At 61.5% G+C, this 115,343-nt stretch carries 95 protein-coding genes and 1 riboswitch (2 of these 96 cut by a window edge); of the genes, 54 read left to right on the forward strand and 41 right to left on the reverse strand.

The features are described 5' to 3' along the window. The 3 genes from AC2CGI_RS06465 to AC2CGI_RS06475 form a co-directional block, all read right to left on the reverse strand. Positions 1–691, reverse strand: the 5' portion of a protein-coding gene (locus tag AC2CGI_RS06465; RefSeq protein WP_004938251.1) for a carbohydrate ABC transporter permease. 128 nt of this gene lie to the left of the window's left edge; only the first 691 of its 819 coding nucleotides appear in the window; its start codon is at positions 689–691; its stop codon lies off the left edge, out of view. Between the two features lie 10 nt (positions 692–701). Further along, positions 702–1,643 carry a carbohydrate ABC transporter permease gene (locus AC2CGI_RS06470; protein ID WP_076741197.1) on the reverse strand — a complete coding sequence of 314 codons (942 nt, stop codon included), beginning with the start codon at positions 1,641–1,643 and terminating at the stop codon, positions 702–704. 78 nt (positions 1,644–1,721) lie between these two features. Beyond that, positions 1,722–2,975 carry an ABC transporter substrate-binding protein gene (locus tag AC2CGI_RS06475; protein ID WP_075684411.1) on the reverse strand — a complete coding sequence of 418 codons (1,254 nt, stop codon included), beginning with the start codon at positions 2,973–2,975 and terminating at the stop codon, positions 1,722–1,724. Positions 2,976–3,440: 465 nt separating this feature from the next. On the opposite strand from AC2CGI_RS06475, the gene AC2CGI_RS06480 reads away from it, so the two are divergent. The 4 genes from AC2CGI_RS06480 (at position 3,441) to AC2CGI_RS06495 (ending at position 8,662) form a co-directional block, all read left to right on the forward strand. Continuing rightward, the gene (locus AC2CGI_RS06480; RefSeq protein WP_076741198.1) at positions 3,441–5,111 is read left to right on the forward strand and encodes a DUF4091 domain-containing protein; all 1,671 of its coding nucleotides are present in this window, start codon (positions 3,441–3,443) and stop codon (positions 5,109–5,111) included. Positions 5,112–5,266: 155 nt separating this feature from the next. Then, positions 5,267–6,988, forward strand: a complete 1,722-nt coding sequence (gene olsF, locus AC2CGI_RS06485; protein WP_015377973.1) for an ornithine lipid synthase OlsF — start codon at positions 5,267–5,269, stop codon at positions 6,986–6,988. A gap of 101 nt (positions 6,989–7,089) precedes the next feature. Next, the gene (locus AC2CGI_RS06490; RefSeq protein ID WP_015377972.1) at positions 7,090–7,872 is read left to right on the forward strand and encodes an N-formylglutamate amidohydrolase; all 783 of its coding nucleotides are present in this window, start codon (positions 7,090–7,092) and stop codon (positions 7,870–7,872) included. Between the two features lie 76 nt (positions 7,873–7,948). Then, positions 7,949–8,662 (forward strand): flagellar brake protein, encoded by a 714-nt coding sequence (locus AC2CGI_RS06495; RefSeq protein WP_004938226.1) that lies wholly within the window; start codon positions 7,949–7,951, stop codon positions 8,660–8,662. 44 nt (positions 8,663–8,706) lie between these two features. On the opposite strand, the gene AC2CGI_RS06500 is transcribed toward AC2CGI_RS06495, so the two are convergent. The 3 genes from AC2CGI_RS06500 to AC2CGI_RS06510 are packed head-to-tail and all read right to left on the reverse strand — an operon-like array spanning position 8,707 to position 10,520. Further along, positions 8,707–9,549 (reverse strand): PfkB family carbohydrate kinase, encoded by an 843-nt coding sequence (locus tag AC2CGI_RS06500; RefSeq protein ID WP_076741199.1) that lies wholly within the window; start codon positions 9,547–9,549, stop codon positions 8,707–8,709. A gap of 3 nt (positions 9,550–9,552) precedes the next feature. Next, positions 9,553–10,269, reverse strand: a complete 717-nt coding sequence (locus tag AC2CGI_RS06505) for a glutamine amidotransferase (RefSeq protein ID WP_076741200.1) — start codon at positions 10,267–10,269, stop codon at positions 9,553–9,555. Continuing rightward, positions 10,266–10,520 (reverse strand): hypothetical protein, encoded by a 255-nt coding sequence (locus AC2CGI_RS06510; protein ID WP_004938217.1) that lies wholly within the window; start codon positions 10,518–10,520, stop codon positions 10,266–10,268. The genes AC2CGI_RS06505 and AC2CGI_RS06510 overlap by 4 nt, the downstream gene beginning before the upstream one ends. A 66-nt stretch (positions 10,521–10,586) precedes the next feature. Here AC2CGI_RS06510 and AC2CGI_RS06515 point away from each other — a divergent pair, with 66 nt between their 5' ends. After that, the gene (locus tag AC2CGI_RS06515) at positions 10,587–11,891 is read left to right on the forward strand and encodes an aminotransferase class I/II-fold pyridoxal phosphate-dependent enzyme (protein ID WP_076741201.1); all 1,305 of its coding nucleotides are present in this window, start codon (positions 10,587–10,589) and stop codon (positions 11,889–11,891) included. On the opposite strand, the gene AC2CGI_RS06520 is transcribed toward AC2CGI_RS06515, so the two are convergent. The 3 genes from AC2CGI_RS06520 to nudI all read right to left on the reverse strand — a co-directional run bounded on the left by AC2CGI_RS06520 (position 11,888) and on the right by nudI (position 14,369). Then, on the reverse strand, positions 11,888–12,874 hold the full coding sequence (locus tag AC2CGI_RS06520; RefSeq protein ID WP_076741202.1) for an MsnO8 family LLM class oxidoreductase: 987 nt from the start codon (positions 12,872–12,874) through the stop codon (positions 11,888–11,890). The two genes, AC2CGI_RS06515 and AC2CGI_RS06520, sit on opposite strands and share 4 nt — an antisense overlap. A gap of 139 nt (positions 12,875–13,013) precedes the next feature. Further along, on the reverse strand, positions 13,014–13,850 hold the full coding sequence (pbpG, locus tag AC2CGI_RS06525) for a D-alanyl-D-alanine endopeptidase (RefSeq protein WP_004938210.1): 837 nt from the start codon (positions 13,848–13,850) through the stop codon (positions 13,014–13,016). 93 nt (positions 13,851–13,943) lie between these two features. Then, positions 13,944–14,369 (reverse strand): nucleoside triphosphatase NudI, encoded by a 426-nt coding sequence (gene nudI, locus AC2CGI_RS06530; RefSeq protein ID WP_076741203.1) that lies wholly within the window; start codon positions 14,367–14,369, stop codon positions 13,944–13,946. Positions 14,370–14,539: 170 nt separating this feature from the next. Between nudI and AC2CGI_RS06535 the strand changes: the two genes are divergently transcribed. The 3 genes from AC2CGI_RS06535 (at position 14,540) to AC2CGI_RS06545 (ending at position 17,950) form a co-directional block, all read left to right on the forward strand. Then, positions 14,540–15,127, forward strand: coding sequence for a hypothetical protein (locus AC2CGI_RS06535; protein WP_021503763.1), 588 nt, complete (start codon positions 14,540–14,542; stop codon positions 15,125–15,127). Between the two features lie 151 nt (positions 15,128–15,278). Then, positions 15,279–16,709 carry an SH3 domain-containing C40 family peptidase gene (locus tag AC2CGI_RS06540; protein ID WP_033650062.1) on the forward strand — a complete coding sequence of 477 codons (1,431 nt, stop codon included), beginning with the start codon at positions 15,279–15,281 and terminating at the stop codon, positions 16,707–16,709. Between the two features lie 212 nt (positions 16,710–16,921). Beyond that, complete coding sequence (locus tag AC2CGI_RS06545) at positions 16,922–17,950, forward strand: transporter (RefSeq protein ID WP_076741204.1); 1,029 nt, start codon at positions 16,922–16,924, stop codon at positions 17,948–17,950. Here AC2CGI_RS06545 and AC2CGI_RS06550 read toward each other — a convergent pair whose 3' ends face one another. The 9 genes from AC2CGI_RS06550 to AC2CGI_RS06590 form a co-directional block, all read right to left on the reverse strand. Continuing rightward, positions 17,951–18,484 (reverse strand): SRPBCC family protein, encoded by a 534-nt coding sequence (locus AC2CGI_RS06550; RefSeq protein WP_076741205.1) that lies wholly within the window; start codon positions 18,482–18,484, stop codon positions 17,951–17,953. A gap of 3 nt (positions 18,485–18,487) precedes the next feature. Then, positions 18,488–18,835: an ArsR/SmtB family transcription factor gene (locus AC2CGI_RS06555; protein ID WP_004938187.1), complete on the reverse strand. Its 348-nt coding sequence runs from the start codon at positions 18,833–18,835 to the stop codon at positions 18,488–18,490. A gap of 83 nt (positions 18,836–18,918) precedes the next feature. Further along, entirely contained in the window at positions 18,919–20,145 is a 1,227-nt protein-coding gene (locus tag AC2CGI_RS06560) for a Zn-dependent hydrolase (protein WP_076741206.1), read from the reverse strand. After that, positions 20,142–20,633: an L-2-amino-thiazoline-4-carboxylic acid hydrolase gene (locus tag AC2CGI_RS06565; RefSeq protein ID WP_044031168.1), complete on the reverse strand. Its 492-nt coding sequence runs from the start codon at positions 20,631–20,633 to the stop codon at positions 20,142–20,144. The genes AC2CGI_RS06560 and AC2CGI_RS06565 overlap by 4 nt, the downstream gene beginning before the upstream one ends. An 18-nt stretch (positions 20,634–20,651) precedes the next feature. Next, positions 20,652–21,761, reverse strand: coding sequence for a branched-chain amino acid ABC transporter substrate-binding protein (locus tag AC2CGI_RS06570; RefSeq protein ID WP_370456115.1), 1,110 nt, complete (start codon positions 21,759–21,761; stop codon positions 20,652–20,654). Between the two features lie 76 nt (positions 21,762–21,837). Beyond that, positions 21,838–22,551, reverse strand: a complete 714-nt coding sequence (locus AC2CGI_RS06575) for an ABC transporter ATP-binding protein (RefSeq protein ID WP_015377959.1) — start codon at positions 22,549–22,551, stop codon at positions 21,838–21,840. Further along, a complete protein-coding gene (locus AC2CGI_RS06580; protein ID WP_021503757.1) occupies positions 22,544–23,314 on the reverse strand; it encodes an ABC transporter ATP-binding protein in 771 nt (256 codons plus the stop codon). Before AC2CGI_RS06580 ends, AC2CGI_RS06575 begins: the two co-directional genes overlap by 8 nt. Continuing rightward, positions 23,311–24,423: an ABC transporter permease subunit gene (locus tag AC2CGI_RS06585; RefSeq protein WP_075684418.1), complete on the reverse strand. Its 1,113-nt coding sequence runs from the start codon at positions 24,421–24,423 to the stop codon at positions 23,311–23,313. Before AC2CGI_RS06585 ends, AC2CGI_RS06580 begins: the two co-directional genes overlap by 4 nt. A gap of 10 nt (positions 24,424–24,433) precedes the next feature. Beyond that, a complete protein-coding gene (locus AC2CGI_RS06590) occupies positions 24,434–25,384 on the reverse strand; it encodes a branched-chain amino acid ABC transporter permease (RefSeq protein ID WP_021503755.1) in 951 nt (316 codons plus the stop codon). Between the two features lie 169 nt (positions 25,385–25,553). On the opposite strand from AC2CGI_RS06590, the gene AC2CGI_RS06595 reads away from it, so the two are divergent. The 4 genes from AC2CGI_RS06595 (at position 25,554) to AC2CGI_RS06610 (ending at position 29,952) form a co-directional block, all read left to right on the forward strand. Beyond that, positions 25,554–26,483, forward strand: a complete 930-nt coding sequence (locus tag AC2CGI_RS06595) for a LysR substrate-binding domain-containing protein (protein ID WP_021503754.1) — start codon at positions 25,554–25,556, stop codon at positions 26,481–26,483. Positions 26,484–26,739: 256 nt separating this feature from the next. Next, entirely contained in the window at positions 26,740–28,620 is a 1,881-nt protein-coding gene (locus tag AC2CGI_RS06600; protein WP_076741208.1) for a potassium transporter Kup, read from the forward strand. A gap of 190 nt (positions 28,621–28,810) precedes the next feature. Further along, entirely contained in the window at positions 28,811–29,530 is a 720-nt protein-coding gene (locus tag AC2CGI_RS06605; protein WP_021503752.1) for a glucosamine-6-phosphate deaminase, read from the forward strand. 119 nt (positions 29,531–29,649) lie between these two features. Continuing rightward, the gene (locus AC2CGI_RS06610; protein WP_076741209.1) at positions 29,650–29,952 is read left to right on the forward strand and encodes a cupin domain-containing protein; all 303 of its coding nucleotides are present in this window, start codon (positions 29,650–29,652) and stop codon (positions 29,950–29,952) included. Here AC2CGI_RS06610 and AC2CGI_RS06615 read toward each other — a convergent pair. Continuing rightward, a complete protein-coding gene (locus tag AC2CGI_RS06615; protein ID WP_076741210.1) occupies positions 29,949–30,539 on the reverse strand; it encodes a TetR/AcrR family transcriptional regulator in 591 nt (196 codons plus the stop codon). The genes AC2CGI_RS06610 and AC2CGI_RS06615 overlap by 4 nt on opposite strands. A 140-nt stretch (positions 30,540–30,679) precedes the next feature. On the opposite strand from AC2CGI_RS06615, the gene AC2CGI_RS06620 reads away from it, so the two are divergent. From AC2CGI_RS06620 to AC2CGI_RS06630, 3 genes are read left to right on the forward strand one after another with little or no spacing between them, the layout of a single operon-like run. Continuing rightward, positions 30,680–31,735 carry a sugar phosphate isomerase/epimerase family protein gene (locus AC2CGI_RS06620; protein ID WP_021503749.1) on the forward strand — a complete coding sequence of 352 codons (1,056 nt, stop codon included), beginning with the start codon at positions 30,680–30,682 and terminating at the stop codon, positions 31,733–31,735. Positions 31,736–31,761: 26 nt separating this feature from the next. Continuing rightward, complete coding sequence (locus AC2CGI_RS06625; protein ID WP_004938148.1) at positions 31,762–32,655, forward strand: alpha/beta fold hydrolase; 894 nt, start codon at positions 31,762–31,764, stop codon at positions 32,653–32,655. After that, on the forward strand, positions 32,645–33,547 hold the full coding sequence (locus AC2CGI_RS06630) for an alpha/beta hydrolase (RefSeq protein WP_076741211.1): 903 nt from the start codon (positions 32,645–32,647) through the stop codon (positions 33,545–33,547). Before AC2CGI_RS06625 ends, AC2CGI_RS06630 begins: the two co-directional genes overlap by 11 nt. 50 nt (positions 33,548–33,597) lie before the next feature. Here AC2CGI_RS06630 and AC2CGI_RS06635 read toward each other — a convergent pair whose 3' ends face one another. Beyond that, a complete protein-coding gene (locus AC2CGI_RS06635; RefSeq protein ID WP_484593939.1) occupies positions 33,598–35,031 on the reverse strand; it encodes an NAD-dependent succinate-semialdehyde dehydrogenase in 1,434 nt (477 codons plus the stop codon). A gap of 197 nt (positions 35,032–35,228) precedes the next feature. On the opposite strand from AC2CGI_RS06635, the gene AC2CGI_RS06640 reads away from it, so the two are divergent. Both AC2CGI_RS06640 and AC2CGI_RS06645 read left to right on the forward strand, forming a co-directional pair. Beyond that, positions 35,229–36,056, forward strand: a complete 828-nt coding sequence (locus tag AC2CGI_RS06640; RefSeq protein WP_076741213.1) for an AraC family transcriptional regulator — start codon at positions 35,229–35,231, stop codon at positions 36,054–36,056. A 98-nt stretch (positions 36,057–36,154) separates the two neighbouring features. Next, positions 36,155–37,123: a DMT family transporter gene (locus AC2CGI_RS06645; RefSeq protein ID WP_076741214.1), complete on the forward strand. Its 969-nt coding sequence runs from the start codon at positions 36,155–36,157 to the stop codon at positions 37,121–37,123. 27 nt (positions 37,124–37,150) lie between these two features. Here the strand turns inward: AC2CGI_RS06645 and fusA are convergent, their stop codons facing one another. Together fusA and AC2CGI_RS06655 are read right to left on the reverse strand one after the other, a co-directional pair. Beyond that, on the reverse strand, positions 37,151–39,256 hold the full coding sequence (gene fusA / locus AC2CGI_RS06650; protein ID WP_076741215.1) for an elongation factor G: 2,106 nt from the start codon (positions 39,254–39,256) through the stop codon (positions 37,151–37,153). 226 nt (positions 39,257–39,482) lie between these two features. Continuing rightward, on the reverse strand, positions 39,483–39,731 hold the full coding sequence (locus AC2CGI_RS06655) for a glycine zipper domain-containing protein (RefSeq protein ID WP_004938127.1): 249 nt from the start codon (positions 39,729–39,731) through the stop codon (positions 39,483–39,485). 221 nt (positions 39,732–39,952) lie between these two features. Between AC2CGI_RS06655 and AC2CGI_RS06660 the strand changes: the two genes are divergently transcribed. Beyond that, positions 39,953–41,449 (forward strand): alpha/beta hydrolase, encoded by a 1,497-nt coding sequence (locus tag AC2CGI_RS06660; RefSeq protein ID WP_076741216.1) that lies wholly within the window; start codon positions 39,953–39,955, stop codon positions 41,447–41,449. Positions 41,450–41,481: 32 nt separating this feature from the next. Here the strand turns inward: AC2CGI_RS06660 and AC2CGI_RS06665 are convergent, their stop codons facing one another. Genes AC2CGI_RS06665 through AC2CGI_RS06675 form a run of 3 tightly spaced genes read right to left on the reverse strand, consistent with a single transcriptional unit; the run spans position 41,482 to position 45,149 of the window. Next, positions 41,482–42,519: an ABC transporter ATP-binding protein gene (locus AC2CGI_RS06665; protein ID WP_076741217.1), complete on the reverse strand. Its 1,038-nt coding sequence runs from the start codon at positions 42,517–42,519 to the stop codon at positions 41,482–41,484. Further along, the gene (locus AC2CGI_RS06670) at positions 42,516–44,099 is read right to left on the reverse strand and encodes an ABC transporter permease (protein ID WP_076741218.1); all 1,584 of its coding nucleotides are present in this window, start codon (positions 44,097–44,099) and stop codon (positions 42,516–42,518) included. Before AC2CGI_RS06670 ends, AC2CGI_RS06665 begins: the two co-directional genes overlap by 4 nt. A 33-nt stretch (positions 44,100–44,132) precedes the next feature. Further along, positions 44,133–45,149, reverse strand: a complete 1,017-nt coding sequence (locus AC2CGI_RS06675) for an iron ABC transporter substrate-binding protein (RefSeq protein ID WP_004938115.1) — start codon at positions 45,147–45,149, stop codon at positions 44,133–44,135. A 411-nt stretch (positions 45,150–45,560) separates the two neighbouring features. On the opposite strand from AC2CGI_RS06675, the gene AC2CGI_RS06680 reads away from it, so the two are divergent. From AC2CGI_RS06680 to AC2CGI_RS06700, 5 genes are all read left to right on the forward strand, one after another. Beyond that, entirely contained in the window at positions 45,561–47,180 is a 1,620-nt protein-coding gene (locus tag AC2CGI_RS06680) for an ABC transporter substrate-binding protein (protein WP_076741219.1), read from the forward strand. Between the two features lie 142 nt (positions 47,181–47,322). Further along, positions 47,323–47,496: riboswitch (M-box (ykoK) riboswitch) on the forward strand. Positions 47,497–47,571: 75 nt separating this feature from the next. Then, positions 47,572–48,594, forward strand: coding sequence for a magnesium transporter (locus AC2CGI_RS06685; protein ID WP_004938111.1), 1,023 nt, complete (start codon positions 47,572–47,574; stop codon positions 48,592–48,594). Positions 48,595–48,723: 129 nt separating this feature from the next. Next, positions 48,724–48,816, forward strand: coding sequence for a protein MgtS (gene mgtS, locus AC2CGI_RS06690; protein ID WP_004938109.1), 93 nt, complete (start codon positions 48,724–48,726; stop codon positions 48,814–48,816). 107 nt (positions 48,817–48,923) lie between these two features. Beyond that, positions 48,924–49,103: a hypothetical protein gene (locus AC2CGI_RS06695; protein ID WP_004938106.1), complete on the forward strand. Its 180-nt coding sequence runs from the start codon at positions 48,924–48,926 to the stop codon at positions 49,101–49,103. A gap of 26 nt (positions 49,104–49,129) precedes the next feature. Beyond that, positions 49,130–50,506, forward strand: coding sequence for a cation diffusion facilitator family transporter (locus AC2CGI_RS06700; protein ID WP_076741220.1), 1,377 nt, complete (start codon positions 49,130–49,132; stop codon positions 50,504–50,506). Here the strand turns inward: AC2CGI_RS06700 and AC2CGI_RS06705 are convergent. After that, positions 50,449–51,297: an inositol monophosphatase family protein gene (locus AC2CGI_RS06705; protein ID WP_076741221.1), complete on the reverse strand. Its 849-nt coding sequence runs from the start codon at positions 51,295–51,297 to the stop codon at positions 50,449–50,451. The two genes, AC2CGI_RS06700 and AC2CGI_RS06705, sit on opposite strands and share 58 nt — an antisense overlap. Before the next feature lie 336 nt (positions 51,298–51,633). After that, the gene (locus tag AC2CGI_RS06710) at positions 51,634–53,364 is read right to left on the reverse strand and encodes an ABC-F family ATP-binding cassette domain-containing protein (protein ID WP_076741222.1); all 1,731 of its coding nucleotides are present in this window, start codon (positions 53,362–53,364) and stop codon (positions 51,634–51,636) included. 449 nt (positions 53,365–53,813) lie between these two features. Between AC2CGI_RS06710 and AC2CGI_RS06715 the strand changes: the two genes are divergently transcribed. From AC2CGI_RS06715 to dsdA, 8 genes are all read left to right on the forward strand, one after another. Beyond that, a complete protein-coding gene (locus AC2CGI_RS06715; protein ID WP_175628169.1) occupies positions 53,814–56,243 on the forward strand; it encodes a DUF3772 domain-containing protein in 2,430 nt (809 codons plus the stop codon). Between the two features lie 345 nt (positions 56,244–56,588). Then, positions 56,589–57,404, forward strand: a complete 816-nt coding sequence (locus AC2CGI_RS06720; RefSeq protein ID WP_076741224.1) for an alpha/beta fold hydrolase — start codon at positions 56,589–56,591, stop codon at positions 57,402–57,404. A 55-nt stretch (positions 57,405–57,459) separates the two neighbouring features. Next, positions 57,460–57,921 (forward strand): GNAT family N-acetyltransferase, encoded by a 462-nt coding sequence (locus AC2CGI_RS06725; protein ID WP_041922341.1) that lies wholly within the window; start codon positions 57,460–57,462, stop codon positions 57,919–57,921. A 320-nt stretch (positions 57,922–58,241) separates the two neighbouring features. Continuing rightward, positions 58,242–59,684: a GGDEF domain-containing protein gene (locus tag AC2CGI_RS06730; RefSeq protein WP_076741225.1), complete on the forward strand. Its 1,443-nt coding sequence runs from the start codon at positions 58,242–58,244 to the stop codon at positions 59,682–59,684. 104 nt (positions 59,685–59,788) lie between these two features. Continuing rightward, complete coding sequence (locus AC2CGI_RS06735; protein WP_004938082.1) at positions 59,789–60,139, forward strand: DUF1428 domain-containing protein; 351 nt, start codon at positions 59,789–59,791, stop codon at positions 60,137–60,139. Between the two features lie 11 nt (positions 60,140–60,150). Beyond that, positions 60,151–60,624, forward strand: a complete 474-nt coding sequence (locus AC2CGI_RS06740) for a VOC family protein (protein ID WP_015377932.1) — start codon at positions 60,151–60,153, stop codon at positions 60,622–60,624. Between the two features lie 26 nt (positions 60,625–60,650). Continuing rightward, the gene (locus AC2CGI_RS06745) at positions 60,651–61,340 is read left to right on the forward strand and encodes a VIT1/CCC1 transporter family protein (protein ID WP_015377931.1); all 690 of its coding nucleotides are present in this window, start codon (positions 60,651–60,653) and stop codon (positions 61,338–61,340) included. 108 nt (positions 61,341–61,448) lie between these two features. After that, the gene (gene dsdA / locus AC2CGI_RS06750) at positions 61,449–62,786 is read left to right on the forward strand and encodes a D-serine ammonia-lyase (RefSeq protein WP_076741226.1); all 1,338 of its coding nucleotides are present in this window, start codon (positions 61,449–61,451) and stop codon (positions 62,784–62,786) included. Between the two features lie 54 nt (positions 62,787–62,840). On the opposite strand, the gene AC2CGI_RS06755 is transcribed toward dsdA, so the two are convergent. From AC2CGI_RS06755 to tet(41), 4 genes are all read right to left on the reverse strand, one after another. Further along, positions 62,841–64,277 (reverse strand): 6-phospho-beta-glucosidase, encoded by a 1,437-nt coding sequence (locus AC2CGI_RS06755; protein ID WP_031299656.1) that lies wholly within the window; start codon positions 64,275–64,277, stop codon positions 62,841–62,843. Between the two features lie 128 nt (positions 64,278–64,405). Next, positions 64,406–65,140: a MurR/RpiR family transcriptional regulator gene (locus AC2CGI_RS06760; protein WP_004938065.1), complete on the reverse strand. Its 735-nt coding sequence runs from the start codon at positions 65,138–65,140 to the stop codon at positions 64,406–64,408. Between the two features lie 257 nt (positions 65,141–65,397). Further along, positions 65,398–66,354 (reverse strand): sulfonate ABC transporter substrate-binding protein, encoded by a 957-nt coding sequence (locus tag AC2CGI_RS06765; protein ID WP_075685904.1) that lies wholly within the window; start codon positions 66,352–66,354, stop codon positions 65,398–65,400. 197 nt (positions 66,355–66,551) lie between these two features. Beyond that, the gene (gene tet(41) / locus AC2CGI_RS06770) at positions 66,552–67,730 is read right to left on the reverse strand and encodes a tetracycline efflux MFS transporter Tet(41) (RefSeq protein ID WP_076741227.1); all 1,179 of its coding nucleotides are present in this window, start codon (positions 67,728–67,730) and stop codon (positions 66,552–66,554) included. Positions 67,731–67,794: 64 nt separating this feature from the next. Between tet(41) and tetR the strand changes: the two genes are divergently transcribed. The 5 genes from tetR (at position 67,795) to AC2CGI_RS06795 (ending at position 73,330) form a co-directional block, all read left to right on the forward strand. Further along, positions 67,795–68,436 carry a tetracycline resistance transcriptional repressor TetR gene (gene tetR, locus AC2CGI_RS06775; RefSeq protein ID WP_076741228.1) on the forward strand — a complete coding sequence of 214 codons (642 nt, stop codon included), beginning with the start codon at positions 67,795–67,797 and terminating at the stop codon, positions 68,434–68,436. A 175-nt stretch (positions 68,437–68,611) separates the two neighbouring features. Next, on the forward strand, positions 68,612–69,085 hold the full coding sequence (locus AC2CGI_RS06780; RefSeq protein ID WP_021503731.1) for a (2Fe-2S)-binding protein: 474 nt from the start codon (positions 68,612–68,614) through the stop codon (positions 69,083–69,085). Beyond that, positions 69,082–71,340, forward strand: a complete 2,259-nt coding sequence (locus tag AC2CGI_RS06785) for a xanthine dehydrogenase family protein molybdopterin-binding subunit (protein WP_076741229.1) — start codon at positions 69,082–69,084, stop codon at positions 71,338–71,340. Before AC2CGI_RS06780 ends, AC2CGI_RS06785 begins: the two co-directional genes overlap by 4 nt. A 28-nt stretch (positions 71,341–71,368) precedes the next feature. Then, positions 71,369–72,655, forward strand: a complete 1,287-nt coding sequence (locus AC2CGI_RS06790) for a c-type cytochrome (RefSeq protein ID WP_076741230.1) — start codon at positions 71,369–71,371, stop codon at positions 72,653–72,655. Positions 72,656–72,724: 69 nt separating this feature from the next. Then, the gene (locus AC2CGI_RS06795) at positions 72,725–73,330 is read left to right on the forward strand and encodes a nitroreductase family protein (protein ID WP_004938044.1); all 606 of its coding nucleotides are present in this window, start codon (positions 72,725–72,727) and stop codon (positions 73,328–73,330) included. Between the two features lie 209 nt (positions 73,331–73,539). Here the strand turns inward: AC2CGI_RS06795 and AC2CGI_RS06800 are convergent, their stop codons facing one another. After that, a complete protein-coding gene (locus AC2CGI_RS06800) occupies positions 73,540–74,436 on the reverse strand; it encodes a DMT family transporter (RefSeq protein ID WP_076741231.1) in 897 nt (298 codons plus the stop codon). Between the two features lie 129 nt (positions 74,437–74,565). Between AC2CGI_RS06800 and AC2CGI_RS06805 the strand changes: the two genes are divergently transcribed. Both AC2CGI_RS06805 and AC2CGI_RS06810 read left to right on the forward strand, forming a co-directional pair. Next, positions 74,566–75,135, forward strand: coding sequence for a helix-turn-helix domain-containing protein (locus AC2CGI_RS06805; protein WP_076741232.1), 570 nt, complete (start codon positions 74,566–74,568; stop codon positions 75,133–75,135). 122 nt (positions 75,136–75,257) lie between these two features. Next, a complete protein-coding gene (locus AC2CGI_RS06810) occupies positions 75,258–77,183 on the forward strand; it encodes a DUF3857 domain-containing protein (protein WP_076741233.1) in 1,926 nt (641 codons plus the stop codon). 67 nt (positions 77,184–77,250) lie between these two features. Here the strand turns inward: AC2CGI_RS06810 and AC2CGI_RS06815 are convergent, their stop codons facing one another. The 3 genes from AC2CGI_RS06815 to AC2CGI_RS06825 form a co-directional block, all read right to left on the reverse strand. Further along, positions 77,251–79,548, reverse strand: a complete 2,298-nt coding sequence (locus tag AC2CGI_RS06815; RefSeq protein ID WP_130054755.1) for an FdhF/YdeP family oxidoreductase — start codon at positions 79,546–79,548, stop codon at positions 77,251–77,253. A 202-nt stretch (positions 79,549–79,750) separates the two neighbouring features. Further along, the gene (gene ggt / locus AC2CGI_RS06820) at positions 79,751–81,424 is read right to left on the reverse strand and encodes a gamma-glutamyltransferase (RefSeq protein ID WP_076741235.1); all 1,674 of its coding nucleotides are present in this window, start codon (positions 81,422–81,424) and stop codon (positions 79,751–79,753) included. Between the two features lie 162 nt (positions 81,425–81,586). Then, positions 81,587–82,450: a LysR substrate-binding domain-containing protein gene (locus AC2CGI_RS06825; protein WP_015377919.1), complete on the reverse strand. Its 864-nt coding sequence runs from the start codon at positions 82,448–82,450 to the stop codon at positions 81,587–81,589. Between the two features lie 143 nt (positions 82,451–82,593). Between AC2CGI_RS06825 and AC2CGI_RS06830 the strand changes: the two genes are divergently transcribed. From AC2CGI_RS06830 to AC2CGI_RS06840, 3 genes are all read left to right on the forward strand, one after another. Then, the gene (locus AC2CGI_RS06830; protein ID WP_076741236.1) at positions 82,594–83,733 is read left to right on the forward strand and encodes an agmatine deiminase family protein; all 1,140 of its coding nucleotides are present in this window, start codon (positions 82,594–82,596) and stop codon (positions 83,731–83,733) included. 76 nt (positions 83,734–83,809) lie between these two features. Continuing rightward, a complete protein-coding gene (locus tag AC2CGI_RS06835; RefSeq protein WP_076741237.1) occupies positions 83,810–84,490 on the forward strand; it encodes a class I SAM-dependent methyltransferase in 681 nt (226 codons plus the stop codon). 246 nt (positions 84,491–84,736) lie between these two features. Continuing rightward, the gene (locus AC2CGI_RS06840) at positions 84,737–85,483 is read left to right on the forward strand and encodes an IclR family transcriptional regulator (protein ID WP_004938000.1); all 747 of its coding nucleotides are present in this window, start codon (positions 84,737–84,739) and stop codon (positions 85,481–85,483) included. 88 nt (positions 85,484–85,571) lie between these two features. Here AC2CGI_RS06840 and AC2CGI_RS06845 read toward each other — a convergent pair whose 3' ends face one another. After that, on the reverse strand, positions 85,572–86,621 hold the full coding sequence (locus AC2CGI_RS06845; RefSeq protein WP_004937998.1) for a DAPG hydrolase family protein: 1,050 nt from the start codon (positions 86,619–86,621) through the stop codon (positions 85,572–85,574). A gap of 362 nt (positions 86,622–86,983) precedes the next feature. On the opposite strand from AC2CGI_RS06845, the gene AC2CGI_RS06850 reads away from it, so the two are divergent. The 5 genes from AC2CGI_RS06850 to AC2CGI_RS06870 all read left to right on the forward strand — a co-directional run bounded on the left by AC2CGI_RS06850 (position 86,984) and on the right by AC2CGI_RS06870 (position 94,461). After that, positions 86,984–88,102, forward strand: coding sequence for an MFS transporter (locus AC2CGI_RS06850; RefSeq protein WP_021503721.1), 1,119 nt, complete (start codon positions 86,984–86,986; stop codon positions 88,100–88,102). A 124-nt stretch (positions 88,103–88,226) separates the two neighbouring features. Beyond that, entirely contained in the window at positions 88,227–89,369 is a 1,143-nt protein-coding gene (locus AC2CGI_RS06855) for an efflux RND transporter periplasmic adaptor subunit (RefSeq protein WP_075686299.1), read from the forward strand. A gap of 1 nt (position 89,370) precedes the next feature. Beyond that, on the forward strand, positions 89,371–92,508 hold the full coding sequence (locus AC2CGI_RS06860; protein ID WP_076741238.1) for an efflux RND transporter permease subunit: 3,138 nt from the start codon (positions 89,371–89,373) through the stop codon (positions 92,506–92,508). Position 92,509: 1 nt separating this feature from the next. Next, positions 92,510–93,952 (forward strand): efflux transporter outer membrane subunit, encoded by a 1,443-nt coding sequence (locus AC2CGI_RS06865; RefSeq protein ID WP_033645806.1) that lies wholly within the window; start codon positions 92,510–92,512, stop codon positions 93,950–93,952. Positions 93,953–94,107: 155 nt separating this feature from the next. Beyond that, on the forward strand, positions 94,108–94,461 hold the full coding sequence (locus tag AC2CGI_RS06870) for a DUF1493 family protein (protein WP_047026092.1): 354 nt from the start codon (positions 94,108–94,110) through the stop codon (positions 94,459–94,461). Between the two features lie 7 nt (positions 94,462–94,468). On the opposite strand, the gene AC2CGI_RS06875 is transcribed toward AC2CGI_RS06870, so the two are convergent. Further along, positions 94,469–95,038 (reverse strand): DJ-1/PfpI family protein, encoded by a 570-nt coding sequence (locus tag AC2CGI_RS06875; RefSeq protein WP_033643121.1) that lies wholly within the window; start codon positions 95,036–95,038, stop codon positions 94,469–94,471. Positions 95,039–95,171: 133 nt separating this feature from the next. Between AC2CGI_RS06875 and AC2CGI_RS06880 the strand changes: the two genes are divergently transcribed. Next, positions 95,172–96,710: a long-chain-fatty-acid--CoA ligase gene (locus tag AC2CGI_RS06880; RefSeq protein ID WP_033643120.1), complete on the forward strand. Its 1,539-nt coding sequence runs from the start codon at positions 95,172–95,174 to the stop codon at positions 96,708–96,710. A 39-nt stretch (positions 96,711–96,749) separates the two neighbouring features. Here the strand turns inward: AC2CGI_RS06880 and AC2CGI_RS06885 are convergent, their stop codons facing one another. Together AC2CGI_RS06885 and AC2CGI_RS06890 are read right to left on the reverse strand one after the other, a co-directional pair. Next, complete coding sequence (locus AC2CGI_RS06885; RefSeq protein ID WP_033643119.1) at positions 96,750–98,024, reverse strand: Glu/Leu/Phe/Val family dehydrogenase; 1,275 nt, start codon at positions 98,022–98,024, stop codon at positions 96,750–96,752. 542 nt (positions 98,025–98,566) lie between these two features. Beyond that, positions 98,567–98,914, reverse strand: coding sequence for an antibiotic biosynthesis monooxygenase family protein (locus AC2CGI_RS06890; protein WP_033643118.1), 348 nt, complete (start codon positions 98,912–98,914; stop codon positions 98,567–98,569). Between the two features lie 513 nt (positions 98,915–99,427). On the opposite strand from AC2CGI_RS06890, the gene AC2CGI_RS06895 reads away from it, so the two are divergent. Beyond that, positions 99,428–100,048: a helix-turn-helix transcriptional regulator gene (locus tag AC2CGI_RS06895; protein ID WP_033643117.1), complete on the forward strand. Its 621-nt coding sequence runs from the start codon at positions 99,428–99,430 to the stop codon at positions 100,046–100,048. A gap of 50 nt (positions 100,049–100,098) precedes the next feature. Here AC2CGI_RS06895 and AC2CGI_RS06900 read toward each other — a convergent pair whose 3' ends face one another. Then, complete coding sequence (locus AC2CGI_RS06900; RefSeq protein ID WP_076741239.1) at positions 100,099–102,288, reverse strand: TonB-dependent siderophore receptor; 2,190 nt, start codon at positions 102,286–102,288, stop codon at positions 100,099–100,101. Positions 102,289–102,488: 200 nt separating this feature from the next. Here AC2CGI_RS06900 and fes point away from each other — a divergent pair, with 200 nt between their 5' ends. Genes fes through entS form a run of 4 tightly spaced genes read left to right on the forward strand, consistent with a single transcriptional unit; the run spans position 102,489 to position 113,938 of the window. After that, positions 102,489–103,796 (forward strand): enterochelin esterase, encoded by a 1,308-nt coding sequence (gene fes / locus AC2CGI_RS06905; protein ID WP_015377907.1) that lies wholly within the window; start codon positions 102,489–102,491, stop codon positions 103,794–103,796. A gap of 29 nt (positions 103,797–103,825) precedes the next feature. Continuing rightward, complete coding sequence (locus AC2CGI_RS06910) at positions 103,826–104,050, forward strand: MbtH family protein (protein WP_004937955.1); 225 nt, start codon at positions 103,826–103,828, stop codon at positions 104,048–104,050. A gap of 50 nt (positions 104,051–104,100) precedes the next feature. After that, positions 104,101–112,596 (forward strand): amino acid adenylation domain-containing protein, encoded by an 8,496-nt coding sequence (locus AC2CGI_RS06915; RefSeq protein ID WP_076741240.1) that lies wholly within the window; start codon positions 104,101–104,103, stop codon positions 112,594–112,596. Between the two features lie 58 nt (positions 112,597–112,654). Beyond that, positions 112,655–113,938 carry an enterobactin transporter EntS gene (gene entS / locus AC2CGI_RS06920; RefSeq protein WP_076741241.1) on the forward strand — a complete coding sequence of 428 codons (1,284 nt, stop codon included), beginning with the start codon at positions 112,655–112,657 and terminating at the stop codon, positions 113,936–113,938. Positions 113,939–113,942: 4 nt separating this feature from the next. Here entS and AC2CGI_RS06925 read toward each other — a convergent pair whose 3' ends face one another. After that, positions 113,943–114,239: a winged helix-turn-helix transcriptional regulator gene (locus AC2CGI_RS06925; protein ID WP_015377904.1), complete on the reverse strand. Its 297-nt coding sequence runs from the start codon at positions 114,237–114,239 to the stop codon at positions 113,943–113,945. A 65-nt stretch (positions 114,240–114,304) separates the two neighbouring features. On the opposite strand from AC2CGI_RS06925, the gene AC2CGI_RS06930 reads away from it, so the two are divergent. Together AC2CGI_RS06930 and AC2CGI_RS06935 are read left to right on the forward strand one after the other, a co-directional pair. Further along, entirely contained in the window at positions 114,305–115,096 is a 792-nt protein-coding gene (locus AC2CGI_RS06930; protein WP_015377903.1) for a Fic family protein, read from the forward strand. Positions 115,097–115,327: 231 nt separating this feature from the next. Then, on the forward strand, positions 115,328–115,343 hold the 5' end (the start) of the coding sequence (locus tag AC2CGI_RS06935) for an ABC transporter ATP-binding protein (RefSeq protein WP_076741242.1). The gene runs 1,739 nt beyond the window's last position; 16 of the gene's 1,755 nt are visible here — the first part of the coding sequence; it begins with the start codon at positions 115,328–115,330; the stop codon falls past the right edge of the window.

A 115,343-nucleotide genomic window follows, 5' to 3' on the forward strand; every position in this document is an offset into this window, starting at 1 on the left:
GGCTGGAGAGCGAGGCCAGCCCAACCGGCAGCGTCAGCTTCTCGGTGGTGGTATTGACGATCAGCGGCCACATCAGGTTGTTCCAGCTCCACAGGCCGTTGATGATGACGCAGGCGATAATGCCGGGCCGGATCAGCGGCAGCATGATGCGCCAGAAGATGGCGAAGTAGCTGTAACCGTCGATCAACGCCGCTTCCTCCATCTCCTTCGGCACCGCCAGGAAAAACTGGCGCAGCAGAAAGGTGGCGTAAACGCTGAAAATGCCCGGCAGCACCAGCCCGGTGATGCTGTTGACCAGCCCCAGCTTCTGCACCACCAGGAATTGCGGGATCAGAAACGCCTGTCCGGGCACCATCAGGATCGACACGCACACCAGAAACACCGCGTCGCGGCCGCGAAAATGCAGGCGCGAGAAGCCATAGGCGGCCAGGGTGGCGATCGCCATCTGCAGGGTGACGGTGAAGAAGGTCGCCAGCAGCGAGTTGAGATAAAAACCGGCGAACGGGATTTCGTGCATCACCCGGCCGTAGGCCTGCAGGCTGGGATGCGCTGGCAGCAGCGTCAGCGGGATCTGAATGCTCTCGGCCTGGGTTTTCAGCGAGGTCACCAGCATCCAGATAAAAGGCACCACCGAGGCCAGCGCCGCCAGCCCCATAAACAGGTACACCAGCGTTTTTTTGCTTGCGTTCATGTGCAGCTCCTCAGCTGACTTTCAGGCGCTTGCCGATCGCCATTTGAATCAGGGTGATCACCAGCGTGACGGCGAACAGCACCACGGTGATGGCGGAGGCGTAACCTTTTTCCTGCAGGTAAAACGCGTACTTGTAGAACAGGTTGGTGACGGTCATCACGTCGTTCTCCACCAGTGCGCGGTCGAACATCAGGAACACCACGTCAAAGATTTGCAGGATCTCGATAAAGCTCATCACCGACACGAAGAACAGCGTCGGCACCATCATCGGCAGCGTGATGCAGAAGAAGCGCCGCAGGGTGGGGATGCCGTCGATATCCGCCGCTTCGTACAGCTGGCGCGGAATGCTCTGCAGCCCGGCCAGCAAAATGATGATCTTCAGCGCCAGCGACGACCAGATGATGATGATGGACACGCTGATGCGCACCACGTCCGGATCGGACAGCCAGGCGACCGGCGCAATGTGCAGCAGGCCCAACGCCTGATTGATCAGGCCGAAATCCTTGTTGAACAGCCATTGCCACACCATGGCCACCGCCGCGGGCATGGTGACCGCCGGCAGGAACAGCAGAGTGCGCAGCAGGCCTTTGCCGCGGATGTTCTGGTTGAGGCCAATCGCCAGCAGCAGCGACAGGCTCAGGCTGATCGGCACGCAGACCACCACGTAAAACAGAGTGTTGGCGGCGGCAGTGTAGAAGTCGTCGTCTTCAAACAGGTTGAGATAGTTATCGACGCTGATGCTGCTCCAGCGCATGAATTGGTTCAGATCGGTAAAGCTGTAGAAAATGTTCTGCAAAAAGGGGATCAGGTAAAACACCGTCACCCCCAACAGCAGCGGCAGGATCATCACCCAGCCCCAGAAGCGTTCGGCGCGTTCGAGCCGATTGAGCGCGGGGCGGGCGGTGCGCCGGGATGGTTTCAGGGTGACCGTAGCCGTTTCTGCCAGCGACATGTTGCCATTCCTCACCTATGACGTTCAGCGTGGGTCCACCGCGGCGCGCGCTCGGGGCAGCGCGCCGCGGCGGGGCGATTACTGCTCCATGACGCGCGCGATCTTCTTGACCGATTTGTCCATTTCCTGCTTAGCGTCCGCGCCCATAAAGATCTTTTTCAGGCTGGCGATCCACATGTTTTGCCACTTCGGCGTATTGGTGCCGGCGGTGGGGTAAGCCTGGGTCACTTCAAGGGTCTGGATATAAGGCGTGACGTCAACCTTTTGGATCTGCTGCGCCCAGACCTTGGCCGCCGTCTTGTTGGCCGGGATCACCACCTTGGCCAGCTCCGCCTGCGAGGCTTCGCTGCTCATGAAGGCGATATATTTCCAGGCGGCCTGCTTGTGGGCGCTTTTCGCCGACATGGCGAAGGCCAGACTGTGCGCCACGCCGGACTGGCGTTCAATTTTGGGCATCATCACCACGCCGATGTGGTCGTTGATCAGCGGGTTATTGGCGAACGGCGCCGCCAGCCAGGAGCCGGCATAGACCATCGCGGCGCGGTTGGACTGGAAGATGTTCTCGGTTTTGACTTCGCTCATCTGCTGGGCGCTCGGCATCAGGCCGTCTTTCATCATGCCCTGCAGTTGCTGATAGACCCAGATGGACTTGTCGTTGGCGATGTCGGTAGGCTGGCCATCCTTGGGCACGATGTGATTGCCGTTTTGGAACAGCAGGTTCATGTAGCTGTCCTGGCCGTCGATGCTGAGGTCCATCACCAGCGGGAAGGCGGCGCCTTTCAGCCCGTTTTTCAGCGCGGCGGCTTTGCTCTTCAGATCGTCCCAGCTCCAGTCGCTGGTGGGATAGCTGACGCCGGCCTGATCGAACAGTTTTTTGTTGTACCACACGGCGATGGAATCGACGTCGCGCGGGATGGCCATCTGTTGGCCGTCGTACTGATAGGCTTTCACCGAGCTGGCGACCACGTCGTCCAGTTTAAGGCCGCTGTCCTTAATATAGGGCGCCAACGGCTCCATAATGCCGTTTTTGGCGTACTGCACAAAATAAGGCATATTGATCCAGAATATATCTGGCGCTACGCCGCCGGCGGCGGCGGAATCTAATTTAACGAAATATTGCGCCGAGGGGGTTAATTCTATTTCTATTTTTATATCCGGATTAGCCTGTTCAAAGCGCTTGGCAATCTCCTGTTCGGCAGGTAATTGGTTTCTGTCCCAAACGGCATAGCGTAAAGTTATTTTGTCTGCGGCATGGAGCAGTGTGGGTAATAATAATGTGCTGGCAAGAATAGAATGCGCCAGTAGGCGGCCGGTATTTTTTATCGGTGACATTGCCTTCCCCTCGGTGAGCGACGAATAGCGTTTTTCGCAACGTAAATTCTTTCTATCCCTTAACTTTCAATGTGTCAATACACCCCCAAACGCCCAAAAATGGGGCGACAATGTTTCATTGTTGTTAAAATCGAAAGGCTTTTACGGCCAAGTGAAAGGGGTTTTTGTTTACATCTCATTAACCTTTTGGCGGGGTTTTTCCCCGGTGGCGCGGCATTTAGCGGCCTTCGCAGGCATAGGAATAACTGATAACCCTTGCACCATAATGGGGATTAAAAATATTTTTATTGTGCAAGCTTCAGCTTCTTTCATTTTTGTGATGCAAATAAACAAAAAAATCTTGCTGGGGCTGTCCGAGGAGGGCACTTGAACGTTTTTTATTGCCGGCTATTGTTTGTGGCGATAAAAGACGCTAGCCTGAATCTCACAACATTTATTCATCCAAAATAAAGAGGGCGAAATATCATGCGCCTGTCTCTGGTATTTACGCATTGCCTGGAAAAAGTATTTCATCGCCAAAATATGCCGCCCATTGCCGTGGAAAATCGGCTGAGCGGGTTAAATAACGAGGAGCTGTCCTGGCAGGCGGTGTACTGTTTGCAAACCCCGGGCAACGAGACTCGCCATGAGCTGTGTTATCAACTCGACGGGCCGCTGGCGGAGTATATCAGCGTGCGCCAGGTGCAATCGGTGCCGAGCGGTTTTCCCTGTTATCGCGAGACCGATGAGAATTACCTGACCACCGAGCCGGGCTTATTTCCCGATCCGCTGATGCCGCTGCCGCAACGGCGTTTTTTTGCCGCCTGCCGCTATTATGGCAGCCTGTGGTTGACCCTGACGCCGCCGGCCGACGCGCAACTGGCCGGCGACTTTCCGTTGACCCTGCGGCTGCTGGATGCCCAGAGCGGCGAGGCGCTGGCCGAGGCCACACTGACGCTGCATCTGGTGCCCGCGGCGTTGCCGCCGCAAACGCTGTTGCACACCGAATGGCTGCACACCGACTGCCTGGCGGATTACTACCGTTTGGCGGTGTTCAGCCCGGCGTACTGGCGCGCGGTGCGCAACTTTGTGCGCTGCGCGGTGCAGGCCGGCGTCAATATGCTGCTGACGCCGCTGTTCACGCCGCCGCTGGATACCGCCGTTGGCGGCGAACGCACCACGGTACAGTTGGTGAGGGTGACACATTCGGCGCACGGGTATGGCTTCGATTTCAGCCGTCTGGCGCAGTGGGTGGCGTTGGCGCAGGAAGAGGGCATCGAGCACTTCGAAATCGCGCCGCTGTTTACCCAATGGGGCGCGGCGCATGCGCCGAAGATCGTGGTGGAGGAGCAGGGCGAGACGCGAACGCAGTTCGGCTGGCACACCGATGCGCAGGGCGAAGCGTATCAGCGTTTCCTACAGGCGCTGCTGCCGGCGTTGACCGCTTGGTTCCGCGAACGGGGGCTGGAACGGCAGGTATGGTTCCATGTTTCCGATGAGCCGACGTTGGACAACCTGGCGGCCTACCGGCGCGCCAGCGCCGCGCTGCGCCCGCTGCTGGATGGCTTCCGCACCTTCGATGCGCTGTCGGATTTCGCGTTTTATCAGCAAGGCCTGGTGGAAACCCCGGTCGTTGCGACCGACCACCTCGAACCTTTTATCGAACACCAGGTCCCCGGCCTGTGGGCCTATTACTGCTGCGTGCAGAAGACTGAGGTCGCCAATCGCTTCTTCGCTCAGCCTTCGGCGCGCAACCGCATATTGGGCGTGCAGCTGTATCTGTACCGCATCGCCGGCTTTCTGCACTGGGGATTCAACTTCTATAACAGCGCCCATTCGCGTGAACGCATCAATCCGTACGCGGTGACCGACAGCGGCCATGCGTTTCCCTCCGGCGATCCGTTCGTGGTCTACCCCGGTGAGGATCTGCAGCCGGTGGAGTCGCTGCGCCTGCGGGTGCTGCACCAGGGGCTGCAAGACATGCGCGCGCTGCAGCTGCTGGAGAGTTTGACCGATCGGGCGACGGTGGAAGCGCTTATAGAAAGTGAGCTGGGCATGCGCATCACCTTCAAGCGTTATCCGCACCAGGCCGGTTCGCTGCTGCGCCTGCGCGACGCGGTAAACCGCCGCATCGAAGCGTTGCTGGCGCCGATGTGAAGGCAAGTGGGGGCGAAAATGCGTCTTTCGCTCCCAATTCGCCATTACTTTGCTATACCTGATAGTCGATGGATTCACTTTATTGTCATGTAACTGACATGTCAGAGTCACGGCTCTGGCTTAAGTTTGCAGCGACTACGTCAGGAGATAACGCGATGTTCAGCCTGGATTCTCTGTTGCAAGATGCATTTCCACACCGCAATACCCCCGCCTGGCAGCGCAGCCTGCTAAGAACCCTTCTCTTCGAAAAAGAATTCAAACAGTTCGCCGCCGATTATCCCCATCTGAAAGGGCTCGATCTGATCGAGCAGGTGGTGGACTACTTTAACCTCAGCTGCGAGCTGGTGGACGGCGATCTGGAAAACATCCCGAGCCAGGGGCCGGTGGTGCTCGTGGCCAATCACCCGATCGGCTCGCTCGACGGCTTGGTATTGCTGCGCGCCGTTGCCGCGGTGCGCCCGGACGTGAAAGTGGTGGCCAACCAGCTGCTGACCTACATTGAACCGCTGCGCAGCCTGTTCGTGCCGGTGGATAACGTCGCTTATAAAACCAGCCGCAAACAGATTGAAGGCATGCAGCAGCAGCTGGACAACCAGGGGGCGCTGATCCTGTTCCCGGCAGGCGAAGTGTCGCGCATGAGCCCGAAAGGCATCCGCGACGGCCACTGGCATACCGGTTTTCTGCGCCTGGCCGCCAAAGCGCGCGCGCCGATCGTGCCGATCCACATCAGCGCACGCAACAGCAACCTGTTCTACTTTACCTCTCTGGTCTACCGGCCGCTGTCGACCTTGCTGCTGGTGCGCGAAATGTTCCAGCAGCGGGGCGGGCGTATCAAGATCCGCGTCGGCGGCCGCGTGCCGTTCGCCAACTGGCACGACGGCCACACCAGCGCCAAGGATCTGGCGGAGCGTTTTCGCCGCCACGTCTATCGTCTGGGCCAGGGCAAGCCGGGGCTGTTCGCCAGCGAATCGCCGATTGCGCTGCCGGAAGATCGTCTGGAGCTGAAAAAGGCGCTGGCGAACTGCGAACGGTTGGGGGTAACGCCGGACGGTAAAACCATCTATCTCTATCGTCGCCATGACGAAGCGCGTACGCCAATCCTGCGCGAGCTGGGGCGCCTGCGCGAGATCGCTTTCCGCGCGGTGGGGGAAGGATCCGGCCGCCGCCGCGATCTGGACAGCTACGACGACGATTACTATCACCTGGTGCTGTGGGACGAGGAGGAGCTGGAGATCGTCGGCGCCTATCGTTTTATCCCCACCGCCGAACAAATCGCGCGTAAGGGCCTGGAGAGCATCTACAGCAACAGCCTGTTCCATTATGACCGCGATATGGAACCGATCCTGGCGCAGGGCATCGAGCTGGGGCGCAGCTTCATTCAGCCGGCCTATTGGGGCAAGCGCGGGCTGGACTATTTGTGGCTGGGCATCGGCGCCTATCTGTCGAAATACCCGCAGTACCGCTATCTGTTCGGCCCGGTGTCGATCTCCGGCGGCATGCCGCTGGCAGCACGTGATTTGCTGATCGCCTTCTATCGGCTCTATTTCTCGCCGGATCACGCGTTCGCGCAGTCGCGGCGGCCTTATCCGGCGTCGCTGCCGCAGGTGCTGGCGCAGTTTGCCGGGGACAACTACCAGGAAGATCTGGTGCGGCTGAAGAGCCTGCTCAGCAATATCGGCTGCTCGATCCCAACGCTGTACAAGCAGTACACCGAACTGTGCGAGCCGGGCGGGGTACAGTTTATCGACTTTGGCACCGATCCGGCGTTCAACAACTGTATCGACGGGCTGGTGTTGGTGGATACCACGCGGCTCAAGCCATCGCGGTATCAGCGTTATATCGCGGTGCACCAGCCGCAGCCGGCCGAGACGGCATGACTACAGTCTGACTCATGCCTTTTTGATCTAAGCACGACCTTGGGGCCGGCGACGGGATAGCGCTACGATAAACGTTTTGCTTTCCACCGCCGGAGCCCGTCATGCCCCATTCGTTTATCCCGCCGTTATTGTCCGCCGATGAACCCTCTGCCGCCGCCGTGGAAATCCCGCGCGGCAAAGCGCCCTTTTTGCTGCTGTGCGATCACGCCGGTAAGGCGATACCGCAATCCCTTGGCGACCTTGGTTTGCCGCCGGGGGAGATCGAACGCCACATCGGCTGGGACATCGGCGCGCTGAGCGTGTCGCGCCATCTGAGCCGTCAGCTGGACGCCACCCTGATCCACCAGCGTTATTCACGGCTGGTGATCGACTGCAACCGGGCGCCCGGCATCGCCAGCTCGATCCCGCATTTGTCCGAACTGACGCCGATACCCGGCAATATCGGTATTGACGCCGAGCACGCGCTGGCGCGCGAGCGTGAGGTGTTTTTGCCGTATCACCACGCCATCGACGATCATTTGGGGCAACGTCAGCTGCGCGAACTGCCGACGGCGGTGATCGCCATGCACAGTTTCACACCGGTGTTCAAAGGGGAATCGCGCCCCTGGCAGGTGGGGTTGCTGTTTAATCGCTACCCGGAATTCGCCCGGCTGCTGGCCGAGCTGCTGCGCGAAGAGGGGGATTTGCAGGTGGGGATCAACGAGCCCTATGCAATGACCGACGCCACCGACTACACGTTGCCGGTGCACGCGGAACGGCGCGGATTGCCTTACGTCGGCATCGAAATTCGCCAGGATCTGATCGCCGACGAACGCGGGCAACAGGCATGGGCGAAACGTTTCGCGCGCCTGCTGCCGCAGGCCTGGCAACGCTGGCAAATTTGACTTTAGGAATATTCCCAGAGATGATAACCATAAGGAATACATAAGACGTCATTAGAAAAAAAGTCAGGAGAGACGTGTGGAGCACAGCGATAACGGACTGTTTATCAAACGGGAGCGTTTTGAAGTTCTGGCGATTCTGCGTGAAATTTGCAAACAACGCACGCCGCTGCGCGTAGAAAATCAGCAGCACCGGTTTCAAAGTCTGTTATTGAGCGTCGGGCCGGACAATATCGTGTTTAGCGGTGAGGAAGCGGAAAACGCCATCGACGGCGCCTGCACCATCGTGATTGAAAGCCACGACGCCAAAATCGAGTTTTCCGTCGGTCAGGCAGAACTGACCGAACATCAGGGCGTCCAGGCCTGCTCGACCCGGCTGCCGCAGGAGTTGGTCTATATCCAGCGCCGCCGCCAGTTCCGCATCACTACGCCGCACTGGCGCCAATTCTTCTGCACCGGCGAGTACCCGGACGGCACGCCTTATGAGCTGCGGATCCACGATCTCTCCGCCGGCGGCGTCGGTTTGCGTTTCGACGGCCCGCTGCCGGATTTCTTCCAGCCTGGCCTGCAGTTCAAAAAAGCGGAGCTGGATCTGGGCAGCTACGGCAGCTTCAAGGTCAATATGGAGCTGGTGGTGGTCAACGACGATCAGGAAACCGACGATAACGACCAGGTGGTGCACTTCTCGCGCCTGTCGTGCCGTTTCCTCAAGCTGGGGCTGGCGATGGAGCGCAAAATTCAGAGCGCGGTGTTCGCCTTCGAGCTGGATTTCAACAAAAAGAAAAAACGCTGATATTTATCAGGGGCGGGCATGCTGCCCCTGACTCTCCACAGGTCTTACGGTTTTAATGCCCGCAGGCTGCCGATCTCTTCCCAACCGAAATGCGCCGCTTCGGCCAGCACGTCGCACACTTCGCCGCCGGCGGCAACCACGGCCGCGTCGAGCGCGGCGCCGCGCAGCAGATGGCTCACCAGCAGTGCGGTGAACAGATCGCCGGTGCCTTTGACCGCCGATTTGACCTTCGGATGGGTAAAGCACTGCGCTTCCTGCCGGGTGACCAACATTAAACCCACTTCGTCTTCGTGCTGTGCCACGCCCGGCGCGCTGGTGACCAGCACCCATTCGGTGGTGTCGTTTAACAGCGCCTGCGCGGCGCGTTGCGTCTGCTCCCGGCTGCTCAGAGAGCGGCCGCACAGCTGCTCCAGTTCGAAACCGTTCGGCGTCAGGCCGTTGGCCAGCCGCAGGAACGGCGAACGATAGCAATTGACGATGCGCTCATCCACGTAGATCCCTTCGCCGTAATCGCCCATCACCGGATCGATATAGATCCTTATCTGCGGATTGAGGGCGCGCACCCGCTGCAGCCAGTTGGCCAGAATATGACACTGCATCACGTCGCCCAGGTAACCGACGATCACCGCCCGGGTGCGTTTCATCACGCCGCGGGCGATCAGATCGTCGAGAAAGCCGCCGAACCACTCGCCGGAGATGACGCCGCCATGCGGCTTGCCGTAATAGGGCGGGCAGCCGAACAGCACGCTGGGCACCTGCAGCGCTTCCAGCCCCTTTTTCAGCAGGGCCCGGTAGGCGATACCGTTGCCGACGCTGCCGTAAACCACCTGAGATTGAATGCTGATCACGTCGATGGACGGTGATCGCAAGGGTGAAGTCTGTTGCATGAGTTACATCCTTGGTTCGTTGTTATCCAGCCAGCGGGCGAACACCTGCCGCGCGCGCTGTTCCAGCCGTGCGCCGTGGCGCGCCGCCTGTTCGCGCAGGCTCTGGGGCGCGATGCCGGCCAGCTCCAGCTCGCAGGCATGGCCAATCAGCCAGCGTTCGATATCGCGGTGATCCGCCTCCAGATGGAACTGCAGACCGAGCGCGAACCCCTGATAGTCGAAAGCCTGATGCGGGCAAATCGCCGTGCCGGCCAGGCAGCGGGCGCCGTCCGGGATCATGAACATATCGCCGTGCCAATGCAGCACCGGCGTATCGGCCAGCGGCGCCAGCACCGAGTCGTCTTGGGCCGCGAGCGTGGTCAGCGGAGCGAAGCCGATCTCTTTAACGCCGAGCGAAATAACCTCAGCGCCCAGCGCCTGGGCGATCACCTGCGCGCCGAGACACACCCCGAGGGTCGGCCGCCGCTGCGCCAGGCGTTGTTTGACCAGCGCCAATTCATGGTCGAGAAAATCATAGCGCTGCTCACCGGAAAAGTGCCGGGCGGCGCTGATCGGCCCGCCGAGCACCACCAACAGATCGGTTTCTTCATTATTGATAGCACGAATATCATCGCGACCGGCATCGTAATAGTCGATCTGATAGCCGCGCAGCGAGAGCAGGGAACCGAGAATACCCAGGTTTTCAAAATTGACGTGTCGAATGGCGACGGCTTTTTTCATTGTTTAACCTCGTGAGCGTGGGTGAACGGCGTCAGCGCCAGCGACTCGCCCAGCACCGTGATGCCCTGCGCGCCGCTCTGGTAGACGATGCGGCGTTCGCTGACCTGGCTGAGCTGCACCTGATAACCCTGTGCGGCCGGGAACAGCGCGCACGCCTGCTCCAGCTGATCGGCTGCCCAGGGGGTGAACATCTCCAGGCGGGCAAAGGCTTTTCCTGCATACTGAATGTCGAGCACGTAATGTTTATCCATGGAACCCCTTACTTTTGGCCGCGGAAGCTGCTAATCTTATTTGAATTAGTACAAAAGGATTTATGTATGAGTTTATTGTATGCAAAAGGCGGCGGCGCTGTCCAGATTGCCGAGCAGATCGCCGCACGCATCAAAGACGGCGCGCTGCGGCCGGGCGAGCTGTTGCCGCCGGTACGCCAACTGGCTGCGGAGCTGGAGGTCAATCCGAATACCGTCGCCAGCGCTTATGCCCGATTGCGCGATGCCGGCCTGGTGGCGACGCGCGGGCGGGCGGGAACGGTGGTGCTGGAGCCGCCGCTGGCGGCGGTGAGTGCGACCTATGCGCCGCGCCAGGTGCCGGCGGGGATGTGCGATCTGGCCAGCGGCAACCTGGATGCCGCTTTGCTGCCGGCGCTGAGGCTTGGCGCGGCGGAGGTGTTCCCGCAGCAAAACGGCTATGACATCAGCGGCGACCTGCCGGTATTGACCGGTCTGGGACGCGAGTGGCTCAGCCGCCAGGGCGTCACGCTGGGGGAACCGGCGGTGTTTTCCGGCGCGTTGGACGCGATGGAAAAGGCGCTGCGCTGCCATGCGCAGCCTGGGGCGGCGGTGTGGGTGGAAGATCCCTGCTGGCCGCCGCTATTGACGCTGCTGCGTCACCTGCGCCTGCGGCCGCTGCCGCTGGCGGTGGATGAACAGGGCTGTCGGCTGCCGGAGAGCGGCGCGGCTGACGCGGTGATCCTGACGCCGCGTGCCCATAATCCGACCGGCGCTTCGCTTTCAGCGCAACGTGCGCAGCAGTGGCGAGGTTTTCTACGCGGCCATCCGCAGTGTCTGGCGATCGTCGACGATTTCTGGGGGCCGTTGTCGCAACAGCCGCTGCATCTGCCGTTCGACGGCGATCGCGGCCTGTACGTGCTGTCGCTGAGCAAGTTTCTCAGCCCGGATCTGCGCATCGCGCTGGCCTGTGGCAACCCGACGTTGCTGCAGGCGATGCGCGCCGATCAGTACATCAGCGAACGCTGGGTCAGCCATATCTTGCAACAGATCGCCGCCAGGCTGTGGAGACAGGCCTTGCAGGAAGGGCAACTGCCGCGGGCGCAACAGGCATATCAGGCCAGAAGGGATGAACTGGTGCAGCGGCTCAATGCATTGAATCACACGGCGCTGGCGGTAGGTGAAGGGTTGCATCTGTGGCTGCCTGTGAGGTCGGAAAGCGCCGCCGCGCAGCTGATGGCGCAGCGGGGGTGGCTGGTGCAGGGCGGTGAACCTTTCCGCCTGAAGTGTGGTCCGGCGCTCCGCGTCAGCCTGGCGAACGTCACGCCGTCGCAGTTGGCGCCGCTGGCGCAGGATCTGTCCGAAGCCATGCGGGCGGCGGCGGCGATCAACTAAGCCGGCGTCAAACTCTCTTCCGCCAGTAACTGCAGCGAGGCTAACCGGGCGGCCGGTTCGGCGATCGGCGTGTCGATGATGAACTCGTCCACGCCGTACTGTTGCTGTAGCTGCGCCAGTTGTTGATGCACCTGCTGCGTGGTGCCGAGCAGAATATGGCTTTCCCGCGGCTCGATGCGGTAGTCGGTGGCGCCGGCCTGCTGCACGAAACTCTCGGCCTGCGCCAGGCTGCCGACGGTCACGCTCTGCTCACCGGCGACGTGCACGCGGTATTGCTGAATCTCCGCCGCCAATGCCGCGGCCTGTTCCTCGCTGGGGGCCACGATCGCCGCCACTGCCAGCAGCGCCTTGCGGCCGCCGCTGTGTGCGGCGTAGTGCTCCAGCGCGTCGCGGATATCCTGCGGATTGCCATTCAAATGCGCGGCGAACACGAAGGCCCAGCCGGACTCGGCCGCCAGCGTCGCGCTCTCTTTACTGGCGCCGAGCAGAAAACGCTGCGCGCCCTGCGGCGGCAGCGGCGTGGCGCTCAGGCCCGGTTCGGCGTCGTCGTTCAGGTAAGCGGTCAGCTGCGACAGCTGCTGCGGGAAGGCCGGTTTGTTTTGCCGGTCATGGGCGGCCTGCAGCGCCTGGGTGGCGAGCGGCAGCCCGCCGGGCGCTTTGCCCACCCCGAGATCGACGCGCCCTGGCGCCAGCGCCGCCAGCAGGTTGAAGTTTTCGGCCACCTTGTAGGCGCTGTAGTGCTGCAGCATCACGCCGCCAGAGCCGATGCGAATGTGCGACGTTTGGCCGAGCAGATAGCCGATCAGCACTTCCGGCGACGGGCAGGCGAGCTGCGGCGTATTGTGGTGCTCGGCCAGCCAGAAACGCCGATACCCCCAGCGTTCCGCCCGTTGCGCCAGCTGCAGCGTGCGCGCCAGCGCCTGCGCGGCGCTTTCCCCGTCGGCGATCGGACTTTTTTCCAATATGCTCAAGGCATAAGCCATTTTTCCCGCTCCTTTCCTCATCAGATATGCCTGACAAATACCATGCGGGCAGCGCACGGCTTAATACTGATTGGCGATAGGATATTCCATTGATCCAAAACGGATTTGGATATACGCAGAACGGTAAAGCGCCGCGATGTTACCCCTCGAGCCAGGCCTTCAGACGAATGGCGTCACGGTAGTGGCCGTAGCGCGGCTGCGCGCCGAGCAGGATCATCACCACCGGCTGCCCTTTGATGGTGGTGCGCATCACCAGGCAGTGACCGGCCTCGTCGGTAAAGCCGGTTTTCTGCAGCTGGATCTTCCAGGCGGGGTTGTTGATCAGGCCGTTGGAGCTGCGGTAGACCAACTGGCCGCGGCCGGGGCGCACGATCTGCTGCTTGTCGGTGCTGAAGCGGCGAATCGACTGATAGCGATAGGCGTGATTGACCATCTTCAGCAGATCGTTGGCGGTCGCCACATTGCGCGGCGTCAGCCCGGTCGGATCGTAGAAGCGGGCGCGTTTCATGCCGATGGCGCGCGCTTTCTGATTCATTTTCGCCACGAAGGCCTTGCGCCCGCCGGGATAACTGCGGCTCAGCGCGGCGGCGGCGCGGTTCTCCGAAGACATCAGGGCGATGTGCAGCATGTCGCGGCGGCTGAGCACCGAGCCGATGGTCAGCCGCGAATGGGTTTTCTTCAGCAGATCGCGATCGGCGGCGGTGACTTTGAGCTTGCTGCCCATCGGGCGTTTGCTGTCCAGGGCGACCATGGCGGTCATCAGTTTGGTGAGCGAGGCGATCGGCAGCACGCGGTTCGGCTGCTTCTGATAAAGGGTCTTTCCGGTGCGTTGATTGACGACCAGCACCGATTTGGCATTCAGCACCAGCGGCGGTGCAGCGGCATGCACGGGCGCCAAAACGAACAGCAGGCTGAACAGCAGGGCGGCGCCGAAGCGCCGGACAGGCAGACGGAGAAAAGCGTGAGATAAAAGCATAACGGCGGCAATAGTGACCCTAAGTGATTAAAAAATATCAAAAGAGTCTGCCCGGCAAATGTGAAGGAAATAGGGCGATAATCGCTCAAACTGTTACAACAATCCCTTTTGCCGCAGGGTGAAGAGGGTGGCCTCGTTCAAATCGTAGTCCGCGAGGCGCTCGCGCGGCACCCAGGCGTAGTCATCGAACTCGTCGTTGATCGTCACGTCGCGGTTGGCGGCATGGCAGTCGAAAATCAGGTAAATCATGTAGATTTGCTCCTGGCTGCCGTCGGCGTAAGTTTTGACGCGCACATCATCGCGGAAAGTCCAGGGCGTGATGTTGTCGAGGATCAGCGCGGCGCCCAACTCTTCGCGCACTTCGCGCCGCAGCGCCTGTTCTATTTGTTCACCCGGCTCGACGCCGCCGCCGGACAGCGCCCACTGGCCGGGAAACACGCCTTTGTGGGCGGCCATTTTACACAGCAGGAAGGCGTTATCGTTTTCAATCAGCGGGCAGACAATGATGCGTTGGCGCATGGAAGGCTCCTGTCAAAAATCAAAATGCGCAGGTTAGCAGGTTTGGCGGCGCAGGATAGAGGGGCCGATCGCGTTCTGCGTAACAGCAAAAATTTTTTGTTCCCTCGCGTTTAACGCCTTGATAAGGGAGTAATCTATCGGACTGGTTAATGGACTTAAAAGGGAACTTTATGAATTACCAAGTGGTGCCGTTTTGGTTTTACTCCGGCAAGGCTCTGCTGGCGGTGCTGGCCGCGATCGGATTGGGCGTGTGCGGCGTCAGTGCGGCGTTCTTCTATTGCCTGCTGCTCGCGCTCGTCTGGCCGGTCGCCGTTTCGATGCGGTTACACCAGCTGGCGGAAAAGGGCGTGGCGATGAATCCCCGACGGGCTTCGCAATGGATGGTCTATGTGCAAGGCATTCCGGTACAGGAAACCCGCCAGGTGTTAACCAACCCCTGTTTTGCGCTGGAAAACCGAATGCGGACCTTCTTTCTGTGCGCTTTCACCGCTAAAACCTTACTGCAGATGGCGCTGTTGCTGTTGTTGATCGCGCAGCTGGCGGCAACGGTCAATCTGTGGATCGCCTTGGCCGGCGTATTGTTCGGCGCCTGGCTGGTGTATACCACCGTCGACAGCATCCAGGCACTGCGCAGCCTGGCCCGGCGCCAGTGGGTAAGCGAGCAGTGGGTGAGCGACAGCGGCTCTATCTGGCATCGGGCGGCGCTTATCGGCCGTAAAGGGCCGGCGGCGGCGCTGGAACGTCTGTTGGCGTGGTGAGAATGTGAGGGCGCAGGAGCAAGCGGGCGGGCTTGCTTTTGCGTTTTGTTCCTCAACCGGGCGTCAATCGATAGTGTTATTGAGTATCATTTGCAATCACTTCTGGTCAGGATGAAGAAGAAATTTTCACCTGTCACGGAGATGATAAAAAATGCCTAATGGAATAAAACCCTTTGTATTGATGATGCTTCTGTTGCTGTCGGCCTGCCATAGTGCGCCGGTCAGAGAGCCACCTCAAGACGCCGTAGCGACAACCCCTATCGATGCGACCAAATCGCTATTCCCGCTGGGTAACTACTCGCAATCTGTCGATAAATGGATCCCCTATGGCCCGCAACGGCGGGTGCCCGTGATGGATGCCGCCGCGCAGCAGCGCCATTTCTCCGCCCTCAAATCCCACTATTTTGGCATGGGGCCGAATGATCAATCCCCCTGGAATCCGCATTACATCGCTTCCGTCCTGAACCGTGAAGCGCAAAGCCGCCGTGATGCCGCAATGGATAAATACCTGGGAAGTGAAAGTGTCTCCTGGGGGGAAAACTTCAGGACTCACACTGACCGCTGGAAACAGCAAGTCAGAGATAACGCGTCGACCGACATGGATAAGGCGTTCCATCCTGCGGGCAGGGGCATTGCAGTCAGGGAAACGCTGGTCAGGATCCTGCCGACGGCCGATCCGGCTTATGACGATCCTCGCCTGGCTGGACAGGGTTATCCGTTTGATAATTTACAGGATTCATCTATCCGTCCCGGTACGCCTGTATACGTTATTACGCAAAGCCGCGATAAACGCTGGAACTACGTCGCGTCGCCAACGGTGATCGGATGGGTGCATAGCGAAGACATCGCGGCGGTGGATCGGCAGTTTGTCACCGAATGGCTGGCGCTGGCGGAGAAAAATCTGGGGGCATTCATTAAACAGCCGGTCTCGGTGCAAGCCGGCGGCCAATTTTATTTTACGGCGCGCCACGGCACGATCCTGCCATTTTACCGTCACCGACAGGGTCTTTTTGTGGTCGCCGTGCCGGTACGCCGAGAGGATGGCCGCGCACAGATGCGCCGGATCGTTGTCAAGAAGGGGGAATTTGCCGCCATGCCGTGGAAAATGACGCCCGAACATTTTGCCGTACTGATGCGGTCAATGAGCGGCAGGCCTTATGGCTGGGGGAACTATAACTTCAATAATGACTGCTCCGCCGAACTGCGCAGTCTGTTGATGCCTTTTGGCCTCTTTCTTCCCAGAAATTCCGCCGCGCAGATACAGGCGGCCACCCGGGTGGTTGATCTTGCTCAAGCGAACACCCGTGAACGGCTGCGCTATCTCAAAGATCACGGCAAACCCTTCACCACGCTGGTTTATATTCCGGGCCATATCATGCTGTATATCGGCAATGCGCTCGTTGACGGCCAGGTTGTACCGATGACGTACCAGAATATCTGGGGGCTGCGCCCGGCAGATTCAAAGCGCCGCAGCATTATCGGCGGCGCAGTCTTTTTCCCGCTGCTGGCGACCTATCCTGAAGATGCGAGCCTGATGTCGCTGGCGGGCAAGGCGCAGTTCAAACTGGGATTTATTGAATAGCCCATTCTTTAGCTGATAAAGCGACCGCGAATGCGGCCCCGTTTGTGCGGTTGCTGAACGGGCAGGGGATGAAAACTTTTAAAATGAAATGACGTTTTTATGACGAAAATATTAATGAGCAAGAGCGTTGAAAATCATTAACGCCGAGCGATAAAGATTGTTATAACAGCGTGGACGATCTGGGCTAACGGCCATAGGCAGGATAAGGCGTTATGGTGCAAACGGCAGCGGAAAAGATGCATAAGCTGGATTTTGATGATGAAGTGACCGGGCTGATCTACGGCCATGCGTTTCGCTCCGGCGAGCCGCCGGCGCGCCTGAACTCGCAGCAGGTTTGCCAGGCTTACCAAACATTGTCGCCCGGCGACGGTTTTATCTGGCTGCACCTCAATCTCAACCACGCGGCGGCGGAGAAGTGGCTGAAAAACCATTTCGCCATTTCCGATTTTTTCTTCCATGAAATTCGGCACGGTTCCCACACCACGCGCATCGAGCGCCAGGGCGACGATCTGTTCGCGGTGCTCAACGACGTGATTTTCCACCCTGAGGACAGCAACCCGGAAACGGCGACGCTATGGCTCTATTGCTGCCGTGGGCTGGTGGTCACCGTGCGTCACAAACCGGTGCGATTGATTGAACGGCTGCTTGGCCGGCTGACGGCGCTGGAGCTGGCATCGTCTACCGAGCTGCTGGCGCACCTGCTGGAAGAGCAGGAGGACGTGCTGGAGCAGGTGGTGCGGCAGACTAACCAGTATGTCGATACCATCGAGGATCGCCTGCTGACCCGCCGCGTCAAGCGCAACCGCGCCGAGCTGGGGCGCATGCGCCGCATGTTATTGCGCTTTCAGCGCCTGTTGGCGCCGGAACCGGCCGCGCTGTTTCGCCTGTTGAACCGGCCGCCGGCCTGGCTGAGCCGCGAGGTGGTGCAGGATCTGCGGCAGTTTACCGAAGAGTTCACCGTGGTGTTGAACGATCTCGCCAGCCTGACCGAACGCATCCGGCTGCTGCAGGAAGAACTGGGCGCCAAGCTGATGGAGCAGAATAACCGTACGCTCTACACCCTGACGGTGATCACCGTGCTGGCGTTGCCGATCAACATCGTCGCCGGTTTCTTCGGCATGAACGTCGGAGGGATACCGCTGGCCAGCAATCACCACGGTTTTATCCTGCTGGTGTTGCTGGTCGGCAGTTTTACGCTGATCGCCGGTTATCTGGCGTTCAGGCGCAGGGACGAGTCGTAATTACAGGCGGGCGCGGTACTCTGCTTCCAGCCGGGCATGGGTGCTCCAGAACGGCTGCGGCGCCCGATCGTGCAGACGATCCAGCAGGATATCCAGATGGGTGTGCCAGCCGCCGGCGACGCTGAGCATCTCGTCGCGGTTGGCCAGGCGCCGGTGGGTGACCGTCAGCAGCACCGCGTTTCCCTGTTCCGTCAGCTCGAAGGTCACCTCGGAAGGGCGGCCCTGATCCTGTTCGGCCCAGGTAAAGCTCAGCAGGCGCGGCGGGAACAGGCAGGTGATGTGGCCGCGGTTGCTGACGCAGCCGCCGTGCTGTTTGTACTTGGCCGGCGGTGGCTCGTGCTCGCCCGCCAGATCGGAGTTGCGAAACTCCAGCTCCAGCGGCGCGCCGTTTTCCAACTTCATGGCGCCGGCCGCCAGCCAGGTGGCGCGCTTGTCGGATTCGGTCAGGTAAGCCCACACCCGCTCGATGGGACCGGGCAGCAGCCGCTGGATGCGCAGCGTGCCGGGTTCGATAATCATGCCGTAATCATTCATGGTTCACTCCTTGGGAGGAAGCTGTTCGGGCTGCAGCAGCGCCTGTTCGAGCGCATCCAGCCGTTCAGTCCAGAAATGTTCATAGGTTTGCAGCCAGTGCATGGCCTGCGCCATAGGCTCGGGTTCGAGCCGGCAGATATGGTTTCTTCCTTGCACGGTGCGTTGCACCAGGCCCGCATGTTCCAGTGCTTTCACGTGCTTGGAGGCGCCGGCGAACGACATCTGCAGCGGCGCGGCCAGTTCGCCGATGCTGCGCTCACCGCCGGCCAGCGCGCGTAACATCGAGCGGCGGGTCGGGTCGGCCAGCGCATGAAAAATGGCGTCCAGCTGTGAGGAAGATAATTCAACCATATGGTTGAATATAGAACAGGCGGGCTAATATTCAACCGTTTTGTTGAATATTTTTTTGCCCCGGCGAGAAACCGGGGCGAGGATCAGGCGCCGGCGTGCGCCAGCAGGGCGTTCAGCAATACGTCGGCGCCGGCGGCGGCCCAGGCGGGGGTGATATCTTCCCGCTCGTTGTGGCTGATGCCGTCCACGCAGGGAATGAAAATCATGGCGGTCGGAGCGACGCGGTTAAGGTAACAGGCATCGTGGCCGGCGCCGGAAATCATGTCGCGATGGCGATAGCCCAACGCTTGCGCGGCATGACGTACGCTGTCGATGCAGCCCCGATCGAAAGCGACCGGGGGATACTGGAAGATGCGCTCGGCGCGCGCGGTCAGGCTGCCGTCGTTGACGGCGTTCACCGCCGCCAGCAGGCGCTGCTCCATCTGCTCCAGAATTGACTCCTCTGGATGGCGGAATTCGACGCTGAAAAAGACGCGTCCCGGCACCACGTTGCGTGAATTGGGGGTAATTTGCGCCATGCCCACCGTGGCGCGCGCGTCGGGCGCGAAATCCCAGCCGATGCGATTGACCGCTGTGACCAGCGACGCAAAGCCCAGCAGGGCGTCGCGGCGGCGGTCCATCGGCGTGGTGCCGGCATGGGCGCTGAAGCCGACGACCTCCAGTTCATACCAGCGCTGCCCTTGTGCGGCGGTCACCACGCCGATGTCGAGATGCTCCGCTTCCAGAATCGGCCCCTGTTCGATGTGCAACTCGAAGGCGGCATGGATCGGCGCGCCGCCCACCGGATACTCGCCGGCGTAGCCGATGCGCTCCAGCGCCTCGCCGAGGCTGACGCCGTGCTCGTCGCGGCGCGTCAGGCCGTATTCCAGGTCGAATACCCCGGCGAACACGCCGGAGGCGATCATCGCCGGCGCGAAGCGGGCGCCTTCTTCGTTGGTCCAGTTGATCACTTCAATCGCGCGTTCGGTGACGATCTGCCGATCGTTGAGGCTGCGAATAATCTCCAATCCGGCCAGCACGCCGTAGATGCCGTCGAAACGGCCGCCGCGGGGCTGCGAGTCGCCGTGAGAACCGGTGACGACCGGCGCCAGTTCGGGCCGCGTGCCTTCACGGCGCAGGAACATGTTGCCCATCCGATCGACGCGCACGCTGCAACCGGCCTCCAGCGCCCACCGGTGCAGCTGGTCGCGCGCCTGACGATCCTCTTCGCTGAGCGCCAGGCGGGTGACGCCGTTGTCAGCGATGGCGCCGAACTGCGCCATCGTCTGCAGGCTTTGCCACAGGCGCTCGCCGTTGACCCGATACGTCATTGCTTTTCTCCCGGCGTTTTAGCGGTGTAGCGGAAATCGCAGCAGGGGGCGCCGGACATGATGGTCTGGCTGCGCTGCAGTTCAACGTCAGGCGCATAGCCGACGATAAACTGGCTGTCGCGAGCGCAGGAGAGCAGGTGGCCGATCTCCCCCAGCCCCATCTCGTGATACATCTCGGCGTAGCGGCAGCGGGTGACGTTATAGTCGAAGTGCTGTTCGTCCTGATTGATCACCTCGACGCGCAGCGCATCGTCTTTTTCCCACAGGTACTGCAAGGCGGCGAAGCTGCGCAGATCCGCGCCGTTCGGTTCCTGAGCGGCGAACTGTTTGCCCGCCGCGATGGCGGCATTCTCGATGGCCTCGCCGATCACCGCCTGGGCGCGCGCCTTGCCGATTTCACGCACCAGAATCTGGTAGATCGGCTTGATGATCTCCGCCTCGATTTTTCTGCGGGCCAAAATGCCCAACTCGTTGTTTGCACAGCTCATCGCCTTGCTCCTCTTGATTTATTGTGGTTTGGCGCCGCCCAACACGGTTTGCGGCTGCCATTTGCCGTCGACCACCCGGTACAGGGTGAAGCTCGGCTGTTGCAGGTTGCCCTGCGCATCGAAGGCGATGTCACCGGTCACGCCCTGATAATGTATGGCGCGCAGTTTCGGCAGATAATCGGCCGGGTTGGCCGAATCGGCTTGCTCAATGGCGGCGATCAGCACCCGGGTGGCGTCGTAGGCGAAGGGCGCATGCAGTTCGATGTGGGTGTGATAACGATCGCGGTAGGCTTGCTCAAACGCCTTGCCGCCCGGCATCTGTTCCAGCGGCAGCCCCGGCTCCAACGCAACGACGCCTTCACCTTCCTGCTGCGCCAGCGTCAGGAAGGTTTGGCTGACAAAGCCGCCGGCGCCCATCAGTTGCGCGTTCATGCCCAGCTGTTTCAGTTTGCGCGCCAGCGGCGCCGCCTGGGAATCTACGCCGCCAAAGAAGATCAGATCGGCGTTTTTGCTGCGCACGGTGGTCAGCACGGCGCTGAAATCGACGGTCTTGTCATCGACGTATTCACGGGCGACCGGCTGCACGCCCTGGGCCTGCAGCGATTTGATGAATTCGTCCGCCAGCCCCTGGCCGAAAGCGGTGCGATCGTCGATCACCGCGATGCGCTTGGCTTTCAGCGTCTTCACCGCATATTGCCCGGCGTAGTTGCCGCCGTCGTCGTCGTGGCCCATCACGCGAAAGCTGGTGTCAAAACCTTGTTGCGTATAGCCGTGACCGGTGGCGACCGGCGCCACCTGGGCGATGCCGGCGTCGTGATAGATGCGCGCCGCCGGGATGCTGGTGCCGGTGTTCCAGTGGCCGACCACGCCGGCGACGCCTTCGTCGACCAAACGCTGCGCCACGGCCACGGCGGTGCGCGGATCGGACTGGTCATCCTCGGACACCAGTTTGAAGGTGACCGGTTTGCCGTTCAGCGTCGGTTTCTGCGCGTTAGCGTCGGCGATCGCCAGTTGCGCGCCGTTTTCGAGATCTTTGCCGATGCGCGCGGAAGGGCCGGTCAGCGGCCCGGCCAGGCCGATCAGCACGGTGTCGGCCGCCAGCGCCGGGAGGCTAAGAATCATTGTCATGGCAGCCAGCGCCAACGGTTTGATGCGAATGTTCTGTTGCATGTCATACTCCTGGTGCGGTTAAAAGAAACAACGGTTATTCACCCAAATAGATCTGTTTGATTTTTTCATCGTCCAGCATGTCGGCGGAACGGCCGCTGTGGCTCAGGCTGCCGCTGTCCAACACATAGGCGCGATCGGTGGACTCCAGCGCCAGGCGGGCGTTCTGCTCGACCAATAGTAGCGTGACGCCGTCACGGGCTAACTGCTTGATGACCGTGAAAATGGCTTCCACCACAATCGGCGCCAGCCCCATCGAGGGTTCGTCCAATATCAGCAACCGCGGGCGGCTGAGCAGCGCGCGGCCCATCGCCACCATCTGCTGTTCACCGCCCGAAAGTAGCCCGGCCGGTTGGTGCAGACGCTCGCTCAGCCGCGGGAAGGTGGCGCACACCCGTTCGAAATCTTGCCGCACCGCCGATTTGTCGCGCCGCGCATAGGCGCCGAGCTGCAGGTTCTCCCGTACCGTCAAACGGGTGAAAATGCCGCGTCCCTCCGGCACCATCACCAGCCCCCGTTGCAGCAACCGGTGCGGCGGCACGCCGCGAATCGAGAAACCGTCGAACAGGATGTCGCCTTCGAACGGCTGCAGGCCGGTCAGCGCTCGCAGGCTGGAGGTCTTGCCCGCGCCATTGGCGCCGATCAGCGTCACCTGTTCGCCGGCGTTGACCATAAAATCGATGCCTTTGACCGCATGAATGCCGCCATAAGACACTTTGAGTCGTTTAACGCTCAGCAGGGCTTCAGACATGCGCGCCGCCTCCCAGATAGGCCTGAATGACCGCCGGTTCACGCCGCACCTGCGCCGGCTCGCCTTCGGCGATCGCTTTGCCGTAATCCAGCACCGTCAGCCGATCGCACAGACCCATCACCAGTTTGACGTCGTGTTCGATCAGCAGCAGCGTTTTACCGCTGTCGCGGATGCGCAGCAGCAGCTCGCGCAGCGCCACTTTTTCACCGGCGTTCATGCCGGCCGCCGGTTCATCCAGCGCCAGCAGCCGGGGCTCGGTCGCCAGCGCGCGGGCAATCTCCAGACGGCGTTGGTGGCCATAGGCGAGATCGCCGGCGCGGTAATGGGCGAATTGGCTGATGCCGACGTATTCCAGCAGCGCATGAGATTTATCGCGCACCGCCTGTTCCTCCTCTTTAGCGCGCCCGTGGCGAGCGATCGCCGCCCACAGGCCGTTGCGGGTGCGCACATGGCAGCCGACCATCACGTTTTCCAGCACGCTCATTTCGTTGAACAACCGCAGGTTCTGGAAGGTGCGGGCGATGCCGGCCTGCGCCACTTTGTCGATGGCCTGCGGTTTATAGCGCTGGCCCAACAGGCTGAACTCGCCCTCGTCGGCGCGATACAGGCCGGTGATCAGGTTGAAGCAGGTGGTTTTGCCGGCGCCGTTCGGCCCGATCAGGCCGTAGATTTCCCCCTGGCGGATGCTCATGCTGACGTCATCCACCGCCGTCAGGCCGCCGAAACGTTTGCTGACGTGATTTAAAGTGAGCAGCGGCGTCATGCGGCGTTCCTCCCGGCATGGCGAGCCGGCCATAGGCCCGCCGGGCGATACAGCATCACCAGGATCAGCGCCAGGCCGTAGAACAGTTGGCGGATGATTTCCGGGTCGATCAGCACCTGGCCGAACAGCGCCTGCTGCAGCGGCCCCATGCTGCTGCGCAGCAGCTCCGGCAGGGCGGCCAGCAGCAGCGCGCCCAGGATCACGCCGGGGATGTGCCCCATACCGCCGAGCACCACCATCGCCAGTACGGCGATCGATTCCTGCAGGGTGAAGGATTCCGGCGACACGAAGCCTTGAAACGCGGCGAACAGCGCGCCGGCCACGCCGCCGAAGGTGGCGCCGATGGCGAAGGCCAGCAGCTTGAAGTTGCGGGTGTTGATGCCCATCGCCCGCGCGGCGTCCTCGTCTTCGCGGATCGCCGTCCATGCGCGGCCAATGCGCGAATTCTGCAGCCGCAGGCTGATAAACAGGATCGCCAGAAGCAGCGCGGCGAACAGGTAGTAATACAGGTACAGGCCGGAAAAACGCACGCCGAACCACTCATGCATGCCGGAAAACTTCAGGCCGAACAGGCTGACCGGATCGACGCCGGAAATGCCTTTGGGGCCGTTGGTGAGGTTGACCGGGCGATCCAGGTTGCGCATCAGAATGCGCACGATCTCGCCAAAGCCCAGCGTGACGATCGCCAGATAATCGCCGCGCAGCCGCAGCGTCGGCGCGCCGAGCAGGATGCCGCACGCCGCCGCCAGCAGCGCCGCCAGCGGGATCAGCCACAGCATCGACAGATGCAGTCCGTCGGGGAACCACTGCAGCAGCAGCGGGAACTGCTGCGTCAGATGCGGTGACGACAGCAGCGCGGCCAGATAGGCGCCAACGGCGTAAAAAGCGATAAAGCCCATGTCCAGCAATCCGGTCATGCCCACCACGATGTTCAGCCCGAGCGCCAGCATCAGGTACAGCAAGGCGAAGTCGACAACGCGCACCCAATAGTTGCCGCCGGCGGCGCCCGCCACCCAGGGCGCCAGCAGCAGGGCGAGAATGAACAACGTCAGCCCCAGCCCGGCGCGACGCGGCGTGGCCAGAGGAGCGGGGGGAGTCAAAACGGTCATCGTGATGTCCTTATGCGCGCGTGGCGATGCGTTCGCCCAACAGCCCGGAGGGGCGGAAAACCAGCACGGCGATCAGCACCAGAAACGCGAACACGTCCTGGTAGTTGCTGCCGAACACGCCGCCGGTCAGCTCGCCGAGATAGCCGGTGCCCAGCGATTCGAACAGGCCCAGCAGCAATCCGCCGAGCATCGCGCCGCGCAGGTTGCCGATGCCGCCGAGCACGGCGGCAGTAAACGCCTTGATGCCGGGCAGAAAGCCCATCGAGAAACCGGCATTGCCGTAGTTGCTGGCCATCATGATGCCGGCGACCGCCGCCAGCGCGCCGCCGAGCGCGAAGGTCAGAACGATGATGCGGTCAGGACTGATGCCCATCAGGCCGGCGACCTGCGGGTTTTCTGCCGTGGCGCGCATGGCGCGGCCGAAACGGCTGTGTTCGACCAGCAGCCAGAGGCCGGCCATCACCGCTACGGCCACCGCCAGCGTGACGATCGCCGTGCCGGTGATCACCGCCGGCGCATGTTCGGCGCTGCCTGCGGTCAGGGCGATGGGCGTCATCGGCAACAGCTGCGGAAACATCAGGGGATTGCGTGACCAGATCAGCATCGCCAGGGTTTGCAACAGCAGCGAGACGCCGATGCCGCTGATCAGCGGGGCCAGGCGCGGTGCATTACGCAACCGGCGATAGGCCAGACGCTCGATCGCCATCGAGGTGATGGCGCAGACCGCCATGGCGAACAGGGCCGCCAGCAGCAGCGTGGCGTAGGGCGATAACGCGGGAAAGTGGTGTTGCAACACGCTTATCGCCGACAGCGCGCTCAGCGCCCCGACCATCAGCACGTCGCCGTGCGCGAAGTTGATGATGCGCAGGATGCCGTACACCATGGTGTAGCCGAGCGCGATCAGCGCATAAATGCTGCCGAGCATCAAACCGTTGACGGTTTGCTGTACCAGCGTATCCATAAGGAGAGTCCGGAGATAATGAGTCAGAGGCTCACAGTAGAGAATTTAAAAAAATTGTAAAATACGGAAAAATACTTTCTTATACAAAAAACGAGTGATTTTAATGCATTGATTTTTATGTATATTGAATCCATTCCTTCAGTGTCGATTTCCCAAAAACAGTCAATATATGAAAAAAACAGAACAGTACGATGAGCCATTGCCGATGCTGCCGAACGATCCGCCGCTGCGCGCCGTGCGGGCGTTCGAGGCCATCGCGCGCCTGGGTGGCATCAGCGCGGCGGCCAACGAGCTGATGATTTCGCCTTCGGCGGTCAGTCATCAACTCAAAACGCTGGAGGCATTTTTGCAGATGCCGTTGACCGAACGGCAGGGGCGCAACCTGGTGCTGCGCAGCGAGGGGCGGGAGTACTACCGTTCGATTCGCTCGGCGTTCAACGTGCTGCGGCAGGCGACCGAACACGTGCGTGAACAATCCGCGTCGCGGCAGGTGACCATCAGCCTGATCCCGCTGTTCGGCATGGGCTGGTTCATTCCGCGGCTGCGCGGTTTTCTGCGCGAAAACCCGGATATCGACATCAATGTGGTCTACGCCAACCACCGCAATTACCTGAGCGACGCCGCCGATCTGTCGATCCGCTTCGGGGTCGGGCAGTGGACCGGCTATCGCAGCGAGAAGCTTATGTCCGGAAAAATGGTGCCGGTGTGCAGCCGGGCATTCAGTAAACTGCACGGTCTGCTCGATACGCCGGATCAGCTGGCGACGCTGCCGCTGCTGCATGACGAGGAGCGCAATACCTGGATGCAATGGTTTCAGCAGGCCGGCGTCAAGCGCCCGCTGCGCAGTATCGGCCCGATGTTCGAGGATGGATTGTTGACGTTGGCGGCGGTGCAGGCGGGGTTAGGGTGCGCGTTGATGCGTGAACCGTTAATCGCCCACTACCTTGAGAGCGGTGAGTTGATCAAAATGTTCGATCTGCCGATCGATGACGGCCGCGATTATTACCTGTGCGCTCGACTGGATAGCGAGCTGTCGCAGGAAGGCGAAAATCTGCGGCAGTGGCTGCGCCGCGAAGCCGATGAGAGCCGGCTCGCGTAACACCGGGCTTAAACAGGGGAGAGCCGGACGTTCATTTCACTTTCCCACGACGCGCGCCACGCCAACAGGAAAGTGATAGGCCCTCCGGGGTGGGCGTTTTTAAACCGTTGCTCACCGGCGATGATTGCTGAAGCTTCAAAGCGCGATACTGTCACTGGCGAAGATGACGGCTATGCTTAACTTGCCGATCACGTGGCGCGACGGCCATAAAGTGACAACAATTCCCACTCTCAGCGCAACGTCAAGGAGCGAGCAGATGTCTGTCGGCAATGATACGGAAACCGTGAATAAGACGGGGCTGGCGCCGCTGGCGTTGGGCGCATTGGGCGTGGTGTTCGGCGATATCGGCACCAGCCCGCTGTACACCCTGAAAACCGTGCTGTTTCTCTCCGGCGACGCGCCTTCGGCGCCGGTGATCCTTGGCCTGCTGTCGCTGATATTCTGGACGCTGATGATCGTCACTTCTCTCAAATACGCCATGTTCGCCATGCGCATCGGCAACCGCGGCGAGGGCGGCATCATGGCGCTGATGTCGCTGCTGGTCAGCAAGCGAAAATCCCGGCCGCTGGTGCTGTTCGCCGGCCTGTTCGGCGCCGCGCTCATTTACGGCGACGGCGCCATCACGCCGGCCATCTCGGTGCTCTCGGCCCTCGAAGGGTTGAACATCGTGCTGCCGGCGTCGCAGCCCTATATTCTGCCGGCGGCGGTGGTGATTTTGCTCAGTCTGTTCGCCATTCAGCCGTTGGGTACCGCGCGCATCGGCCGCGTGTTCGGGCCGATCATGGCGCTGTGGTTCCTGTCTATCGCTGCGTTGGGCGTGTGGGGCATCATCCAGCATCCGGCGGTTTTGCTGGCGCTGAACCCGCTCTACGGCATTCACTTCCTGTTCTCCAACGGACTGACCAGCTTCCTGGTGCTGGGCGGCGTATTTTTGTGCGTCACCGGCGCCGAAGCGCTGTATGCCGATATGGGGCATTTCGGCAAACGGCCGATTTGGCTGGCCTGGTTCGGCATCGTTTTTCCCAGCCTGTTGCTTAACTACGCCGGTCAGGCCGCGCTGATCCTGAGCGGCGCCGATGTCACGCAGAACATCTTCTTCCGTTTATGCCCGCCGGCGCTGCTGATCCCGCTGGTGATCCTGGCCACGCTGGCGACGATTATCGCCAGCCAGGCGATCATCAGCGGTGCGTTTTCCATGACCCGGCAGGCGATCCAACTGGGGTGGCTGCCGCGGCTGCGGGTCAAGCAAACCACCGAGGAAAGTTACGGGCAGATCTACATTGGCGCCATCAACTGGCTGCTGATGGTGGTGACGCTGTTCCTGACCGTGTTCTTTAAATCGTCGGACAATCTGGCCGCCGCCTACGGCATCGCCGTCTCGTTGACCATGATCATGACCACCGGCCTGCTGTTCGTCGCCATGCGCGAGGTGTGGCGCTGGGGGCCGATCGCCAGCCTGTTGATGGCGGGCGGTTTCTTCGTGGTCGATTTGAGCTTCCTGACGGCCAACATGACTAAAGTGCTGCAGGGCGGTTATATCCCGCTGCTGTTGGCCGCCGCGGTCTATACCGTGATGCTGGTCTGGCATCGCGGGGTGCTGGCGGCCGCGCGCACCCTCGGTGAAACGACAGTGCCGGTAGAGGATTTCCTGGAGAAAATCCGCCGCGAATCCGTGCCGCGCGTGCCGGGCACCGCGGTATTCCTGACTCGCAGCCTGCAGGGGACGCCGCCGGTGATGAAATGGCAGGTCAAGCGTAACGGTTCGCTGCACGCCAACGTGCTGGCGCTCACCATTGCCATCGTCAATGAGCCACGGGTCTCGAATGCTGAACGGTTGGTAATGCGCGAGCTGTCGCCGGGCTTTTGGTGCGGCGTGGCCAGCTATGGCTTTATGGAGCGGCCTAACATCCCGCAGCTGTTGCAGCACGTCGAGGCGCAGAAATCCGGTCTGAACTTCGACGAGGCGACCTACTATCTCGGGCACGAGACCGTGGTGCGCCGCGAAGCGAACGACCGGTTGCCATCCTGGCAGCGCAACCTGTTCGCGCTGATGGTGCGCAACGGCATGCACGTCACGGATTATTACTACCTGCCCAGCGATCAGGTGGTGGAGATTAGCCGCCGCGTGCCGGTATAGGGCGCGAAAAAGGCATCGCCGCAATTGCGGCTTGCATCACACAACGCGGTTTGCATTTCATTGCTGGCCGCCATAACCTGACAAGAAACGGATTGTTACTGACGCGATCAGGCAAAACCTAACTTCTCTCCCGGCATCGAACATGGCCGGACGGGCGGTTAGGTTTTTTTTTTGCAAAAAGGAGAAGGGAATGAAACTTGTCGTCGCTAATGACTACCAGGAAATGAGTGAGTTGGCCGCCAGCCTGTTGTTGAGTTACATGCTGCGCCCGCAGCGCGTCAATCTGGCTATCACCGCCGGCTCGACGCCTAAACGGATGTATGAGTTGTTGGCTCCGCGCGTCAAGGGCCACGCGGAATTCGCCAACGCGCATTACTATAATTTCGATGAAATTCCTTACGCCGGCCGATCGGGCTATGGCGTCACCATGGAGAATCTGCACCGTATGTTCTTTGGCCCGGCGGCGATCCCCGAGCGGCAACTGCATGTCTTGAATTCGGACAACTATCTTCAGCACGATCGGCGTATCGCCGAGGATGGCGGGCTGGATGCGATCGTGATGGGCGTCGGAGCCGACGGGCATTTCTGCGGCAATCTGCCGGGCACCACCGCCTTCGAAGACCGCACCTGTCGGGTGCCGGTTTCCGCCAGGCCGGATATGGCGGACATTTTGCTCAAAGAGGTGGGCGGCCGCACTGAATGGTTGCCCGATCATTACGTCACCCTGGGGCCGGCAAGCGTGATGGCCGCCAAAAAGCTGGTGCTGCTCGTCAACGGTTCGCACAAAGCGGACATTTTGCGGCGCATTGTCAGCGGGCCGGTGGAGAGCGGAGTGCCCGCCAGCATTTTGATGCTGCATCCGGACCTGTTGATTATCGCCGATCGGGAGGCCGCGGCGCTGCTGCCTTAAGCGTTCATCCGGCGCGTCTCGCCTCAGAACCAACGGTCATAACCTGCAACCAAAGCGTCTTTCCCTGCGGCGCAGAATCAGGCTAGAGTGCGCTTTTTCATGCACCTGGGGGAATTCCGATGCTGTTCGATTTAAACCAGCAGGCGGCCGAACTGCCCGAAGCCTGGCGCTCTGCCGTGCTGGGCCGCGTCGGTGCGGCCAATATCAAAGTGCTGCGCATGGATGCGCGCAGCATTGCGGATGAAGTGCATGATTACAGCGAAGGGTTGCTGGTGATCAGCGGCCACCTGCGGCTGCAGGTGGCGGGGGAAGAAGTGGTGGTGCGGGCCGGTCAGCTGTATCAGGCCGCGGCCGGCGTGCCGCACCGCGTGTTGCCGGGCAGCGAAGGCACGCTGGTGATTTTCGATCTGCCGGAAGATTAAGCGCTGCCCAGGGCCCTGAGCGCCACGTTCATCGCCGCCAATAACCGCGCTTCTGTGACGCCGTCACGCGCTTGAATCGACAGGCCGTGCAAGAAGACGGCGAAATAGTCTCCCAGGCTGTCGGCGTCGGTGTCGGCCGGCAGTTCGCCGGTTTGCACCGCCTGGCGCAGCCGTTCGACGATCTGCTGCGTGCGCTGCAGCCGGTGCTCTGCCAGCCAGACTTTGAGCCCGTCGTTTTCTGCGCTGACGCTGGCGGCGGAGGAGACCACCATGCAGCCCTGCGGCAGATCCGGCCGGCTATAGAGCCGCACGGCATCTTCCAGCAGGCGTTTGATCGCCGGGCGAATGCCGCTTTCCTGCGCGAAGGCGCGATCGGCAAAGCCGCCTTCCTTGGTTTCGTAACTGGCGATCGCCTCGCGGAACAGCTGCTCTTTGGAGCCGAACGCTTTGTAGATGCGCGCGGAAGCAATACCCAATTCCGCCACCAGATCCGACATCGAGGTGCCTTCGTAACCCTGCCGCCAGAATAAGTTTCGCGCCTTTAAAAGCGCCTGTTCGCGATCGAACTCGCGCGGTCTGCCTGCCATTCGCTGCTCCAATTTACCTGCCATTCAGCGACATAGGATCGCTTAAATCGGCGGGAATACCAATGCCTTTATAAATTTCGCTTGCGGTCGCTGCGCTTTGCTCCTATTGTTTGTCAATCGACAACCAATAGGAGTTTACGATGAAAACCCTCAAAGGTCCAAGCCTGCATCTCGCGCAGTTCAGCGATGAGACAGCGCCGTTCAACAGCCTGCCCGCCATTGCCGAGTGGGCGGCGCAGACCGGTTTTAGCGCGTTGCAGATCCCGGCCTGGGATCGGCGTTTATTCGACGTGGCCACCGCTGCGCAAAGCCAAACCTACTGCGACGATCTGACCGGTATGTTGGCGGAGCATGGGTTGGTGGTCAGCGAACTGACCAGCCATATTTTCGGCCAACTGATGGCGGTGCACCCGGCTTACGATGCGCTGTGCGACAGCTTCGCGCCGCCGGCGCTGCACGGCGATGCCAACGCGCGCGGCGAGTGGGCGCGGCAGCAAATGCTGCTGGCGGTAAAAGCCTCGGCGCGGCTCGGGCTCAGCGAGCTGGGCACCTTTTCCGGTTCACTGGCCTGGCCCTATCTGTTCCCGTTCCCGCAGCGGCCGGAAGGATTGATCGACACTGCGTTCAACGAGCTGGCCAAACGCTGGCTGCCGGTGCTCAACGCCTGCGACGAGCAGGGCATCAACCTGTGCTACGAAATTCACCCGAGTGAAGATCTGCATGACGGCGTGACCTACGAGATGTTCCTTGAGCGCGTTGGCCATCATCCGCGTTGCCGGGTGCTGTTCGATCCGAGCCATATGGTGCTGCAGCAGCTCAACTATCTGGAGTTTATCGATATCTATAAAGAGGTTATCGGCATGTTCCACGTTAAGGACGCCGAGTTCAATCCGACCGGGCGGCAGGGCATTTACGGCGGTTATCAGTCATGGATCGATCGCGCCGGCCGCTTCCGCTCGCTGGGCGACGGTCAGGTCGATTTCAACGGCATTTTTTCCCGTTTGACGCAGTACGGCTATTCGGGCTGGGCGACGCTGGAGTGGGAATGCTGCCTGAAAAATCCGCAGGACGGCGCGCGCGAAGGCGCGGCCTTCATTCGCGATCGCATCATCCATGTCACCGACAAAGTGTTCGACGATTTCGCCGGCGCACCGGTTAACCCACAGCAGATCAATGCCTTGCTCGGCATTCGCTGAGCCAGTCCATCACAGGGAGTCACCCCATGAAACAACAAGAGAACGAGATCCTGTTGCAGGATCTCGGGGCGGAACACGTCTATACCCAGGTCAATGGCCAACGTATCCACTGCGTGATAGCCGGTGAAGGGCGGCCGGTGTTGCTGATCCCCGGCTGGCCGCAAACCTGGTACACCTGGCGCCATGTGATGCGCGCCCTGGCGGCGGCCGGTTTTCAGGCGATCGCCGTCGATCCGCCGGGCATCGGCGATTCGGACAAGCCCGTCGGCGGTTACGACACCGGCAGCATCGGTGCGGCGTTGCACGCGATGATGGCGCAACTGGGCCACGAACGTTACCAACTGGTCGGCCACGACATCGGCATGTGGATCGGTTACGCCATGGCGAGCGATTTCCCGCAGGCGGTGGAGCGCCTGGTGCTGACGGAGGCGGTGATCCCCGGTCTGGCGCCGCCGCCGCCGATTTTCGTCGCGCCGGAGGAGAACATCTTCCTGTGGCATTTCATGTTCAACCAGTTGGCGGATTTGCCGGAGACCCTGACCCAGGGGCGCGAGCGGGAGTATCTTGGCTATATCTTCAACCGCTGGTCCTATCGGCGCGACCGGGTGGCGGCTGAGGTCTATATCACCGCCTATTCGGCGCCGGGCGGCTTGCGCGCCGGATTCGACTATTACCGGGCGATCCCGGAGACCGTTCGCCAGAACCGAGTGCGCGCCGCCACGCCATTGACGATGCCGGTGCTGACCGTGGGGGCGGAACACGCCACCGGCGACGCGCCGCTGACGACGCTGCAGGGCAATGCGCGCGATCTGCGGGGCGAAACGGTCGCCGGCTGCGGCCATTTCATCACCGAGGAGTGTCATGAGGCGTTTATCGCACTGATTACGCCGTTCCTTGCGGGAGAACAGCATGCCGCTTGATGAACGCATCGCCGCCTTTTTGACGGCATCGGCCGATGTGCCGCCACCCGCGTCGCTGGCGGAAATGCGCACGGCCACGGAAACCGGTTTGCGCTTGCTGCAGGGCGAAGCGGCACCGAGCGGCGGCGTCAGGGACTATACGGTGGTCGCCGCCGATGGGCACCGGATTGCGCTGCGCGCTTATCTACCGGCGGGGGAAAGGCGCGCTGCCGCACAACCGGCGATGCTGTTCGCCCACGGCGGCGGCTGGTGCCTCGGTTCGCTGTCGCTGTATGACCAGCCCTGCCAGGCGCTGGCTAACGCAACCGGCCGGGTGATCCTGTCGGTCGACTATCGTCTGGCGCCAGAGTATCCGTTTCCGCAGCCGCTGGAAGATGTCTATCAGGCGCTCTGCTGGGCTGCGCAACAGGCGCCGCAGTTGGGGATCGACGCGCAGCGCTTGGCGGTGGGGGGCGACAGCGCCGGGGGCAATCTGGCGGCGGCGGTCGCGCTGCTGGCGCGGGATCGCGGCGGCCCGCATATCGAGCGTCAGCTGCTGCTGTATCCGGCGCTCAGCCGCGAAATGGCGACGAGGAGCTATCGCGAGTTTGCCGAGGGGCACTTTCTGACGCGCGACGCGATGGTATTTTGTTGGCAGCAGTATCTGGCTCAGCGGCGCGAACCCTACGGCGAACCGCTGCACGCCGCCACGCTGCGCGGGTTACCGCCGGCCACCATTCTGAGCTGCGAATATGATCCGCTGCGCGATGAGGCCGAGGAGTATGCGCAGCGGCTGCGCGAGGCGGGCGTGGCGGTACGCTGCGAACGGTTGCCGGGCATGGTGCATGCCTGCATACACATGCTGGGGTTGACCCCGGCGGCGCGACGGCTGTTCGAGCTGGCTCGCGAGTAAAAAAAAAAGCCCCGCATTGCGGGGCGTTTGGCTATTCATCAGACACGTGATTAACGGCCGGCGACGGTGACGAAGCGGGTTTCCAGATAGGATTCGATCGCTTCGCTGCCGCCTTCGGTGCCGTGACCGGAGTCTTTCACGCCGCCAAACGGCGTTTCCGGCAGGCCAAAACCGATGTGGTTGATGCTCAGCATGCCGCTCTCCACGTCGCGCCCCAGCGCATTGACGGTGGCGATGTTGCGGCTGTAGGCGTAGGCGGCCAGCCCGTACGGCAGGCGGTTGGCTTCGGCGATCGCCTCGTCGTAGGTGGCGAACGGGCGCAGCAGGGCGACCGGGCCAAACGGCTCTTCCGACATGGCGCGTGCGCTCAGCGGCACGTCGCGCAGCACCGTCGGCTCGAAGAAGTTGCCTTTGCCCGCCACGCGTTTGCCGCCGGTGCTGGCCTTCGCCCCGTGGGCGATGGCGTCCTGCACCAGCGCTTCGATATTGTCGACGCTGCGGCTCAGCACCATCGGCCCCATCGTCACGCCGTCTTCCAGCCCGTTGCCGAGCTTGAGCTCACGCACGGCGGCGGTGAATTTCTCCACGAAGGCTTCATAAACGCCTTGCTGGATCAGGAAGCGGGTCGGGGCGATACAGACCTGGCCGGCGTTGCGGAACTTCGACTGCGCCAGCTCTTTGGCTGCCGCGTCGAGATCGGCGTCGTCAAAGATCAGCACCGGCGCGTGGCCGCCCAGCTCCATGGTGGCCTTTTTCATATGCTGGCCGGCCAGCGCCGCCAGATGTTTGCCCACGCGGGTGGAGCCGGTGAAGGAGATCTTGCGAATGGTCGGATGCGGGATCAGGTATTCCGAGATTTCCGCCGGGGTGCCGTACACCAGTGCGATCACCCCGGCTGGGATACCGGCGTCGGCGAAGGCTTTGATCAGCTCTGCCGGTGAGGCCGGGGTTTCTTCCGGACCTTTGACGATGATGGAACAACCCGCCGCCAGCGCGGCGGACAGCTTGCGCACGATCTGGTTAATCGGGAAGTTCCACGGCGTGAAGGCGGCCACCGGGCCGACCGGCAGTTTCAGGGTTTGCTGCTGCACGTCGCGGGCGCGGGACGGAATGATCTGCCCGTAGGTACGGGTGGCTTCGCCGGCGAACCAGTCGATAACGTCGGCGGCGTTGAGAATTTCAATCTTGGCCTGCACCACCGGTTTGCCCTGTTCCTGCGTCATGATGGCGGCGATGGCGTCGGCGCGTTCGCGCAGCAGTGCAGCGGCTTTGCGCATCAGGTTGGCGCGCTGGTGTGCGGCGGTGTTGCGCCAGAGGTTAAATCCGCGCTCGGTGGCGGCCAGCGCCAGATCGAGATCCTCTGTGGCGGCGTGCGCCACCTGACCGATGACCTCGTCGCTGGCGGGGTTGGTGACAGGCAGGGTTTTCCCGGCCAGCGCGTTGCGCCATTGTCCATCGATATACAGTTGAGTATCCGGATACATTGTTGCCTCTTGTTTACGGAGTGGTCAGGGGCCGCTGAGTTTTGCGATGCGGCGCGCCTGAATGGGACAGGGACCTTAACCCTACGCCGAATGGCGGCGATCGTCCAGGCGAGGGGCACGAAAGGACCAGGGCGGCTACTCAATCGGCGATGTTTTGGCTATGCTGAGCAGATTGTCAGCACGGATGAGGAGGTCGGGTGCAAGGGGTTCCACAACAGTTTCCGTTCGAGAAGGATTGCGCGCAGTTCCGGCATTTGTCGCATCTGCCCGGCGTCGAACTCTATCAGGCGCACATTGAGCGCTATGCCTTCGAGCCGCATACCCATGACGCCTTCGCCATCGGCACCGTAGATACCGGAGCCGAGCGTTTTCGCTATCGCGGGGCGCAGCATTTGGCGGCGCCGGGCGCGCTGGTATTGATGAACCCGGACGAGCTGCACACCGGCGAAGCCGAAACGCCGGGCGGTTGGTGTTACCGCATGCTCTATCTGGCGCCCGAGGCGCTGGAGCAGCTGTCCGGCGATCGGAGCCAGTGGTTTACCGAGGCGGTGCGTCACGATCCGCGGGCGGCGCAGCGCCTGTCCGCCATTCTCGCCATGCTGTGGCAAACCGAGGATCTGCTTACGCTCGACGGCCTGCTGCTGGAGGCCGTCGAGTTGCTGCACCCGCATATCCGTACCGGGCAGCGAGAGAAAGCCGAGGCGGCGCACCGTTTCGAGGTGGTGAAAAGCTACCTGCACGATAATTATGCCGAGGCCGTAACCCTCCACCAACTGGCCGATCTGGTCTCGCTCAGCCCGTACCATTTCCAGCGCAAGTTCAAGGCCGAATATCACGTCTCGCCGCAGCAGATGCTGATGGCGATCCGGCTGTCGCAGGCTAAACGCATGCTGGAGCGCGGCATACCCGCCGCACAGGTGGCGGCGGCGGCGGGGCTGACCGATCAGGCACATCTGACGCGCGCGTTCGCTAACCGTTACGGCGTCACGCCGGTGCGTTTCCAGAAACAGGTGAAATTGGGCTAAAACAGCAACCTGCTACAATAATTCCTCCCCGCGTTTTCGTTACTCTGCCGCTGTCTTGTCGGGCGGGTTGGCCGCACCGGCCGTTTGTCGGAGTCGTTATGTTCATTGGCGTTGTGTTTGCCCTGGCCGCCGGGCTGATGTGGGGATTGATTTTCGTCGGCCCGCTGCTGGTACCGGACTATCCCGCCGCGCTGCAGTCCACCGGGCGCTATCTGGCCTTTGGGCTGATTACCTTGCCGCTGGCCTGGTTTGATCGCCGCCGCCTGCGCAAGCTGCGGCGCCAGGATTGGCTGGAAGCGCTCAAGCTGACGGCCATCGGCAATCTGCTGTACTACCTGTGTTTGGCCAGCGCCATTCAGCGCACCGGCGCACCGGTCTCGACCATGATCATCGGCACCTTGCCGGTAGTGATCGCCATTTGCGCCAATCTGTTTTACGGCCGGCACGACGGGCGCCTGGCCTGGGGCAAACTGGCGCCGGCGCTGCTGTTGATCGTCTGTGGATTGGCGTGCGTGAACGTCGCCGAGCTGCGCGGCAATGCGGTATCGATCGACGGCTGGCGCTATCTCAGCGGCCTTGGGCTGGCCGTGTTGGCGGTGGCGTGCTGGACCTGGTTCCCGCTGCGCAATTCACGCTGGCTGCGGGAGAATCCGACGCAGCGGCCGGCCACCTGGGCCACGGCGCAGGGGCTGGTGACGCTGCCGCTGGCGCTGCTGGGCTATCTGGCTGTCTGCGGTCAGCTGGCGCTGAGCGAGCCGGCGTTCGCCTTGCCGTTCGGCCCGCGCCCCGAGGTGTTTATTCCGCTGATGCTGGTTATCGGCGTGTTCTGCTCCTGGCTGGGGGCGCTGTGCTGGAACGAAGCCAGCCAGCGGCTGCCGACGGTGTTGGTGGGGCCGCTCATCGTGTTCGAAATTCTGGCGGGGTTGGCGTATACCTTTCTGCTGCGCCAGGCCTGGCCGCCGTTGCTGACGCTGGCGGGCATCGTCTGTTTGATCGCCGGCGTGGTGTACGCCATGCGCATCAAGCCGCAGCCGGTGGTGGTGGCGCTGGAGGAAAAGCAGGGGTGACGCCCGCCGCAGCGGCGGGCGCGGGGGTTAACGCTTGCTGTGGTGAATGATCTCTTCGGCCACGTTGCGCGGCGCTTCGGCGTAGTGGCTGAATTCCATGGTGTAGGTGGCGCGGCCCTGCGACATCGAACGCAGGGTGGTCGAGTAGCCGAACATCTCGGACAGCGGCACCTTGGCGCGGATTTCCTTGCCGCCGCCGCCCGGGATCTCTTCCATGCCCTGCACCAGACCGCGGCGTGAGGAGAGATCGCCCATCACGTTGCCGGCGTAATCCTCCGGCGTTTCTACCTCCACCGACATGATGGGCTCCAGGATCACCGGATCCGCCAGACGACAGGCTTCCTTGAAGCCGAAGATCGCCGCCATGCGAAACGCCTGTTCCGACGAGTCGACGTCATGGTAAGAACCGAAGGTCAGGTGCACCTTGACGTCCACTACCTGATAACCGGCCAGCACGCCGTTGTTCAGCGCCTCGAGCACGCCTTTTTTCACCGCCGGGATAAACTCGCCGGGAATGACGCCGCCCTTGATTTCATCGAAGAACTCGAAGCCTTTGCCGGGTTCGTTCGGCTCGACGGTCAGCACCACGTGGCCGTATTGCCCTTTACCGCCGGACTGGCGCACGAACTTGCCTTCCACGTCGGCCACCCGTTTGCGGATGGTTTCGCGGTACGACACCTGCGGCTTGCCGGTGGTGGTCTCCACCCCGAATTCGCGGCGCATGCGATCGACGATAATCTCCAGGTGCAGCTCGCCCATGCCGTAGATAAGGGTCTGGCCGGATTCTTCATCGGTGCGCACCCGGAACGACGGATCTTCCGAAGAGAGGCGCTGCAGCGCGATGCCCATTTTCTCCTGGTCGCCCTTGGTTTTCGGCTCGATCGCCTGGGCGATCACCGGCTCGGGGAAGGTCATGCGCTCCAGCGTGATGATGGCGCTGGGATCGCACAGCGTATCGCCGGTGGTGACGTCCTTCAGGCCGACGCAGGCGGCGATGTCGCCGGCGTGCAGCTCGTCGATGTCCTTACGATCGTTGGCGTGCATTTGCACGATCCGGCCGATGCGCTCCTTTTTGCCTTTGATCGGGTTGTAAACGCTGCTGCCTTTGGCCAGTACCCCGGAGTAGACGCGCACGAAGGTCAGCTGGCCGACGAACGGATCGGTCATCAGCTTGAACGCCAGCGCCGAGAACTTTTCGTTGTCATCGGCTTTGCGGGTGATGATTTCATCGTGTTCGCCGTGGCCTTCCATCGGCGGCACATCGAGCGGCGAGGGCATCAGCTCGATCACCGCGTCCAGCATGCGCTGCACCCCTTTGTTGCGGAACGCCGAGCCGCACAGCATCGGCTGGATTTCACCGGCGACGGTGCGCACCCGCAGCCCGTGGACGATCTCCTCTTCGCTCAGGGGCACCTGGTTGAGGTATTTCTCCATCAGTTCTTCCGAGGCTTCGGCGGCGGCCTCAATCATGTTTTCACGCCACTCCTGCGCCGAATCGCGCAGCTCTGCCGGGATCTCTTCGAAGCTGAAGTTCATGCCCTGCGAGGCCTCGTCCCACAGAATGGCCTTCATCCGCACCAGATCCACCACGCCGCTGAAGTGATCTTCGGCGCCGATAGGGATAACGATCGGCACCGGGTTGGCTTTCAGGCGCTCGATCATCATTTTGCGCACGCGGAAAAAATCCGCGCCGATGCGGTCCATCTTGTTGACGAACGCCAGCCGCGGCACCTTGTACTTGTTGGCCTGGCGCCAGACGGTTTCCGACTGCGGCTGCACGCCGCCCACCGAGTCATAGACCATCACGGCGCCGTCCAGCACGCGCATCGAGCGTTCCACTTCAATGGTGAAATCGACGTGCCCGGGGGTATCGATGATATTGATGCGGTGCTGCGGATAGTTATGCTGCATGCCGTTCCAGAAGCAGGTGGTGGCCGCCGAGGTGATGGTGATGCCGCGCTCCTGTTCCTGCGCCATCCAGTCCATGGTCGCCGCGCCGTCATGCACTTCACCCAGCTTGTGGCTGACCCCGGTGTAAAACAGAATCCGCTCGGTGGTGGTGGTCTTGCCGGCATCGATATGCGCGGAGATGCCGATATTGCGGTAACGTTCGATAGGGGTGGTGCGAGCCATAATCAACCTTTCTTAGCCGCGTGAAGGAGAGCGGCTTAAACAGCATGGATAATGGTGATAATCCTCATAGGGTTATCCGCCGGATCGCAGAGCCTTGCTCTGGTCACAAACTAATCGTAGTTGAAGGCGTTGGTTTTTTTAAGCGATGGCTGTGATAGATGAAAGTTTGCGCGCAGGCGAAAAAAAGGCCCGTAACGGGCCTGTTGTCGAGCGGCGCGTTCGCCGCTTATTTGCGTCCCAGCAGGAAGCCGAAAACGATGCCGACCGCCGCCGCAACGGCCACGCCGGCCAGCGGGTTGGCTTCCACCTGCGTTCTTACGCTGTCCGCGGCGTCTCGGGCGGCATAGCTGGCCTGGGAGGCGTATTTGCGCGCCGCGCCGCGCACCTGATGCTCCGGCGAATCAACGGCTTTGCCGAACGCTTCTTCTACCGCGCCTGCGGCTTCATTGGCTTTGTCTTCCGCTTTTCCAAACATGCTGCTCTCCTGTTCCTTGTGGGATAATGAACCCTAAGCCTAGCAGGCAAACGACGTTTTTTGCAGCATTCTGTGCGTTATAAGAGCAATCCGAGCAGAGAAAAGTCTTGCCGGGCGTGCGGTGGCGGCTTCACCCGCGCGGCTTTTTGTGTTCTATTGGCTAGCGGTTTAACCGGGTACCGTTACCCTTTGACCGATTCGTTGAGTTGAAAGGACTCCCCATGTCAGTACTGCGTATTCTGGCGCTGCTCGCCGCGACTGCCGCCGCGTTGCCCGCTCAGGCTAAGCCTGCGCTCCACGGGGCGGCGGCCGGAAACGGCATTCGTTGGCAATCTTGTCTCAACAGCGGCTTTCAGCGCTGGTTCGATGAGGCGCCGCCGCCGGGGCTGCGCTGTGGCTATCTCGAGGTGCCGCTGGCGTACGCCACGCCGCCCGCTCATACCGTGCAGGCGGGCGAACAGACCGTTCGCCTGGCGCTGACCCTGCTGCCCGCCACCGGGCCGAAAAAGGGCAGCGTGGTGACGATCAGCGGCGGGCCGGGCCTGCCGGGCATCAACCCCTATTTAGGCAACGACGCCCACGTCGCCAGGCTGCGTAAATCCTACGACATCATCGGTTACGATCCGCGCGGCGTCGGCCAATCGACGCCGAAAATCTCCTGCCAGCTGGCCGAAGGTGACGAACTCCCTGAACCGGACGACAACGACGTGGCCGGCGCGGAGAACCAGACGCGCGCCCTGATTGCCGCCTGCATCAAACAGACCGGCGCGGACGTGCTGCAACATATCGGCACCGACGAAGCGGTCAACGATCTGAATGCGATCCGCCACGCGCTGGGCGAGCCAGGGCTGACGGCGGTGGCGTACTCTTACGGCACCAAGGTGGCGGCGCTGTATGCCGAGCGTTTTCCGAAGAAAACGCGCGCGCTGGTGCTCGACGGGGTGGTGGATCTGGCCGAGGACGATTTCACCCAGCGGCTGAACCAGGAACGGGGTTTCCAGCAAAGCTTCCTGCGCTTCGCCGCCTACTGCGGTAAAACCGACAGCTGTCAGCTGGGCGGCGGCGCCAATCAGGCGCTGCAGCGCTATCACGCCTTGCTGCGCAAGCTGCACGAGCAGCCGTTCGTCACTGCGGCAGGCTATGAAATCTCCGCCGACGACGTGTTGACGGTCACGCGTTCGCTGCTGCTGTGGCCGGAGCGCTGGCATGAGCTGGCCACCGTGCTGCGCCAGCTCGATGCCGGCATCGCCGGACAGCAGGTTTCCGATCTGATCGACGAAAGCTATTCGCCGGATGCCGATGACGCCCTGAACGTCATCACCTGCGCCGACGTCGCCAACCCGACGGCCGATCCGCAGCAGTTGCGCCGGCAGCGGCAGGAGATCAATACCGCCGCTTTGTATGCCCACTATCTGCCGCTGCACGAATACCCGCTGGAAATGTGCGATCTGTGGCCGTACCGTGGCAAAGATCGGCCGCACACCCCGGCTGCGTCCGCCGCGCTGCCGCCGCTGCTGTTCGTCGCCCAGCGCTACGATCCGACCACCCCGTACCGCAACGCGCAAGTGATGGCCGCCGCCTTTAAAAGCCCGCTGATCACCCGCGAACGCGACGGGCATACGCTGGCGCTGAACGGCATCGACAGCTGCGTTGACGAAAGCGTGGTGGATTATCTGCTGGCGCCGAAAAAGCCGCGCCGCGACAAGATTTGCCGCTGAGAAGGCCGGGGAGCAGCCCGGCCTTAAGTGAGTCAGCCGGCGAAAATATGCGCCTGGCCCATCACGTTGAGAGTGACCTGAGCACCGGGCTGCAGGCCTTCGCGGCTGACGGTTTTGATCTCGATTTGCGCGCCGCCGGCGACCATCCGCAGGTTGAGCGTAGAGACGAAGCCGGCGAAATCGATGCCGGTGATCACCGCCTGGCCGCGCTGCGCCGGATCGGACAAGCCGATTTGAATCTGCTCCGGGCGCAGCATGATGCGCGCCGGGCCGCTGCGTTGGCGATCGTCGACGGCGATGCGCCCCAGTGCGCAGTCGGCCCAGCCGTGCGCCAGTTCGGCGGCCAACACCAGCGTTTCGCCAAGGAAGCTGGCGGTCGGTTCATCGACCGGGCGCAGATAAAGATCCTGCGGCGCGCCCACCTGCGCCAGCCGGCCATTGCGCATCACCGCCACCTGATCGGCGAACGACAGCGCCTCGCTCTGATCGTGGGTGACCAGGATCGACGCTACTTTGGCCTCCGTCAGCAGTTCGGCCACCGCTTTTCGGGTGGCGGCGCGCAGGCCGGTATCCAGCGCCGAGAACGGCTCGTCCAGCAGCATCAGCCGGGGTTGCTGCGACAGAGCACGCGCCAGCGCGACCCGCTGCTGCTGCCCGCCGGACAGTTCATGCGGCCACAGGGCCGCCAGACGGCGATCCAGCGCCACCATCTCCATTAACGCCTCGATGCGATGCTGTTTCTCGCGTTTGCTGCCCTTGAGGCCAAAACCGATGTTGCCGGCGACGGTAAAGTGCGGGAACAGCGCGCCATCCTGCGGAACGAAGCCGATGCCGCGCAGATGCGCAGGCACCCAGCCGCCGCCGTTGCCCATGGCTTGCCCCTGCAGCAGGATCTGGCCGCCGTCGGGGATTTCAAAGCCGGCGATGATGCGCAGCAGAGTGGTTTTGCCGGAGCCGGAAGGGCCGACGATCGCCGTGCGGCTGCCGGCGGTAACCTGCAGGTCAATGCGTTCCAGCACTCTGATGGCGTTGTAAGATTTTCCGATACCGTGCAGTTCGAGCGTGCTCATAGTCCCGCCGTGCGTTTAGATTGAGAATAAAGAAGCCAGGTGAGCGGCAGCGACAGCGCCACCATAATTAGCGCATAAGGCGCGGCGGCAACGTAGTCTATCTCGCTGGTCAGCGCCCAGAAGCCGGTGGCCAGCGTGCGGGTGCCGTTCGGCGCCAGCAGCAGCGTGGCGGTCAGTTCATTGGCGATCGCCAGGAATACCAGCGCCGCGCCCGCAGCGGCGCCCGGCGCCGCCAGCCGCAGCGTGGTGCTCCACAACGCCTGCGCCGGCGATTTGCCCAGGCTGCGCGCCACGTTTTCCAATTCCACCGGCGCCTGTGCGATACCGGCGCGCAGATTGATCAGTGCCCGCGGCATAAACATCAGCAGATACGCCAGCAGCAGGGTGAGTTCGGTCTGGTAAATCGGCCGGAAGCTGTGAATGGTGATGGTCACCAGCGCCAGCGCCACCACGATGCCGGGCAGCGAGCTGGTCACGTAGTTGCAGCCTTCCAGCACCCGATACAGCCGGGCCGGATAGCGTACCGACAGCCAGGCCATCGGAATGGCGCACAGGGTGATCAGCAGCGCGCCGGCGGCGGACAGCGACAGCGTTTGCCACAGCGCGGGCCACAGATCGGCGTTGCGCCATACGTCGAGGCCGCCCAGCCACAGCCAGCGGGCCAGGGTAATGAAAGGCACGCCCAACGCCAGCGCAGTCAGCGCGATCGGCAGCAGCAGCGCCAGCGCGGCGAGCGGCGGCGAAAGGCGGCGCGGCGTTTGGCTGCGGGCGCTGCCGGAACCGACGCGGGCATAGCGTGCGCGGCCACGGCTTATCGCCTCAAGCAACAGCAGCCCCAGGCAGCACAGCACCAACACGCCGGCCAGCATGTTGGCCGCCGGGCCGTTGAAGGTCGATTGGAACTGATCGAAGATGGCGGTGGTGAAGGTATCGAAACGGATCATGGCGTACAGGCCATACTCCGCCAGCAAGTGCAACGCGATCAGCAGCGAGCCGCCCCAGACCGCCAGTTTCAGCTGCGGCAGCACCACGCGGAAAAACACCGCCGGCGGCCGGGAGCCGAGTGAGGTGGCGACGTCCTCGATACCGGGATCCAGGCGGCGCAGCACGGCGGCGGCAGGCAGGTAGATAAACGGAAAGTAAGCGAGCACCGAGATGAAAACGCCAGCACCCAGGCCGTGCATCGACGGCACCAGGCTGATCCAGGCATAGCTTTGCACAAAGGCCGGCACCGCCAGCGGCGCGGTCGCCAATACCGCCCAGAGACGGCGGCCCGGCAGCGTGGTGCGTTCGGTCAACCAGGCCAGGGCCACGCCCAGCACGGCGCAGATCGGCAGCGTCAGCACCACCAACAGCAGGGTATTCAACAGCAGCTCCGCCACACGCGGGCGGAAAACCAGTGCTTTGACCGTTTGCCAGCCGGTTTCAACCGCCACGCCGATAACGAATCCCAACGGCAGCAGCGCCAGCAACGACAGCAACACGGCGCTGACCACCACGATCGCCCCTGGCCGCGGGTGACGGGGGACAACAGAATAACGCCGCGCGGTCTGCGCGGCGTGGGTACTCAGGTTTGACATAACGATCAAAAACTCTCGGTTTGCCGGCGGGCCTTACAGCAGGCCCGCCTCGGTCATCAGTTCGACAACTTTCTTACTGTTCAACTGCGCGGCGTCTACCTTCGGTGCGTCCAGATCTTTCAGCGGCACCAGTTTCGGGTTAGAGGCCGCACCGACGCCGACGGCGTATTCGAAGGCGTTGTTGGTGCGCAGGATCTCCTGGCCCTGTTTGCCGGTGATCCACTTGATGAACGCCTGCGCCTGCTGCTGATGCTTGCTGGAAGCCAGCACGCCGCCGCCGGAGATGCTGACGAAGGCGCCCGGATCCTGATGTTTGAAGTAATACAGCTTGATGTTGTTGCTGTTCTCGCCGGTTTTCGCGCCGTCCACGAACGGGTAGTAGTGATAGATCACGCCGCTGTCGATCTGGCCGGCATTGACCGCTTTCATCACCGTGCTGTTGCCTTTATAGGCGGTAAAGTTGGTTTTCATCGCTTTCAGCCAGTCCAGCGTGGCTTTCTCGCCTTTCAGCTCCAGCAGCGCGCTGACGATCGCCTGGAAATCGGCGCCCGACGGCGAAGCGGCCCAGCGGCCTTTCCATTCCGGCTTGGCCAGATCCAGCAGTGACTTCGGCAGCTGCGCGTCGCTCAGTTTGGCCGGGTTATAAACAAACACGGTAGAGCGGGCGGCGATGCCGATCCAGCGGCCGTGGCTTGGGCGATATTGTGGTTCCACCTGGGCCAGCGTGGCGGCGTCCAGCGGGGCGAACAGCTTGGCGTTATCCACCAACACCATCGCCGGGGAGTTTTCCGTCAGAAACACGTCGGCAGGTGAAGCGCTGCCTTCCTGTACCAGTTGGTTGCCCAGTTCGCTGTCGCCGCCGTTGCGCAGCGTCACCTTGATGCCGGTGTCTTTGGTAAATCCGTCGACCCAGGATTTCACCAGATTTTCATGCTGGGCGTTATAAATAACGATGCCCTGGTCGGCGGAGGCCGCCTGAGCGCCAAAGGCCAGCATCATCGAGGAGGCGAGCAGGGCGACGGGGCCGAGAGATGAAATACGCAGCTTCATGCAGTTATCCTTTTTAGCGTTCGAATGAAGAAAACGAATATCGCCTGGCGAGCGCAAGCAGGCCGATTTTAGCCAAGAACATCAATAATGATAGTGAAAACGATTCGTATTAAATTATTTTTGACGATCGCTCACAAAATGAATTGCCCTAAGGATAAGTTAAGCTTCGGCTGGAATAATCTGTATTGATTGCCTGAATTTATGTCACCGCCGGTTCACGGCGTTCCTGACGGCAATGCCGGTCTCCGCGTTTATCCTCGTGTTTTTCATCGTTCTGTCGCCAGTACTTCTTTGATAATGAAAGAAATTCAACACCGCTTTTGGTTATGACTCATAGCGATTAATGATTTAATTTATTCCACTGCCTCATTGCATATTAAACGCGATAAAACACTAATCAGGGATATCGACGTGAAATATTCATTTAATGGCAAGAAACTGGCTGGTTTAATCCTCCTGGCTTTTAACGTTACGGCTGCCCAAGCCGCTGAGGTGCCGGCAGGCGTTAAACTGGCGGCGGTGCAAGAACTGGTGCGCGCCAACGGGTATGAACCGGCGACGCTGGATCCAAACCTGGCCGAAAGCAATGTGGAGTTCTACATCTTCAACGATCTGTTCGAAGGCTTGCTGCGCGTCGGAAAAGACGGTGAAGTGATCCCGGCACTGGCGCAGACGTGGGAGCATCAGGGCAACGTCTGGACTTTCCATCTGCGGCCGCAGGCCAAATGGTCGAACGGCGATCCGGTGACCGCCGACGATTTCGTTTACAGCTGGCGGCGCCTCACCGATCCGAAAACCGCCTCGCCGTACGGCAGCTATCTGGCTTCGGCCTACGTGCTGAATGCGGCGGCGATCAACGCCGGCAGCAAACCGCCGAGCGAGCTGGGCGTCAAGGCGCCGGACGCGCACACTCTGCAGGTGACGCTGTCGGAGCCTAATTCCTATCTGCTCAAGCAACTGGTGCATTTCCCGGTTTTGCCGGTTAACCGCAAGGTGGTGGAGCAGTACGGCAAAAACTGGACGCAGCCGGCGCACTTTGTCGGCAACGGGGCGTTCCGCCTCAGCCAGTGGGTGGTGAACGAAAAGGTGGTGGTGGAACGTAACCCGCAGTATTGGGATAACGCCAATACCGTGCTCAACAAGGTCACCTTCTTGCCGATCCAGGGCTTCCCGGAAGTGGCGCGTTTTCGCGCCGGTGAGGTTGAGCTGGGGTATACCACGCCGCCGGAGCTGTATCAGCAGCTGAAAAAAACGCTCGGCGAGCAACAGCTGGTGACCTATCCGCTGCTCTCCACCAGCTATTTCGCCTTCAACAACCGCCAGGCGCCGTTTAACGACGTGCGGGTGCGCCAGGCGCTGAACCTGGCGCTGGACAAAGAGATTATCGCCGGCAAAGTGTTGGGATACGGCCAGCAGCCGGCCTGGACCTTTACCCCAACTGGGGCGGGCGGCTATAGCCTGCAGCCCGGCGCCGCGGCCGGTTTGACGCCGGAACAACGCCACGCCCAGGCGAAGCAACTGCTGGCGCAGGCCGGTTTCAACGCCGAGCATCCGCTGCGCTTTACCGTGCTGTACAGCAATGACGCCACCATCAAGAAGATCGTCATCGCCGCCGCCGCCATGTGGAAAAAGAACCTCGGCGCAGAGGCCACCTTGCAAAGCCAGGAGCGCAAAGTCACGCTGGACAATATCAACCGCGGGCAGTACGGCGTGGCCTTTACCCGCTGGCTGGCGGATTACAACGATCCGTCTACTTTCCTGAACGTGTTCCGTTCCGACAGCAGCGAGAACAGCCCCAAATACCGCAATCCGGAGTACGATCGCATTCTGCATCAGGCGACGGCGGCGCCGACACCGCAGCAGGTGCAGCAATATTTCCAGCAGGCCGAGGCGGTGCTGGCCGTCGATACGCCGGTCGCGCCGGTGTACTACGAAGCCAACGCCACGCTCATCAAACCTTACGTGAAGGGGATCGACTTTACTCGTCAGGGCGCCTTATACGATAAAAACGTCTACATTCTCGAACACTGAAAAATAAAAAACGGCTGATTTATATCAGCCGTTTTTATAAATGGCCGTTTAATTAACATTATCCTAAATACTCCATAAACGACGGGCAATCTTTTCTTCCCGCCGGATAAAACAACGCCTATACTGCGCCGGTAGTTTATATGCAGTATCTCGTTTGGCGAGGCTCCTATACAAACACAGGTTACTGATCTGACGACATCGAGAGATGCCCAAGGTTAAGACAGGCTTTATCGGATTAAGGTTTAGCCCAAAGTAACTTCCGAGCAACAACTCGGATACGTTGTATAGTGCTAAAACCTGGACGCGGAGATAGGCAGTCTGCACTCCCTCTGTGGTTACGCCCCTATGCGATTCGCTGTTGAAGTTCACAACAGAAATAGGGACTGACAAAATGATCAAGTCACATCAACACTATTCTTCTCCGGCGCTGAACGCGACTGAAACTCTCGACGAGACTTCGGTCGCCGGTTATATGAACGCCGATTTTATTACCGTTCCCGCAACGATGACGGTCAATCATGCCCGGGAATATTTACTTTCGCAGCTCAAAACGGACGAAATTCCCAGCCGGGTATTTATTACCGCGGACGATTATCATCTGCGCGGCACACTGTCGGTGAAAAAACTGTTGCAGTGCGAAGAACAGGATAAAGCCGTCGGCGTAATGATGGATTACAGCTATTTCCAGGTTTCGCCCGACGATGACCGCAACGACGTGGCGCATCTGCTGGGCAAAGGGGGGCTGGACGTGGTGCCGGTGGTGGCCAATAACACGCTGGTCGGCGTACTGGGCGAGCGTGAGATCGCCCGGCTGGTCGAGGATGAAAACACCGAGGATGCACAACGCCAGGGCGCGAGCCTGCCGCTGGACAAGCCTTATCTGGAGACCAGCCCGTGGGCGCTGTGGCGTAAACGCTCGGTGTGGCTGCTGATGTTGTTCGTCGCTGAAGCCTACACCGGCAACGTGCTGAAAGCGTTTGAAGATCAGCTCGAAGCGGCGATTGCGCTGGCGTTCTTCATCCCGTTGCTGATCGGCACCGGCGGCAACAGCGGCACCCAGATCACCTCGACGCTGGTGCGCGCCATGGCGCTGGGAGAGGTCAGCCTGCGCAACCTGGGCGCGGTGATCCGCAAGGAGGTCACGACCTCGCTGCTGATCGCCGTCACCATTGGTCTGGCGGCCTGGGTGCGCGCCTGGATCATGGGCGTCGGCATGGAGGTGACGCTGGTGGTCAGCCTGTCGCTGGTGGCGATCACCGTGTGGAGCGCCATTGTTTCGTCGATCATCCCGATGCTGCTGAAACGTCTCGGCATCGATCCTGCCGTGGTGTCGGCGCCGTTTATCGCCACCTTTATCGATGGCACCGGCCTGATTATTTATTTCAAAATCGCCCAGCACGTTTTGGGTATTTAAACCGCTCCGCCCGTAAAGGGCGGAAATGTGACAAGCCTGAGGAGGACGTTAAAAACCATGGATGCCGACCAACCCCGATATTTAACGCAAGGGGATTTTATCGATAACATTTAACCTGAGGACAAAATAATGGGAAACATGACTATTTTTATGGGATTCCTGGCAATGATCAGCTCGCTGGGCCTGTTGGCGGCCTATATGAGCACCAAATGGGATGATTAATGAACGCTAAAGATCCGCCTAGATGCATCCTCCCCGTAACCGCTATTTATTATGGGGAGGATTTAGCGGCGCGCTGAACGCGCGGCCTGATACGGGAGTTGATAATAATGACGATTCTTATTCTGGGATTGCTCTACGCCATTTTAATGATTTCGGTGGGGGTGAATGAGATTTATTTTTATTCCACCGGAAAATCCAATTTTCTTACTAGCCTCATGCTGACTTTCTCTGGCAGTATGCTGCTGATCGCCTTTGTCTGGCAATTATCCTCTAAAGTAAAAAAATAAATCACCGTCCGAATGTGAGCAGCATCATGCAAAATGAAAAACAGGCCGTGGCCAGAAACTCGATGATCGCCAGCGGGTTGCTGGCCACGGGCAAATTCGTCGCCGGCATTTTTACCGGCAGTATTGGCCTGATATCCGAAGGGATCCACTCTTTCACCGATTTTATCGCCACCAGCATCACCTGGCTGGCGGTGCGCATCAGCGATAAACCCGCCGATGACGATCACCACTTCGGCCACGGCAAGGTGGAAAACCTGGCGGCGCTGTTCGAGGTGTTGCTGTTGCTCGGCGCCGCCGGTTGGATCGTCTACGAGGCGGGCAGTAGCCTGCTCGGACAACCGCATGAGATCGTCGCGGCGCCGGTGGTGATCGCGGTGCTGCTGATTTCCATCTGCGTCGATTTTTTCCGCGTGCGGGCGCTCAACCGCGTCGCCAAGGCGACCGACAGCGCGGCGCTGGAAGCGGATGCGCTGCATTTCTTCTCCGACATGCTTTCGTCCGGCGTGGTGCTGCTGGGCATGGTGTTTGTGCTGCTGGGCTTTGGCCGTGCGGACGCCATCGCCGCGCTGATCGTCGCCGGTTTTATCTTTGTCGCGGCAATCAAACTGGGTAAACGCTCCTTCGACCCGCTGATGGATGCCGCGCCGGCCGGAGCCACCGAGGCGATTCGCGCCACGCTGAACAGCTTCCCGGCGGTGCTGGCCTGCGACAGCGTGCGTATTCGCAACGCCGGCGCCGTACTGTTTGTCGAGATCACGGTGGCGGTGTGCCGCACCTTGCCGCTGGAGTGCATCGATGCGCTCAAGCGAGAAATCGTCGAACGACTGCGGGAGCAGTATGCCAAGGCGGAGTTTACCGTCATCGCGGTGCCGCAGACCCGCAGCGACGAAGACATGGCGACGCGCATTCGGGCGATCGCCGCCAATCACGGCGCGCAGGTGCAGAACGTCACCTTGCAGCAGTTGCCGACGCGCATGGCTATCGGCATGGATCTGGCGGTGCCGGCCAACGCCAGCGTGGCGCAGGCGCATGATATCGCCACGGAGATAGAAGGGATCCTGCGTCAGGCGATCGGCGAGGACACCGAGATAGAGACCCATCTGGAGCCGCAGACGCCGCACTGGCTGGCCAGCGAGGATGTTTCCGCCGCCGAGCTGGCCGATATCCGGCTGATTTTGCAGTCGGCGCTGGAGCAGGGGGATAAGGTGCAAGACGTGCACAACATCCGGGCGCGCAGAACCGACGGCGGCATCATCGTCAACTTCCACTGCCGGGTGTCGCCGGCGGTAACCATCGCCGCCGCGCACGATGCGGTCGATCGGGTCGAGCGGCGGCTGCGCGCGCTTTATCCGGCCATCTCACGCGCGATAGGGCACGTCGAGCCGATCAAGCCCGGCGTTTGAATCAGCTCGGCCAATTGCGGATAGAGCGCCGCGTTGGCCAGCAGCAGCGGGTTGCCGCGTCGCAGCCCGTTGTGGTGCATAAAGTCATTCGCCACGCCGCCGGCTTCGCGCGTCAGCACCAGCCCAGGCAGGCTGTCCCAGGCGTTCATATGCGGTTCGTAATAGCCCAGCAGACGCCCGGCGGCCACCTGGGCGGTCATCAACGCGCCGGATCCGCTGCGCACAAACATGCCGCCCGCCTGCAGCAGGCGACAGAGAAAACCGCTGAATTCCGCCGCCGAGGCACGCGGTGATATCCCGACGCCCATCACGCCATCCGCGACGCTGCGCCCGGCATGCACGCCGATCGGTTCCCCGTTGAGGAAAGCGCCTTGGCCACGGCAGGCGCGGAACATCTCGCGGTGGTTGGGATCGTAGACCACGCCGATCGTTGGCACGCCGTCGATCACCACGCCTATCGCGATACACCAGGTATGCAACCCGTTCAGGAAGCAGGCGGTGCCGTCAATCGGATCGACCACCCAAACGCAGGTGGCGTTATCGCCGCTGCTGCCGCCGCTCTCTTCGCCGAGAAACCCATCCAGGGGAAAGCGACGGTTGATCATACGGCGGATCAGCGCCTCGACGCGGCGATCGGCTTCGCTGACCACGTCCTGCAGGCCCTGTTTAAACTCGACGGCCAGACTCTGCCGGCGTTGATAAAAGCTGAAGGCGAGATCGGCGGCGGCGCGGGCGATTTCACGCGCGAAGCGGTAGCGCGCCTCGATGTCCCGTGGAGAGAGTGATGTCATGGAGTGCCTGATAACGAAAAAAGAATGGCAGTAGCCTGCCAGAGAATGATGAAAGTAATGTGTCGCTCAGCGCTGCGGATAACAAAAGCGCAGCGTGTCGCGCCTCAAGCCGGTGGCGGCACGCGGTTTTTGCAAAGAGGAAAAAACAGGCCGCCGGGCGGCCTGTGAGATTGATGACAAACCTTATATCCTAGCCGGGTTGGCAGAGAGCACCGAATAAAAAACAAGGAAAATCAATTTATTGATTTTCGGCCGATCGCCACAAAGAGGGGAAAAACCACGCTTTTTCCCCTCTTTGTCAATAGCCTGACAGGCCGCCGGGGCGGCCTGTCAAGGTTAACCCAGACTCAACCGGGCGGTGATGTCGGCAATCTCGCGGCGCCAGCGCGCCTGAAGCTCCGGTTTTTGATGCTTCGGTTTACGCGCCAGGTCGGCCTCCAGTTTGCTTTCGAGGGCAAACAGGGCGGTCAGCAACGCCTCTTCGCCTTCCAACTGCGGGTTTGGCGTCGGGGCGTCTGCGTTGGCCTGGTGCGCCGTCGGCAGAGCCGGCGTTTCACCCGCCAGGCGCTGGTACACCGGCGCGAGATCGTGCCACTCCTCCAGTTTTTGCTGGTCGATCAGCCAAAAGCGGTTGCAGCTCTGTTCGATCAGCATCCGATCGTGGGTGACCAGCATGACGGCGCCGGGGAATTGGCGCAGCGTTTCCGCCAGCTCCTCTTTGCCGGCCATATCCAGGTGGTTGGTGGGCTCGTCCAGCAACAGCAGCGAATGGTTGGCCAGCGTCAGGCCGACGAACAACAACCGTGAACGCTCGCCGCCGCTCAGCGAACGGATCTGCTGATGGTGGCGCAGGTAAGGGAACCCGGCGCCGATCAGCGCCATTTTCCGCTGTTCCTCGGTCAGCGGCGCAAACTGCGCCAGCGCTTCGCTCAACGTGTCTTCATCGCGCAGCTGTTGCAGGCTCTGATCGTAATAGCCGATGCGCACGCGCGGATGGAACAGTGCCGGGCGCTGCGTTTGTTGCTGATACTCGCGCCACAGCAGGCGCAGCAGCGACGATTTGCCGCAGCCGTTGCGTCCGACGATGGCGATGCGATCGCCGCTTTTCACGCGCAGATGTTCCAGGCTGAACAGCACCGGCGCATCCGGCGCCGGGCGCACCGCCCAGTGCGGCAGCGCCAGCAGGCGATCGGCGTCCAGCGCTTCTCCCTGCAGCCGCAGCCGCCACGGGCTGCCGGCGGTCAGGGTGGTCTGTTCTTCCTTCAACCGATCGACGCGCTTCTCCATTTGCTTGGCCTTGCGCGCCAGATCTTCGTTGTCGTAGACCTTGCCCCAGGTCGCCAGGCGCTTGGCGCTTTTTTCCACCCGGTCGATTTCCTTTTGCTCGGCCTGTCGCCGCTGTTCGTCTGCGGCGTCCTGTTCCGCCAGCGCGGTGCGCGCCGCAGAGCAGGGCAAACGGAAGAACTGCAGCGTTTTGTCGCGCAGGATCCAGGTGCAGTTGGTTACCTGGTCGAGCAGGTAGCGATCGTGCGACACCAGCACGAAGCTGCCGGTCCAGTTACGCAAGAACTGTTCCAGCCACAGCAGCGTGGGCAGGTCCAGGTGGTTGCTGGGTTCGTCGAGCAGCAGCAGATCGGGCTGGCGGATCAGCGCGCGCGCCAACAGCAGCCGCGTATGCTGGCCGCCGCTGAGGGTGCCGGCGGTCAGCATCCAGCTCGCCGGTTCAAACCCCAGCTCGGCCAGTAGTGCTTCGCAGCGCCAGCGTTCGCTGAGGTGTTGGCCCGCAGGCAGCCGCGCCAGTACCGCATCCAGCAGGGTACTGGCGTGTAGCTCAGGCGGCAGGTGCTGCTCAATGCGCGCCATCAGACATTGATGTGACAATGTCACCGTTCCGGTGTGCGCAGGCAGGTCGCCGCTGAGAATTTGCAGCAGGGTGCTTTTGCCGCAGCCGTTATCGCCGATCAAACCGATGCGGTCGCCTTTTTTCAGGCTGAAGGAAATCTCGCTCAGCAGGACGCCGAACGCGTTGTCGTAACCGACAGATTGTGCAGACAGTAATGTGCTCATTGCTTACTCAAGAGTTACAGGCATGACAATGCCTATCGTCAAACATTGCTGACGACAACCCGGTAAGCCGGAGGGAAGATCCTGGATTTAGTAAGCTTCGCTCAAGCTGGGTTATCGCAGCGCGATACCGGTAATGCTTGAGCGGCGACGATTACCAAAGAAGTGTGAGTGAAAAACCAATTCACACGTCAGCATAGTAAGTCTCCTTTTATTGGTTGCAGGTTAATCGGTGGCTGGATTATAGAGCGCTTCATGCCGTATCGCCAGTGTAAAAGCGCCTGAATTATCAGCAAGCTAAGGCGAGCGCGGGCGCGTGGCACACAATGGGAATAATTACTGTATTTCGGCCGACATTAAGCAGCTATTATAATTAGCGTTTATGGTTAAGCGACGGTTCATCCGCCGCCTGTTCGTCTGTCTATCAGATAATGATGCTGAGCACTGAATTTATGTTAAAGCCTCGCCCGTTCCTGCTGTTGTTATTATTGCTGTTGGGTATGCAACTGACGCCGTTCGCCGCCGTCGCCGCCACCCAGGATGATCCCGCCGCCGAAAGCGCGCCCGATCCCGCTACGCAGCTGAAAGCCGCGCAAAAGCAGTTGGACAGCATGAAGCAGCTGGTTTCCAAAGCGACGACCGACACCCAGCTCAGCAAGCTGCGGTTGGCGACCGACGATCTGGTCGCCAGCATGGATAAATTGTCCGCCGATCTGCAGCCGGTGCAGGAAAAACTGCAGGCGCAGCTGGACGTGCTGGGGCCGGCCCCGGCGGCCGGCGCGCTGCCGGAAACCCCGGCCGTCGCCCAGCAGCGCAATGCGCTGAACAGCAGCAAGAAGCAGTTGGACGATGCGGTAAAACGCGCGCAGGCCATCAAGACCAGCGCCTTCGATCTGGGCCAGCAGATCAGCGATCTGCGCCGGGTGGCGTTCAAAACCCAGCTGGCGCTGAACACCGGCAGCATTTTGGGCGTCAAATTCTGGACGCCGGTCGTGCAGCCGTCAGCGGATGACGTGCAGCGGCTGGACCAGTTCAACGCCGAGATGAAAGCGGCCTGGGACGCCAGTTGGCAGGACGAATGGCGGTACGGCACGCTGGCGTTGCTGGCGCTGGCGGTGATCGTCTGGTCCTGGGGGCGCTATTTGTCCGAGCGTTTCCTCGCCTGGGTCAGCATTCGCTTCCTGCCGGACGGGCGCCTGCGCCGCAGCTTTATGGCCATCATCACCGTGGCGGTGACGGTGATCACCACCTCGATCGCGCTGAACCTGCTGTATTACGTCTTTATCCGCGTGCAGCCGCTGCCGGTCATGCTGGAAGACTTTGCCGAAGGCTTTAACCGTCTGGGAATTTTCTGCGCGCTGATCGCCGGGCTGGGGCGTGCGGCGCTGTCGCTGAATCGCCCGTCCTGGCGTTTGGCTTCGCTGGACAATGAAGTGGCCGCCGGGCTGCGTTACTTCTCGCCGCTGCTGGCCGGTCTGGCGCTGGCGTTCGGTACTGTGGAGCTGATCAACAACGTCGTCAGCGCCTCATTGGCCACCACCATCTTAGGCAACGGCCTGGTGGCGGGGCTGATCGGCATGGTGCTGCTGGCGGCGCCGCTGCGCGGCCAGCGCATTCGTCGCCGTCTGGAGCAGCAGGGCGCGCACCTGGAAAAACGCACGCTGGTCGGCGGGCTGGTGCACATCGTCACCCTGGTGTGTTCGGTGGTGATCCTGCTTTCCCTGCTTATCGGCTACATCGCCTTCGCCCGCTTCCTGACCTACCAGCTGATCTGGGTGGTGCTGGTGCTGATGGCGTTCTACTTCATGGTGCTGTTCGCCACTGACCTGTGCGCCGCGCTGTTTTCGCCGCAGACCGTCAGCGGCAAGATGCTGAAGAAAACGCTCAGCTTCAAGGATCGCCATCTGGAGCAGGTGGCGATCATCACCACCGCGCTGGCCAAATGTTCACTGTTGCTGTTGATGATCGTCGCGTTGTTCAACGGCTCGTTCGGCAGCACCACGCCGGGCTCGCTGATGGAGAAAATCGTCTCGATCCTGACCGGCGAAGGCTTGCAGCGTTTCAACATCGTGCCCGGCAACCTGCTCAACGCCGTGATCTGCCTGGCGATCGGCATCTACATCCTGCGTGCGGTACGGCGCTGGCTTGGCTCTGAGCTGTTGCCGAAGACCATTTCGGACGTCGGCATCCGCGCCTCGCTGGTGACGCTGTTCAGCAATATCGGCTATGTGCTGGTGATTCTGATCACCCTGGCGGCGCTGGGCATCCAGTGGAGCAACCTGGCGTGGATCGTCAGCGCCCTGTCGGTCGGTATCGGTTTCGGTTTGCAGGAGATTGTGAAGAACTTTATTTCCGGCCTGATCCTGCTGACCGAACGCCCGGTGAAGGTCGGGGATATGATCGGCATCGGCGGCGTGGAAGGCGACGTGCGGCGCATCAACGTGCGCGCTACCGAAATCCAGCTCAGCGACCGTTCCACCATGATCGTACCGAACTCGCAGCTGATCTCGCAGAACGTGCGCAACGCCACCATGGGCAACGCGCAAGGCGTGGTGACCATCGCGTTGACGTTCCCGACCTCGATCGATCCGGAGCAGGTGCGCAATATCTTGCTCAGCGCCTATAACGAGTACGAAACCATTCTGGACACGCCGGCGCCTTACGTGCGCTTCAGCCAACTGGGGCCGGACGGCATTATCCTGAGCGTGACCGGCTATGTGCCGAGCCCGCGCATGGTCGGCGCCACCAAGAGCGAACTGCTGTTCAATATCCTCAAGCTGCTGCGCGCGCAGGAAGTGAGCCTGTCCAGCCCGCAAGAAGTGGTATTTATGAAGCAGCAGGCGACGCGATATCAGGCCAATGAAGAGGAGCACTCCTCCTAGTGCCGGTTTGAGGCGGCGGGCCGTTAAGCGACGGCCCGCCGAGCGCGGCTAGTACATCGATGGTTCCACCGATTGCGAGCAGTCGCTGTTGGCGCTGGATTTGGTGCAGGTGTAAGGTTCATTTGGCGATGCCGAAGGCGCATTCGATGGGCCGCCACCTCCGCCGATACAACCGCTCAGCATCAACGTCAAAAACACGAGAATTATCTTCTTCATCTCACCGTCCTCCATTGCGATTCCTCCTTTAAGTATATGCCGGGAAAGCGAACGGCACCGCTTGCCGCTGCGAACTATACTCCCTGGATGCCGTATTGATGCTCAACCTCGGCGAATGAGGGGAGAAAGATGCAAATCGACGACGATTTGACCCGCTTTGCCGCGCAGGGCGCGCCGCCGTTGCCGCCCGGTTCCAGGCAGGGCTTTGTCGAACACGACGGCGCGCACATCTGGTATGCGGCCTATGGCGCTGATCCGACGCTGATCCTGTTGCACGGCGGCCTGGGCCACAGCGGCAACTGGGGGTATCAACTGCCGGCGCTGCTGGCCGCCGGCTACGGGGTATTGCTCATCGATAGCCGCGGGCACGGACGCAGCACGCGCGACGCCCGGCCGTATCGTTACGATCGGATGGCCGATGATCTGTTGGCGGTGATGGCGGCGCTGCAAATCCCCCACGCCGCGCTGGCGGGCTGGAGCGACGGCGCTTGCGTCGCGCTCATCGCCGCCCATCGGGCGCCCGAGCGGGTGGACGGCGTCTTTTTCTTCGGCTGCAATATGGATGCCAGCGGGGTTAAACCGCCGCCGTCCAGTCCGCTCGTCGAGCGCTGCTTTGCGCGCCATGCGCAGGACTATGCCGCCTTGTCACCGACGCCGGAGGATTTCGCTCCCTTCGTCTCCGCCGTAAGCCTGATGATGAGCAGCCAGCCGGACTACCGCGCACGGGAATTGGCGGCCATTCGCGTGCCGGTGACGATCGTTCACAGCGAACACGATGAATTTATCCGCGCCGAACATGCCGCCTACCTGAGCCGCAGCATTCCTGGCGCCCGTTTGACGACGCTGCCGGGCGTCAGCCACTTCGCGCCGCTGCAGCGGCCCGCGCTGTTCAACCGCGCGTTGCTGGATTTTCTCGCCGGTGTGATGCCGCCGCCTGCGCGTTGACGCTCGTTGTTCTATGCTGGAGGCGGGGCATTTGGGCATCATCGAAGAGGACATCATGAGCGAAAGCATCGTGGTCAGATCGCTGGAACAACGGGATTACGCCGCCTGGCTGGCACTGTGGCAAGGGTATAACGCCTTTTACGGCCGGGAGGGGGCAACGGCGCTGCCGGATGAGGTGACACAGACCACCTGGCGGCGTTTTTTCGACGCCTACGAACCGATGTACGCGCTGGTCGCCGAGCATCAGGGGCAGGTCGTTGGATTAACGCACTATCTTCTGCACCGCAGCACCATTCAGCTGCAGCCCAACTGCTATCTGCAGGATCTGTTCACCGCAGAGGCGGTGCGCGGCAAAGGGGTGGCGAGGGCGCTGATCGCGGCGGTTTACGAGCGTGCGCAGCAGTTGGGGTTGCCGCGTGTGTATTGGAATACCCACGAAACCAACCAGATCGCCATGCGGCTGTACGACAAGGTGGCGGAGCGTCCCGGTTTTGTGATGTATCGCAAGGCGTTTTGACGCGGGATGAAAAAACAACCCCACATAGCCCAATCTTATTTTGCTTTTGAGGAAAAAGACGGCGGTTTTTACCGGTAACAGGCCAACTGGGGCGTGAAATGTTCAAAGTGAAGCGTCCGCTTTAGCCGTTTCTGTGCCAGGTATGCGGGTGTCGTCAATATATTGATACACAAATATATTTTTCCTAAATGAATAAACAGATGTCCGGGCCAGCAAAACTGGCAATAATAGGCGAGTCGGCCGCTTATCTTCTCCTCATCGTCGACGGTTGTGACACGAACAGATTGTCACCTTACGCAGCAGAAGTCTCTGGATCCAAGATGCAAACCACCTCGTTGTCCGATGCCCGGAAAATTTGGCCCGCACTCACCGTCTTTCTGTTGGTGTTCGCGGTTTGCCTGTTGGGCATCGTGAGCCGCCCCGTCGGATTTTTGGCGATATTCTGGCCGGTAAACGCCGTACTGCTGGCGTTTCTGGTGCGCCGCCCGCAGTGGGCCACGCGCGCCGGCTGGGGCATGGCGGTGCTGGGTTATCTGGCGGCGGACCTGCTGACCGGCAGTTCGCTGCAAAAGGCGCTGCTGCTGAACGCCGCCAATCTGGCCGGCGTGGTGGTGGGGTATCTGCTGTACATGCGGCTGTCGCCGCCGGCGCGTATGCTGCAGCGTGGCGCCTCCAGCATGTACCTGTTCGGCATCTGCCTGGCCGCCGCCGCCGCGACCGGTTTGGTGGGCGCGGCGGCCTCGCAGTGGCTGTTCGGCAGGCCCTATTTGACCTCGCTGGCACTGTGGTTCTCATCCGAGTTCACCAACTACGTCACGCTGATGCCGTTTATTCTGGCGTTTCCCGCCGATTGGCGGCATCGCTTGCGCGCGGCCCGCAGCATAGTGACGCAGCGCAGCCAATGGCCGCGCGCGGGACGAAAACTGGCGGTATTGGCGCTGCTGGCGTTGGCGGCGATCTGCAGCGTGCTGATCGGCGGCCCCGGGGCGGTGATCTTTCCCATGCCGGTGCTGCTGTGGCTGGCGATGTCCTTTTCGCTGTTCTGCACCATGATTGCGGTGCTGATTTATGTGCTGTGGTGCCATCTGGCGATCGATTTCGGGTTGCTTAGCACGACGCTCGACATGCAGGTGTTGCAAAACGCGGTATCGATGCGTTTGGGCATCGCGCTGCTGGCGCTGGGGCCCATCGCCGTGGCCAGCATGAACTATGCGCGCAGCGCGCTGCTGCGCACGCTGGAGCATGTGGCGAACCACGATGCGCTGACCCACGTGCTGACGCGCAATGCGTTTATGCAGCGCGGCGAGCGGATGATTGACCAAAAGGGCGAGTTGGTATGCGTCATGATGCTTGATATTGATTACTTCAAATCGATCAATGATCGTTTCGGCCACGCCGGCGGCGATCAGGCGCTGATGGCCTTTACCCGTGCGATCGCCGCCGATTTGCGCGTCGATGATCTGTTCGGCCGCATGGGCGGCGAAGAGTTCGCTATCGTCTCGACGCTCGGCCAGCCACAGCAAGGGTTGCAGCTGGCCGAACGGCTGCGGCAACGCATTGAGGCGGAATCGATCACCATGCCGGCCGGCCATCCGCTGCAGATCACCGTCAGCATCGGCATGGTGACCTGCCCGGGCGGTTCCGGCCACAGCCTGGCCGACTTGCTCAAACTGGCGGATCTGGCGGTATACAAAGCGAAAAACGCCGGCCGTAACCGGGTCGCCACGCCGGACTCTGACCCACCGAACGATCCTGAGCGCTGAACTTCCGATCCGGGTTGCGCGCCCGCCGTCTAAACTGGTAGGGGGCGCAGGCAACGTCGCCCGCGCTGAACCGACTGTCCTTAATCAGACAAGAGGATACCAGGATGAAATACGTAGACGGTTTTGTGGTGGCGGTACCGGCCGCCAACAAGGAGGCTTATCACCGGTTGGCGGCCGCAGCGGCGCCGCTGTTCAAAGAGTTTGGCGCCACGCGCATCGTGGAGTGTTGGGGCGATGACGTGCCCGACGGCAAGCTCACCGACTTTCGCGGCGCGGTGAAGGCGCAAGAAGGTGAAGTGGTGGTGTTCAGCTGGATAGAGTACCCCTCCAAAGCGGTGCGCGACGCCGCCAACGAGAAAATGATGAACGATCCGCGCATGAAGGCGCTCGGTGAGATGCCGTTTGACGGCAAACGCATGATCTTTGGCGGGTTCGCGCCGATCCTCGATGCGTAAAGGAGGCGCAAATGGCCAGAATTACGCAACATCTGTGGTTTGAAAAGGACATGGAAGCGGCGCTGAATTGCTATGTCGCGCTGATCCCCGGTTCGTCCGTGAACTGGTTTTCCGACCTGCCGGCGGATACGCCGAGCGGCCCGGCCGGCAGCGTGAAACTGGCTTCTTTCACGCTGGGGGACCAGCGCTACGCGGCGATCGAAGCCGGGCCGCTGGATCCGTTCAACCACAGTTTCTCCGTGATGGTGGAATGTGACGATCAGGCGGAAGTCGACCGGCTGTGGGATGCCTTGAGCGAGGGCGGCGAGGCGGAGCAGTGCGGCTGGCTGCGCGATCGCTGGGGGCTGTGCTGGCAAATTGTGCCGCGGCGCCTGACGGAGTTGATGAACGATCCCGACGCCGCTCGTGTGCGGCGGGTCACGGAAGCGATGCTGCTGATGGGCAAAATCGACATCGCCGGGTTGGAAGCGGCGGCGCGGGGCTAGCGGTAAGAGAACGAAGGAGAGAAAGGATGCATCGAGAGCGGCACAGTATTGAACGCATCGGCTGGCTGCGGGCGGCGGTGCTCGGCGCCAACGACGGCATCGTTTCGACGGCCAGCCTGCTGCTGGGCGTGGCGGCGGCCAGCGCCGCGCATTCCGCGCTGATGATCGCCGGCGTCGCCGGGTGGGTGGCCGGGGCGATGTCGATGGCCACCGGTGAGTATGTGTCGGTCTCGTCGCAGGCGGATACCGAAAAGGCCGCGCTGGCGGAAGAGCAGGCGGAGTTGCTCGAAGACTATCCGGGGGAGTTTCGCGAACTGACGTCAATCTACGTGCATCGCGGGCTGGATCCGGCGCTGGCTCGGCAGGTGGCGGAAAAGCTCATGGCGCATGATGCGCTGGAGGCGCACGCGCGCGACGAGCTGGGCATTTCCTCCGTCACCCGCGCCCGGCCGCTGCAGGCCGCGTTGGCGTCGGCCCTCAGTTTCTCCCTCGGCGCGCTGCTGCCGCTGCTGGTGGCGCTGTGGGCACCGCTCGACTGGACGCGAGCGGCGCTGGTGGCGTCGGCGCTGATTTCTCTCGGCGTTCTCGGCGGCATCGCCGCGAAAACCGGCGGGGCGCCGATCTTGCCGGGCGTGGCGCGTATCCTGATCTGGAGCGCGCTGGCGATGGCGGTCTCCTCAGGCGTGGGCATGCTGTTTGGCGTGACGGCAGGCTAACGCCGCGTTTGCATCAATCTATTGCACCTCAAACTCAGAATTTATCATTTGTCAGCCGCCGGCGTTCACGGCATGGTGACGGCAACGCCAAATCAGTCAGGGACTCTTATGCAAAAATCACAGATCCAACCGTGGGTTGCGCAGCATCCGCTGCTGCAACGAATGGTCGCCCTCGAGCCGATCACCTGGTTCAATCCGCGTGCGACCACGCTGGCCGCCGGCTTGCCCCATGTCGGGCTGACCGCCGCCGACGTGGCCGAAGCCGAGCAGCGCCTGGCGCGTTTCGCGCCTTATCTCGCCGCGGCCTTCCCGGAAACCCAGCCGACAAAGGGGATCATCGAGTCCGAGCTGGTGGCGATCCCCGCCATGCAGCAGGTGTTGGATCGGCGCTATGGGCAGGCGTTGGGCGGGTGTCTGCTATTGAAAAAGGACAGCCATCTGCCGATTTCCGGTTCAATCAAAGCGCGCGGCGGCATCTATGAGGTGCTGACGCACGCGGAGAAACTGGCGCTGGAGGCGGGGCTGCTCCAGATCGGCGACGACTACGCCCGGCTGTGTTCCGATGCATTTCGTCAGTTCTTCCGCCAGTACCGCATCGCCGTCGGATCAACCGGCAATCTGGGATTATCCATCGGTATCATCAGCGCCCGCCTGGGATTTGATGTCAGCGTGCACATGTCGGCGGATGCGCGAGAGTGGAAAAAACAGAAGCTGCGCGACAATGGCGTGACGGTGGTGGAATACGCTGACGATTACGGCGTGGCGGTCGAGCAAGGGCGCCAACAGGCGGCGAACGATCCGAATTGCTTCTTTATCGACGATGAAAACTCGCAAACCCTGTTCCTCGGCTACGCGGTGGCGGGCGGCCGCCTGAAGCGGCAGTTTGCCGAACAGGGCATTGTGGTGGACGCGCAGCATCCGCTGTTCGTGTATCTGCCGTGCGGCGTCGGCGGTGGGCCGGGCGGTGTGGCCTTTGGCCTCAAGCTGGCGTTCGGCGATCACGTTCACTGCATTTTCGCCGAACCGACCCATTCCCCCTGCATGCTGCTCGGCGTCTACAGCGGGTTGCATGACGGCATTGCGGTGCAAGATCTCGGCATCGACAACCGCACGGCGGCGGACGGGCTGGCGGTGGGGCGCGCCTCGGGTTTTGTCGGCCGGGCGATGGAGCGCCTGCTGAGCGCATTTTACACGCTGAGCGACGAAGAGATGTTCGCGTTGCTCGGGTTGTTGGACAGGCACGAGCATATCCAGCTGGAACCCTCCGCCCTGGCGGGCATGGCCGGGCCGTGGCGCATGGAGGCCAATGCGCAACAGCTTAGCGGGCAAGGGGTGAGCGCGGAAAGCCTGGCGCAGGCGACGCATCTGGTGTGGGCGACCGGCGGCGGCATGGTGCCGCCGGCGGAAATGGCGAAGTACCTCGCCGCCGGGCAGACGGCGGAGTAAGGCGCAATAAAGTAAAAAGGGGCGAACATCGCCCCTGATTGGTCTGCCGTGCGGTTAAAGCTGTTCGCCGTTGCTGGCGATCACCCGGCGATACCAGTCGAAGCTTTTCTTGCGCGAACGTTCGAGCGTGCCGGTGCCGTCGTCGTGTTTATCGACGTAGATAAAGCCGTAGCGCTTGCTGTACTCGCCGGTGGTGAACGATACGCAGTCAATGCAGCCCCACGGCGTATAGCCGATCAGGTCTACGCCGTCTTCAATCACCGCTTTTTTCATCTCTTCGATATGGGCGCGCAGATAGTCGATGCGATAGTCATCGTTGATCTGGCCGTCCGCTTCCACCTTGTCGAAGGCGCCGAAGCCGTTCTCCACGATAAACAGCGGTTTCTGGTAACGTTCATACAATACGTTCAGCGAGTAGCGCAGCCCGACCGGATCGATCTGCCAGCCCCAGTCGGAAGCCTTGACGTGCGGGTTCGGCACGTTGCCCGGGAAGCCGAACATGCCGTCGCTGCCTTCCACCGCGTTGGCCTGCAGCGCGTTGCTCATGTAATAGCTGAAGCCAATGTAGTCGGTGCAGCCCTCGCGCAGGATCTGTGCGTCCTGCGGCTGCATCTCGATCTTCAGCCCTTTGCGTTCCCAGTCGCGCAGCAGATAGCTTGGGTAGTAGCCGCGCATCTGCACGTCGGTGTACAGATAGCGCTGGTGCATCGCCTCCACGGCGTACATCACGTCGTCCGGCTTGCAGGAATAAGGGTAGAACGGCACGCAGGCCAGCATGCAGCCGATCTTGAACTCCGGGTTGATCTGATGGCCGAGTTTGACCACCTGCGCGCTGGCGACGAACTGGTGGTGCAATACCTGGTACAGCGCCTGCTCCGGATTGTCTTCCTGGGTGTAGTCCACGCCGGAACAGCAGTAGCCGAACAGCGGGTAGCGGTAGTTGCTCTGGTTGTTGATCTCGTTGAAGGTCATCCAGTACTTCACCTTCTCGCGGTAGCGGCGCATCACCACTTCGCTAAAGCGCACGAAAAATTCCACCACCCGGCGGTTTTTCCAGCCGCCGTAGGTTTTCACCAAATGGTAAGGCATTTCGAAGTGCGACAGGGTGATCACCGGCTGGATGCCGTATTTCAGCAACTCGTCGAACAGATCGTCGTAAAACTGCAGGCCGGCCTCGTTTGGCGTTGCTTCGTCGCCGTTCGGGAAGATGCGCGTCCAGGCGATCGAGGTGCGGAAGCATTTGAAGCCCATCTCGGCGAACAGCGCCACGTCCTGCTTGTAGCGACCGTAGAAGTCCACCGCTTCATGGTTGGGGTAACGGTAGCCGTCGAGCACGCCGTCGGTCATAACGCGATCGACGCCGTGCGAACCGCCGGACAGCACGTCGGCGATGCTTGGGCCTTTGCCGCCCCGATCCCAACCGCCTTCAACCTGGTGCGCGGCGACCGCGCCTCCCCACAGAAAATCTTTCGGCAACTGTTTCATCGTCAATGTCTCATCTTATTTAATGAAGGATAATAACGTTCGCATTGCCAATAGAGTAACAAGACCAAAAGAAATGTCACGATATAACAAATCGCCGGACAAAGTGATTTGTCACAATAAAAAAACAGCCTGTTTTATTTTGCCGAATTAATATGCCCAAGCCGTTTGCCGATGGTTTCAATAATGTAAAGCACGGGGATCTGCGTGGTGATATTGTGATGGCCGCCGATCAAATGCTGCGGCACGTGGTAGGAGAGATTAAAGTCCGCCAGCCGCGCCAGCGAAGAGGTTTCGTTGTTGGTGATGCTGATGATCTTGCAGTGGTGCAGACTGAATTGGCTGGCCAGCCGCAGGATCTCTTCGGTTTCGCCGGAAACCGACAGCATGATCGCCACCGCGTTTTTATACATATCGCTGTTGACGGGATAATAAGGATCGTCGATATGGGTGCTGAATTTCCCGACGTTGGAAAAGAAACGCGCGCCATATTTCCCCAAGGCGCCAGAGGTGCTGATGCCGACGAAAATAATCCGCTCGGCGGCGGCGATATGATGCGCCGCTTCATCGAGTAACTGATTAAATTCGTCGTTGCTGACGCTTTTAAAAAAACTGAGAATTTCGCCGATGCCGGAATCGACCGGCGGCGCATCGCTTTGCTCCAGATACAGTTTGAAACGGATGCGAAATTCTGAATAACCGTCGCAACCCATTTTTTTGCAAAATCGCAGCACGGTAGTGGTGGATACGCCGGCGGCCTCGGCCAGCTCGCGGATGGTCATGTACATCACTTGATTTTTGTGTTTGCTGACGTAGTTATAAACCATCAGCTCCAGGGCGTTGAGCTCGGCGATTGCTTTATGGGTAAACATGGGTCGATCCGGCGGCTGAAAACGGGACATTTATCTGCGGGTTACCATAGCAAAATTCGCCGCCGCCGACACTGCCGAACAAAAAGAAAAGCCGCACCAGTCAGGGGCGGCCCAGGGTTCACGACGAACAAATAAAGCAAAACGTTCCGGAAGACATGCCATGAAAACGCGTTTCATCACACAGGGTTAGCATAGGTCAGCTTACTCCGGCGGCAAAATGCCGGTTTCTGCTTTCTAAAGCCAAAGCGCGGCAAAGGCTATGGCGCCTCGGGTTTATCTTCTGACCAGCGGGCGGCGTTGACATCCACCTTAACCGGCAGCAGCCCGATGGCAGTGAATTTATCCGCCAACTGCTGTTGCTGTCTGAACACCTCCGGCGACATGCGCTGGCTGCCGAACGGCATGCGGGCGATGGCTCTGGCCCAAATGGCCTGATCCAGACCGGTGCTCTGAGCGAGGATCGCCGCCGCTTCCTGTGGATGCTCGTTGGCCCAGTCGCTCAGCGCGCCGAGCTGTTGAATCACCTGTTTGGCGCTGTCCGGGTAGGTTTCGGCAAAGCGGCGGCTGGCGAGATAGAAGGTATAGTGCGGCACCAGGCCCTCCGCGTCTTTCAGCAGGCGGGCGTTGGCGCGGGTTTCCACCTCGGCGTAGTAGGGATCCCAAATCACCCAGGCGTCGACGCTGCCGCGCTGGAAGGCGGCGCGGGCATCGCTCGGCGGCAGATAGACCGGCGTGATGTCCTTGTAGCTCAAGCCGGCCTGTTCCAGCGCGCTCACCAGCAGGTAATTGACGTCAGACCCTTTGTTCAACGCCACGCGTTTGCCTTTCAGATCGGCCACGGAACGGATCGGCGAATCCTGCGGCACCACGATGGCTTCGGTTTTCGGGCTGGGCGGCGAATGCGCCAAATAAACCAGATCGGCCTTGGCGGCTTGCGCGAAGGCCGGCGGCGCGTCGCCGGTCGCCGCCAGATCGATGCTGCCGACGTTCAACCCCTCCAACATCTGCGGGCCGGCGGGGAATTCTATCCAGCGAATCTTGACGCCCTGCGGCTCAAGGGCTTTTTCCAGCGTACCGCGGTATTTCAGCAGCGCAAAAATGTTGGCTTTCTGGTAACCGATGGTGATTTGCTGCGGTTTCTCCTGCGCGCCGGCCGGCAGGCTAAACAGGCCCAGCAGCAGGGCGGCGATCAGCGGCGTTGTGAGTTTTCTCATCCTGATTTTCCGATAGGCGAAGTGAACAATAGCGATACGCGCTGGGCGTAACGCCATGAAACGGCATTCAAATTTTCCTGCGGCGGGATAAGGGCGATGATAATGAGCGGCGCAGTGGCGTGTAAAGCGCCCGCTTATGCTGAATAATGCCTTGCTTAGCCATAAATGAACTTAAGCGGGAGAAGGGGATCTCTACGCTATGCCGCGTCACGCTCGCGCGAACGCGCCAGCAACGGCGGCACCAGCAGATAGAGGGCGGCGGCCAACGCCCAGACCAGGCCGGGCCAGACATCGCGCGTGGCGGCATACAGCGCCGTCGCCACCAGCGGCCCCGCGACGCCGATCAGGCTGCCCATGCTGGCCAGCGTCCCTTGCAGTTCGCCCTGATGGTCGTCGTCCACCTTTTGCGCCATTAACGCCTGCAGCGCGGGCAGCGCCATACCGCCCGCGGCGAAGAACGGCAGCAGCGCAAAGGGCGCCCAGCCGCGCGTGGCGATCGATAACAGCACCAGGCCCAGCGCGTCGGCGGTCAGGCCGATCAGCAGCGCCTTGCGTTCGCCGAGCCGCGCGACCAGCGGGCCGATGGCGAAGGCCTGCGACAGCGCGTGGCAGGCACCGTAACCGGCCAGCGACAGGCCCCCCACCATCATGCTCCAGCCGAAACGATCCTGGCCGTATAAAATCCACAGCGTGGCCGGCGCCTGTGAAACCAGCGCCATGATCAGATAAATGCCGGCCAGCGGCAGCAGGCCCGGTTTGCCGTGCAGCCGTCGCAATGACGAAAAGGGATTGAGGCGGATTTTCTCGGCGGCGCGGGTGCGGGGTTTACGCGATTCCGGCAGCAGGAAAAACGCCATCGCCAGGTTGAGGGCATTCATCGCCGCCGCCGCCAGGAAGGGCGCATGCAGATGCCACTCGCCCAGCGAACCGCCGAGCAGCGGGCCGACGATAAAGCCGACGCCGAACACCGCGCCCACCAGGCCGAAACGCCGCGCGCGCTGGCCGGCAGGAGTAATATCGGTAACGTAAGCGGTGGCGACCGCCATGTTGGCGCCGGTGATGCCCGCCAGCAACCGGCCCAGATAGAGCCAGGCCAGCGTCGGCGCGAACGCCATCAGCAGGTAGTCGGCCGCGGCGCCGGCGAGTGAAATTAACAGCACCGGCCGCCGGCCGAAGCGATCGCTCAACGCGCCGAGGATCGGTGAAAACAGGAATTGCATCAGCGCATAGGCCGCCAGCAGGGCACCGTAATGCAGGCTGCCGGCGTCAAGACCGCCCAGCGAGCGCAACAGCACCGGCAGGATCGGCATGATCAGACCGATGCCCACCGCATCCAGCAACACCGTCAACAAAATAACCAGCATAGGTTTTTTCAAGATTGTGACTCTAACAGTGATAGAGTATTGAGTATTCCATAGCTACCCTATCAGTGATAGAGAGATGAGCGAAAAAAATACTGCGATACGTTTAACGCGTGAAACCGTCCTGCGCGGAGCGCTGGCGCTGCTGAATGAAATCGGCATCGATGCTCTGAGCACCCGTCGCCTGGCGCAACATTTGGGCGTGCAATCTCCCACGCTCTATTGGCATTTCAAGAACAAGGCCGAGCTGCTGAAGGCGATGGCGGAAACCATCATGTTGGATCACCGTGAAGAACTGCCTGCCGATATGGACTGGCAGGATTGGGTTGTCACCAATGCGAGCAATTTCCGTCGGGCGCTGCTGGCTTACCGCGACGGCGCGCGTCTGCATGCCGGCACCCGGCCGCAGGAGCCGCAATTCGCCATTATCGAGGCCAAGGTGGCGCTGCTGTGCCGGGCGGGCTTGACGCCTGAACGCGCGGTGAATTTGCTGTTCGCCGTCGGGCGCTTCGTCGTAGGCTGGGTGCTGGAAGAGCAGCAAATGCAGCCGGACGATACGCTGAATGACGCCGATCGCCAGCGTTACCCGCTGCTGTGCGAAGGCTGGGAAACTTTGCAGGATAAGGGTGCAGACGCGCTGTTCGAAGCCAGTGTGCGGCTGTTGGTCGACGGTGCCGAGGCCGCGTTGACGAACGCCAATAATCACGGGACGCAATCATAAAACCGGGCTTATCTATCGGAAATTTATAGAAAATACCCACTTTTCGTTAAAGCCATGGCGGCTACATTCCCTTAACATTATCAAGTCTTTTGATGATAATTATTAGCACGCTGCGCAATTATTCGCCGCAGTGATGTTACGGATTAAATCCGTTTGTTTAAGGGATAGTTTCACCATGGAAATCAATGTTAATGGCCGGGTGGTTCCACTCGGCGATATCTCGCCCGAGACCCCGCTGTTGTACGTGTTACGCAACGATCTGCACTTGAATGGCCCCAAATACGGCTGCGGCCTGGGGGAGTGCGGCGCCTGCACCGTTCTTATCGACGGCGTCGCCGCTCGCTCCTGCTCAATGCCGTTGGCCGCGGTAGGAAGCAAGTCCGTCACCACGCTGGAAGGCCTGGGCACGCCGGAAACGCCGCACCCGGTGCAGCAAGGATTTATCGATGAGCAGGCGGCGCAATGCGGCTACTGCGTCAACGGCATGATCATGACGCTGGTCGCGCTGTTCGAACGTGAACCCGAGGCGGACGAACAGGCGATCAAGAAAGAGCTAGCCTACAACCTGTGCCGCTGCGGCACCCATCTTGAGATCTTGCGCGCCGCCGAACGCGCCCGCGCGCTGCTGGCTGCACGGAGGCAAGCATGAGCCGCCTCGAACTGACCCGCCGCCAGCTGTTGCAGGCCGGCGGTGTGGTGATGGTCAGCAGCCTGCTGCCCGCGCCGTTTAACGCCTTCGCCGCCGAGCCCGCCCCAACGCCTGCCGAGCTGCCGCTGGACAGGGTAGACAGTTTTATCAGCCTCACCGCCGACGGCCGGGTGACGGCATTCAACGGCCACGTCGATCTCGGCACCGGCATTCGCACCGCGCTGGCGCAGATCGTCGCCGACGAAATTTGCGTGCCGTTCGAGCACGTCACGATGATCCTCGGCGATACGCAACGCACGCCGGATCAGGGGCCGACCATCGCCAGCGCCACCCTTCAGGTGACGTCGGTGCCGCTGCGCCAGGCGGCGGCGCAGGTGCGGCATATGCTGACGGCGCTGGCGGCCAAAGCCTTCGAACTGCCGGCCGACCAGCTGACGGCGGCGGCGGGGCAGGTGTTTGTGACCAAGAATCCGGGGCGCGCCTTGAGCTATGCGCAGCTGGCGAGCGGGCAGAATCTGCACGTGGCGCTGGATAAAAACGTGCCGCTGAACGGTGAACAGCAGAACCGCTATGTCGGCCGCGCCGTCGCCCGGGTCGATATTCCGGCCAAAGTGAGCGGCGCGCTGACCTACGTGCACGATCTGCGTTTGCCCGGCATGCTGCATGGCCGGGTGGTGCGCCCGCCTTACGCAGGCGCCGACAGCAGCGCGCCGCTGGGCGGCGGCCTGTTGTCGGTGGATGAAAGTTCGATCGCGCATCTGCCGGGCATCGTGAAACTGGTGGTGATCAACGATTTCATCGGCATTGTGGCCGAGCGCGAAGAGCAGGCGATCGCCGCCATGCGCCGGCTGAAAACCGAATGGAAACCCTGGGCCGGCCTGCCGGACCTGTCGCCGGAGGCGCTGCCCGCCGCACTGGAAGCCAACCCGAAAACTGACCGCGTGCTGCGCGACGATGCGGGCACGGACGACGCGCTGGCATTGCTGCATACCGAAGTGCGGGCTGACTATGTCTGGCCTTACCATCAGCACGCCTCGATCGGCCCTTCCTGCGCAGTGGCGGAGGTTAAAGACGGGCGGGCGCAGGTGTGGTCCGGCACGCAAAACCCGCACGATCTGCGCAAAGATATCGCCAGGCTGCTCGAGTTGCCGTCTGAGCAGGTGCATATCACCCGCATGGAGGCCTCCGGCTGCTATGGCCGCAACTGCGCCGACGACGTCTCGGCGGACGCGGCGCTGTTGGCGCGGGAGACCGGCCGCCCGGTGCGGGTGCAGCTGATGCGCGAACAGGAATCCGGCTGGGAGCCGAAGGGCACCGGTCAGTTGATCCGGGTACGCGGCGGCCTCGACGCGCAAAACCGAGTGGCGGCCTACGAGTTGAAAACCAGCTATCCCTCCAACAATGCGGTGACCTTGCCGCTGGTGTTGACCGGCAAGGTGGCCAACCGGGCTGACGTGCAACAGATGGGCGATCGCACCGCCATTCCGCAATACGAGTATCCGCACATGCGGGTGATTTGCCAGGACGCCGCGCCGATCGTGCGGGCCTCGTGGATGCGCGGCGTTTCGGCGCTGCCCAACGTGTTCGCCCATGAGTCCTGGATCGACGAGCTGGCCTGGCGTGCCGGCGAGGATCCGATCGCGTTTCGCCTGCGTTACCTGAACGATCCGCGCGCAGTGGCCTTGATTGAGGCCCTGAAGCGACAGGCGAACTGGCAAGACGGCCCGGCGCACCGGTCGCGCGCCGCCGGCGCCGAAGTGGTGAGCGGCCGCGGCTTCGCCTATGCGCGCTATTTCCACAGCAAATTTCCCGGCTTCGGCGCCGCCTGGGCGGCCTGGGTGTGCGATCTCAGCGTCAATCGCCTTTCCGGGCAGATCACGCTCGATAAAATCTTCGTGGCGCATGATTGCGGCCGGATGATCAATCCGGCCGGGGTGCGCCATCAGGTGCACGGCAACATTATCCAGTCCGCCAGCCGGGTGCTGAAAGAGTTTGTGACTTTCAACGCGTCGGGCGTGACGTCATTGGACTGGGGCGGCTATCCGATCCTGCGCTTTGACGAATTGCCGCAGATCGATATCCAGCTGATCGACCGCCCGGACGAAGCGCCGATGGGCGCAGGAGAGTCCGCCTCGGTGCCGAGTGCGGCCGCGATCGGCAACGCGCTGTTTGACGCCCTCGGCGTGCGCCTGCGCGAGGTGCCGTTCACACCGGCGCGGGTGCTCGCCGCGCTGCGCGCTCAGGCCGGCCATTAAACCCCCGTAAAGAACAAGGACAGCAAAGATGAGTAAGATGAAAAAAATCGTCGGGTGGGGCGGCGTCACGGTGATCGCCGTGGTGGTCGCCAGTTGGCAGCCGGAGATTGCGCCGCTCGCCGCCGATGCGACCCACAGTTTCAGCGAGGCGCAGATCGCGCGCGGCAAAACGTTGGCCGATCTCGGCGACTGCGCGGTGTGCCACACCCGTGCGGGCGGCGAGCGCAACGCCGGCGGGCTGGCGATGGAGATCCCCTTCGGCACCATTTACACCACCAACATCACGCCGGACGTGGAAACCGGCATCGGCAGCTGGAGCTACGCGGCGTTCGAACGCGCCATGCGCCACGGCGTCGATCGCCAGGGCCGCTATCTCTATCCGGCGTTTCCCTATACCGCCTTTACCCGCACCCGCGACGACGATCTGCAGGCGCTGTATGCCTATTTGATGTCGCAGCCGCCGGTCAAGTACCGGCCGCCGGCCACCGATCTGCACTTTCCGTTCAACATTCGCCAGGGCATCTTCGCCTGGAACCTGCTGTTCCTGACGCCGGGCGCGTTGCCGGAACAGCCAGCCCAAAGCGCCGACTGGAACCGCGGCGCGTACCTGGCCGAAGGGTTGGGGCACTGCAGCGCCTGCCACTCGCCGCGCAACGTGCTGTTCGGCGAGAAAACAGGCGGCGAGCACCTGGCCGGCGGCGTGGCGGAGGGATGGACGGCGCCGGCGTTGACCGGCCGCTCGCCCGCGCCGCTCGCGTGGACGCAGCAGGATCTGGTCGATTTCATGCGCACCGGCTACTCGGCCAACCACGGCGTCGCCGCCGGCCCGATGGCGCCGGTGATCGAAGAAGGGCTGTCGCGCTTGCCGCAGGCCGATCTGCAGGCGATCGCCGTCTATCTGCGCAGCTATCATCCTGAAACGGCGGCGGGCGCTACGGCGACAACGTTAAACGCTCAGGCGGAACGGCAGGTGGAGCCTCTGAGTTCGGAAGGGGCACGGCTGTTTTCCGGTGCCTGCATGGCGTGCCATGCGCAGGAAAAAGGCGCGCAGATGGCGGGGGTGCGCCCGTCTCTGGCGCTGAATACCAACCTGTTCGCCGAGGCGCCGGACAACGCCATTCGCGTGGTGCTGGACGGCATACAGCGGCCGGCGAACGCCGAGCTGGGCTATATGCCAGGCTTTCGCCATAACCTGAATGACGCACAGATCGCCATCCTGCTCAACTACCTGCGGCAGCATTACGCCGGTCAGGCGCCGTGGCCGGACCTGGCGGCGCAGGTCGGCCGCTTGCGCGCCGAAACCGAGCAGAAATAGCCGCCGGGGGCTGGACAGCCACGCCGCGTTGGCGACAATAGAGCTTTTCACATGGACAGAGGCAGTAAAATGAATACGTTAGACGCAATCCGCCAGCGCCGCGCCACCAAGCAGTTCGATGCGCAGCACGTGATGACGCTCGAAGAGAAAAAAGCGTTGCTGACTATCGCGCTGCAGGGCGCTCCCAGCGCGTTTAACCTGCAGCACTGGCGCCCGCTGCTGATCGAAGATCGCGCGCAGCGCGAGAAAATTCGCGAGGCGGCGTGGGGGCAGGCGCAGGTGACCGACGCGTCGATGCTGGTCGTGCTGTGCGGCGATCTGTCGAGCTGGGAGTCACAGGTAAAAACCGTCTGGGCCGAGGCCGCGGAGCCGGTGCAACAATTCATGATCCCGGCCGTCGATCAGTATTATCGCGGTAAGCCGCAGGTGCAGCGCGACGAGGTGATGCGCAGCAGCGGCATCTTCGCCCAGACGCTGATGCTGGCGGCCAAGGCGCAGGGCTACGACTCTTGCCCAATGGACGGTTTTGATTTCGACGCGGTGGGCGAGATTATCAATAAGCCGGCGCATTATCAGATCGCGCTGATGGTCGCTATCGGCAAGGCGGCGGGGCAACCTTACCCGCGCATCGGCAAACTGCCGTTCGACGAGGTGGTGAAAACCGACCGTTTTTGACCCGAGCGGTGAATGACAAAAGGGAAGGCTTGCCCCTTCCCTTATTTTTTTGTGACGCACAGTTCGTTCCAGTAGCTGAAACGGATGCGCCGTTGCAGGCGGTGATGCCACATAGAACACTCCTTCTACCCTACACGGTTTAAATAAATAGCACCGCGCCGGACACAAGGCGAATGCCTTATTGTGCATAGCTTGCCCGTCGGGCGGGATTAACCGATTTTACCGGCCCGGTGCGCGGCGGGCGGCCATCGCCAGCCGAAGTTCATGCCCGCCGCCGCGCCGAGAATGGCCAGCGTGCCCAGCAGCTGCAACAGGCTGAGACGGTGCCCGAACGCCGCCCAGTCCACCACGATCGCCACTGCCGGGTAGATAAACGACAGTGCGCCGACCAGAGCGGTGGGGATTTTCTGGATCGCGCCATAGAGCAACGTGGACATCAACCCGGTATGCACCAGACCGAGGGTCGCCAGCAGCAGCCAGTCGAACGAATCTGCGGGAAGGTGGGCCAGACCGGCGAACGGGGCCAGCGCCAGCGCGCCGACGGTCAGCTGAATCAACACGATCAGCTGCGGCGGCAACGCGGCCAGTTGTTTGACGATCGCCGCCGCCAGGGCGTACATCAGGGCCGCGCCCAGCGCCAGCGCCACGCCGAACAGATAGTCGCCATCGCCGCCACCGCTTTGCCGGCCGGTGACGATCAACACCATCCCCGCGAACGCCAGCAGAAGCCAGCCCAGCCGATTAGCCGTCAGTTTTTCACCGAACAGCAGCACTCCCAGCGCCACCAACATAAACGGTTGAACATGGTAGGTCACGGTGGCGACAGCGATCGAGGCATGCGCATAGGCGGCAAACAATAGCGTCCAGTTGAGCACCAGCGCGAGGCCCCCCAGGACGGCGAACGCCAGCTGCCGCCGGTTGATGGCGCCTGATTTCAGTTGCCCAAGCGCGGCGCAGGTGGCCAGCATCGCCAGCGCGCCGAACGCGCAGCGCCAAAACACCACCGTGGTGGGCGGCTGCCCTAAAACGAGTACCGGCCAACCGACGGTGCCGGAGATCGTCATGGCGAGGATCATTTGCACTGCGCCGCGCGTTTTCGTTTTCATATTGTTTCCCTCGCGGCCTGACCGTGCTTGTGGTGAAGTCGCTTAATCATTAAAATGAACAATCGAACATTATGATGAACACGGTTGATGCTGTTCGTCAAGTCGAACAACTGAATGATATAACGAACAATGAGCGAGAGCCTAATGCAGAACATCACGCCGATTGGCCTCTTGTCGGCGGCAATCCGCCGTGAGCGGGAGCGATTGAACCTGTCCGTTACCGAACTGGCGAAGCGCGCGGGTATCGCCAAGTCCACGCTGTCGCAGCTCGAAGCCGGCAGTGGCAATCCCAGCCTGGAAACGCTGTGGGCGCTGGCGATGGCGCTGGATGTGCCGGTCAGCCGGCTGATTTCACAGCCGAGCAGGCCGGTGCAAGTGATCCGCGCCCATGAGGGAACGCCGGCGCTGTCGGAGCAGGGCAACTACGCCGCCACGCTGTTGGCGACCTGCCCACCGGGGGCGCAACGCGACATTTACCGGCTGCGGGTGCAACCCGGTGAAACGAAATGCTCGCGGCCGCATCCGCCGGGCACCGTCGAGCATGTGATCATCAGCAGTGGACGGGCGCGCCTTGGCCCGGCGGATCAACCGCTGGAGCTGAGCGCCGGCGATTACATCAGCTACTCGGCCGATCGCGAGCATATTTTCGAAGCGCTGGATCCGGAGACCACCGCCGTCATGTTGATCGAGCAGGGCTAGCACGGCGTTGACGGTTCGTTTATTGAAAATGATTCTCAATTATATTAGTGTGCCCGCCTGTTTTGACGCCGGGACGGACGTATGGCCCGGTGTCGCTGCTTAACGCCCTTCAAGGACCGAAGATGAAAATCGCTATTCCTTCCATACTGTTACTCGCCGGTTTGACGGCGACGCACCCGGCCACCGTGTTGGCCGCTGCACCGCCCGCCGCGGCGGATCAGGGCCAGAACGACACGGCCAACAACGATTTCAGCTTCGTGCGCTATCGCGCGGATTATCGCGTTAACGCCAACGCCACCAACGTGAAGACGGAAAGCTACGAGGTGCTGCTGAAGACCAAGGCGGCGATCGAGAAATTCAGCCAGATCCGCCTGAGCTACAGCGAAAAAATGGAAACGCTCGAGGTGGTCGCCGCCTATACGCTGACCGCCGACGGCCAGCGCCACGACGTGGCGCCCGACCGCATCTACACCCAGGAGAGCTACTCCAGCGCCACGGCGCCGCTGTATGCCGACCGCAAAGTGCGCGTCATCGTGTTCTCCAACCTGGCGCCGGGATCGCGCGTGGTGTATGAGCTGCGCCGCACGCAAAACACCCCGTATTTCCCCGACTATTTCGGCCTGTGGGAGACGTTCAGCGTTTTCGATCAGTTCGACGACGCCGAAGTGACCCTGCAGGCGCCGGCCAAGCTGCCGATGCATATTTTCACCCGCGGCGTGGCGGGCGGCGACCAGCCGCAGATCCGCAACGGCCAAGCGCACTGGCGCTGGCATTATTCGCGCAGCGCGCCGATGAAGGCGCAAAACTGGGCGGCGGACAGCTGGACCTTCAGCCCGACCATCATGGCCAGCACCTACCGCGATTGGCCGCAGTTGGCCAAGGCCTACCAGCTGAAGGCCGGCGCGGCGGCGAAGGTGACGCCGGGCATTCAGGCGCTGGCGGACAACATTACCGCCGGCATCAGCGATCGGCGCGAGCAGGCGGAGGCCCTCTATCGCTGGGTGGCGCAAAACATTCGCTATGTGGCGGTGTATCTGGGCAATGGTGGGCTGGAGCCGAATTCGGCGCAGAGCATTCTCGATAACCACTATGGCGACTGTAAGGATCACGTGGTGATCCTGGAGGCGCTGCTCGCCGCCAAGGGCATCGAAAGCTCGCCGGTGCTGATCGGCATGGATGAAGGCCCGATACTGCCTAACGTGCCGCTGCTTGGCCGCTTCAATCACGCCATCACCTACGTGCCGGAATTCAAACTGTACCTCGATTCCACCAATCCCTGGGCGCGTTTCGGGCAACTGCCGGAGGGCGATTTGGGCGCGCCGGTGCTGCTGACGCGCGACGCCAAACTGGCGCGCACGCCGGGCAGCGACGAGCAGCCGGTCAAGAGCGCGCTGAACGTCGATTTCGTGTTCGACAAGGCGGGCAATCTGCGCGGACAGACCGAGCGCCGGCTGAGCGAAGTGGAAGAAATTGACCTGCGGGGCTACTTCTCGCAGATCAACCGTCAGAATCGGGCGCAGGCCGAAGCGACGATCATGTCCGCTTCCGGCATCGACGGCAACGGCGAAGTGGCGATGAACAGCGATCCGCTGGATCTCAAAAAGCAGTTCGGTTACCGCTTCCGCTTCAAGGCGGACGACTACGTCGATTTCGGCGTGGTGGGCGGCATGACGTTGCCCAACCCGCCCGGCGGCAAATCGTTCCGCACGCTGTATACCACCACGGCGGCGCCGGGCAACGAAACCCCGTTCTACTGCAGCGCGCAGCGCTACGACGAAACCTACCGTCTGCAGCTGCCGGCCAACGTGCCGATCATCGCCATTCCGAAAGATCGGCAATTCCGCAATGCGGCGGGCGACTATCGCGTCGCGTGGCGGCGCGACGGGCAGCAGGTGACCGTCAATCACCGCCTGCAGGTGAACGCCATTCGCGGCAAGGAAGCGCTGTGCCAGGCGCAGGATTACCCGGCGTTCCGCGAGCTGTTCCAGCAGGTGCGGCGCGGTTTCCGCGGCCAGGTGGTGTACGGTGAATTGGCCAACGGCAAATAGGACGCCGCTCCGTAGTCGGATAAAAATGGCCCCCAATCAGATGCCTGTGGGGGCCAAAGCATTCCTACTAAGCGATCTTAACCGCGCGCACCTCTTTGGATCTCAGCTTCACGCGGATTGGCACCGATTTGTACGAAGGCGTACCGCTCCCCTCATCGATGTAATGCAACGGCACCAGCACGTTGGCTTCCGGGTAGTAGGCGCCGACCGATCCGGCCGAGATGTTGTAGGCGATCACCGTGATGCCTTCCAGGCGCTGGGTGCTGCCGGGCAGCGCCGTTTCCAGGTCGACCACGTCGCCATGCTCCAGCCCCAAACGTTGCAGATCGCTGTCATTCATAAACAGCACGTCGCGCCGGCCGAAAACCCCGCGATAGCGGTCATCCAGGGCATAGATGGTGGTGTTGTACTGATCGTGGCTGCGCAGGGTGATCAGCCGCAGCGTATCTTGTTCCGCCGCAATCTGGTCTTCGTGCAACCCGCTGAACACCGAAAACATCGCTTTGCCCGTCGCCGTCGGCCACTGGCGTTCTGTCGGCGGCAATGGCATGCGAAAACCGCCGGGTTGGCGAATGCGCGCGTTGTAATCGTCGAAGCCCGGTATGGTTTTTTCGATCAGATCGCGGATCACATCGTAATCCTCGACCAACTCATCCCAGGGCACCTTGCTGGCGGGCATCACCGCTTTGGCCATGCCGGCCACAATGGCGGGTTCCGAACGCAGGAGTTCCGACGCCGGTTTTAATTTGCCGGACGAGGCATGCACCATCGACATCGAATCCTCCACCGTCACCGATTGCCGTCCGCCGGCCTGCAGGTCCAGCTCGGTACGGCCCAGGCAGGGCAGAATGAGAGTTTCTTTCGCCACCAACAGATGGCTGCGATTGAGTTTGGTGCCGATATGCACGCTTAACTCCAGCGCTTTCATCGCCGGGAAGCTCTGCTCGGGGTCCGGCAGCGCCACGGCGAAGTTGCCGCCCAGGCAAATCAACGCCTTCGAAGCGCCGTCGATCATCGCCTGCATGCATTTCACGGCATCGTGACCGTGGGCTTTGGGCGGCGTGAAGCCAAACACCGTTTCCAGCTTCGCCAAAAATTCGGCCGAGGGTTTTTCGGTGATGCCGACGGTGCGGTTGCCCTGCACGTTAGAGTGGCCGCGCAGCGGGCAAATGCCGGCGCCCGGTTTGCCAATGTTGCCGCGCAGCAGCAGCAGGTCAGCGATCAGGCGCACGTTGGCCGTCCCTTTATTGTGCTGCGTAATGCCCATGCCGTAGGTCACGATGGTGGCGTTGGATTTCGCGTAAGCGGCGGCGACCTGTTCCAGATCCTGACGCGTCAGACCGCTTTCCGCCTCAATGGCTTCCCAACGGGTGGCCCGCAGATCGGCGTCGAAAGCCGTAAACCCTTCAGTGTGCTCGGCAATAAAGGCGTGATCCAGCGCATTGCCATGCTCATCATCCAACTGCAGCAACGCTTTGGCGATGCCTTTGAGCGCCGCGGCATCGCCGCCGGCTTTGACCTGATAGTAGGTTGAAGCGATCGGGGTCGAACTGTAGGTCGCCATTTCGATGACGTTTTGCGGATCGGTGAAACGTTCGAGCGCCCGCTCGCGCAGCGGGTTAAACACAATGATCGGCACTTTTTTGCGCGCCAGCTCATGCAGCGTGCCCATCATGCGCGGGTGGTTGGTGCCCGGGTTGTGCCCGATGGAAATAACCAGCTCCGCGCTGTCAAAGTCGTCCAGCGAGACAGTGCCTTTGCCGATGCCGATCGACTGCGGCAGGCCAACGCTGGTCGGCTCATGGCACATGTTGGAGCAGTCGGGAAAGTTATTGCTGCCAAATTCACGCGCAAACAGCTGGAACAGGTAGGCCGCTTCATTGGACGCCCGGCCGGAGGTATAAAATTCCACCTGTTCCGGCGGCAGCGTCTGCAAGACGGCGGCGATGCGTTGGAACGCCTCGTCCCAGGCCAGCGGGCGCAGGGTGTCCGTCCCGGCGTCATAAAACAGGGGCGTGGTCAGACGGCCGTAGTCCTCCAACTGATAATCGGTTTTTTGCAGCAGTGAGGTCACGGTATTTTGCGCCAGGAATTCGGGGGGCACGCGCTTGCTGGTCGCTTCCCAGGTCACGGCTTTGGCGCCGTTTTCGCAAAACTGAAAGGTGGAGCGATGCTCTTTATCCGGCCACGCACATCCCGGGCAGTCAAACCCGTCGGGCTGGTTGGTACGCATCAGCGTCACCGGCGCTTCCAGGGTATCCATCTGTGTGCGCACGGCGATGGCCGTCGCTTTCAGCGCGCCCCAACCGCCGGCGGGCCCATCGTAGGGATGGACACCGGGTACTGCTCGTCTTTTCGCCATTATTGATTGCCTCCGACACCGCTTACGATAAATGCAGGTGATTGATTTAAAATTAATATTGTCGTTATCGTCTAAGAAGGAAGGCAGACGCCGCCGTCGTCAAACGCGAGCCTGTCGCTTCAGTATAGATGAGTGAAAAAGGAGGCAGCGGCCATCTGTGCGGGGAAGTAGCGGCCCGTCTAACCTGAGGCGGGCCGCCGGGGCGTTACTTTTTCACCACCAGGCCCACGCCGCGGCCGCGCGGATCGGACGCGGTTTCCGGCGTGCGGCCATCGATGCGGATGACCTGAATATCCCCCATGTTCCAGCCCTGGTCTTCGAGGGTGTAGCCCATGGCCTTCAGCTCGTCCGCCGGTTTGCCGGTCAGCGGCGCAAAGCTGTCATAGTAGACGGTGTCTTTCGGCAACAGCTGATGGTGTACGCGCTGGGCGGCCACCGCCTGCGCCAGCGGCAGGTGGTAATCGTAGAGGTTGTTGATCACCTGGAAGATCGAGGTGAAGATGCGCGAACCGCCCGGGGTGCCGATCACCAGGGTGACGTCGCCGTCGCGGGTGATGATGGTCGGGCTCATCGAGGAGAGCATGCGTTTGCCCGGCTCAATGGCGTTGGCGTCGCTGCCCACCACGCCAAAGGCATTGGCGACGCCCGGTTTGGCGCTGAAGTCATCCATCTCGTCGTTGAGCAGGAAGCCGGCGCCTTTGACCACCACGCCGCTGCCGAAGTCCCAGTTGAGCGTATAGGTGTTGCTGACGGCGTTGCCGGCGGCATCGACGATCGAGAAATGGGTGGTTTGGTGGGTTTCCAGCCCCGGCCGTACCTGCTCGGTCGGTGAGATCGCCTGCGGATTGATCTCGGCGGCGCGTTTTTGCAGGTAATCAGGGGCGATCAACTGCGCTTCCGGCACGTTAGTGAAATCCGGATCGCCGAGGTAGTCGGCGCGATCGGCGAACACGCGTTTTTCGATCTCCGCCAACAGGTGGATATAGCGCGCCGAATTCAGCGGCACGTCCTTGAAGTCGGCGGCGCGATCTTCTTTTATCCCCAGCAGCTGCGCCAGCGCGATGCCGCCGGAGCTGGGCAGCGGGGCGGTATACACGGTGTTGCCGCGCCAGCTGATGCGCATCGGTTCGCGCCATTTCACCCGGTAGTCGGCCAGATCCGCCGCGCCGATCAGCCCGTTGTCGCGCTGCATTTGCGCCACCAGCAGGCGGGCAGTTTCGCCGTGATAAAAATCGTCGGCGCCCGATTTGGCGATGCGCTCAAGGGTGGCGGCCAGCTCCGGCTGTTTGAACACCGTGCCGGGCTTCATGGCGCCGAAATAGTCGCCGAAGTTGGTTTTACCGGCGAACAGCTTGTTGGCGTCTTCACGGTACTGATACTGCTGATCCGCTACGGTGAAACCTTGCCGGGCGTAGCCGATCGCCGGCGTCAGCAGTTCGGCCCACGGCAGCTTGCCGAAACGCTTGTGGGCTTCCCACAACCCCAGCACGGTGCCCGGCACGCCGGCGGCGCGGCTGCCCACCAGGCTGAGATTTTCGATCACTTCGCCTTTCTCGTTCAGATACATGGTCTTGCTGGCGGCCTTGGGCGCCACTTCGCGGTAGTCGAGAAAATAGGGCTTACCGTCGACGTACAGCGTCATAAAGCCGCCGCCGCCGATATTGCCGGCTTCAGGGTAGGTCACCGCGAGGGTAAAGGCGGTGGCGACCGCCGCGTCGACCGCGTTGCCGCCGGCCTGCAGAATGTGCGCGGCGACCTTGGCGCCATACTGATCCGGGGCGGCGACCGCGCCGGCGGTCAGATCGGCGGCAAAGGCGGCGGGAAGGGAGCAAACAAGGGTCACGCTCAGCGCTATCGTTTTCAATAAACCGGCAGACATAGAAGATCCTTTTAGCGATGTTCAGTTATCAGGTGAATTCAACTAATTATTTTTGAAACAGCAGGTTAGCGCGTTTTCTTCGGGCTGTTGCGGCGCTTTATTGAAGGTAGCAGCGGTCAGGCGGGGTCGCCTGACCAGAGTAGCAAATCGTGACGTGACGCGTTATGCGCCGGCGGGCAGCGCCGACTGCAGCCATTGGCAGAAGTGCCGGGCGAGCGGATTGTGTTCGCTGTCGCGATGCAGCAGCCACGCCCAGTTGGCGCCGCGCACGCGTTGCTCGGTTAACGGGTGCAGCAACCCGGCCTCACGCGCGTGTTGCGCCAGCAGCTGACTGACCAACGCGATGCCGAGGCCGTTGCAGGCGGCGTCCAGCAGCAGACCAGGATCGGAGAAGTTCAGCCCGCTGTCGCGTTGGCCGACGTGCGCGCCGCCCGCCACCGTCCAGTGGCTCCAGTCCATCTCGCGTTCGCCGTGCAAGGTCACGCGCTGCTCCGGCGCCAACGCCAGCAGGCTGGGGTGGCAGGCGGGATAGAGCCGGTCGGTACAGAGAACGTTAAAGGTGCAGTCCGCCTGCGCGCTGAGATCGTCGCGGATCGCCAGATCGATGCTGTCCGTCGCCATATCCGGCGGTTCAAAGCTGGTGAACAGCCACAGATCGATCTGCGGATGTCGCTGGTTGAACTCGCCCAGCCGCGGCGCGAGCCAGTGGCGGGCAAAGGCCGGGGTGGTGTTGACGATCAGCTGGTTGGGTTTGCGGTACTGATCCAAACGGCGAATGCCGACGGCCAACTGTTGCAGCATCACCTGTGCGGTGCTGAACAGATCGTGGCCGGCGTCGGTCAGCGTTACGCTGCGGCCGGTGCGGAAGAACAGCGGCTGTTCCAAAAACGCCTCGAGGCTGCGGATCTGTTGGCTGATGGCCGACTGGGTCAGGTGCAATTCTTCGGCGGCCTGATGAAAACTGCCCAGGCGCGCCGCCGCTTCGAAACCGCGCAGTGCGCTCAAAGGGGGCCAGTGTTTTAACATTATCGATAAGCCTGTCTAATCAGATATCCACTAAATATATCGTTTGTCGCGGTGGCAGGGGAAGACTAGCATGGGATTCAAGTGCCGGAGAGTGAAGAATTCGGTTAACCATTTGAATTTAAATTAATTAAAAGAGGTCGTTTATGTCATCGCGTCGCACCTTCATCAAGCAGCTTTCGGCGGTGGCCGGCGTCGGCTTGACGGCATCGTTGGGCTTTCCATTACGCGGTCACGCAGAAGCTGCGCTTAATCCGGCCTGGCGGATGCCCGACGAAGGGGAACCTCAGCTGCGGGCGTTTCTCGCCTTCGGCGCCCAGAAGGCCATCTGGGGCGGGTTCACGGCGGACGTGCAGGCAGCGCAGGGGCGCATCGCCCGCGCCATCGCCGAGTTTCAGCCGCTGACGGTATTTTGCCGCGCGCACGAACGGCAGCTGGCGGAGGCCACCTGCGGCAGTCAGAACGTCAGCTATGTCGTCACCGAGCTGGATGACATCTGGATGCGTGACATTGGCGCCAATTTCGTCATCAACGACGCCGGTGCGCTGGGCGCGGTGGATTTCAACTTCAACGGCTGGGGCGATAAGCAGCAGCATGCCAGGGATGCGCGTCTGGCGGCGTTCGCCGCCAAAAAATACGGTGTCGCTCAGCCGCGCCGCAGCGCGCTGGTGGGGGAAGGCGGTGGCATTGAGGTGGATGGGCGCGGCACCGGCATCATGACCGAGAGCAGTTGGGTGAATGCAAACCGTAATCCAGGCTGGAACCGCGATCGGGTGGAGCAGGAGCTGAAGGCGATGCTCGGCCTGCGCAAAATTATCTGGCTGCCGGGCATTAAAGGCCGGGACATCACCGACGCCCACGTCGATTTTTATGCCCGTTTCGTGCGGCCGGGCGTGGTGGTGGCCAACCTGGACACCGATCCGGCCTCTTATGATCATGCGGTTACCCAGGCGCATCTGGCGATCCTCAAGGCAGCGACCGACGCCGACGGCCTCAAGCTGCAGGTGCATACGCTTTCGCCGCCGCTGGCGCCGCGCGACAGTCGTTTCAGCCGCCACAATCCCGATTTTGCGGCGGGCTACATCAACTATTTCGTGATCAACGGCGCGGTGATCGCCCCTGAGTTTGGCGATCCGCAGGCGGATAAAGCGGCGTTTGAGCTGCTGACGGCGCTCTATCCGCAGCGCAAGGTGGTGCAGTTGGAGATCGACGCCATCGCGGCCGGCGGCGGCGGCATTCACTGCGTGACCAGCCAGCTGCCGGTGCATGGCAAACCAGAGCAGTGAATGTTCAAAAAATGCGCGCACGGTTGTTTGTCGCCATAGGCTGTGGTTGGCTGAGTGGAAACATAAGGAGGCCATCATGAACGACTCACCCTTGAGCATTCCCACCTGGTATCGCGATCCGCACGCAGAGCAGGCCATGGCCGAAGGCCATGCGCCTATCTGGCGGCATCTGCTAACTCTGGTGCCGGAACACGAACTGTCCGGCGTCAGGGTGCTGGACTTCGGCTGCAATCAGGGCGGTTTTCTGCGTCTGTTGCACCAAATCCGGCCATTTCGTGAAGGGCTCGGCGTCGATATCGCCCGCCAGTCCGTCGAACACGCCAATCGCCTGAAAGGAAACCTGCCGATCGATTATCAAACCGACACGCGGCTGACAGGCTGGGATCACCATTTCGATATCGCTTTCAGCCATGAAGTCATCTACCTGATCGAAGATATCGCGCAGCATGCCGCCGATATGCTGCGGGCGCTGAAACCGGGCGGCGTTTACTATGCGGTGACCGGTTGCCACACCGACAACCCGCTGTGGCCGCAATGGCGCGCAAGGGTCGCTGAACAGACGCATACCGTGGTGCAGAATCGCTCGCTGGACGACTATGCACGCATTTTCTCCGGCGCGGGGTTCCAGGTCTCTGCCCGCAGGCTGGGTTTTTCCGGCTTCGTGCCCTATGAGCCGGACGGTTGGATGCCGAATATCGCGGCGGCGATCGACTACTATTGGCACACCAAAACGGTGTTCAGATTGGCGAAGCCGTAAAAAGCCGTAGGTACGCGAGGCTGTTGGCGTAGGCGCCTGCGCGATGATGAAACATGGGCAGACGGCCATCCTGAATATCATGGGGGAGCTATTGCTTTTATCTCACTGTGTTGCTCTAAAAAATCCTGGTATCTGTGATGAGGCAGGTAGGCGGGGGATTTTCCATGGATCTTGTCCACCTATCCAATATGTGGACAACCTGTGATATTCTTTCGTCCCTGACCCCATTCAATGTGGAACATCACGATGAGTAATGACGCGGATAATAGCGGCTCACAGGTGATTGCCCGGGCCGCCACCCTGCTGCGGGCGCTGGAAACTCAACCGAAGGGCATGACCATCTCTCAATTGTCCCGGGAAACGGGGCTGCCGCGCACCACCGTACACCGTTTGGTCACCTCGCTTGAATCGCAACAGCTGCTCATCATGGGCAGCGGCGGCGTTCAATTAGGGCCGGCGCTCGCCCGCCTGGCGGCTTCCGCGCATACGGATGTGATCACCCTTGCAAAACCGGCGATGGAAACGCTTGGCCGCCGAACGCGTGAAACCGTCGATTTGTGCGTTTACCGCGGCAGCCACGCGGTATCGGTAGGCCAGTTTGTTTCCGATCAGGAACTTCGCGTCGTATCAGCCGTTGGCACCGCCTTTCCGTGTCACTGCACGGCGCATGGCAAAGCCATTCTGGCCGAGCTGCCTGACGAAAAGATTGCGGATCTGCTTGGCGGCCAGCCGGATGTCAGAACGGATAATACCCTCAGAACCGTCTCATCCGTACTGGAGGACATTCGGGAAACCAGGATCCGTCGTTACGCCATCGATCGCGAAGAGCACGCTCGCGGCGTCTGTGGCGTCGGCGTTTACCTCAATATCGGCGTCAACGAGCTTTACGCCATATCCATTGCGGTTCCGGCCATGCGCTTCGAGGAAAAGTTTGACCATCTGCTCGGTTCGCTGATGCAGTGCAAAGCGGAAATCGAAGCGATGCTGGCATAACAAGCCGGGGCGTTTGGCCTGGCAGGCGCTGAACGCCGGGGCCAGCACGCCTCGCTCCCGGCGCTGCGTTGGCGAGGGAAGGCGGCGGTCAGCTGTTGCCGAACCGGGCATAAATCTCAGGCAGAAAACGGCCGAGCGAAGAGAACTCCGTCATATCGTGGACGGCCATTTCATAGGCAAAGCCTTCCAGCGACGCTTTCGTCATCCCCGCTTTTGCGATGTATTCGCGCGAGCGTTTTCCGCCGTCCGGGAACTTGTCGAATCTATCCCAGGATTCATGCGTGCCGATCCAGTAACGGTTGACCATTTCCATCCCTTGCGGCGTGTCGCGTCCCAGATGAATCATCAGCACCAGCGGCGTTGATTGCGCATCATAAGGCGTGATGATGCCGCTGGCGTTAAAGGTAAAGCGATGCTTTTTGAGCAACTCGCTCTCGACGCCGAAGCTTTCCGGCGCATTAAAATGGATAACGCCGTCAAGATAGTTATCGCCAATGTACTCGGTAATGTGGTTCGGGTTGCCGTACAGCCGCTCAGCGTAGGACAGACGGGTATCCGCCAGACGCTTGGGATCGACAACCGAGTTGTGGATATGAGCATGAGGGAACCACAGATAGTAGCGTTCGCTCTCGATCGGGTGCCAGCAGAACCACCACTTGAACATCTCCGTGGTCACGCCCGGAAAAATATGGCGGCTTTGCGCATAGGCGCAGGGGCCGCCATCCTCAACGACGGCGTAACCCGATACCGGAAACTCGTCAAAACGTTCCAATAGGGTTTTCAGGCCCGCTTTCGTGGGTTGAAGAATGTGTTCTTTTGCCAACGGCCCCTGTTCCAGCGCGCGGATCATCTCTACGGGCGCATCCAGATTGCTGTCGAAGAACTCGGCGTAGGGCTTGCCCTGAATGCCTTTCTCATTGATCTTCAAGCGTTTCTGCATCGGCACCTGATAGTAGGAAATCAATGACTTATCGAGCGATGCGCCCGCATCAGTAAACGCGCCTTTCCGCGTCGCCGCCGGTAGGGCGGATGATGGCGCCGCCATGGCGGAAGACAGCAGGGATTGAGAAAGCAAGGCGCCGCCAGCCAACAGCGGAATGCGTTTGATGATATTACGACGTGAAATTTCTTTACTCATGAGATCCTCACTTAGGTTGTCGCCGACTTGACGGCAGCGAGATGTGGTGTGGTTGATATTGATTCTGAATTATCCGCATAATGGATCATTCATCCGAATAATGGTTATTATTCTGTTGCTGGATGTAGGCGATGTCAACGCTCATTGAGTGACAAAGCGCATGGATTGCCAAAAAGCGCCTGCCAGCCATTGCAGGTAATAACTGAGGGGTTGCCGACGTTGGCAGGGTAGGATTGACATTCGATTTACAGTTCGCGCGTTGACATGTTGGGCAGAAGCCTCAAGAATACCGTCCGAATTGTGGATATCATATCCATATATCGGATATTTCAGTGAGGCACTCTATGCGTGAATTAAGAAAAATGGCGGCGTTTACGCTCTTGGCCGTGGCCTGTCTGACGATCATGGTCGGTTGCGTGATCGTTCCCGGTTTGACGGAGATCGCGAGCCAGTTGGGCACGCCTTCCGCGGCCAGTTGGCTGGTCACCGTGCCGTCGTTGGGCGTGGTGATATTTGGCCCCTTCGCCGGACGTTTTATTGACAAGGCGGGCGCTTACGCGGCGCTCAGCTGGGGGCTGTTGTTGTATGGCCTGCTTGGGTCGGGGGGGCTGTTGCTGCGCGGCTTTTGGCCGGTGATGCTCGACCGCCTGCTGCTTGGCGGCGCCACGGCGATCGTGATGTCAGCCGGCACCGGTCTGATTTCTGCTTTTTACAGCGGGCAGGCGCGCTTGAAAATGATCGCTTCGCAAGGCATGTCGATCGAGCTGGGCGGCGTCATCTTTCTGTTTATCGGCGGACTGTTGGCGACGCTCGGCTGGCGCTGGCCCTTCCTGTTGTATCTTGTCGCCTGGGTGTTGCTGGCGATGCAGTTGCTGTTTGTGCCCAAACCCCAGTCCGATGTGGGCGAATCAGACAACGTTCAGCGCGATGATGCCATTTCCACCGGCGCCGGCAGATTAACCGCGGTCTATTTTTCCGCTGTGCTTTCCATGATCTGCTTCTTCACCGGGATCATTATCATCCCGCAGCATTTCCACCACATGAATATCGGGGCGGCGCAAACGGGATACTTCCTGTCGTTTATCTCGCTTATCGCCGTTTTTGCCGCCGCGCTGATGCCCAGGTTGGTGGCTTTACTCAGAGAAAACGGCGCGCTTGGCGCGGCGTTTGTCTGTTATGCCGCAGCGCATCTGCTCTTCGCCTCTGCGCACGGCACTGCGGCATTTGTTGCCGGCGGCATTCTGATGGGATGCGGGTTCGGCTTCTCGGTGCCGTTGGTTAATCATATGACCGTAGAAAAAAGCTCCCCCCGCACCCGGGGGCGAAATCTGGCCTATTTATCGATGGCGATTTTCTCCGGCCAGTTCTTGTCATCCTTTATGGCGTTCATTCCCGGCAGTTCATCCGCCGTTTTCCTGGGAGCGGCGGGTATCAGCATCGCCACGATTTTGGCGCTGACGCTTGCGCGCAGATTAGGATAAACCCACCGCGCTGCGCGTTTTCCAGCCCGAAAAGATTTTACGCAATCCTTACGCAACCCTTTCAGAAGCGCATTGCGGCATTCGATATATTGAGAATAGTCATTCTCAATAGGATCGTATTGCAATGCAGAGGAAAACGCTTTTAGCGCTGGGGCTGTCGCTGTTGCTGGCCGGCTGCGATGGGCAAAACGCCGGTGCGCTGGCGGGCGCAGGCGGTGAGCAGGAGGTCGGCGTGGTCACGCTGCGCGGCCAGTCAGTGACCCTGAGCAGCGAGTTGACCGGCCGGGTCAACGCCACCATGACCTCCGACGTGAGGCCGCAGGTCGACGGCATCATCAAGCAGCGGCTGTTTACCGAAGGAGCCGAGGTGAAAGCCGGGCAGGTATTGTATCAAATTGACCCCGCCAGCTATCAGGCCAGCTACGATCAGGCCGCCGCCCAGTTGAAAAACGCCCAGGCTACGGTGCAATCCACCCGGCTCAAATCGCAGCGCTATGCGGCGCTGGTGAAAGAAAACGGCGTTTCCAAACAGGACGCAGACGACGCCAAAGCCGCGTATCTGCAGGCCGTGGCGTCGGTGGCGCAGTATCAGGCGGCGCTGGAGACGGCGCGCATCAATCTCGGCTATACCCAGGTGCGTGCGCCGATCGCCGGGCGCATCGGTATTTCGTCGGTGACGCCGGGCGCGCTGGTCACCGCCGGCCAGACCGATGCCTTGGCCACCATCCGCGCGTTAGATCCGATCTATGTCGATCTGACCCAGTCCAGCGCCCAACTGCTTAAACTGCGGCGCCAACAGGCGGCGTTACAGCGCGGCGCGGTCACGCCGGTCGCCATTAAGCTGGAGGACGGCACGTCTTATGCTCACGCCGGCAAGCTGGAGTTGACCGAGGTGGCGGTGGATGAGGCCACCGGTTCGGTCACGCTGCGCGCGGTGTTCCCCAACCCCGAACATGAGCTGTTGCCCGGCATGTATATCCACGCCACGGTGGATAACGGCGTCGATCCCAAAGCCATTCTGGCGCCGCAGCAGGGCATCACCCGCAACGCCAAGGGCGAAGCCACCGCGTTGGTGGTGGACGAGCAAAACAAAGTGGCGCAGCGCACTGTCAACGCCGAACGGGTGGTGGGCAGCAACTGGCTGATCGGCAGCGGGCTGAACGAAGGCGATCGCCTGATCGTCGAAGGCACCAGCAAGGTGACGATCGGCGCCGCAGTGAAGCCGGTTGAAGTCTCGGTCGACAAAAACCAACGCGGGGAGCAGTGATATGGCGCAGTTCTTTATCCGGCGGCCGGTGTTCGCCTGGGTGATCGCCATCATCATCATGCTGTGCGGCCTGATGTCGATCAATTCGTTGCCCATCTCGCAGTACCCGGACGTGTCACCGCCGCAGATTTCCATCTCCGCCACCTACCCGGGCGCGGACGCGGAAACGCTGGAAAACAGCGTCACCCAGGTGATAGAGCAGCAGCTCACCGGGCTGGATGGCCTGCTGTATTTCTCTTCAACCAGCAGCTCCAGCGGCTCGGTCAGCATCGACGTCACCTTTGATCAGGGCACCGATCCGGATATCGCGCAGGTGCAGGTACAAAACAAAGTTCAGCAGGCGGAAAGCCGCTTGCCGAGCGCGGTCACCGCCCAAGGCGTGACGGTCAAGAAATCCCAGAGCAGCTTTTTGCTGATCGTCGGGCTGTATGACGAGACCGACAAGGCGACGATGGCCGACATTTCCGACTATCTGGTCAGCAACCTGCAGGATCCGCTGTCGCGCATCGAGGGCGTGGGGGACGTTCAGGTGTTCGGCTCGGAATACGCGATGCGCATCTGGCTGGATCCGACCAGGCTGGCGAGCTATGCGCTGATGCCTTCCGACGTGCAGACGGCGATCGAGGCGCAAAACACCCAGGTATCCGCCGGTAAAATCGGCGATCTGCCGGCCGCCGCCGACCAGCAGCTGACCGCCACGGTGAAGGCGCAGTCGCGGCTGCAAACGCCGGAACAGTTCCGCAATATCATCCTGAAAAGCGACAGCAGCGGGGCGCTGGTGCGGCTGGGCGACGTGGCGCGGGTTGAACTGGGCAACGAAGACTACTCCGCCAGCGCGCACCTCAACGGCCACCCGGCGGCGGGGATCGCGGTCAAGCTGGCGGCGGGCGCCAACGCGCTCAATACCGCCAAACTGGTGAAGGCCAAAGTGGCGGAATACCAAAGCGCGATGCCGCAGGGTTATAAGGTGGCCTACCCGAAAGACAGCACCGACTTCATCAACATCTCGATCGAGGAGGTGGTGAAAACGCTGTTCGAAGCGGTGGTCCTGGTAGTGGTGGTGATGTTCGTGTTCCTGCAAAACCTGCGCACCACGCTGATCCCGACCATCACCGTGCCGGTGGTGTTGCTGGGCACCTTCGGCGTGCTGGCGGCGTTCGGCTACTCGATCAATACCCTGACGCTGTTCGGCATGGTATTGGCGATCGGGCTGTTGGTGGACGATGCCATCGTGGTGGTGGAAAACGTCGAACGCGTGATGCGTGAAGATAAGCTGCCGCCGCGCGAGGCGACGGAGAAATCGATGCGCGAGATCACCGGCGCACTGGTCGGCATCGCGCTGGTGCTGTCGGCGGTGTTTCTGCCGATGGCGTTCTTCGGTGGTTCCACCGGGGTGATCTACCGCCAGTTCTCGATCACCGTCGTCTCCTCGATGGTGCTGTCGGTGGTGCTGGCGTTGACGCTGGCGCCGGCGCTGTGCGCCACGCTGCTGAAAGCGTCGCATGAAGAACAGACCGACAAAGGGCTGCTGGGTAAATTCAACCGCGGTTATAACCGGCTGCAGGAGAAGTACGCCGACAAGGTCGGCGGGGTGATCCACCGGCCGACGCGCTATCTGCTGCTGTACGGCCTGCTGCTGATCGCCACCGCCGTGATGTATCTGCGTTTGCCGACCGGTTTCCTGCCCAATGAGGATCAGGGGTCGGTGATGGTGCAGTACACCTTGCCGGCCGGCGCCACCAATGCCCGCACCTCGGCGGTGAGCGAGGCGGTGACCGCCTATTTCCTCGAGCAGGAAAAGGCCAACGTCAGCACCATTTTCACCATCAACGGTTTCGGCTTCAGCGGCAGCGGGCAAAACGCCGGCATGGCGTTCGTCAGCCTCAAAGACTGGAGCCAACGCGGCGGCAGTGAAAACACCGCCGACTCCATCGCCAAGCGCGCCATGGCGCATTTCGCCTCGCTGCGCGACGCCCAGGTGTTCTCCATGAGCCCGCCGGCGATCGACGGCTTCGGCCAGTCCGACGGCTTCACCTTCGAACTGCAGGCCAAAGGGGCGACCACCCGCGCCGAGCTGCAGGCGATGCGCGATCAGATCGTCGCCGCCGCCGGCAACAACCCGGCGCTGCTGGCGGTGCGCGCCAACACCTTGCCGGACACGCCGCAGCTGCAGGTGGAGATCGACAGCGGCAAACTGCAGGCGCTCGGCCTGAGCGCCGGCGACGTCAACAGCACGCTCAGCAGCGCGTTCGGCAGCACCTACGTCAACGACTTTATCGATCGCAACCGGGTGAAAAAAGTCTATATGCAGGGCGACGTAGCGTATCGCGCCAAGCCGGAAGATCTCGACAAATGGTTTGTGCGCGGCACCAACGCAGCGGGCGACAGCAGCATGACGCCGTTCTCCGCCTTTGCTTCCTCACACTGGATCTACGGCCCGGAAAACCTGTCGCGCTATAACGGGCTGTCGTCGTTCGAGATCACCGGGCAGGGCGCCGCCGGCGTCAGTTCCGGCACGGCGATGAGCGAGATGGAGAAACTGGCGGCGAAGTTCTCCGCCGGCAGCAGCTATTCCTGGAGCGGACTGTCCTATCAGGAGCGGCTGACCAGCGGCCAGGCATCGTCGCTGTACGCCATTTCGCTCATCGTGGTGTTCCTGTGCCTGGCGGCGCTGTATGAGAGCTGGTCGATTCCGTTTGCGGTGATGTTGGTGGTGCCGATGGGCATCGTCGGTTCGCTGCTTGCGATCACGCTGCGCGGGCTGGAGAACGATATCTACTTCCAGGTGGCGCTGCTGACCATCGTCGGTTTGTCGGCAAAAAACGCCATTCTGATCGTCGAGTTCGCCGAGGAGATGCACCAGCGGGGGGAAACGCTGATTGGCGCGGCGGTTCACGCGGCGCGCATGCGCCTGCGACCGATCCTGATGACCTCGCTGGCGTTCACCGCCGGGGTGCTGCCGCTGGCGGTATCCAGCGGCGCCGGCGCCAACAGCCGAATCGCCATCGGCACCGGCATTATCGGCGGCACGATCACCGCCACCGCCTTGGCGATCTTCTTCGTACCGCTGTTTTATGTGCTGGTGCGCCGCATGTTTACCCGTCGGCCCGCCAACTCGCCGTCGCAGGCAGGAGAATAACGTGTTGCAACGAGTCATGATGTTAACTTTACCGCTGCTGCTGAGCGGGTGTCTGTCGCTGGATCCGCACTACCAGCGCCCGGCGGCGCCGGTGCCCGCCAACCTGCCGCAGGGCGAGGCCGCCGGCAAGCAGGCGTTGAGCTACCCGGACGTCGCCTGGCGCGACTATGTGCAGGACGCCAGGCTGCGCCAGGTGGTGGCGATGGGGCTGAGCAGCAGCCGCGATCTGCGCGAGGCGATCGCCAATATCGCCTCGGCGCGCGCGCTGTACGGTGAGCAGCGGGCAGCGCTGTTGCCGACGATCAACGCCACCGCCGACGGCAGTCGCGGGCGTTCGCTGACCGGCAACGGCAATGCCACCGCCATCAGCCAGAGTTACGAAGCGCAGGCCGGCGTCAGCGCCTTTGAGCTGGATCTGTTCGGCAAAAACGCCAGCCTGTCGCGGGCGGCGTTCGAAACCTATCTGGCGAACTCGGAGGCGGCGAAAAGCACCCGCCTGACGTTGATCGCCGACATCGTCACCGACTGGGTGGCGGTGGCGGCCGAGCGCAGCAATCTGGCGGTGGCGCAGCAGACGATGGAAAGCGCCAAACGGTCGCTGGAGGTGACGCGTAAGAACCAGCAGCACGGCATCTCGTCGCTGGTCGACGTGGCGTCGGCGGAGACCGTTTATCAACAGGCGCGATCGGACGCCGCCAGCTATGCGACCAGCGCCGCGCAGGCGAAAAACGCGCTGGATTTAGCGGTGGGGCAAAGCGTGCCGGAAAACCTGCTGCCCGGCGGCATCGACGCGCTGGGCGGGATCATGCGCGATCTGCCGGCCGGGGTGTCTTCGCAGGTGCTGCTGACGCGGCCGGACGTGCTGCAGGCGGAGCATAACCTGAAATCCGCCAACGCCAATATCGGCTCGGCGCGGGCGGCGTTCTTCCCGTCGATCAGCCTGACCGCCAGCGGCGGGGTGGGCAGCGGTGAACTCTCGTCGCTGTTCAGCCACGGCGCGGGCGTTTGGTCATTCGCCCCGAGCATCAGCCTGCCGATTTTCAGCGGCGGCTATAACACGTCGCAACTGAACTACAGCAAAGCGCAGAGAGATCTGTATGTCGCCACCTATGAGAAAGCGGTGCAGACGGCATTTCAGGAAACCGCCGACGCGCTGGCGCGCAAAGCCACGCTGCGGGAGCAGCTGGCGGCGCAAACCGGCTATGTGGCGGCGGCGCAGCAATATTATCGTCTGGCCGAACTGCGCTACCGCCAGGGCGTGGACAGCTATCTGACCGTGCTGGACGCGCAGCGCACGCTGTATACGGCGCAGCAGTCGCTGATCGCCGCGCAGCAGACGGCGTACGATAATCAGGCGACCCTGTATAAAGTGTTGGGCGGCGGGGTTGCCGCCGAGCGGCAGGGGGATGGCGTCATCGCCGACAAGACGACGCTCAGCCGCTAACCTTCGACCGCGCGCGCCGGGCGTTTGGCTGCGCGCGCTTTTTATGGAAAGTGTAAAGAAACGGAAAACCCGCGCGGCGGCCCGAACTCGCCGCGGCGGGCAGAGTCAGACAGATAATTGCATTCACCTTTTCTTCATATCGGCTCGAGGTCGTCATGGCAGAAGACATTCAGCAACAGGTCATCGCGCTTATCGCCGCATTCAACACACCAGGGCGGCAGAAGAAGGGGGCGGTCATCACCCCGGAAACCGAGATTAACACCGCGCTCAACCTGTCGTTCAGCGACTCCAACACGCTGATGCGCCGCTACTTCGATACCTTCGGCGTCGACAGCAGCAATTACAACCACGAGCTGTATTTCCAGCCGCCGAGCAATACCGGGCGCTGGTTTTCCCCCTCCGCCTGTAAAGAACACACCCGGCCGCTGTGCGTATCGATGCTGGTGCGCTCGGCGCGCGCCAAACGCTGGCTGTACGACATCCATTTTCTTATCGAGCAATTGCGCTAGCGCCAGGTTACTGCTCCAGCAGCTCGGCGAACTTCGCCAGCCACTGCGGATGCGCCGGCCAGGCCGGGGCGGTGACCAGGTTGCCGTCGACATGCGCCTGATCGATGCCGATCTCCGCATAGTGGCCGCCGCCGAGCCGCACCTCCGGGGCGCAAGCCGGGTAGGCGCTGCAGGTGCGGCCCTTCAACACCCCAGCCGCCGCCAGCAGCTGCGGGCCGTGGCAAACGGCAGCGATCGGTTTTTTGGCGGCGTCGAACGCCTGCACCAGCGCGATCACGTCGGGATTCAGGCGCAGGTATTCGGGCGCCCGACCGCCGGGGATCAACAGCGCGTCATAGTGTTCTTCTTTGGCGGCGGCAAAGTCGGCGTTCAGGGTAAAACGATGACCGGGTTTCTCGCTGTAGGTCTGCGCGCCGTCAAAGTCGTGGATCGCGGTCTGGATGTAGTCGCCGACGGCTTTGTCGGGGCACACGGCATCCACCCAATGGCCAAGCATTTGCAATGCCTGAAACGGCACCATGGTTTCGTAATCTTCGGCGTAGTCGCCGACCAGCATCAGGATTTTTTTCTTGCTCATGATCACAACTCCAGCAGGAGGGGGAATGCCTAAGGTATAGCCCAGCGCCCCTGGGAATGCGAACCGTAAAGCGCCTATCTATACTCGTGATACTGCGGCGCTTTCTCGCCGCTCAACCCAGGGAGGATCCCCGATGCTGAATCTGGCTACCTTGCTTGAAGAAAGTGCGCGCACCTGGCCGGAACGGCCGGCGGTGATACAGGACGATATACTGCTCAGCTATCGGGCGCTGAATGAAATGGCCAACCGGGTGGCGAATTTGTTGGTCGCGCGCGGCGTGCGGCCCGGTGAACGGGTGGCGCTGGCCTGCACAAACCGGCCGGAGTTTCCGGCTATCTATTACGGCATTCTCAAAAGTGGCGCGGTGGTGGTGCCGCTGAATATTCTGCTTAAAAGCGCAGAATTCGACTATTACCTGGCGGATTCGGCGGCGGTGGCGCTGTTCTGTTTCGAGGGCAGCAGCGGCCTGCCGTTGGGGGAAGAGGCGCTGCGGGCGGCGGCGAAGGCGGAGCAATGCCGTGAGGTGTTTATCATCGGCGATCGGCTGCCGCTCGAAGGCGAACGTTTCAGCACGGCGATAGCCGCACAGGCCACCGAGTTCGCTTCGGCCGCGACGCTCGAAAGCGACACGGCGGTGGTGCTGTATACCAGCGGCACCACCGGCCGGGCCAAAGGGGCGGAGTTGACCCACGCCAACCTGGTGCTTAACGCGCTGGGATCGGTGAGGCTGTTCGACGGCTCGGAAACGGATCCCGATCGCCATCTGGTGACGTTGCCGCTGTTCCACACGTTTGGTTCGACGGTGCAGATGAATGCCGGATTTTCCGCCGCCGCCACCCTGGTGCTGGTCGAACGCTTCGACGCCGCGCAGGCCATCGCGCTGATGCAGCGGCACGGCATTACCTTTTTTGCCGGCGTGCCGACCATGTATTGGGCGTTGTTGAATGCGCTGGATGAGCATACGGATATCGAGCGCCTGCGCAGCACGCTGCGTATGGCGGTGTCCGGCGGGGCCAGCCTGCCGGTGCAGATCCTGGAGGATTTCTCGCGCCGCTTCGGCGTCAACATTCTCGAAGGGTATGGGCTGTCGGAAACCAGCCCGGTCGCCACCTTTAACCATCCGCACCGCGTGACCAAACCCGGCTCCATCGGCCAACCGATCTGGGGCGTGGAGGTTCGCTTGCTCGACGTCACCGGGCAACCGATCGACGGTGTCGATCAGGTGGGAGAGATCGCGGTGCGCGGCTACAACATCATGAAAGGCTATCTGAACCGCCCTGAGGCGACGGCGGAAGTGCTGGAAAACGGCTGGTTCCGCACCGGCGATCTGGCGCGCCGCGATGCCGACGGCTTCTATTTCATCGTCGATCGGGCCAAGGACATGATCATTCGCGGCGGGTTCAACGTCTATCCGCGCGAGATTGAAGAGGCGCTGATTCGCCATCCGGCGGTGTCGTTGGTGGCGGTGATCGGTGTCGAGCATCCTTCGCTGGGTGAAGAGATCAAAGCGGTGGTGGTGTTGAAAGAGACGGAGGAGCCGATCGAGGAAGAGGCGCTGATCGCCTGGAGCCGGGAGAGGCTGGCGGCGTTCAAGTATCCGCGTATCGTCGAGTTTGTCGAACGCTTGCCGATGACCAGTACCGGTAAGGTGTTGAAACGCTGTTTGCGCTGAGGAAAATCCGGCCTGCCGGGGCAGGCCGGGAAACGGGCATCAACCTGGGTAGATGCCACGCTCTTTACGTGCGGTCAGGATGCGCTCACAAGCCACGATATAAGCGGCGGTGCGCAGGCTGCACTCTTTCTCTGCGGCCTTGTTCCAGACGTGGACCATCGCGTCGGTCATGATCTTGTCCATACGCTCGTTGATCTCGGACTCGCTCCAGAAGTAACTCGCCATGTCCTGCACCCACTCGAAGTAACTGACCGTTACGCCGCCGGCGTTACAGATAACGTCCGGAACCACGGTGATGTTACGGGAACGCAGAATGTCGTCCGCTTCTGGGAAGGTTGGGCCGTTAGCCCCTTCCAGCACCAGCTTGGCGCTGAGGATTTCGGCGCGCTGGCGGGTGATCTGGCCTTCCAGCGCCGCAGGGATCAGGATGTCCATGTCAACCGACCAGAACGCTTCGCTTTCGATCTCGCTGGCGCCTGGGAAACCGGCGATCTGCTTGTGCTTGGCCTGGTATTCGGTCAGCGCGGCCAGATCGATGCCGTTGGCGTTGAACAGGGTTGCGGAGTGGTCCTGGATGGTGACGACGCGAGCGCCGACGCCGACGAACAGGCGAGCCGCTTCGCTGCCCACGTTACCGAAGCCTTGCACCGCCACTTTGGCGCCTTCGATCTGCACGCCCAGACGCTTGGCCACTTCGCTGCCGGTGACGAACACGCCGCGGCCAGTCGCTTTCTCACGGCCCAGGGAGCCGCCGAGGTGGATTGGCTTACCGGTTACCACGCCGGTGATGGTGGTGCCGTGGTTCATGGAGTAGGTATCCATCATCCAGGCCATCACTTTGGCGTTGGTGCCGACGTCCGGCGCAGGAATGTCTTTCTGTGGCCCGATGATGAAGCCGATTTCGCTGGTGTAGCGGCGGGTCAGTCGCTCCAGTTCACCTTCAGACAGTTTGAACGGATCGACGCGGATGCCGCCCTTGGCACCGCCGTACGGCAGGTTGACCGCGGCGCACTTGATGGTCATCCAGGCGGACAGGGCCATCACTTCGTTCAGATCGACGTCAGGGTGGAAGCGGATACCGCCTTTACCCGGCCCGCGCGACAGGTTGTGCTGTACGCGGAAGCCTTCGAAGTGACGGATGGTGCCATCGTCCATCTGCAGCGGGATATCGACAATCAAAGCGCGTTTAGGGTGACGCAGCGTATCAACCCAGCGTGAGAGGTCGCCGAGGTAAGGGGCGACGCGATCGATTTGTTGCAGATATGTAGCCCAAGCGGTGGTGCTGCTGTCTGAAGCGTAGGATAGCTTTTCCATAACCAACCTTTATATTTTAGAGGTATTTATTTCGTTTAACCGTGGATTAGCAAGCGCATAACACTTTGCGCCGCTAAATTTACCACTAATTATGCCGGTTGTTAGCCCCCCGCTCATCGGGCCAGCGGACGGTTTTTCGCCGCCTGCAGGGCGGTAAATGAATAGTTAATTACTTTTCGCCGGTCGTTAGCGGGCGCATGCATACTTTATGCATATAAAACGCATAAAAACCCTTTATATCTATTTTTCAGAAGCTTGAATGTGATCAAAAAGTTTCATTTTATTTAACTGCTATGTTGACAATGGCGTTTCCCCTCGGCAGCGTTAAAATCCTGTTAAAACGCCGTCTGCCGCCGCGTTTTGCCTTGGCAGCGAGAAGCATGATTCGGGGCTGTTTTACTGTATTGCGGCAGAAGAGTGGGCTGAAAAGCGTGTTCACCTGAAACGGACGGGTGACCGCGAGCGGCCGGCCACCCGTTCTGGTTTGGCGAATCAGCGTTTAAAGAAGACCGCGCCGCGGTGGCGTGGTCATCCGATACGCATTAGGCGCCGGTATGCTGATAGCGTTGTAATTCCACCGGTTCAGCGCCGATACTCGCCAGATATTCTTTGACGGACGCCGGCGCGGAAGCTTGCGTAAATTGGTAGATGTTTTCATCCGCATCCAACAGCGTCTCCCATTTTACAATGTTCACCCAGCGAGGCTCATTGTCTACGCTGATGCCTGAGTCACGCGAAATAAACCCGTTCTGGTTCGAGATAAATTCCTCTTCAACGCGCTTGTCCAATACGGCAAACGCTTCAGGGCTGAGTGAGGCCGGCAGTTTAAAACTTGAAATTTCAATAATGTAGCTGTTGGCGGAACAGTCCGCCTTGGATTCATAATTCATAATAAAAGTCCTTTAAATTAAATTGCTTATACAACTCAAATTAAGCTGCATCCTTATTGCAGTACTGCAGGTTAAATTTATTCCTGATGTCTGAAATAAATAATTAGGAATAATCTGAATTGGCGCTTTGCTTTATGCAAAACATGATGATTTGTATGAGATTTTTCTTGCATAAGGGAGTTTGCTAATCAACTTGCCAACGGCCTTAAGCAATAATTCAATAACGGTGGTGCGGTTATTAATGTCATTGGCAAAGGGGCGGTTTTTAAATAAAAAAACGGTAGATGAACGGCGTGGTTAACCTATTTCCTTTTCCTCTTTGAAGGGGCGGGCGTTATTTCGCCGGCGACCGGCAATGGCCAATCATGCCCCCCCGTCGGGATAAAAGGTCACTTGCGGCGCAGCCGGTGGTGAGGGGGAAAACAACGCCATCCGCTCGGCAAGCGGCGGCAACTGCGGTATGCTAAGCGGCTGAACAACAAACCAAACCGGGCTATACGGAGACACCCCAGCGTGGCGAATTCTTCTTCTCAACTTGAACTGTTGCGGTCGGTCGCCGACGGCATCGCGGCCCTGTTTTTCCCGAATGCGGAAGTGGTGATCCACGATTTGGCCGCCAACAAGATAGCCTACCTGGCGAACAACCTGTCGAAGCGCAAACCGGGCGACGACGCGGGGCTGGAAGATTTCACGTTTGATGGCGGCGCCAACGTGACCGGCCCCTACGAAAAGCTGAACTGGGACGGCAAAAAGATGCGCTCGGTGAGCATCGCCGCGCGCAACGAGCAGGGTAACCCCAGCTATCTGCTGTGCATCAACCTGAGCACCGCGATGTTCGAGGACGCCCGCAACGCGCTGGATATGTTCCTGTCGGTCACGCGATTGCAGCCGCAGCCGCAACAGCTGTTCAAAGACGACTGGCAAGAGAAGATCAATACCTTCCTGCATGACTGGCTGCGGCGCGAGAACGCTGCGCTCGGCGCGCTGAGCCGCGAACAGAAACGGCGGCTGGTCAGCGATCTCTATCATCAGGGGGCGTTCAAGGCCAAAAGCGCGGCGGACTATATCGCCAACGTGCTGTCGATGGGGCGCGCCACGGTGTACAAGCATCTGCGGGAATTGAAGCAAGAGTAAACGCGGCGGGAAAGGTGGAAGAAAGGGGCGGCGCTGGCCGCCCATTTTCGTTACCAGCGGTAGTTGACCGAAGCGATAATGCTGCGGCCGCTGCCGTAGAAGCAGGCGTACTCGCCGCTGCACGACGAAACGTATTTCTTGTCCGTCAGGTTCTGCACGTTGAGCTGCAGCGCAGCGCCGCGCAGCGCCGACGAAGCCTGACCGAGGTCATACTTCACCATGGCGTCGTACAGCGTGTAGTGCGGCACGTCGTACTGGCCGGTGGCGTCGGCCGGCGCATCGCCGATATAACGCACGCCGCTGCCGACGGTCAGGCCGTTGAGCGCGCCGCTCAGGAAGCTGTAGCTGCCCCAGGCGGACGCCGCGTGGCGCGGGATGCCCGCCGGGCTGTGGCCGATTTCGTCCGCCGAGTTGGAGTCTTTGGTCACTACGTCGGTGTAGGTATAGGCGGCGGTCAGCTTGATCGCCGGCGTCGGCTGAGCGTGCACTTCCGCCTCAATCCCCTTGGATTTCACCTCGCCAATCTGCTCATAGGCGGAGGTGAGACGGTTATAGGACGCCACGTTGCGCTGGGTAATATCGAACCAGGAGAGGGTCAGCAGGGTATTGCCGCCCGGGATCTGGTACTTCACGCCCACCTCGGTCTGTTTGCCGGTGGTCGGCTTGAGCGGATCGGCGCCCGGCGCGCTCGGATACAGGTTAGGATCGAACGAGGTGCTGTAGCTGACATACGGCGAAATGCCGTTGTCGAAGGCGTAGAGCAGGCCCGCGCGGCCGGTGAACTGGGCATCGTTGTAGGTCTGCTCTTTGCCGCCGGCGGTGCGATCGCGGGTGTTGACCTGCGACCAGTCCTGGCGGCCGGACAGCAGCAGGTTCCAGTTATTCCACTCCAGCTGATCCTGCAGATACACCCCGACCTGATTCAGCGTCTTCAATTCGCTGGAAACCAGCGTCAGCGCGCTGCCATCAATGCTGGGGCGAACCGGATTGGCCCAGTCGATCGGGTAATCGTTGCCGCGATCGCGATACATCTTCGAATCGCTATGGCTGTAGCGGTAATCCAGCCCGCCCAGCACGGTGTGCTTCACCTCGCCGGTATCGAACAGGCCCTTCAGCTGGTTATCCACGCCAAACTCGTTGGTCATCTGCGTTTCATGCTGCGCCCTGCGCGTCACGGTGTGGTCGTTAACGTCAGAATTTACGTTATAGACCAGATATTTATAGTCTTCATCGCGGTGAGTGAAGCGCAGGTTCTGGGTAAACGACAGCGCATCGCTGAAGTTGTGCTCGAGGCTGTAACCGATCGACGCCTGCTCGCGCCGCGATTTGTTGAAGCTGGGCTCGCTGACGTTGAAGTCATAGGGCACATAGCCCGCGCTGGTCGGGAACAGCGTGCCGGCACGCGGCAGGAAGTTGCGCGACCCGGCTTTCGGATCGTTCTGGTAGCTGGTCAGCAGCGTAAAGCTGGTGTCTTCGTTCGGCAGCCAGGTGAAGGCCGGCGCGATGGCCACCCGTTGCTGCTTGCTGTCTTTGACGAACTCGTGCTCGGTTCTGGCGATACCGTTCAGGCGATAGAACAGGGTGTTGTCGTCGTTGAGTTTGCCGCCGAAATCGAACGCCGTTTCCGCCAGATGGCGGTTGCCGGTGCTGAATTTGACTTCGTGAATGCTCTGGGCGGTAGGGCGTTTACTGGTCATCACCACCACGCCGCCGGGGCTGACCTGGCCGTACAGCACGCCGGCCGGGCCGTGCACCATCTCCACGCGCTCCAGCAGCCAGGGGTCGATCTGCCCGGCGCCGCCGTTTTGGCTCGAGAGGCCAAAGTGCAGGCCGTCGAGCAGTTTGGGCGCATAGCGGAAGCCGCGGCTGATCACTTCGTCATTGCGGTTGGAGTTGCCGCGGTAGGTGGTGATCACCCCGCTGGTGTAGTTCAGCGCGTCGGCGACCGACGCCGGCTCCTGGTCGTTCATTTGCTCGCGCGTGACCACCGAGATGGACTGCGGCGTCTTGCGCAGAGAGGCGGCGGTCTTGGTGCCGGCGGCGCTCTCTTTGGCGACGATCCCTTTGACCGGCGCGGTCACGCTGTTTTGCGCGTCGGCGGTCACCAAAATCGTTTCGTCCGCTGCCGCAGACGCGTGTTGCGCCAAGGGCAATAACGCCAGCGCCGATCCCAGCAACAGACGCCTGGCGGACATCGCCTCCGCATTCCCGTTAGCTATCCCTTTGTTTTTAATCTTCATTATCTCTCCTGCATACCTGCGTTGTGTGTTATGCCACCCTGATAAACCCCGAAATATCGACGAGCGGTATTCACCCGTCGACGCGGAGACGCCGTATGTGCACGACGGTAAAAATCCGACAAATAGTATTGAAAATGATAATGAGTATCAATACGATTGTCAGGTTTTGTAAAAATCACTCATGTTATGTAAGGGGCGCTATGGAGTTTTTGCCGGAAAAGAGGCCAGGAAACGACCTTGAGGGATTGGCGGCGCAATGGCTGCGTGAAGAGGCGGCAGGGCAATCCGCGTGGTGGCAAAAGGTTGCCGCGCAGGGCACGCCCATCGTCGACGCGCTCGACGAACGCCACGTCAAAATGACCTGGCTATGGCGCGACCCCGCCGGCGATGAACGGCACTCGCCGATATGCCGCGTTTACGCCGATATCAACGGCATTACCGATCACCACAGCACGTCCCCCAGCAGCCTGACCAGGCTCCCCGGCACCGACGTTTGGTACGGCTCGGCCGTTATCGATCGCCGCTGGCGCGGCAGCTACAGCCTGATCCCCATTACCGAGCGAGATCTCCCCCCCGTCTTCAGCGACGACGAAACGTTACGCGACCGCCAGCAGCGTGCCTGGTGGGTATCGCTGTTCCCGTTGGCGATCGCCGATCCGCTGAATCGGCTCTCGCTGGGGCCGTCTCATCGCCCGCGGCCCGTATCCCTGGCGCAAGGACCGGATGCCGACGATCAAAGCGCCTGGCAGGCTGCCGATCGGCCGCTGGATGAGGCGCGGCTACAGCGATTTCAGTGGCACAGCGAACGGCTGGGTAACCAGCGGCGCGTTTGGCTGTATGCCAGCGGCGACGCGGCGGTGAAAGCGAACCGCCCGCTGGTGCTGCTGCTCGACGGCCAAAACTGGATCGAAAGGCATGCGCTGCTGCCGGTGATCGAGAACGAAACCGCAAAAGGGCAGTTGCCTCCCGCGTGCTGGTTGCTGATCGATGCGATCGATGGTGAATACCGGGAAAACGAGCTGCCCTGCAACGCCGTCTTCTGGCAGGCGGTGATCGACGAACTGCTGCCGCAGGCGCAGCGCCGCGAAGCGTTCAGCGAGACTGGGGCGCGCACCGTGGTCGCCGGCCAGAGCTACGGCGGGCTGGCGGCGTTATACGCCGGTTTGCACTGGCCAGAGCGCTTCGGCCACGTGCTGAGCCAGTCCGGCTCTTTCTGGTGGCCTACGGTGCAATTTGTTACCCAGTTCGAAAAACGCCACGAACTGGAGGAAGGCTGGCTGATACGCCAGGTTCGGCAGCGCAACGCGGCGGCACCCAAGCTCACCGTGATCCAACAGGCCGGCGATCGGGAGGCGGACATCGAATTCGTCAATCGCCAGATGCACCAGGCGCTGACGGCGGCCGGGCACCGCGCCGACTACCGCGTGTATTCCGGCGGACATGACGCGCTCTGCTGGCGCGGCGGCCTGGTGGACGGCGTGCGCCGGCTGCTTTCCGCAATGAAGTAATCCCACATTTTGACAGACAGGTAATGCAAATGACTCAGGAACAACAAAACCCGTTCGATGACGAAAGCCTCCGTTTCTCCGTGCTGGTCAACGCGCAGCAGCAGTATTCGCTGTGGCCGCAGTTTGCCGATACGCCGCAGGGGTGGCGCGTGCTGATGGGGCCGGCGTCGCGCGGCGAGTGCATCGACTACATCGAAACGCACTGGCAGGACATGCGGCCGGCGGCGCTGAAAGCGGCGGATGCTGCGCGTTAAGCGCCAGGCAGTCAATCGATATATTCCGTTTGAGGGAAAGGACAGACACCATGTCAGAAACGCTTTCTTTACCGGATACTCAGGTCGAGTATCGGGATTATCCGCTGGTTGCTGCGCAACCGGGGATCTGGATCGCCGACCAAATCGCGCTGCGCCGCAACAGCTTCGCCGTGGCGCACTACACCGAACTGCACGGCGCTATCGATCGTTCGGCGCTGGAGCGCGCGATCCGTCAGGGGCTGGCCGAAGCGGATACGGTTCAGGCGCGATTCTTTGAGGCGCAGGACGGCCAGCCGGTGCAGCGTTTACCGCTGATAGCCGATCCCGCACGCGTGCAGGCGCCGGAGTGGTTCGATTTCAGCGCGCGGCCGGACGCCGAGCAGGCGGCGCTGGCGCTGATGAACGACGATCTGGCGCAGGATCTGCCGGCGGACGGCGAACGGCCGCTCTATCGCCATGCGGTGATCCGCGTCAACGCCGATCGCTGGTTCTGGTACCAGCGCTTTCATCATCTGACCCTGGACGGCTTTAGCTTCGAGGCCATCACCCGTCGGATCGCCGATATCTATCGCGCGCTGCGACACGGGCTGTCGCCGGCGGCATCGCCGTTTACCCCGTTCGGCAAGGTGGTGGCAGAGTTTCAGCAATGGCAAACGTCGCCGGCGCGCCGGCGGGCGGGCGAATTCTGGCAACAGCATCTGCGCGATTTGCCGTCGCCGCTGTCGTTATCGACGGAGAGTCGGGAGGTTGAACCGGGCGCCCGGCCGCTCAAACAGGCGCTGGTGCTGCCGGAATCGCTGTTTGACGAAGCGCTGCAGTCGCTGCAACCGGCCGATATCGTCACGGCGGCGCTGGCGATGTATCTGGCGCGCATGAGCGGCGAAACCCGCTTTTCACTCGGTTTTCCTTTCATGCGCCGTATGGGCTCCCAGGCGCTGGCGGCGGTCGGCCCGGTGGTTAACGTGCTGCCGCTGCTGCTGAATGTGACGCCGGAGATGTCGCTGGCGGACGTCTGCCAGGCGACCGTGGCGCAAATCAAACAGGCGCGCCGCCATCAACGCTATGAAGCGGAGCAGATCAAACGCGATCTCGGCCTGGTCGGCGGCCATCAGGAGCTGTACGGCCCAGTGATCAACGTCAAGGTCTACCACAGCGCCTTGTCCTTCGACGGCCAGGCGGCCGTTACCCATACGCTGGCGATGGGGCCGGTCGACGATCTCGAGTTTGAGATCGGCTTTCGCAACGGCGTGCTGACGCTGTCGTTGGTGGCCAACCCGGCCAAATACTCGCCGCGCACCTTGCATCACCACGCGGAGCGCATCGGCCATTGGCTGCAGCAACTGGCGCGGCAGCCGCACCAGCCGAACGGTCAACTGGCGTTGATCGGCGAAGGGGAGTTAAAGCAGCTCGCGGCCTGGGGGCGCGGCGCGCATCTGACGCCGCCGGCGGGCATGGTGTCAATCATGGACGCTTTCCAGCGCCAGGTTGAGCGGCAGCCCGAGGCGCTGGCGGTGGCCTGCGGCGATGTGCGCCTCAGCTACCGTCAGCTCTCCGAACGGGTGATGCAGCTGGGGCGAGTGCTGATCGAAAGCGGCATCGGCGCGGAAGACGTGGTCGCCATCGGCATTCCGCGCTCGGTGGACACGCTGGTCGCGCTGTTCGGCGTGTTGGCCAGCGGCGCGGCCTATATGCCGCTCGATCTGGATTACCCGCGTGAACGCCTGGCGCTGATGTGCGACGACGCGCGGCCGGCGATGTTGCTGACCCACCGCGCTACGCAGGCCAATATGCCGGATCTGCCACAGGTATTGTGCCTGGACGACGCAGCGTGCCTGGCGCGCTGCGCGGCCGCCGAAGCTGCGCCGATAACGGATGCCGAACGGCGTGCGCCGCTGAACGAGGCGCATCTGGCCTATATGATTTACACCTCCGGTTCGACCGGCAAACCCAAAGGCGTGATGTCCACGCACCGCGGGCTGCTGAACCTGTTCCTGTCGCATCAGGCCTCGCTGTTTGGCCCGGCGATCGAAAAATTCCAGGCTCGCCATGGGCGACGCCTGCGCGCCGGCCATACCGCTTCGTTCTCTTTCGACTCCTCCTGGGAACCGCTGTTCTGCATGATGATGGGCAGCGAACTGGTCATCTTCGATGAGGAGCTGCGCCGCGATCCCTGGGCGCTGCTCGAACAAACCCAACAGACGCCGATCGATCTGCTGGACATCACGCCGTCATTCTTCTCGCAACTGGTGGACTGCGGCCTGCTGAAGGGGCAGTTCCCGCTGCCGGCGTTCGTGATGATCGGCGGCGAGGCGGCAACGCCGACGCTGTGGAACCTGATGCAGCAGCATCCGGAGGTGGAGATCCACAACTATTACGGCCCGTCCGAATACACCGTCGATACCCTCGGCGCGCCGGTCACGGCCGCCGAACAGCCGGTGATTGGCCGGCCCCTCGCCAATACCGAAGTCTGGCTGCTCGACGGCCGCCTGCAGCCGGTGCCGATCGGCGCGGCGGGCGAGCTGTACATTTCCGGCAAAGGCATCGCGCGCGGGTACCTGCGGCGCCCGGATCTGACGGCGGCGCGCTTTGTCGCCAATCCGTTCGCCGAAGGCGAAGTGATGTACCGCAGCGGCGATCTGATGCGCTGGAGCGCGGAGGGCCAGCTGGTGTTCATTGGCCGGACCGATCACCAAATCAAGGTGCGCGGCTTCCGCGTCGAGCTGGGTGAGGTGGAAAGCGCCTTGGCCGCCTTGCCGGACGTGGGGCGGGCGGTAGCGATCGCCGAGCCGATCGGCGCCACCTATCGCCTGATCGGTTACTGCTCGGTGCAGGATGACGCGCGCCGTGCCTCACCCTCGCTGCAAAGCGAGCTGCTGGGGCAGTTGGCGCAACGTCTGCCGGATTATATGGTGCCGGCGATCCTGGTGGTGATGCCGGAGCTGCCGCTTAACGTGAATGGCAAGATTGACCGCCAGGCGCTGCCCAAACCGCAGGAGACTCTGGCGCAAAGCATTCGCGAGCCGGCCACCGAGCAGGAAAGGCTGATTTGCGGCGCCATGGCGCAGCTGCTGGGGATGGATCGCATCGGCGCCGACGACGATTTCTTCGCGCTCGGCGGCGACAGCATCTCGGCGATGGGGCTGGGCACCGCCCTGCGGCGCAAAGGGTATCTGCTGCGGCCGCGCGAGATCTTCGCGCTGCACACCCCCGCGCGCATGGCGCAGGCGATGCAGCCGCTGGCCGTAGACTCTCAGGCTGCACGCAGCGTGCAACAAGGCCCGATCGACGGGCTGCCGATCCTGCATTGGTTTGCCGAGACGGGCGATATGCATCGTCGCTTCGCGCACGGCGTTTTTCTGCGCGTGCCTGCCGAGCTGCAACCGGAACAGCTGCGTTATGCATTGGAGCAGTTGCGTGCGGCGCACCCGGCGCTGGGCGCGCGGATCCGCGAGGGGCAGTTGGTGGTTGAAACCGCCGCCGGCGGTGAACTGATGCAGGTTCATAACGTATCCGGTGAGCTGGAGTTAGCGGCGGAACAGGCGTTTGATGCCGCACTTGACCATCTCGAACCGGCTGCCGGCACCATGATGCAAGGCATCCTGTTGCAGCGCGACGGGCAGAGCCTGGGGCTGGTGCTGGCGATCCATCACCTGGTAGTCGACGGCGTTTCCTGGCGCATCCTGCTCGACGAGCTGCGGCAGGTGGCCAACAGCGCCATGCAGGGGCAGCGGATCACCTTGCCGCCGGAAGAAACCTCGCTCTATGAGTGGTCTGCACGCCTACGAGCCGACGCTGAACGCCGGGAAACCGAGCTGCCGTTCTGGCGGCGGATGCTGGCGGACGGCGCACCGCGTTTGGGGCGACGCGCGCTGGATCCGCTTAGCGATCGCACTGGCGACGTATCGGAAAAACGCACGTTGCTCGACAGCCGGCTGACCGCCGCGCTGCTCGGCACATTGCCGCAGGGATACCGCGCGCAGGTTGAAGAGATCATGCTGTGCGCGCTGGCTCAGACCTGCCGCCGCCGTTTCCAGGCCGCTTCGCTGCGTTTCTCTCTGGAGTCGCACGGCCGCGCAGAACTGGACGACGGACTCGATCTGGCCCGCACCGTCGGCTGGCTGACGGCGGAGTATCCGCTGCACATTGAACTGCATGACGCTGAGCACAATGAGGCCGTGCGTGCGGTGAAACGGGCGACGCGAGCGGTGGCCGATCGCGGCGTCGGTTATGGCCAGCTGCGTTATCTGCATCCGCAGCGTGACGAACTGGCGGCGCTGGCGCAGCGCAATGCGCCGGAGATCTTGTTCAACTACCTCGGGCGTTTCAGCCAGGATGAGGGGCACTGGACGCCGCAACGCAGCCAAACCCGCTTCCGCGACGCCTTCGCCGTGGCGCAGGATGCGCAACAGGCGCTGTCGTATGGCCTGGAGGTGAATATCTTTGTCGAAGAGCGGCGCGACGGCGCCTGCCTGGCGATCAACTGGAGCTGGCTGGAGGCGATTTTCAGCGAGAGCGACATTGCGCAGCTGCACAGCGGCATCGAGCAAGCGGTGCGTTCACTGTGCGAGTTTGCCGAGCGTCATCCCGAACGCGCGGCGGCAACGTTGGTGGCGGCCGAGATCGCCCAGCCGAACGTTGCCGATGAGACGGTGCGCGCCTGGGAGCAAGAGTGCGGGCCGTTGGCGGCGGCGCTGCCGCTGTTGCCGTTGCAACATGGCCTGCTGTTCCATGCGCAGACGGCGCAGCAGGGCGGCAGCTATAACTCGCTGACGCGCCTGAGCCTCTGCGGCGAGCTGGACGAACATCAACTCCAGCAAGCGCTGAATGCGGTGATCCGCCGCCATCCGCAGCTGGCCGCCCGGTTCAACCGCGAGGGGGAACCGCTGCAGCTGATACCGCAGGAAAGCCATTGGCCGCTGGACAGCCGTAAGCTGCCGCCGCTGTCCGAAGAGCAAGAAGCGCAGGCGCTGCATGAACTGGAACAGGAAGAGCTGCGGCGCGATCTGTTTAATCAGCCGGGTGCGATGCTGCATGCGCTGCGGATCAAACACGGCGATAGCGAACGCTACACGCTGTTCCTTAACGCACACCATCTGATTGTCGACGGCTGGTCGACGCCGGTGGTGCTCAACGATCTGATGCTGGCCCTGCGTGAAGGCGAGCAGGCGTTGCCGCCGCTGCGCTCGAACTACGCCGATATCGTGCGCCGCCTGACCGCGCGGGATGCCGACGCCTCGCGCCGCCTCTGGCGTGAGACGCTGCAGGATGTGCGCCCGACGTTGTTGTTCGGTGAATCGCATAACGATCGCGTGCATGAGTTGGAAATGACGCTGCCGCCGGCCGAGGAAAGGCGCTTGCTGACCCTGTGCCGCGAACGCGGGTTGACGCTCAATACCCTGATGCAGGGCATCTGGGCGCTGCAGCTGGCCAGCTGTTGCGGCCATCAGGACGTGGTGTTCGGCTCGCCGGTTTCCGGCCGCTTTGGCCAGATAGAAGGGATTGAGGAACACGTTGGCCTGTTCAGCAACACGCTGCCGGTGCGGGTTCGTCTGCAGCATGACCGTTCGTTGACGGATCAACTGACCGAACTGCAGCATCGGCAGATTGAACTGCTGGAGCACGACGATTTGGGCTTGGGGGAGATCCAGCATCTGGCCGGGGCGGGCACGCTGTTCGACACGCTGTTGGTGGTGGAAAACTACCCGGACAACGACGCCTTGCTTGGCGGCGCAGGTTCCTTGCGCTGCGATGCCATCCGTAACAAAGGCTATACCCACTATCCGCTGACGCTGCTGGTGCTGCCGGGCGAGCGCCTGCGTCTGCTGATGGAGTACCGCGATTCGGTGCCGCAGCCTGAACGCTTCGCCGCACGGCTGATGGCGCTGCTGCAACAATGGATAGCGCAGCCGGATCTGCCGCTGCCGCGCTGGCAATTGCAAACGCCGCAGGAGCAGGCGCTGGTCGCGGCGGTCAACCGCACCGGGCAGGCGGTGGCGGACACCACCTTGCATCAGGCGATCGCCGATCAAGCGCGGCGCACGCCGGAACGCATCGCGCTGCAGGACGCCGGGCACAGCCTCAGCTACCGTGACATGCAGCGCCAGGCCGCGCTGTTGGCCGAACGGCTGACGGCGGCCGGCATTCAGCCGGGCGATATCGTCGCGGTGGCGTTGCCGCGTTCGGTGCGCCTCAGCCTGGCGCTGACGGCGATTGTGCAGACCGGCGCCGCCTGGTTGCCGCTGGATACCGGCTATCCGGACGAGCGGCTGGCCTACATGGTGGAGGACGCCAAACCACGGCTGATTATCACCGAGAGCGCGTTGGATGCCCGCTTCGCCGCGCTGGCGCCGACGCTGCGGTTCGATGCGCTGGATGACAGCGGGCGTATGCCTGCGCCGCGCCCACCGGCGGGGAACGGCGATTATCCCGCCTACGTGCTGTATACCTCCGGTTCGACCGGGCGGCCGAAAGGGGTGGTGGTGAATCACCGGGCGATCGTCAACCGTCTGTTCTGGATGCAGCATGAGTATGCGCTTGATGCGCAGGACGTGGTCCTGCAGAAAACGCCGTGCAGCTTCGACGTTTCCGTTTGGGAGTTCTTCTGGCCGCTGATGGTCGGCGCGCGCCTGGTGATGGCGCCGCCGGAGGCGCACCGCGATCCGCAGGCGCTGACGACCTTGATCGACGACTATGGCGTGACCACGCTGCATTTCGTTCCGTCGATGTTGGCTATCTGGGTTGAGGCGCTGAACGAACGGGCGCCGCAGCGCGCCGCCGCCAGCCTGAAACGCGTGTTCTGCAGCGGCGAGGCGCTGTCGTGTGAACTGGCATCCCGCTATCAGGCATTGGTTGCCGCGCCGCTGCATAACCTGTATGGCCCGACGGAGGCGGCGGTCGATGTTACCTATCAACCGGCGTCCGGCGAGGCATTGGCGGCGGTGATCGGCGCCGGCGTGCCGATCGGCAAACCGGTCTGGAACACCCAACTGAGCATTCTCGACGCCATGCTGCGGCCGGTGCCCGTCGGCTGCGCCGGCGATCTCTACCTGCGCGGCATTCAGCTGGCCGACGGCTATCTGCATCGGCCGGGATTGACGGCGCAGCGGTTTGTCGCCGATCCCGCCGGCAACGGCGCTCGCATGTATCGCACCGGCGATATCGCCCGCTGGCTGGAGGACGGCAGCGTCGAGTATTTGGGCCGCAGCGACGATCAGCTGAAGATCCGCGGCCAGCGCATCGAGCTGGGTGAAATCGAGCAGGCGCTGCTGGCGCAGCCGGGGGTAGCGCAAGCGGCGGTGCACGCCATCGAACTGGGCGAGGGCGCGACGGGACTGGGCGGCGCCGATATGCGGCAGTTGGTCGCCTGGCTGATCGCCCAACCGGGCGTGACGCTGGATACCGCCATACTGCATCAGGCGCTGGAGGCGCGTTTGCCGGCGCATATGATGCCGGTCAGCTATGTCATGACCGACAGCTTCCCGCTCAGCGCCAGCGGCAAACTGGATCGCAAGGCGTTGCCGCGGCCGCAGCTGAACCCGCAGAGCGGCCGCGCGCCGCGCAGCGACAGCGAGCGCCTGCTGGCGGCGCTGTTCGGGGAACTGCTGGGCCGTGAAAACGTGTACGCCGACGACGACTTCTTCGCACTGGGCGGCCACTCGCTGCTGGCGATGCGTTTGGCGGCGGAATTGCGGCGGCGCGTCTCTCGGCCATTGACCGTCGGGCAAATCATGTTCGCCCGCAGCCTGGAGAAGATGGCGCATCTGCTTGATGACGTGCAGGCCGCCAACTCGGCCGAAAGCCGCGGCGTCGGCGAATGCCTGCAGCTGCGGGCCGGCCAAGGCCCGGCGTTGTTCTGCCTGCATCCGGCTTCCGGTTTCGCCTGGCAGTACTCGGGGCTGAGCCGGTATCTGCCGGGGAGTTACCCGATCATCGGCCTGCAGTCGCCAAGACCGGACGGCGTCATCGCCACCTGTGAGGACATTGAGCAGATGGTCGATCGTCATCTCGCCACCCTGCGCCGCCTGCAGCCGCAGGGGCCTTACTACCTGCTGGGCTATTCGCTCGGCGGCACGCTGGCGCATTCGATGGCCGCGCGTCTGCAGCAGCAGGGGGAGGAGGTGGCGTTCCTCGGCATGCTGGATACCTATCCGCCGGAAGGCCAGGACTGGACCGGCCCCACCGAGGAGGAGGCGCAGAAGGAGGTGGCGCAGGAGCAGGCCGAGTTTATGGCGGAAGATCATGGCGATCCGGCGCTGATGGCGGAGAAGGCGGCGATGTTTGACAGCATTGTCGCCAACTACCGCGACGCGGTGCGCCTTCTTTCTCAGGCGCGCAGTCAGCGTTTCCACGGCACGGCGACGCTGTTCGTCGCCGACCGGACGCTGCCGCCAGAGATGGATATCAACGCCGTGTGGGCGCCGTATCTGGATGGGCTGATCTGTCATCACCAAGGCTGCGAGCACGCAGACATCCTGTCGCCGGCCTCGCTGGAGACGCTTGGGCCGCTATTGCATTCGCTGCTGACGCGGCAATACGGGTTGATATAACGCAACCGGGCCGGGGCGTGCGCCACGGCCCGTACTAAAACATGATATGCAGGACACTATGGCCAGACCTTCTTTTTTTCTTGATTTCAGTTTGCTGAGAAGCAATGCGCATTTTCGTGCGATTTTCTGCGCCCGCATGCTGTCGGTGTTTTCCCTCGGCATGCTGGCGGTGGGGGTGCCGATTCAGATCCAGGCGATGACCGGCTCCACGTTGCAGGTGGGCGTGGCGGTGGCGCTGGACGGCGCAGGCATGTTTATCGGCCTGATGCTGGGCGGGGTACTCGCCGATCGCTACGATCGCCGCAAGCTGATCCTGTTCGCGCGCGGCACCTGCGGGCTGGGCTTTGTCGCCCTGAGTCTGAACGCCTTCGCCCCGGCGCCGTCGCTGTGGGCGCTCTACCTGCTGGCAGCCTGGGACGGATTCTTTGGCGCGCTGGGCATGACGGCGCTGATGGCGGTGATCCCGCTGCTGGTGGGGCGTGAAAACCTGGCGGCGGCGGGGGCCTTGAGCATGGTGACGGTGCGCATCGGCGCGATCCTGGCGCCGGCGCTGGGCGGGATTATCATCGTGTTCGGCGGCGTCGGTATCGCTTTCGCCGTCGCGGCGGCCGGGACGCTGGGCACCCTTGTGCCGCTGGTGCGCTTGCCGACGCTGCTGCCGCAGCAGCAGGAGCCGGAACATCCGCTGCGCGCGCTCGCCAGCGGCTTCCAGTTTGTCTGGCGCAATAAGGTGGTCGGCTCGGTGGTGTTGCTGGGGATGTTGATGAGCATCGTCGGCGCCGTCAGGGTGCTGTTCCCGGCGCTGGCGCAGGACGCTTACCACGTCGGCGCGTCCTCTATTGGTCTGATGTACTCCGCAGTGCCGCTCGGTGCGATGTTGGGCGCGCTGACCAGCGGCTGGGTGGGGCGTTTCTCTCGCCCTGGCGTGCTGATTCTGGCCGCCGCGATCGTCGCGTTCACCGCCATCGCATCGCTGGGGCTGTTCAGCCATCTGGCGCCGGCGCTGTTGGCGCTGGTGTGCTACGGCTATGCCAATGCCATCGCCTCACTTCTGCAGTTCATGCTGATCCAGAGCAACACGCCGGACCATCTGCTGGGGCGGGTGAACAGCCTCGGCACCGCACAGGACGTGACCGGCGATTCGATCGGCGCGCTGGGGCTCGGCGTTCTGGGCAAGATGTTTACCCCGTTGATGAGCGTGCTGTCGTTCGGTGCGTTCGCCGCCTTGTTGGGCGTGCTGGTGGCATGCAGCGTGCGCACGCTGCGCCAGTGCCGGCCGGCGGACGCGTTGGTCGAGCACGATGAACCCGCGCCGGCAACCTCAGCGGCGGCGGACAATTAACCCCTTATGGCACCGGCGGTTCCGGCCGGTGCTGTTCCCCCCAGTGGCACATCATGTCGATCACCGGGATCAGCGAACGCCCGCGCTCGGACAGGCTGTACTCCACCTTGGGCGGGATCTGCGGATACTCCTTTCTCACCACCAACCGATCTTTTTCCAGCTCTTTCAGCGTCGAACTGAGCGTCTTGTACGAAATGGTGCCGATGCAGCACGCAGATTTTTTCCCGCTGAGCAGAGCGTTCGTACTGAAGTTGGCGCTAATGAGCCAGAAGGATGGGGGAAATAAAACATTAACAAACATGAAGCATTTATGAAAAAAAAAGAAATTATGCTGGGTGTTTTAGGGAAGATAGAGAGAAAGGAAGCATGGGAAACTACGTTCTAAATGGTAATGTCATCAAATTACAACCGTTCGCATATCCTGATGTAAGTCATCTTCACAAGGATAGTCTTGTATTACTGGGTAAGACTCAGCAATTGATAAAGAGGACAAATATTGGATATGAACAAATGGTCAATAATGCTATTGAGGCAATAAAAACAGACAGGGTAAAATTATTGCAACATCGCCTTAGTAATCATGTAGATCCAAAAATATTCCCCAGTGAAAACGCGACCAGTCGTAAAGAGTTTTCTTTCTATCAGCATGCAGAACCTGTTTTTATAGATAAACTGCTCAGTGATGAATCGTTCATTGGGTTTATCAGTGATGCCGGGCGAAAAATAAAAGATGAGTCTAACATTATTCGGCAGGGGAATATAAGAACCGTCCCTGATGAAGAGGGTGGGTACACCGAGTTTATTGATATGTCAATGCTTAGTGTGTCATTGTATTCCTTACGTGCGTATGCACTGAAAAATGATGATACGCACTGTTTGTTTGTGTCTATTGTTTTTTCCGTTATGTTTGTACACGCTCATCCGCTTTTAGACGGAAACGGTCGTGCATCCAGGCTTTTTTTTAACATGATGCTGAATAATATATCATCTGATTACATCCCTCTCACCGAGCTGTGTTATGCAGCACGTAGTGGGTATGTTCTCAGTTTACGCGAGGCATTTTTGTTCTCAGAGTGGGATAACATCATCCGATTTTACTGTAACTGTATTCATCTGCTCTATGGTTCATCATTAAGTGATCTAAATAGCATGCAGTGAAAAATGCATGCTATTTAGCTAATTTATCGACAAAGGAGCATTTATGTTAACTGAAAAAGATCTGCTTTTGATCAAGACAACAACGATGACGGATACGCAAGTCGGTAAGGGTGACGGTTGGACTACCTCTAAGAGTTAAGTGAGGTGGTCTGTTAGGTAATACTTTATCTGACCGTTGATTGCAAAGTATGGTGGGGCCCCGCCATACTATAAAAAATAAAAGGTTCCAATATGGAAAAACTTTTGT

This window comes from Serratia sp. LSHTC3 (genome assembly GCF_057197125.1).

Excerpts from the sequence above, each read along its gene's own strand:
- AC2CGI_RS06470 (WP_076741197.1), bottom strand. The coding sequence starts at position 1,643 with ATGTCGCTGGCAGAAACGGCTACGGTCACCCTGAAACCATCCCGGCGC.
- AC2CGI_RS06475 (WP_075684411.1), bottom strand. The coding sequence starts at position 2,975 with ATGTCACCGATAAAAAATACCGGCCGCCTACTGGCGCATTCTATTCTT.
- AC2CGI_RS06480 (WP_076741198.1), top strand. The coding sequence starts at position 3,441 with ATGCGCCTGTCTCTGGTATTTACGCATTGCCTGGAAAAAGTATTTCAT.
- olsF (WP_015377973.1), top strand. The coding sequence starts at position 5,267 with ATGTTCAGCCTGGATTCTCTGTTGCAAGATGCATTTCCACACCGCAAT.
- AC2CGI_RS06490 (WP_015377972.1), top strand. The coding sequence starts at position 7,090 with ATGCCCCATTCGTTTATCCCGCCGTTATTGTCCGCCGATGAACCCTCT.
- AC2CGI_RS06500 (WP_076741199.1), bottom strand. The coding sequence starts at position 9,549 with ATGCAACAGACTTCACCCTTGCGATCACCGTCCATCGACGTGATCAGC.
- AC2CGI_RS06505 (WP_076741200.1), bottom strand. The coding sequence starts at position 10,269 with ATGAAAAAAGCCGTCGCCATTCGACACGTCAATTTTGAAAACCTGGGT.
- AC2CGI_RS06510 (WP_004938217.1), bottom strand. The coding sequence starts at position 10,520 with ATGGATAAACATTACGTGCTCGACATTCAGTATGCAGGAAAAGCCTTT.
- AC2CGI_RS06515 (WP_076741201.1), top strand. The coding sequence starts at position 10,587 with ATGAGTTTATTGTATGCAAAAGGCGGCGGCGCTGTCCAGATTGCCGAG.
- AC2CGI_RS06520 (WP_076741202.1), bottom strand. The coding sequence starts at position 12,874 with ATGGCTTATGCCTTGAGCATATTGGAAAAAAGTCCGATCGCCGACGGG.
- pbpG (WP_004938210.1), bottom strand. The coding sequence starts at position 13,850 with ATGCTTTTATCTCACGCTTTTCTCCGTCTGCCTGTCCGGCGCTTCGGC.
- nudI (WP_076741203.1), bottom strand. The coding sequence starts at position 14,369 with ATGCGCCAACGCATCATTGTCTGCCCGCTGATTGAAAACGATAACGCC.
- AC2CGI_RS06535 (WP_021503763.1), top strand. The coding sequence starts at position 14,540 with ATGAATTACCAAGTGGTGCCGTTTTGGTTTTACTCCGGCAAGGCTCTG.
- AC2CGI_RS06540 (WP_033650062.1), top strand. The coding sequence starts at position 15,279 with ATGCCTAATGGAATAAAACCCTTTGTATTGATGATGCTTCTGTTGCTG.
- AC2CGI_RS06545 (WP_076741204.1), top strand. The coding sequence starts at position 16,922 with ATGGTGCAAACGGCAGCGGAAAAGATGCATAAGCTGGATTTTGATGAT.
- AC2CGI_RS06550 (WP_076741205.1), bottom strand. The coding sequence starts at position 18,484 with ATGAATGATTACGGCATGATTATCGAACCCGGCACGCTGCGCATCCAG.
- AC2CGI_RS06555 (WP_004938187.1), bottom strand. The coding sequence starts at position 18,835 with ATGGTTGAATTATCTTCCTCACAGCTGGACGCCATTTTTCATGCGCTG.
- AC2CGI_RS06560 (WP_076741206.1), bottom strand. The coding sequence starts at position 20,145 with ATGACGTATCGGGTCAACGGCGAGCGCCTGTGGCAAAGCCTGCAGACG.
- AC2CGI_RS06565 (WP_044031168.1), bottom strand. The coding sequence starts at position 20,633 with ATGAGCTGTGCAAACAACGAGTTGGGCATTTTGGCCCGCAGAAAAATC.
- AC2CGI_RS06570 (WP_370456115.1), bottom strand. The coding sequence starts at position 21,761 with ATGACAATGATTCTTAGCCTCCCGGCGCTGGCGGCCGACACCGTGCTG.
- AC2CGI_RS06575 (WP_015377959.1), bottom strand. The coding sequence starts at position 22,551 with ATGTCTGAAGCCCTGCTGAGCGTTAAACGACTCAAAGTGTCTTATGGC.
- AC2CGI_RS06580 (WP_021503757.1), bottom strand. The coding sequence starts at position 23,314 with ATGACGCCGCTGCTCACTTTAAATCACGTCAGCAAACGTTTCGGCGGC.
- AC2CGI_RS06585 (WP_075684418.1), bottom strand. The coding sequence starts at position 24,423 with ATGACCGTTTTGACTCCCCCCGCTCCTCTGGCCACGCCGCGTCGCGCC.
- AC2CGI_RS06590 (WP_021503755.1), bottom strand. The coding sequence starts at position 25,384 with ATGGATACGCTGGTACAGCAAACCGTCAACGGTTTGATGCTCGGCAGC.
- AC2CGI_RS06595 (WP_021503754.1), top strand. The coding sequence starts at position 25,554 with ATGAAAAAAACAGAACAGTACGATGAGCCATTGCCGATGCTGCCGAAC.
- AC2CGI_RS06600 (WP_076741208.1), top strand. The coding sequence starts at position 26,740 with ATGTCTGTCGGCAATGATACGGAAACCGTGAATAAGACGGGGCTGGCG.
- AC2CGI_RS06605 (WP_021503752.1), top strand. The coding sequence starts at position 28,811 with ATGAAACTTGTCGTCGCTAATGACTACCAGGAAATGAGTGAGTTGGCC.
- AC2CGI_RS06610 (WP_076741209.1), top strand. The coding sequence starts at position 29,650 with ATGCTGTTCGATTTAAACCAGCAGGCGGCCGAACTGCCCGAAGCCTGG.
- AC2CGI_RS06615 (WP_076741210.1), bottom strand. The coding sequence starts at position 30,539 with ATGGCAGGCAGACCGCGCGAGTTCGATCGCGAACAGGCGCTTTTAAAG.
- AC2CGI_RS06620 (WP_021503749.1), top strand. The coding sequence starts at position 30,680 with ATGAAAACCCTCAAAGGTCCAAGCCTGCATCTCGCGCAGTTCAGCGAT.
- AC2CGI_RS06625 (WP_004938148.1), top strand. The coding sequence starts at position 31,762 with ATGAAACAACAAGAGAACGAGATCCTGTTGCAGGATCTCGGGGCGGAA.
- AC2CGI_RS06630 (WP_076741211.1), top strand. The coding sequence starts at position 32,645 with ATGCCGCTTGATGAACGCATCGCCGCCTTTTTGACGGCATCGGCCGAT.
- AC2CGI_RS06635 (WP_484593939.1), bottom strand. The coding sequence starts at position 35,031 with ATGTATCCGGATACTCAACTGTATATCGATGGACAATGGCGCAACGCG.
- AC2CGI_RS06645 (WP_076741214.1), top strand. The coding sequence starts at position 36,155 with ATGTTCATTGGCGTTGTGTTTGCCCTGGCCGCCGGGCTGATGTGGGGA.
- fusA (WP_076741215.1), bottom strand. The coding sequence starts at position 39,256 with ATGGCTCGCACCACCCCTATCGAACGTTACCGCAATATCGGCATCTCC.
- AC2CGI_RS06655 (WP_004938127.1), bottom strand. The coding sequence starts at position 39,731 with ATGTTTGGAAAAGCGGAAGACAAAGCCAATGAAGCCGCAGGCGCGGTA.
- AC2CGI_RS06660 (WP_076741216.1), top strand. The coding sequence starts at position 39,953 with ATGTCAGTACTGCGTATTCTGGCGCTGCTCGCCGCGACTGCCGCCGCG.
- AC2CGI_RS06665 (WP_076741217.1), bottom strand. The coding sequence starts at position 42,519 with ATGAGCACGCTCGAACTGCACGGTATCGGAAAATCTTACAACGCCATC.
- AC2CGI_RS06670 (WP_076741218.1), bottom strand. The coding sequence starts at position 44,099 with ATGTCAAACCTGAGTACCCACGCCGCGCAGACCGCGCGGCGTTATTCT.
- AC2CGI_RS06675 (WP_004938115.1), bottom strand. The coding sequence starts at position 45,149 with ATGAAGCTGCGTATTTCATCTCTCGGCCCCGTCGCCCTGCTCGCCTCC.
- AC2CGI_RS06685 (WP_004938111.1), top strand. The coding sequence starts at position 47,572 with ATGATCAAGTCACATCAACACTATTCTTCTCCGGCGCTGAACGCGACT.
- mgtS (WP_004938109.1), top strand. The coding sequence starts at position 48,724 with ATGGGAAACATGACTATTTTTATGGGATTCCTGGCAATGATCAGCTCG.
- AC2CGI_RS06695 (WP_004938106.1), top strand. The coding sequence starts at position 48,924 with ATGACGATTCTTATTCTGGGATTGCTCTACGCCATTTTAATGATTTCG.
- AC2CGI_RS06700 (WP_076741220.1), top strand. The coding sequence starts at position 49,130 with ATGCAAAATGAAAAACAGGCCGTGGCCAGAAACTCGATGATCGCCAGC.
- AC2CGI_RS06705 (WP_076741221.1), bottom strand. The coding sequence starts at position 51,297 with ATGACATCACTCTCTCCACGGGACATCGAGGCGCGCTACCGCTTCGCG.
- AC2CGI_RS06710 (WP_076741222.1), bottom strand. The coding sequence starts at position 53,364 with ATGAGCACATTACTGTCTGCACAATCTGTCGGTTACGACAACGCGTTC.
- AC2CGI_RS06715 (WP_175628169.1), top strand. The coding sequence starts at position 53,814 with ATGTTAAAGCCTCGCCCGTTCCTGCTGTTGTTATTATTGCTGTTGGGT.
- AC2CGI_RS06720 (WP_076741224.1), top strand. The coding sequence starts at position 56,589 with ATGCAAATCGACGACGATTTGACCCGCTTTGCCGCGCAGGGCGCGCCG.
- AC2CGI_RS06725 (WP_041922341.1), top strand. The coding sequence starts at position 57,460 with ATGAGCGAAAGCATCGTGGTCAGATCGCTGGAACAACGGGATTACGCC.
- AC2CGI_RS06730 (WP_076741225.1), top strand. The coding sequence starts at position 58,242 with ATGCAAACCACCTCGTTGTCCGATGCCCGGAAAATTTGGCCCGCACTC.
- AC2CGI_RS06735 (WP_004938082.1), top strand. The coding sequence starts at position 59,789 with ATGAAATACGTAGACGGTTTTGTGGTGGCGGTACCGGCCGCCAACAAG.
- AC2CGI_RS06740 (WP_015377932.1), top strand. The coding sequence starts at position 60,151 with ATGGCCAGAATTACGCAACATCTGTGGTTTGAAAAGGACATGGAAGCG.
- AC2CGI_RS06745 (WP_015377931.1), top strand. The coding sequence starts at position 60,651 with ATGCATCGAGAGCGGCACAGTATTGAACGCATCGGCTGGCTGCGGGCG.
- dsdA (WP_076741226.1), top strand. The coding sequence starts at position 61,449 with ATGCAAAAATCACAGATCCAACCGTGGGTTGCGCAGCATCCGCTGCTG.
- AC2CGI_RS06760 (WP_004938065.1), bottom strand. The coding sequence starts at position 65,140 with ATGTTTACCCATAAAGCAATCGCCGAGCTCAACGCCCTGGAGCTGATG.
- AC2CGI_RS06765 (WP_075685904.1), bottom strand. The coding sequence starts at position 66,354 with ATGAGAAAACTCACAACGCCGCTGATCGCCGCCCTGCTGCTGGGCCTG.
- tetR (WP_076741228.1), top strand. The coding sequence starts at position 67,795 with ATGAGCGAAAAAAATACTGCGATACGTTTAACGCGTGAAACCGTCCTG.
- AC2CGI_RS06780 (WP_021503731.1), top strand. The coding sequence starts at position 68,612 with ATGGAAATCAATGTTAATGGCCGGGTGGTTCCACTCGGCGATATCTCG.
- AC2CGI_RS06785 (WP_076741229.1), top strand. The coding sequence starts at position 69,082 with ATGAGCCGCCTCGAACTGACCCGCCGCCAGCTGTTGCAGGCCGGCGGT.
- AC2CGI_RS06790 (WP_076741230.1), top strand. The coding sequence starts at position 71,369 with ATGAGTAAGATGAAAAAAATCGTCGGGTGGGGCGGCGTCACGGTGATC.
- AC2CGI_RS06795 (WP_004938044.1), top strand. The coding sequence starts at position 72,725 with ATGAATACGTTAGACGCAATCCGCCAGCGCCGCGCCACCAAGCAGTTC.
- AC2CGI_RS06800 (WP_076741231.1), bottom strand. The coding sequence starts at position 74,436 with ATGAAAACGAAAACGCGCGGCGCAGTGCAAATGATCCTCGCCATGACG.
- AC2CGI_RS06805 (WP_076741232.1), top strand. The coding sequence starts at position 74,566 with ATGAGCGAGAGCCTAATGCAGAACATCACGCCGATTGGCCTCTTGTCG.
- AC2CGI_RS06810 (WP_076741233.1), top strand. The coding sequence starts at position 75,258 with ATGAAAATCGCTATTCCTTCCATACTGTTACTCGCCGGTTTGACGGCG.
- ggt (WP_076741235.1), bottom strand. The coding sequence starts at position 81,424 with ATGTCTGCCGGTTTATTGAAAACGATAGCGCTGAGCGTGACCCTTGTT.
- AC2CGI_RS06825 (WP_015377919.1), bottom strand. The coding sequence starts at position 82,450 with ATGTTAAAACACTGGCCCCCTTTGAGCGCACTGCGCGGTTTCGAAGCG.
- AC2CGI_RS06830 (WP_076741236.1), top strand. The coding sequence starts at position 82,594 with ATGTCATCGCGTCGCACCTTCATCAAGCAGCTTTCGGCGGTGGCCGGC.
- AC2CGI_RS06835 (WP_076741237.1), top strand. The coding sequence starts at position 83,810 with ATGAACGACTCACCCTTGAGCATTCCCACCTGGTATCGCGATCCGCAC.
- AC2CGI_RS06840 (WP_004938000.1), top strand. The coding sequence starts at position 84,737 with ATGAGTAATGACGCGGATAATAGCGGCTCACAGGTGATTGCCCGGGCC.
- AC2CGI_RS06845 (WP_004937998.1), bottom strand. The coding sequence starts at position 86,621 with ATGAGTAAAGAAATTTCACGTCGTAATATCATCAAACGCATTCCGCTG.
- AC2CGI_RS06850 (WP_021503721.1), top strand. The coding sequence starts at position 86,984 with ATGGCGGCGTTTACGCTCTTGGCCGTGGCCTGTCTGACGATCATGGTC.
- AC2CGI_RS06855 (WP_075686299.1), top strand. The coding sequence starts at position 88,227 with ATGCAGAGGAAAACGCTTTTAGCGCTGGGGCTGTCGCTGTTGCTGGCC.
- AC2CGI_RS06860 (WP_076741238.1), top strand. The coding sequence starts at position 89,371 with ATGGCGCAGTTCTTTATCCGGCGGCCGGTGTTCGCCTGGGTGATCGCC.
- AC2CGI_RS06870 (WP_047026092.1), top strand. The coding sequence starts at position 94,108 with ATGGCAGAAGACATTCAGCAACAGGTCATCGCGCTTATCGCCGCATTC.
- AC2CGI_RS06875 (WP_033643121.1), bottom strand. The coding sequence starts at position 95,038 with ATGAGCAAGAAAAAAATCCTGATGCTGGTCGGCGACTACGCCGAAGAT.
- AC2CGI_RS06880 (WP_033643120.1), top strand. The coding sequence starts at position 95,172 with ATGCTGAATCTGGCTACCTTGCTTGAAGAAAGTGCGCGCACCTGGCCG.
- AC2CGI_RS06885 (WP_033643119.1), bottom strand. The coding sequence starts at position 98,024 with ATGGAAAAGCTATCCTACGCTTCAGACAGCAGCACCACCGCTTGGGCT.
- AC2CGI_RS06890 (WP_033643118.1), bottom strand. The coding sequence starts at position 98,914 with ATGAATTATGAATCCAAGGCGGACTGTTCCGCCAACAGCTACATTATT.
- AC2CGI_RS06900 (WP_076741239.1), bottom strand. The coding sequence starts at position 102,288 with ATGAAGATTAAAAACAAAGGGATAGCTAACGGGAATGCGGAGGCGATG.
- fes (WP_015377907.1), top strand. The coding sequence starts at position 102,489 with ATGGAGTTTTTGCCGGAAAAGAGGCCAGGAAACGACCTTGAGGGATTG.
- AC2CGI_RS06910 (WP_004937955.1), top strand. The coding sequence starts at position 103,826 with ATGACTCAGGAACAACAAAACCCGTTCGATGACGAAAGCCTCCGTTTC.
- AC2CGI_RS06915 (WP_076741240.1), top strand. The coding sequence starts at position 104,101 with ATGTCAGAAACGCTTTCTTTACCGGATACTCAGGTCGAGTATCGGGAT.
- entS (WP_076741241.1), top strand. The coding sequence starts at position 112,655 with ATGGCCAGACCTTCTTTTTTTCTTGATTTCAGTTTGCTGAGAAGCAAT.
- AC2CGI_RS06925 (WP_015377904.1), bottom strand. The coding sequence starts at position 114,239 with ATGTTTGTTAATGTTTTATTTCCCCCATCCTTCTGGCTCATTAGCGCC.
- AC2CGI_RS06930 (WP_015377903.1), top strand. The coding sequence starts at position 114,305 with ATGGGAAACTACGTTCTAAATGGTAATGTCATCAAATTACAACCGTTC.